Origin of the sequence: Pseudoalteromonas sp. Of11M-6, from assembly GCF_022347905.1 — a bacterium.
GTDB lineage: Bacteria > Pseudomonadota > Gammaproteobacteria > Enterobacterales > Alteromonadaceae > Pseudoalteromonas.
Genome location: NZ_JAKRFW010000006.1, coordinates 1 through 115,343, shown reverse-complemented (window position 1 = coordinate 115,343; position 115,343 = coordinate 1). Strand labels below are relative to the sequence as shown.

Annotated in this window: 86 protein-coding genes (1 of these 86 running past the window's edge); 37 read left to right on the top strand and 49 right to left on the bottom strand. The window is 43.0% G+C overall.

Features of this window, described 5'->3' with window-relative positions; genetic code table 11:
* Positions 1-127, top strand: partial view of a DNA/RNA non-specific endonuclease gene (locus tag MHN32_RS04830; RefSeq protein WP_010607546.1) — the end only. Its footprint begins 641 nt before the window's first position; 127 of the gene's 768 nt are visible here — the last part of the coding sequence; the start codon falls outside the window, past its left edge; its stop codon occupies positions 125-127.
* Between the two features lie 55 nt (positions 128-182).
* Here MHN32_RS04830 and MHN32_RS04825 read toward each other — a convergent pair whose 3' ends face one another.
* On the bottom strand, positions 183-893 hold the full coding sequence (locus MHN32_RS04825; RefSeq protein WP_239421083.1) for a MauE/DoxX family redox-associated membrane protein: 711 nt from the start codon (positions 891-893) through the stop codon (positions 183-185).
* Between the two features lie 358 nt (positions 894-1,251).
* On the opposite strand from MHN32_RS04825, the gene MHN32_RS04820 reads away from it, so the two are divergent.
* Positions 1,252-2,796, top strand: coding sequence for a PAS domain-containing methyl-accepting chemotaxis protein (locus MHN32_RS04820; RefSeq protein ID WP_239421072.1), 1,545 nt, complete (start codon positions 1,252-1,254; stop codon positions 2,794-2,796).
* Positions 2,797-2,926: 130 nt separating this feature from the next.
* On the opposite strand, the gene MHN32_RS04815 is transcribed toward MHN32_RS04820, so the two are convergent.
* Complete coding sequence (locus MHN32_RS04815; protein WP_010607543.1) at positions 2,927-3,319, bottom strand: hypothetical protein; 393 nt, start codon at positions 3,317-3,319, stop codon at positions 2,927-2,929.
* 426 nt (positions 3,320-3,745) lie between these two features.
* Between MHN32_RS04815 and MHN32_RS04810 the strand changes: the two genes are divergently transcribed.
* Both MHN32_RS04810 and MHN32_RS04805 read left to right on the top strand, forming a co-directional pair.
* Positions 3,746-4,153, top strand: coding sequence for a hypothetical protein (locus MHN32_RS04810; protein ID WP_010607541.1), 408 nt, complete (start codon positions 3,746-3,748; stop codon positions 4,151-4,153).
* A gap of 91 nt (positions 4,154-4,244) precedes the next feature.
* On the top strand, positions 4,245-5,162 hold the full coding sequence (locus tag MHN32_RS04805) for a M14 family metallocarboxypeptidase (RefSeq protein WP_174170724.1): 918 nt from the start codon (positions 4,245-4,247) through the stop codon (positions 5,160-5,162).
* A gap of 130 nt (positions 5,163-5,292) precedes the next feature.
* Here the strand turns inward: MHN32_RS04805 and MHN32_RS04800 are convergent, their stop codons facing one another.
* Positions 5,293-5,880 carry a CBS domain-containing protein gene (locus MHN32_RS04800; protein WP_010607539.1) on the bottom strand — a complete coding sequence of 196 codons (588 nt, stop codon included), beginning with the start codon at positions 5,878-5,880 and terminating at the stop codon, positions 5,293-5,295.
* Between the two features lie 591 nt (positions 5,881-6,471).
* Between MHN32_RS04800 and MHN32_RS04795 the strand changes: the two genes are divergently transcribed.
* Positions 6,472-7,428 (top strand): FHA domain-containing protein, encoded by a 957-nt coding sequence (locus tag MHN32_RS04795; protein ID WP_010374789.1) that lies wholly within the window; start codon positions 6,472-6,474, stop codon positions 7,426-7,428.
* A gap of 48 nt (positions 7,429-7,476) precedes the next feature.
* On the opposite strand, the gene MHN32_RS04790 is transcribed toward MHN32_RS04795, so the two are convergent.
* The 8 genes from MHN32_RS04790 to norR all read right to left on the bottom strand — a co-directional run bounded on the left by MHN32_RS04790 (position 7,477) and on the right by norR (position 18,132).
* Positions 7,477-7,989, bottom strand: coding sequence for an Mpo1-like protein (locus MHN32_RS04790; RefSeq protein ID WP_239421071.1), 513 nt, complete (start codon positions 7,987-7,989; stop codon positions 7,477-7,479).
* Between the two features lie 90 nt (positions 7,990-8,079).
* On the bottom strand, positions 8,080-8,448 hold the full coding sequence (locus MHN32_RS04785) for a DUF1294 domain-containing protein (RefSeq protein ID WP_010607536.1): 369 nt from the start codon (positions 8,446-8,448) through the stop codon (positions 8,080-8,082).
* 1 nt (position 8,449) lies between these two features.
* A complete protein-coding gene (locus tag MHN32_RS04780) occupies positions 8,450-10,603 on the bottom strand; it encodes an exonuclease domain-containing protein (RefSeq protein WP_239421070.1) in 2,154 nt (717 codons plus the stop codon).
* Between the two features lie 78 nt (positions 10,604-10,681).
* Entirely contained in the window at positions 10,682-13,993 is a 3,312-nt protein-coding gene (locus tag MHN32_RS04775; protein WP_239421069.1) for a response regulator, read from the bottom strand.
* Positions 13,990-15,219 carry an ABC transporter substrate-binding protein gene (locus MHN32_RS04770; protein ID WP_239421068.1) on the bottom strand — a complete coding sequence of 410 codons (1,230 nt, stop codon included), beginning with the start codon at positions 15,217-15,219 and terminating at the stop codon, positions 13,990-13,992. The genes MHN32_RS04775 and MHN32_RS04770 overlap by 4 nt, the downstream gene beginning before the upstream one ends.
* A 152-nt stretch (positions 15,220-15,371) precedes the next feature.
* Positions 15,372-15,854 (bottom strand): bacterioferritin, encoded by a 483-nt coding sequence (bfr, locus tag MHN32_RS04765; RefSeq protein ID WP_010607532.1) that lies wholly within the window; start codon positions 15,852-15,854, stop codon positions 15,372-15,374.
* 3 nt (positions 15,855-15,857) lie between these two features.
* The gene (bfr, locus tag MHN32_RS04760) at positions 15,858-16,328 is read right to left on the bottom strand and encodes a bacterioferritin (RefSeq protein ID WP_010607531.1); all 471 of its coding nucleotides are present in this window, start codon (positions 16,326-16,328) and stop codon (positions 15,858-15,860) included.
* A gap of 241 nt (positions 16,329-16,569) precedes the next feature.
* A complete protein-coding gene (gene norR, locus MHN32_RS04755; protein WP_343224378.1) occupies positions 16,570-18,132 on the bottom strand; it encodes a nitric oxide reductase transcriptional regulator NorR in 1,563 nt (520 codons plus the stop codon).
* A gap of 161 nt (positions 18,133-18,293) precedes the next feature.
* Here norR and MHN32_RS04750 point away from each other — a divergent pair, with 161 nt between their 5' ends.
* The 5 genes from MHN32_RS04750 (at position 18,294) to MHN32_RS04730 (ending at position 22,241) form a co-directional block, all read left to right on the top strand.
* Positions 18,294-18,518 (top strand): hypothetical protein, encoded by a 225-nt coding sequence (locus MHN32_RS04750; RefSeq protein ID WP_010374807.1) that lies wholly within the window; start codon positions 18,294-18,296, stop codon positions 18,516-18,518.
* The gene (locus MHN32_RS04745) at positions 18,519-19,736 is read left to right on the top strand and encodes an NnrS family protein (protein WP_239421066.1); all 1,218 of its coding nucleotides are present in this window, start codon (positions 18,519-18,521) and stop codon (positions 19,734-19,736) included.
* Between the two features lie 25 nt (positions 19,737-19,761).
* Complete coding sequence (gene hmpA, locus MHN32_RS04740) at positions 19,762-20,931, top strand: NO-inducible flavohemoprotein (RefSeq protein ID WP_239421065.1); 1,170 nt, start codon at positions 19,762-19,764, stop codon at positions 20,929-20,931.
* A gap of 128 nt (positions 20,932-21,059) precedes the next feature.
* Complete coding sequence (locus MHN32_RS04735; protein ID WP_239421064.1) at positions 21,060-21,533, top strand: low molecular weight protein-tyrosine-phosphatase; 474 nt, start codon at positions 21,060-21,062, stop codon at positions 21,531-21,533.
* Positions 21,534-21,596: 63 nt separating this feature from the next.
* Positions 21,597-22,241: a 2OG-Fe(II) oxygenase gene (locus MHN32_RS04730; protein WP_039491627.1), complete on the top strand. Its 645-nt coding sequence runs from the start codon at positions 21,597-21,599 to the stop codon at positions 22,239-22,241.
* 39 nt (positions 22,242-22,280) lie between these two features.
* Here the strand turns inward: MHN32_RS04730 and MHN32_RS04725 are convergent, their stop codons facing one another.
* The 6 genes from MHN32_RS04725 to MHN32_RS04700 all read right to left on the bottom strand — a co-directional run bounded on the left by MHN32_RS04725 (position 22,281) and on the right by MHN32_RS04700 (position 29,557).
* Positions 22,281-23,570, bottom strand: a complete 1,290-nt coding sequence (locus tag MHN32_RS04725; protein ID WP_239421063.1) for an ATP-binding protein — start codon at positions 23,568-23,570, stop codon at positions 22,281-22,283.
* An 8-nt stretch (positions 23,571-23,578) separates the two neighbouring features.
* Complete coding sequence (locus tag MHN32_RS04720) at positions 23,579-24,919, bottom strand: sigma-54 dependent transcriptional regulator (RefSeq protein WP_239421062.1); 1,341 nt, start codon at positions 24,917-24,919, stop codon at positions 23,579-23,581.
* 114 nt (positions 24,920-25,033) lie between these two features.
* Complete coding sequence (locus MHN32_RS04715; RefSeq protein WP_010607523.1) at positions 25,034-26,236, bottom strand: FtsX-like permease family protein; 1,203 nt, start codon at positions 26,234-26,236, stop codon at positions 25,034-25,036.
* Positions 26,237-26,246: 10 nt separating this feature from the next.
* Entirely contained in the window at positions 26,247-27,560 is a 1,314-nt protein-coding gene (locus MHN32_RS04710; protein WP_239421061.1) for an ABC transporter permease, read from the bottom strand.
* Positions 27,561-27,563: 3 nt separating this feature from the next.
* Complete coding sequence (locus tag MHN32_RS04705) at positions 27,564-28,286, bottom strand: ABC transporter ATP-binding protein (RefSeq protein WP_010607521.1); 723 nt, start codon at positions 28,284-28,286, stop codon at positions 27,564-27,566.
* Positions 28,287-28,300: 14 nt separating this feature from the next.
* Positions 28,301-29,557, bottom strand: a complete 1,257-nt coding sequence (locus MHN32_RS04700) for an HlyD family efflux transporter periplasmic adaptor subunit (protein WP_239421060.1) — start codon at positions 29,555-29,557, stop codon at positions 28,301-28,303.
* Between the two features lie 343 nt (positions 29,558-29,900).
* Here MHN32_RS04700 and MHN32_RS04695 point away from each other — a divergent pair, with 343 nt between their 5' ends.
* Positions 29,901-32,765 carry a pitrilysin family protein gene (locus tag MHN32_RS04695; RefSeq protein ID WP_239421059.1) on the top strand — a complete coding sequence of 955 codons (2,865 nt, stop codon included), beginning with the start codon at positions 29,901-29,903 and terminating at the stop codon, positions 32,763-32,765.
* 115 nt (positions 32,766-32,880) lie between these two features.
* On the opposite strand, the gene MHN32_RS04690 is transcribed toward MHN32_RS04695, so the two are convergent.
* The 11 genes from MHN32_RS04690 to MHN32_RS04640 form a co-directional block, all read right to left on the bottom strand.
* The gene (locus tag MHN32_RS04690; RefSeq protein WP_010607518.1) at positions 32,881-34,278 is read right to left on the bottom strand and encodes an ATP-binding protein; all 1,398 of its coding nucleotides are present in this window, start codon (positions 34,276-34,278) and stop codon (positions 32,881-32,883) included.
* A gap of 181 nt (positions 34,279-34,459) precedes the next feature.
* The gene (locus tag MHN32_RS04685; protein ID WP_010607517.1) at positions 34,460-35,038 is read right to left on the bottom strand and encodes a thymidine kinase; all 579 of its coding nucleotides are present in this window, start codon (positions 35,036-35,038) and stop codon (positions 34,460-34,462) included.
* Between the two features lie 56 nt (positions 35,039-35,094).
* A complete protein-coding gene (locus tag MHN32_RS04680; RefSeq protein ID WP_227387831.1) occupies positions 35,095-35,820 on the bottom strand; it encodes a transporter substrate-binding domain-containing protein in 726 nt (241 codons plus the stop codon).
* A gap of 104 nt (positions 35,821-35,924) precedes the next feature.
* Positions 35,925-36,386 carry a methylated-DNA--[protein]-cysteine S-methyltransferase gene (locus MHN32_RS04675; protein ID WP_174170708.1) on the bottom strand — a complete coding sequence of 154 codons (462 nt, stop codon included), beginning with the start codon at positions 36,384-36,386 and terminating at the stop codon, positions 35,925-35,927.
* Positions 36,383-37,741: an AlkA N-terminal domain-containing protein gene (locus tag MHN32_RS04670; RefSeq protein ID WP_239421058.1), complete on the bottom strand. Its 1,359-nt coding sequence runs from the start codon at positions 37,739-37,741 to the stop codon at positions 36,383-36,385. Before MHN32_RS04670 ends, MHN32_RS04675 begins: the two co-directional genes overlap by 4 nt.
* Positions 37,742-37,877: 136 nt before the next feature.
* On the bottom strand, positions 37,878-38,489 hold the full coding sequence (locus MHN32_RS04665) for a superoxide dismutase (RefSeq protein WP_206471110.1): 612 nt from the start codon (positions 38,487-38,489) through the stop codon (positions 37,878-37,880).
* Positions 38,490-38,503: 14 nt separating this feature from the next.
* Complete coding sequence (locus tag MHN32_RS04660; RefSeq protein ID WP_239421057.1) at positions 38,504-39,022, bottom strand: hypothetical protein; 519 nt, start codon at positions 39,020-39,022, stop codon at positions 38,504-38,506.
* Between the two features lie 107 nt (positions 39,023-39,129).
* Positions 39,130-40,014 (bottom strand): cation diffusion facilitator family transporter, encoded by an 885-nt coding sequence (locus MHN32_RS04655; protein WP_010607511.1) that lies wholly within the window; start codon positions 40,012-40,014, stop codon positions 39,130-39,132.
* 57 nt (positions 40,015-40,071) lie between these two features.
* Complete coding sequence (locus MHN32_RS04650; protein WP_239421056.1) at positions 40,072-43,200, bottom strand: CusA/CzcA family heavy metal efflux RND transporter; 3,129 nt, start codon at positions 43,198-43,200, stop codon at positions 40,072-40,074.
* A gap of 13 nt (positions 43,201-43,213) precedes the next feature.
* A complete protein-coding gene (locus MHN32_RS04645) occupies positions 43,214-44,323 on the bottom strand; it encodes an efflux RND transporter periplasmic adaptor subunit (protein ID WP_010607509.1) in 1,110 nt (369 codons plus the stop codon).
* Positions 44,324-44,705: 382 nt separating this feature from the next.
* Positions 44,706-45,032 (bottom strand): DUF2946 family protein, encoded by a 327-nt coding sequence (locus MHN32_RS04640; RefSeq protein ID WP_010607508.1) that lies wholly within the window; start codon positions 45,030-45,032, stop codon positions 44,706-44,708.
* A 272-nt stretch (positions 45,033-45,304) separates the two neighbouring features.
* Here MHN32_RS04640 and bfr (MHN32_RS04635) point away from each other — a divergent pair, with 272 nt between their 5' ends.
* Both bfr (MHN32_RS04635) and bfr (MHN32_RS04630) read left to right on the top strand, forming a co-directional pair.
* Positions 45,305-45,772, top strand: a complete 468-nt coding sequence (bfr, locus tag MHN32_RS04635; protein WP_010607507.1) for a bacterioferritin — start codon at positions 45,305-45,307, stop codon at positions 45,770-45,772.
* A 17-nt stretch (positions 45,773-45,789) separates the two neighbouring features.
* Positions 45,790-46,254, top strand: a complete 465-nt coding sequence (bfr, locus tag MHN32_RS04630; RefSeq protein ID WP_010375235.1) for a bacterioferritin — start codon at positions 45,790-45,792, stop codon at positions 46,252-46,254.
* A 32-nt stretch (positions 46,255-46,286) separates the two neighbouring features.
* Here the strand turns inward: bfr (MHN32_RS04630) and MHN32_RS04625 are convergent, their stop codons facing one another.
* Positions 46,287-46,481, bottom strand: a complete 195-nt coding sequence (locus tag MHN32_RS04625; RefSeq protein ID WP_010607506.1) for a (2Fe-2S)-binding protein — start codon at positions 46,479-46,481, stop codon at positions 46,287-46,289.
* Positions 46,482-46,962: 481 nt separating this feature from the next.
* Here MHN32_RS04625 and MHN32_RS04620 point away from each other — a divergent pair, with 481 nt between their 5' ends.
* Positions 46,963-51,450: an EAL domain-containing protein gene (locus MHN32_RS04620; protein WP_239421055.1), complete on the top strand. Its 4,488-nt coding sequence runs from the start codon at positions 46,963-46,965 to the stop codon at positions 51,448-51,450.
* Between the two features lie 28 nt (positions 51,451-51,478).
* Here the strand turns inward: MHN32_RS04620 and MHN32_RS04615 are convergent, their stop codons facing one another.
* The 3 genes from MHN32_RS04615 to MHN32_RS04605 all read right to left on the bottom strand — a co-directional run bounded on the left by MHN32_RS04615 (position 51,479) and on the right by MHN32_RS04605 (position 56,261).
* Complete coding sequence (locus MHN32_RS04615) at positions 51,479-54,262, bottom strand: ATP-binding protein (RefSeq protein WP_206471116.1); 2,784 nt, start codon at positions 54,260-54,262, stop codon at positions 51,479-51,481.
* Positions 54,263-54,379: 117 nt separating this feature from the next.
* On the bottom strand, positions 54,380-55,270 hold the full coding sequence (locus MHN32_RS04610; RefSeq protein WP_010375246.1) for a cation diffusion facilitator family transporter: 891 nt from the start codon (positions 55,268-55,270) through the stop codon (positions 54,380-54,382).
* Positions 55,271-55,775: 505 nt separating this feature from the next.
* Positions 55,776-56,261: a GAF domain-containing protein gene (locus MHN32_RS04605; RefSeq protein ID WP_239421054.1), complete on the bottom strand. Its 486-nt coding sequence runs from the start codon at positions 56,259-56,261 to the stop codon at positions 55,776-55,778.
* 74 nt (positions 56,262-56,335) lie between these two features.
* Here MHN32_RS04605 and MHN32_RS04600 point away from each other — a divergent pair, with 74 nt between their 5' ends.
* From MHN32_RS04600 to MHN32_RS04585, 4 genes are all read left to right on the top strand, one after another.
* Complete coding sequence (locus MHN32_RS04600) at positions 56,336-61,015, top strand: ATP-binding protein (protein WP_239421053.1); 4,680 nt, start codon at positions 56,336-56,338, stop codon at positions 61,013-61,015.
* A gap of 45 nt (positions 61,016-61,060) precedes the next feature.
* Positions 61,061-62,266, top strand: coding sequence for an EAL domain-containing response regulator (locus MHN32_RS04595; protein ID WP_239421052.1), 1,206 nt, complete (start codon positions 61,061-61,063; stop codon positions 62,264-62,266).
* A gap of 31 nt (positions 62,267-62,297) precedes the next feature.
* Positions 62,298-63,500, top strand: coding sequence for a response regulator (locus MHN32_RS04590; protein ID WP_010607500.1), 1,203 nt, complete (start codon positions 62,298-62,300; stop codon positions 63,498-63,500).
* Between the two features lie 166 nt (positions 63,501-63,666).
* A complete protein-coding gene (locus MHN32_RS04585; protein ID WP_233525275.1) occupies positions 63,667-64,545 on the top strand; it encodes an AraC family transcriptional regulator in 879 nt (292 codons plus the stop codon).
* A gap of 105 nt (positions 64,546-64,650) precedes the next feature.
* Here MHN32_RS04585 and MHN32_RS04580 read toward each other — a convergent pair whose 3' ends face one another.
* Both MHN32_RS04580 and MHN32_RS04575 read right to left on the bottom strand, forming a co-directional pair.
* The gene (locus MHN32_RS04580; RefSeq protein ID WP_010607498.1) at positions 64,651-67,062 is read right to left on the bottom strand and encodes a TonB-dependent receptor; all 2,412 of its coding nucleotides are present in this window, start codon (positions 67,060-67,062) and stop codon (positions 64,651-64,653) included.
* Between the two features lie 267 nt (positions 67,063-67,329).
* Complete coding sequence (locus MHN32_RS04575) at positions 67,330-68,232, bottom strand: sulfite exporter TauE/SafE family protein (protein WP_102058578.1); 903 nt, start codon at positions 68,230-68,232, stop codon at positions 67,330-67,332.
* A gap of 255 nt (positions 68,233-68,487) precedes the next feature.
* Between MHN32_RS04575 and MHN32_RS04570 the strand changes: the two genes are divergently transcribed.
* From MHN32_RS04570 to MHN32_RS04560, 3 genes are all read left to right on the top strand, one after another.
* Positions 68,488-70,755: an aminotransferase class V-fold PLP-dependent enzyme gene (locus MHN32_RS04570; protein ID WP_010607496.1), complete on the top strand. Its 2,268-nt coding sequence runs from the start codon at positions 68,488-68,490 to the stop codon at positions 70,753-70,755.
* 316 nt (positions 70,756-71,071) lie between these two features.
* Complete coding sequence (locus MHN32_RS04565) at positions 71,072-71,230, top strand: DUF2256 domain-containing protein (RefSeq protein WP_102058576.1); 159 nt, start codon at positions 71,072-71,074, stop codon at positions 71,228-71,230.
* A gap of 126 nt (positions 71,231-71,356) precedes the next feature.
* Positions 71,357-73,519: a TonB-dependent siderophore receptor gene (locus MHN32_RS04560; RefSeq protein WP_102058575.1), complete on the top strand. Its 2,163-nt coding sequence runs from the start codon at positions 71,357-71,359 to the stop codon at positions 73,517-73,519.
* Positions 73,520-73,580: 61 nt separating this feature from the next.
* Here the strand turns inward: MHN32_RS04560 and MHN32_RS04555 are convergent, their stop codons facing one another.
* The 6 genes from MHN32_RS04555 to MHN32_RS04530 form a co-directional block, all read right to left on the bottom strand.
* A complete protein-coding gene (locus MHN32_RS04555; protein ID WP_239421051.1) occupies positions 73,581-74,084 on the bottom strand; it encodes a hypothetical protein in 504 nt (167 codons plus the stop codon).
* A gap of 87 nt (positions 74,085-74,171) precedes the next feature.
* Complete coding sequence (gene ltaE / locus MHN32_RS04550; RefSeq protein ID WP_239421050.1) at positions 74,172-75,182, bottom strand: low-specificity L-threonine aldolase; 1,011 nt, start codon at positions 75,180-75,182, stop codon at positions 74,172-74,174.
* A gap of 202 nt (positions 75,183-75,384) precedes the next feature.
* Positions 75,385-77,133, bottom strand: a complete 1,749-nt coding sequence (locus tag MHN32_RS04545) for a hemopexin repeat-containing protein (protein WP_239421049.1) — start codon at positions 77,131-77,133, stop codon at positions 75,385-75,387.
* Positions 77,134-77,401: 268 nt separating this feature from the next.
* Positions 77,402-78,997: a sugar porter family MFS transporter gene (locus tag MHN32_RS04540; RefSeq protein ID WP_239421048.1), complete on the bottom strand. Its 1,596-nt coding sequence runs from the start codon at positions 78,995-78,997 to the stop codon at positions 77,402-77,404.
* A gap of 6 nt (positions 78,998-79,003) precedes the next feature.
* On the bottom strand, positions 79,004-80,011 hold the full coding sequence (locus MHN32_RS04535) for a LacI family DNA-binding transcriptional regulator (protein ID WP_010607488.1): 1,008 nt from the start codon (positions 80,009-80,011) through the stop codon (positions 79,004-79,006).
* A 69-nt stretch (positions 80,012-80,080) separates the two neighbouring features.
* On the bottom strand, positions 80,081-81,424 hold the full coding sequence (locus tag MHN32_RS04530) for a GH1 family beta-glucosidase (protein ID WP_239421047.1): 1,344 nt from the start codon (positions 81,422-81,424) through the stop codon (positions 80,081-80,083).
* A 185-nt stretch (positions 81,425-81,609) separates the two neighbouring features.
* On the opposite strand from MHN32_RS04530, the gene MHN32_RS04525 reads away from it, so the two are divergent.
* The 5 genes from MHN32_RS04525 (at position 81,610) to MHN32_RS04505 (ending at position 87,064) form a co-directional block, all read left to right on the top strand.
* Positions 81,610-82,860 carry a sugar MFS transporter gene (locus MHN32_RS04525; protein WP_239421046.1) on the top strand — a complete coding sequence of 417 codons (1,251 nt, stop codon included), beginning with the start codon at positions 81,610-81,612 and terminating at the stop codon, positions 82,858-82,860.
* Positions 82,861-82,863: 3 nt separating this feature from the next.
* Complete coding sequence (locus MHN32_RS04520) at positions 82,864-85,404, top strand: exo 1,3/1,4-beta-D-glucan glucohydrolase (RefSeq protein WP_239421045.1); 2,541 nt, start codon at positions 82,864-82,866, stop codon at positions 85,402-85,404.
* 249 nt (positions 85,405-85,653) lie between these two features.
* A complete protein-coding gene (locus MHN32_RS04515; RefSeq protein ID WP_239421044.1) occupies positions 85,654-86,058 on the top strand; it encodes a DUF1801 domain-containing protein in 405 nt (134 codons plus the stop codon).
* A 273-nt stretch (positions 86,059-86,331) separates the two neighbouring features.
* A complete protein-coding gene (locus MHN32_RS04510; protein WP_239421043.1) occupies positions 86,332-86,871 on the top strand; it encodes a YqcI/YcgG family protein in 540 nt (179 codons plus the stop codon).
* A gap of 31 nt (positions 86,872-86,902) precedes the next feature.
* Positions 86,903-87,064 (top strand): hypothetical protein, encoded by a 162-nt coding sequence (locus MHN32_RS04505; protein WP_174170688.1) that lies wholly within the window; start codon positions 86,903-86,905, stop codon positions 87,062-87,064.
* 79 nt (positions 87,065-87,143) lie between these two features.
* On the opposite strand, the gene MHN32_RS04500 is transcribed toward MHN32_RS04505, so the two are convergent.
* The 3 genes from MHN32_RS04500 to MHN32_RS04490 form a co-directional block, all read right to left on the bottom strand.
* A complete protein-coding gene (locus MHN32_RS04500; protein ID WP_019647445.1) occupies positions 87,144-87,722 on the bottom strand; it encodes a LysE family translocator in 579 nt (192 codons plus the stop codon).
* A gap of 596 nt (positions 87,723-88,318) precedes the next feature.
* The gene (locus tag MHN32_RS04495; RefSeq protein ID WP_239421042.1) at positions 88,319-91,270 is read right to left on the bottom strand and encodes a TonB-dependent receptor; all 2,952 of its coding nucleotides are present in this window, start codon (positions 91,268-91,270) and stop codon (positions 88,319-88,321) included.
* Positions 91,271-91,340: 70 nt separating this feature from the next.
* Positions 91,341-93,995, bottom strand: coding sequence for a glycoside hydrolase family 16 protein (locus tag MHN32_RS04490; RefSeq protein WP_239421041.1), 2,655 nt, complete (start codon positions 93,993-93,995; stop codon positions 91,341-91,343).
* Between the two features lie 696 nt (positions 93,996-94,691).
* Here MHN32_RS04490 and MHN32_RS04485 point away from each other — a divergent pair.
* The 4 genes from MHN32_RS04485 to MHN32_RS04470 all read left to right on the top strand — a co-directional run bounded on the left by MHN32_RS04485 (position 94,692) and on the right by MHN32_RS04470 (position 97,045).
* A complete protein-coding gene (locus MHN32_RS04485; protein ID WP_239421040.1) occupies positions 94,692-95,165 on the top strand; it encodes a nuclear transport factor 2 family protein in 474 nt (157 codons plus the stop codon).
* A 98-nt stretch (positions 95,166-95,263) separates the two neighbouring features.
* Complete coding sequence (locus MHN32_RS04480) at positions 95,264-96,064, top strand: AraC family transcriptional regulator (protein ID WP_239421039.1); 801 nt, start codon at positions 95,264-95,266, stop codon at positions 96,062-96,064.
* 1 nt (position 96,065) lies between these two features.
* Positions 96,066-96,749 carry an AzlC family ABC transporter permease gene (locus MHN32_RS04475; protein WP_010607477.1) on the top strand — a complete coding sequence of 228 codons (684 nt, stop codon included), beginning with the start codon at positions 96,066-96,068 and terminating at the stop codon, positions 96,747-96,749.
* The gene (locus MHN32_RS04470; RefSeq protein WP_239421038.1) at positions 96,746-97,045 is read left to right on the top strand and encodes an AzlD domain-containing protein; all 300 of its coding nucleotides are present in this window, start codon (positions 96,746-96,748) and stop codon (positions 97,043-97,045) included. The genes MHN32_RS04475 and MHN32_RS04470 overlap by 4 nt, the downstream gene beginning before the upstream one ends.
* Here MHN32_RS04470 and MHN32_RS04465 read toward each other — a convergent pair.
* Complete coding sequence (locus MHN32_RS04465; RefSeq protein WP_239421037.1) at positions 97,019-97,468, bottom strand: DUF4920 domain-containing protein; 450 nt, start codon at positions 97,466-97,468, stop codon at positions 97,019-97,021. The two genes, MHN32_RS04470 and MHN32_RS04465, sit on opposite strands and share 27 nt — an antisense overlap.
* 137 nt (positions 97,469-97,605) lie before the next feature.
* Positions 97,606-98,280, bottom strand: coding sequence for a TorF family putative porin (locus tag MHN32_RS04460; RefSeq protein WP_193522174.1), 675 nt, complete (start codon positions 98,278-98,280; stop codon positions 97,606-97,608).
* A 284-nt stretch (positions 98,281-98,564) separates the two neighbouring features.
* Between MHN32_RS04460 and aroQ the strand changes: the two genes are divergently transcribed.
* The 4 genes from aroQ (at position 98,565) to MHN32_RS04440 (ending at position 102,863) form a co-directional block, all read left to right on the top strand.
* A complete protein-coding gene (gene aroQ, locus MHN32_RS04455; RefSeq protein WP_239421036.1) occupies positions 98,565-99,554 on the top strand; it encodes a gamma subclass chorismate mutase AroQ in 990 nt (329 codons plus the stop codon).
* 521 nt (positions 99,555-100,075) lie between these two features.
* Positions 100,076-100,531, top strand: coding sequence for an azurin (azu, locus tag MHN32_RS04450; protein WP_010607472.1), 456 nt, complete (start codon positions 100,076-100,078; stop codon positions 100,529-100,531).
* Between the two features lie 478 nt (positions 100,532-101,009).
* Positions 101,010-101,264, top strand: coding sequence for a hypothetical protein (locus tag MHN32_RS04445; RefSeq protein ID WP_010607471.1), 255 nt, complete (start codon positions 101,010-101,012; stop codon positions 101,262-101,264).
* A 3-nt stretch (positions 101,265-101,267) separates the two neighbouring features.
* On the top strand, positions 101,268-102,863 hold the full coding sequence (locus MHN32_RS04440) for a PepSY-associated TM helix domain-containing protein (RefSeq protein ID WP_239421035.1): 1,596 nt from the start codon (positions 101,268-101,270) through the stop codon (positions 102,861-102,863).
* Positions 102,864-102,919: 56 nt separating this feature from the next.
* On the opposite strand, the gene MHN32_RS04435 is transcribed toward MHN32_RS04440, so the two are convergent.
* Complete coding sequence (locus tag MHN32_RS04435; RefSeq protein ID WP_239421034.1) at positions 102,920-105,745, bottom strand: TonB-dependent receptor; 2,826 nt, start codon at positions 105,743-105,745, stop codon at positions 102,920-102,922.
* Positions 105,746-106,244: 499 nt separating this feature from the next.
* Here MHN32_RS04435 and katG point away from each other — a divergent pair, with 499 nt between their 5' ends.
* A complete protein-coding gene (katG, locus tag MHN32_RS04430; RefSeq protein WP_211865871.1) occupies positions 106,245-108,431 on the top strand; it encodes a catalase/peroxidase HPI in 2,187 nt (728 codons plus the stop codon).
* A gap of 143 nt (positions 108,432-108,574) precedes the next feature.
* On the opposite strand, the gene MHN32_RS04425 is transcribed toward katG, so the two are convergent.
* Positions 108,575-109,456, bottom strand: coding sequence for a LysR substrate-binding domain-containing protein (locus tag MHN32_RS04425; RefSeq protein ID WP_239421033.1), 882 nt, complete (start codon positions 109,454-109,456; stop codon positions 108,575-108,577).
* A gap of 112 nt (positions 109,457-109,568) precedes the next feature.
* Between MHN32_RS04425 and MHN32_RS04420 the strand changes: the two genes are divergently transcribed.
* Positions 109,569-109,874 carry a hypothetical protein gene (locus MHN32_RS04420; RefSeq protein ID WP_010607466.1) on the top strand — a complete coding sequence of 102 codons (306 nt, stop codon included), beginning with the start codon at positions 109,569-109,571 and terminating at the stop codon, positions 109,872-109,874.
* Positions 109,875-109,942: 68 nt separating this feature from the next.
* Here the strand turns inward: MHN32_RS04420 and lodB are convergent, their stop codons facing one another.
* The gene (gene lodB, locus MHN32_RS04415; RefSeq protein ID WP_239421032.1) at positions 109,943-111,073 is read right to left on the bottom strand and encodes a lysine-epsilon-oxidase maturase LodB; all 1,131 of its coding nucleotides are present in this window, start codon (positions 111,071-111,073) and stop codon (positions 109,943-109,945) included.
* Positions 111,074-111,078: 5 nt separating this feature from the next.
* Positions 111,079-113,163: a CTQ-dependent lysine 6-oxidase LodA gene (gene lodA, locus MHN32_RS04410; protein ID WP_239421031.1), complete on the bottom strand. Its 2,085-nt coding sequence runs from the start codon at positions 113,161-113,163 to the stop codon at positions 111,079-111,081.
* Positions 113,164-113,548: 385 nt separating this feature from the next.
* Here lodA and MHN32_RS04405 point away from each other — a divergent pair, with 385 nt between their 5' ends.
* On the top strand, positions 113,549-115,240 hold the full coding sequence (locus tag MHN32_RS04405; protein ID WP_239421030.1) for a hemolysin D: 1,692 nt from the start codon (positions 113,549-113,551) through the stop codon (positions 115,238-115,240).
* The last annotated feature ends 103 nt before the right edge of the window (positions 115,241-115,343 follow it).

Sequence of the window (115,343 nt, the reverse complement as noted above, 5' to 3'; positions counted from 1 at the left end):
AACAGAAGTAACCATTGACGAAGTAGAACAAAGAGCAGGCCTGAATATCCTACCTAGCCTGCCAAGCTATAAAGCCACCGACATTGAGGGTCGAGTCGGCGGTCTTAGCGCACCACTAGGTTGCTAGTTGTGACGGCTACCAGTTGGTAGCCCTTTAGTGCCTAGCAGGTCTTATTCGAACTTTAGGTTAGCTTAAAATAGCTGAGCAACATAAGCCACCCTGCACCAAACATAACCACATTTTCGGTTAATGATATAAAACCTAAAGGCACATCAGTGTCACCACCAACACATGCACATTTGAGCACTCTTTTATCAATATATACGGCCTTAAACACTGAGATTGCGCCTATAAACCCTATGAATATTGCCACTGGTGCATAATAAATGGCTGGCAAAGTTGTTAGCATGCAAACGCCGGCATATAACTCTAAGTAGGGGTAAGCATACGCGTATTTTAGGTGACGCATCGCTAACAAATCGTAAGTGATAAAGGAGTTCGTAAAGCTATGAACATCGCGTATCTTTTGTACCGCGAGTAACAGCATGGAAAACCCAATAAAGGGCATTACCCATTCCACAAGATTATTGACAGGAAATTGTATCGCGAATGTGACCAGCAGCGCGACTAAAAATATCGAAAGTACTGGCCAGTATACGTTTTTCTTTTCCTTATGTGACGGCTTACCTAGATATCGACGCAGCGCCTCATAGCCACCAATACGTTCATCGTTAATAAATATTTGTGGTGTAGTGTCAACGTTATGAGTGGCTTTAAATTCATCCGTCTGTTCCCTTGACTTGAGCATTCTGTCGTCTACATAAAAACCCTCTCGTGAAAGCAAATCCTTAGCTCTGAGACCAAAAGGGCAAATGTGCGATGAGGTATGCATTCGGTAAAGTGTCGCATTTTTCACTGGTGGCTCCCCCTATTTTATTACAAACATAAGTAGAAATTACCGACCGCGTAAATCAGCTAAGAAAAATCTGCCGACATTAGCGCAATCTCAGCTTAATGATTGTAACTAAAGCGAATTCCATACCACCTTTAATTACACTCAATAACATGAAAGCTGGTTGAATTTATTGATGCATCACAATCAAATTAACCTCGAATGAGGTAACCAAAGATAAACCTGATCTTGGTCAGAAAACACGTTATTAAAGCGCAATTCGGGTAAAAAAACCTTCTGACTATAAAGTCTTAGATTTATATTTCGCCTTGTCTTTAGCTACCGAGATAAAAAACAAATGTCAAAAATAATGGGTAGGGAAATAAAGTTAGGCAAGCACAATGTATTGCTTTCAACAACGGATCTGGACAGTCGAATTACATACGCAAATCAATCTTTTTGTGACATATCAGGCTTTAGCATTGAAGAAATGCTTGGTCAGCCCCACAACTTAGTTCGTAATCAGGATATGCCAAAAGCGGCTTTTAGAAATATGTGGTCTACCATTCAAAATGGCCAATCTTGGATGGGACCTGTTAAAAACTCAACAAAAAATGGGGATTACTATTGGGTAAACGCTTTTGTTACTCCCATTAAAGACGAGCGAGGCAACATAGTTGAATACCAATCTGTAAGAACTTGTCCTTCTCCCGAGGTAATTAAACGCGCAGAAAATGCTTATCGCACTCTTGATAGCCAACAAAAAACGAGTCGCTATGACAGCACTCGCCTCTCATTTATGTTATTGCTTTTCATCGCGATAACTTTGCCTCTAGCATCGCTATTAAACAACCATTGGTTTACGCTGCTACCTTTGACTCTACTATTCATCACAATTGCGTTAACCGCACGTTTTCGCTCTAAATATAAAGCTTTGCTCACACAAGCCAAAACGATTTTTGATAATGATTTAATGTCTGTGATATACGGTCAATCTCGCGATCGGGTTGCTGATATTACACTAGCATTTGAAATGCAGAAGGCAAAAATTTCTGCGGTGGTGGGCAGAGTAAACGACGTGTCCGTTCGAGTAAGTGAAAATGCAAAACTTACTACACAAAGCGGCCAATTTGTTGCTGAACTACTAAAGCAGCAAACAAGCGAGGCAAAAGAAATGGTCGTTTGCATGGACGAATTTTCACAAACGATTGACGAGCTCTCAGAAAACGTAAACCACGCTGCTGATGCGGCTAATAACTCAGAACAACAGGCTGGGCGTGGTAAAGCCGCAGTAAAGGATGTCATCGACTCGATTCACTACCTTGATGAGCATTTAATGGAAGTGAACAATGCCGTGAACCGCTTAGTCTCCGGTAATGATCGAATTCAAAATATCCTTAGTGTTATCAACTCTATTGCCGATCAAACCAACTTGCTTGCGTTAAATGCCGCAATCGAAGCCGCCCGAGCGGGCGAACATGGGCGAGGATTCTCAGTTGTAGCAGATGAAGTTCGCACACTTGCACAACGCACACAAACTTCCACAGAAGAAATCACGCAATTACTTAAAGAGCTAAATGATATTTCCAGCTCCGCTGTTGAGTCAGTGCAAAAAAGTAATAGCTTATCAAATCAAAGTGTTGATCTTGCAAAAAATAACGGTTCAAGCCTTGATACCATTCAAAGCCATGTGATGCATCTAGCCGACTTAAATCGCAGTGTTGCCGCCGCCATTGAACAACAAAGTTGTGTGGTAAAACAGATAAGCATAAACGTTGACAGCGTGACTACGCTCGCAGAGAAAGGCACGGAGCACGGCGAGAAATCTTTTATTTTAAGTCAAGAATTGCTGACTCAAATCGAGCAGCAAACGCGCCTAATACAGCAATTTTCTCAAACATGAGAAATCAAAGTGAAACAGGACTTAATGTATGCGTACATTAAAGCCTAATCAGTAACTACTCTTAAATATCAGTGGACCTAAGCATTTTACTAGACAAATTAGGTCCACTTACTTCGCAAATAAAACAATGTTATAGTTCCGCCTCAAGAATGGCGAGTGCCTCCTTTTCTGCCTGTTTCACATTGCCATCAGCTTCAATAACACGCACGGCTAGATCTTTCGCAAGTTTACGCATCGGTTCATCAATAATGTTATTCATGCGGTGTTGCACATAAGCTTCAATATCATTATTTTTTATCGCAACAACAGACTTTGACAGGCTGTCTTCAATATAATCGTCTAATGCGATTGCAGAGTTCCAATGTAGGCTTTTTGCCCACTTTCGCACAACATGCTTTTCACTTTCGCTGATGACACCGTCAACACCAATAAACAATAGTGCGATATCAATTAGAGCTTCTTTTTGCATCTGATCGACGCAAACACCAGTATCAAAGTGGTTTAATAGCTGTTCAAATTTCATAATTCTTCCTTAACCCTTTTCTGCAAATTAAGATCACAGATATTTCAAGACGGAACAAAAAACGCTAATATTTAAACATATGCTAACTTTTTCCATTTGTCATATTAAAAAAGTGCAAGTTCATTTACACCTCATTCCAAAGCTTGTTAAAGGTCAAAAGGACTATCGAGTCCAACTTATTACATTTTATTTTTCACAATATAAGAAGCATCCAAACTCCTTCAACATTACGGTCTATATCGCTAAAATGGGTTACGTATGCTGGTCACAAGCACCAATACATACGAATAAAGAATCAGCCTCCCCAAAAAGCATCAATCTTAAAGTTTGAATTAGTAAGAAAAGTTCTAGACCTCCACAATTGATTCATTTTGTTGAAATAATTTGCACACTCTCAAAATCAATCAAAGAAAAATAGGAACAACAATGAAAGAGTTAAAATTAGGAATGAACTTATCATTTTTCATTTCCCTTTCTATTATCGCGCTTAGCTTGCTTATCTTAGATACTTTAATAGTATCTGAAAGAATTAGCATGATTTCGTTTGTCCAATTAACGCTATCTGCGGCAATCATGTTTTATATTGCTACAGGGCTATGGGCAATATTCAGTGGTCAAAGCCGAGTAATCATCTGCAATCAAGGTGTGGTTTATCACAGCTTGTTAGGTCAAAAGCACTATATTCCAGCAGAAGAAGTGGAAAAAATTTCCGTAGAAGGATTACTATGGTTTAGTTACACCAAACTTTATCTTACAACCGGAGAACTAAGGATCTGGTCTTTCAAACCCAATCTTGCGCAACAACATAGCCTTAAACTACTCGGGTACATTTAATCCTATCCTTATTCGCGTGTAGTAAGTCTCATAAAGTTGCTTTCAAAACGAGGCATTGAGTAAGATAACCTAAACTTATAACGAGGTTATTATGCAAAGACAATATGCTATAGGTACGCTCGGCGTACCTTGGACTTCCAAAGAAAAAACATTGTGGTTAGAAAACCAATCGATAAAACGCTCATATTCTGAAGAAGTCGTAACTCAAATAGAAGCGCTCAAGCACACTTTTGACGTCACCGAGTATGGTCAGCTTGACTACCCCAACCAAACTTATTCTCTATATGCATTAACAACAAAAAACTGGCAGCAAAACAAACCGACCATACTGGTTACCGGTGGCGTGCATGGCTACGAAACAAGCGGTGTACATGGTGCTCTTGCTTTTGCCAAATCAGAAGCACAACAATATGAACAGGCTTATAATTTCATTATCTTGCCTTGCTTGAGTCCTTGGGGCTATGAAACGATAAACCGCTGGAACCCAGAAGCCATTGACCCTAATCGCTCTTTTTATGCGGATAGTCCAGCGCTTGAGTCTCGATCAGCAATAGACTTTGTCAATAAGAAAGCAGCGGATATTCTGTGTCATGTTGATTTACACGAAACCACAGATTCCGACAACTCAGAATTCCGCCCAGCATTGGCAGCAAGAGATGGTAAAGAGAATCACAATTGGAACATTCCTGACGGTTTCTATTTAGTCGGACATACACAAAAACCGGAAGCTAAATTTCAAAAACGTATTATCGAAGAAGTGGCTGCGGTAACACAGATTGCTGATGCAGATGACCATGGGCAGTTAATCGGTGTTGATTTAGAACAGCACGGTGTGATTAATTATGACGGTACTGCACTAGGTTTATGTATGGGTATGACAAATGCCGCTTTTGTAACAACAACAGAAGTTTACCCTGATGGTCAAAACGCAACACCAGAAAACTGTATCGCGGGTCAAGTGGCAGCAATTAGAGGGGCCATTAAATACCTACAAAACGAAAGCCTATAAGGTTTCAGAAGGTGTGGTTTGTTAAAAACCACACCTAGGAGCTAGGAGAATGAACAGGATCTACCAAGTTGTCATATTGTTAAGCGCTAAACTTTTCCGGTGAAAACAACACGACCTGTTATAATAAAACCTAATTCGCTAAGTCTTCCTTACCGCTAACAACCCCAAAGATTTCTTTGAATGAGGTCGGTTTTTGCAAAATACTCACTGGAATATGCAATGCTCTTGCGATGTCACTAGCTGAGATCATACCTCTGAGCCCTTCCGAACCAACCAATAAAACGTGCTGCAATCCTAAACTTTGTAAGGTTTCAAGCACATCTCCTATTGTACTTTTAGCAACCATTTCATAGGGAACAGCGTAGAGCTCTTCTTTACTCACCATCACATCTTCAACGCACACATCTTCTCTCGACACCTGCTTTCGCTGGGCAACACTTAAGACCTTTCTACCCGTAAGGTCGCGACAGTTTACCACTCCCAAGAAATTATCATCTTCGTCGACAACGAGCTTTGAGCGCACATGGCCATTTTTCATCATGTATAAAGCATGATCAATATCGACGTCTTTTGCTATCACCTGAGGCTGCCTGCGAGTAAAGTCAGTCACCACCTTAATCGCACTACTGTCCATATTTAAAGGTTCTGAATCGAAGTGATCACAAAGCTGAAATACCCCTTCCAACTTAACGGTTTTTAACGCTTTGTATTGGCCCATTTTATACTCCTGCTTCTATAAAGCTCTTCGAAAGTCTGGTTTTTATGTTGCTGTGAACAATCCACAGCTAAAAATAAAAAGAACAACCAGTGCAAAGGCAGTAAGAAATTATTTTAGGTAACTGGAAAAGTAAGAGAGATTACGAAAACTCGAACACATGAGAGCTAACCTCACCCCTCTCTAATTAAAATATGGTTTATTCAGTGAATATATTCAAGTCAATGCAGTCTAAAACTCCTGTAATCTCAGTGTAATGCCGTGTAATAGCTAAATTTAAGCAAACGAATTAGACTGAAGATGTTTGCTAGGATTTATCACCCTAATATCAAACAATTGGTTTAGGCATTGGAATTCCGCGTCAAACTAGAAAAACTGTAATTCCAAATTAGACCAAGCCGGTACGATAAGTACTGGTGAATTCTTCCCTCAACGAGACCCACCTCGTGGGTCTTTATCATTGAGTAGAAGGAAATAAAATTGTATGCTTCACGGCACTTATACATTGATATAGATGAAATTTACGCCTTGCTGAATTGTGATATCTATTTTGTATAAGCATGTAATTTTCATCAAAGTTATACGGAACTAACTATGGCTTATTTAATCGACGAACAGAAACTCGAACGAGTCTATCTTAAAAGCTATCATACGGTAGGCCGCTATAAATATAGTGTAGATACCTTGATAGACAAGCCGGGAGTATCGCGACATCACGCCATTATCGAACTCAATGAAAACAAATGGTTTATCAGAGATGTGAGTACAAACGGCATCTGGATAAACGATAAAAAGCTCGACAAGAACCTGCCGTATCAGCTATTCGAAAATGATAAGATTGATTTTGCAGCACCTGGTCAAAACTCGTTTGTGGCGGCGAACTTGCAAACCGAGTGTCAATATCTAGTTTCTCAGTCAAACAACCAAAAAGTAGTAGAAGTAACGAATCAACTTCTACTTCCTAGTGAAGATGATCCTAAACACATCATTTACTATGATAAATTGCTCAACTATTGGTTTTTAGAAGATCTCAATACCTCAGATCGACAAGCCTTAATAGATGGCAGTATTGTATCGCTGATGAACGACCAATGGATGTTTTTTTCTGCCACGACCATCGCGGTAACTAAACACCTTGAATGCCAAAAAGCTGCCAAGCCAATGGCACTAGAGTTCAATGTAAGTCAAGACGAAGAAGATACTCAACTAACACTAAGTGTTGATGATAAACACCTAGATTTAGGCGTCAGAAGTCATCACTACTTACTGTTGCTGCTTGCCAGAACTCGGATCCAAGATAAAGATGCAGGCCTTGAATCGGATGTTCAAGGTTGGGTTTACCGCGATGACTTAGCAAAAGCACTCGGCGTACAAACAAACCATATGAACATTATGGTTCACCGCGCACGTAAGCAATTTGTCGATTCAGGTGGCGAAGATTACCCTGAAGCGACCTTTTTATTAGAAACTCGCTGTGGTCGAGTAAGATTGAATTGCCAAGATATCACGATAATAAAAGGCTCTAAATTAGAAACTCGCATGACAACTTAAGCGATATTGTTAGTTGGGCAGAAATAGCATTTCGGCCCAACTATTTGCCTATGCTTTATACTCTCCAGCATTATTCACTATTTTGTTTTCGAGCTCTTTACATAGCCCCAATACGAATAAAAGCTCCACAAGTACAAACAGTGGTCCAATTGCTAAACCAATCAAATCATCGACAAACGCAGGCTTTTTTCCCTCAAAATAATGCCCTATAAACTGTAACACCCAACCTACAAAGAAAACACCAGCCCAAAACAATACCGTCATTATTCCTGCATTAACGATGAGCGGATTCAACGTTTGAACAAAGAAATAAAAAGCCAGTATGATGGCGCTCATCATGAGCCCAAAAATGGGGGATAACATCAGGTAATAGCCACATAAAACTACCCCTATCAGCGCGGCAAGGGTGATGGTCACTCCTGATACACTGAATAGCGGGATAAAAGTCATACCCACAACAGCAATGACAATTAACGGGATCCCAAAAAAGTGAGTCAGAATGTTTCTTTTGCTGCGATGATACATGGCATACTGACTTAATAACGTCTCTAGTTTGTTCATTATTGTTCTCTCATTGATACCAATTATCCTACTGATAATTAGTCAATAAAGAAAATTTATCAATAAAAAATTCTATTAGCTTATTAGGGCCTATATAAATAACCAAATAAACAGCATACCGAATACAATAGTCTGCATTATGAGCACCATCAACAACTTAAAATTAAAACTAGGTTTGATGGTTTTATGCCTGAGCATATACATTGCCACTGGTGTGATAATATTGAGCCCAAGTAACCCACACAGTAGTAAATTACGCTCAGGAATGCGTGATTGAGCAAGCGTTGAAGCGCGCTTATCCCACCAAAAAAGTGCAAATATAAATAAATTAATAACCAACAACACCGCTGCAGAAATAACCGCTTGCCAAGGTAGCTTAGATACGCAAAGCGCCCCTAACCACACGCCTGCGCCCCAAAATAGGCCCATCTGCTGATGCATTAAACGAACCGCTGACATGCTACTTTCCCTGTCTTATGGTATTGATTTCAATGAAAATTTCAGCTGTAGCATAAGCATCATCCATCGCCCGGTGATGATTAACCAAAGGTACATTCATCGCTTGGCAAAATGCCCCTAGCGCATATGAGCGCAGGCCCGGCACAAACTTTCGGCCTAACTGCACAGTACATAACTTCGCACGAGTAAACTCTCGGCCGACTCGAGCAAACTCCTGCCGAATAAAGCCATAATCAAAGTTCACATTATGCGCGACAAAAATAGCACCTTGGCTAAACCGCTCAACTTGCTCCAAAATTTCAAAAAAACTTGGAGCATCACTCACCATTGCCTGAGTGATCCCTGTCAGTTCAGTGATTTTTTGTGGGATACGACGCATCGGATTAACAAGTGATTGCCATTTAGCAACGACCTCGCCGTTAACGACTTTTACCATGACTACCTCGGTGATGCGATCAAACTCCTTGTTGCCACCGGTGGTTTCAATATCGACAACGACATAAGGTTGCTCTTTGCAAATATGCCATTCAACGGTTTGCAGTCGCGTGGGAATATTGCATTGCAAGAGTTTAGAAATGTTAACTAGCTGACTTCGGCTAAGACTATCTCCAGGTGCCTTGATTTCTTCAAACCTTAAGCCCGCTTTTTCGTCGACTATCATCAGGTCGGGAAAACCAGATTTCATCAGATGAAAATCACTACACATTAGCCTTAAAACAGATTTGACATCCTCAATTGCCAAGTAAGACAATAATATTTTTATTGAGTCGAGCATCTTATCATGCCAATTAAACAACCGATTAGCTTCTCCGTAATGTTCGCTCATCTGGCGTAGAAGCCAGTTCATCCAAGCAGAAGTATCTGTAAAACTCGCTAAGCGACATTCAATCTCCTCCTCAAATTCGTTGTAAAAGCGATTTTCTTTTAACGCCAGCGGAGTTCTAGAAAACCCATTAGCAACGATACTTTTTGGGTGATAAAAGAGTTCTTGCCAAAAGGTCAATCCAAATAAGGCCAGCCAAATTTCATTTTCAACATGATAGGCCTCGATGCTATGCCGTTTATAATAAGCAATGACGCCAGCTTCTGTTTGTCCCTTAAAAGCCTCATCAATTTGGATCGCTGGTTGACTTTTTCTTAGCATATCCGTAAGTACAGAAGTGCGTTTTTGGTTAAATTTACGCTGATAAAAGTCTTCCGCGAAGATCATCAATGTTTCATCGCTTTCCCCCTGCAAAATGCGCTCTAATTGCTCTCGCACCAGCTCAACTTCACCTTGCTTATAATTATGTCGTATCAACATCTCACAAGCTTGAGGGTGCTCAGTCATACCTAGTAAGGTTTTAAAATGGGAAAATTCAGGACCTAACTTTCTGGCAAGCGTTAACAGGTACTTTGCATGTGCAGCCACTGCATATTGCCCATCAACCTTAGGCAATTGTTGCGCTGCGGCCTGTCTAGCACGCCACACTAATTCATCTTCAGGGGCATTTTTGAGCTCACTGAGTGCATTTGCATAATAAAACGCGCTCACGGCTTCTGCTTTTTGCTCAAAATGTGCATGGTAAGCGGCGTCAGCGCTCCTGGTATTCATTACACCAAGATCTCGCATCGAAAATTGCGCTAAGCTAAAGCCTATCTTGCCAAAGTACAAAAATAGAAAGTAGTCGATATCGGCTTGAAATGAGAGCGTGAGATACTGGGATAGGTATTCTTGTGTATTTAGATATTCAACGCAGACAGATTGATTGATATACGCTACCCAGAGCGATTTTTTTGCCGATTTATTTGGCAGTGTAGTTAAATTCTCTCGCTCGGCAAGTTCAATTAAACATGGTTTAGTTAAGCAATGCAGCAGCGCTTGAAAGTCGTCTTGTTGTGCCTGACGAAGTAATCCCTTTGCTTTTAATGAAAACGCGACTTCACAAATATTATTGATCTCTTCGTAGCGCAGTGAATTGATATCCAGAAAAGGAGTTTTGCGGGAAATAAACCGCACTAACAAACACAATTCATCTTCAGGCAAGCGGTGTAGCTCAGCCAGCAGCTCACGCTGAGCACTACTTAATAGCGGTTGACATACTTTAAGTAAATAATCGCTAAGCTCACTAAAGTGGCTTAAGTAATATTTGGCGGGTAATTCTTTTCTCAACACAAATTCAGACAACTGTTTTTATATACAGTAAAGATTATCATAGATAGAAAATATTGCCAATTTGCTTCAGTTACCCCCTTAAGTCGTTTCTTCTGTATCGCCTGTGGAAGCGTATTCGCTTTTGTATAGCCAATATTGTAGTTTCTCGCTCAATGGCTCTTCCGAAATGGGCTTCGTGAGGTAATCGTTCATGCCTGCATTTAAACACTTCTCTCTATCACCGGACATTGCATTGGCTGTCATGGCTAATATTTTTACTCCCTGATAACTCTCACCTGCGGCTCCGTCTCGGATTAACTCGGTCGTCCGATAGCCATCCATTTCAGGCATCTGACAATCCATTAAGATTAGCTCAAATTGACATTCATCTTGATGTGACTTGAGCAGTTCAATGGCAAGCAGTCCGTTTTCGGCAACTTCAATATGGGTTATCCCCAATTTTTTGAGCATACTTAATGCGACAACTTGGTTCACCTTGTTATCCTCAACCAGTAGAATACGACAAGGTTTTGGCCACGTAAATTCGGTTTCGTTCACCTTTCTTACCAGTTTCAGATAGTGACTCGTAACCAGTGGTTTCGCATTCGCCAGCGCCTTGCCATCTTCAGCTAAAATGGTTAACGCATCAAAAAGGTCTTTAGTTGTCACGGGCTTTGGAAAATAGCCTGAATAGCCACGCTCCGCGTAAAACTGGCCATCCCCCTTAGTACCCATTTGCGTCATCATGATAAGTTTTATCGCTTTGAATCGCTTATCATTTTTTAGTGCAGCGCCGAGCTGCTCACCCGACATGCCTCTAAGCGTCATATCCAGTAAGGCGATATCAAACACATTTTTATCACGTTGGTATTCAGCTTCACACAGCGAGAGTGCTTGTATTCCAGAGCTGGCTTTATACACATCCGCCCCCCAGTGCCTCAATTGAGATTCCAAACTCGTCAAGGCTGAGAGGTTATCGTCAACTAGGAGTATTTTTATCCCTTGTAAATCAATTTTTGCAGCTTCGAATTGAGTATTATCGCCATGGATCAAAGTCACGAAAAATTCAAATTGGCTACCATGTCCAAACCGACTACTAACGGCGATATCGCCATCCATTAATTCACAGAGTTGTCTGACAATGGCAAGCCCCAGTCCAGTCCCTCCATACTTTCTAGTCGTAGAGGCATCAACTTGAGAGAATTTAGCAAAAAGCCTATCCGCTTTGTCCTCTGGTATCCCTATGCCGGTATCTTCAACTGAGCAATGAAATCTCAGTTTATTATCCACTTCACTAAACCAAGCTCGGATGATGATCTCGCCTTGCTCGGTAAACTTGATTGCATTACTAATTAGGTTGGTGATTATTTGTCGAATGCGGCTCGGGTCCCCCTGCACCAATGGCTTTTCAAGTTGGGTTACATCTAGAATAAGTTCAAGTCCCTTTTTCTGTGCTTGCAACGCAACGGATTCAATCAATTCGCCAAGTAATGCCCTAACATCGAAATCTAGTGACTCAAGTTCAAGCTTACCCGCCTCAATTTTAGAAAAATCTAAAATATCGTTGATGAGATTTAATAACGACTTGGCGCTGCCCATTGCTAGACTCACTTTATGTAATTGAGTTTGAGTAAGGTGCTCATCTTCTAGCAGACTTAACATGCCTATTACACCATTCATTGGCGTGCGGATCTCATGGCTCATTGACGCTAAAAACTCGCTTTTAGCTTGCGCGCCCTGCTCCGCAGCTTGCTTCGCTTGTTCTAGCTCTTTTTTCGCCTCAACAGCAGCGGTAATATCCTGTTGGATACCGACGAATGCTGTTAATTGATTTTGTTCGTTGAACACCGGAGAGATCTGTAAACTATTCCAAAATGCCTTTCCAGATTTGGTGTAATTGATCAATTCAACTTTGACGAATTCGTGAGCTAATATTGCTTCCCTGATTTCCTCTAACGCTTGCTGCTGGGTATGTTCACCTTGCAAAAAGCGACAATTTTTACCCAGTACTTCATCACCATATTCGGTGATTTGTTGAAATGTTTTATTCGCAAATACGATTGGCAATTCAGGCTTAGTCGCGTCAACAATCGTTATGCCGACATTTGCGCACTCTATTGCTTGAGCGAGTAAATCATTTTGTTCCTTGGCCTTTTTCAGCGCTTCTTGATGAAGCTTTTGATCGGTAATATCCGAAAGTGAGCCAACTATCCGCTTCGCTTGTCCATCTTTAAGTGCCGCAGCACCTTTTAGCCAAAAATAGCGATAGCTGTTTTGCCTCGTTTTTATTCTACACTCGACACCAAAAGGCTCTTCTTCCGTCATATGAAACTTAATTGAGTTTTCTAAATTGGGGAGATCTGCAGGGTGGACTCGGTCAAATAAACTAGAAATATGCGCAGAGAATAAAGCTTGTGTCTCTTGCGAAAAGCCTAGTAAAGATTTAAATCTATCTGAATAAAACACCACATTCCGCTCAAGATCCCAGTCCCAAAGGCCATCATCGCTACCAAATATTGCAAGTTTAAATCGCTCTTCACTGCGTTTGAGTGTTGTCCTCGATTCTTCTAGTTTTTTGAATGGATTTAACAGAAGTTGCTTACCAAACAAATAGAGCAAGCCAAATGATAGGAATAGCCCAAAAGCAATGGCACCAATAAGATCCCACACAAACATTTTCACTTCGTCAGTGACCTGACTCTTATCTACACGATAATCTAAAACTAAATCGGTGGAGCCAACATCGAGGCTGCTTACACTAAAGTAAGTTTCAACTTTTCGGACGTTAGAAAAATTAATCCACCTGCCTTTTAAACCAATGCTATGAAAAGATGTGGACGATGAGGAGCTCAGCAAACTCTCTAAGCTCGTCGAAAACTCGCCAATAAGTGCTCCCTCAGCAAAGCCGTTATAATAAATCGGTACTGCTATTGTGAAATAGTGCAGGTTGCCAACCTGAGTGAGATCTATCGCACTGACCAACTCTGCATTGATCACTTTATCGAGCCACTTTGGTTTTTGGTCTAACACTTCATGAGAATCAAAGTTTGCATAAACAACATCGCCCAATACATTGATCACCATTAACTTTTCTTCTCTACCTATAATTTGAAAACTGCGCATAAAGTCTCGTAACTTAGCAGCGGAGAGCCCTGTACCCATCGCACCATTTACGATAATAGGATGTAGAGAAAGATCAGAGAGGATCTGCTTACGGCTCTCAAGATACTGAGTTAAGTTGTTAACTGCGAGTTGAGCTTGGGTTTCATTCGTTTCTCTCACTAAGTCTTCGACAATGACATTTGATCTCAGCCCAACAAAAAGTGCACTGAGCAGAAGTGAAACAATAGCCGTTAACCCTAAAAAGGTGTAAAAAGCGCGATTACTCGTTAAGGTGAATTTAGTTTTCAATGCGACCCCGGGTAACTATAAACTAGTTTAATACTGCCATTAGACTGGTATTGCCCCATACACAAGTCTTGCACGGTTAGCGCTTCATGGGCTGAATCATTTTTATCACTCCAGACACTAAAAGGCCGTTGATACGTTTTTATGAGGCCGCTGATCGGCGATTGCAAATCCTCAAATGCGCTTTTTAATAAGACTCTGTTGGTCGCGACTGAATCTGTCAGTTTTATCTGCTCCGCTGCTGCAATAAGAAGCTTGGCAATGTCATAGCCATGGATAAATCCGGGAGCTGCTTGAACAAATCCATGCTTGGCAAACTCGGTCGGGAAAAGCTGTTTTGCACGATTAAATACCCGTGCCGAAAACGCACTTAATGGTTTATTCTCAAAAGAAAAACAGCTTTGTAGGACCGCCAATGAGACATCTGCAGATAGCTTATCCCCAACCACTTTAAAAAAGTTACCCGCAGTTATCCCCCAATGACTAACAATGGGCAGGCGCTGCGCCTCGTCAATACTTGCCATGGCTTTTACAAACTCTGCGCCCTCAATCGCATTACCAACAAAAATGATACATTGCGGCTCACTTTCAATAATATTATGGACCATGATCCGTGCTTCATTCTCTTGTGTTGCCCAGTTAAACCAAGATACAGGCAGCGCGTTGTTAGGCTTGGCCGTTTTATATTCCTCTAGCAATGTGTCGTAATTAGAGCGCCCCCATGCGGTATCCTCAAGGAGTAAATGAGGTGCAACACAACCTTGTTGCTTTGCATAATTGATGAGTACTTTACCCGCTTTGGTGTCATCCACAGAAAGCCTAAAAATCCAATTATCCTTACTCGGGTATCTTGTAATTGGCCCACCAGCGGCCCAAGGAACCAACAGCAGCGCTTCCCCCTCATTGATGAATTTACGAAATTTAATATAAGGAGGAGAATGAACACCACCAAGCACGAGTAAGGCATTCGGGTCTTTTAAAAATTGCTTAAAGTGAAGCAAGCTACGATTACTATTACCACGATGGTCTTTGGCCACCAATTCAATCTTATAACCTTGGATTTGATTATCTACTTCATCGAATGCGGTTAAAAAGCCCATTTTTATCGCTTCGGCTGACTCATTTAAATTAGAATAATCAGCGTCATGATAAATACGAAACACTTGCTTGGAGTTTGCGGCGAGACAAACTGAGCTCAGGAGGCAGAAAAACAGTAATAATATTCTCATCGTATTACTAATCACCCAACACATAACTAAACTTTAGTTCAAATCATTGTGATTGCTTAATTTTATAGCGAATACCTTGCTCGTTATAAATCACCAAGACAATGCATGGCAGACAAAGAAACCGCACCCAAAGGTAGGTGCGGTGGTTGGGATCATTCAGGGCTATTAGCAAGTTGGCTCTGAATGTAGTTTGGTAAACCAATTAGTTTGATTAAATTGATATGCTGTTCAAGCCAATAAATGTGATCCATTTCGGTGTCATCTAACAGGGTTTCGAGCATTTCACGGGTAACATAATCTTGCGCTTGCTCACACACTGCTATCACCTTTTTCAAGTGATCTTTTACCAGAATTTCCGCAGCCAAATCATTTTCTAGCATTTCTTTCACGTCAGTACCGACGTGGATCGGCGCACGAGAAGCGGTATCTGGCGTACCTTCCAAAAACAAAATGCGCTCCGTGATCCGCTTAGCGTGATCGAGCTCTTCTTCATACTCGTGAGATAACTTGTTGTGTAGCTTCTCCAGTCCCCAGTCTTCATACATTTTGGCATGCGCCAAATATTGATCCATGGAAGAAAGCTCAAGCGTAAGTTGTTTGTTGAGTAAGTCGATAACGGTAGAATTGCCTTGCATAACTTACCCCTCAATCTGCGATTGCAGATAGTTTTCAATGCCGGTATTTTTGATTAAGAAGTGCTGCGTTTCGAGCCAATCCACATAGTCCTCTTCATATTCAAGAATGTCTTCAAGTAGCTCTCGACTAACATAATCCTGTTCATGTTCACACAGCGCAATTGCATCGCGCAATGTCGGAAGCTGATCGAGTTGAAACGCTAAGTCGCACGCCATCATTTCTTCGGTGTGCTCACCTATTCGTAGCTTTTCTAAATGCTGGAGGTTTGGTAACCCTTCAAGGAATAATATGCGCTCGATAAGATCATCAGCTTGCTTCATATCCTTGATAGATTTTTTATACGCTTTCTCGTTTAGCTCTTCCAGACCCCAATTTTTGAACATTCTTGCGTGTAGAAAGAACTGGTTTATTGATGTTAACTCTAGCGTAAGCACTTGATTTAGCGCTGTTATGACTTGCTTATTACCCTGCATAGGGCCCCCTAATAATGTCGAGTGACGCCCTATAACCCTAGTTCAATATTTATTCTTCGCAAGATTAAATAAAAATAACAGTTTTCTTAATATACCCTTTTAAAATAAACAACTTATAAGAGTATTAATAACAATTTTCATTACATTTAGGGTTTCATTTTTTGAACGGCTTGTATTTAATCAGAACTCAGAATAAAAAACTTGCTAAGTTATTGAGATTTATAAAAGCAGCTCCGGCTGCTTAACTCATCTGCTTTTTAACATCTAACCCTAAACGCTTTGCTAGTCGAACCAAATTTGCTCTATCCATTTCCAGCTCTCTCGCAGCTGCCGACCAATTAAACCCATGACGTTCCATCGCGTTAACGATCATGTCTTTTTGTAGTAGCTCGACGGCGAATTTCATGGCGACAGGAGGTGTTTTCTCTTGCGTGGTAATGCACTCAGCCTGCTGAATTTGTTGATTGTGTTTTGGCGCGATGTCTATGTCATGGATCTCAATGATATTAGCCTGCCACTGTTGATGCTTAGCTTTTAACGCTGCACGACTGACACAATGTTCAAGCTCTCTGACATTACCCGGCCAGTCGTAATGCATTAATCGGCTGAGTGCTTGCCTATCCATCACCACTTGTTTTGCGTTGAGCGTGCCTCTTAGCTGCTCTAAAAAGAACCCAACCAGCAGCGGGATGTCATCTAGCCTTTCGAGCAGTGGAGGAACAAATAAAGGATACACACTCAAGCGATGATAAAGATCAGCCCTAAATTTTCCGCGCCTCACCTCTTCTTTTAAATCACGATTAGTGGCAGCAACCACTCTAACATCGACAATATGAATGCGGTCAGCACCTACTGCTTGCACCTCACCGCTTTGCAGCACACGTAATAGTTTGCTCTGTAAAGTCAAACTCAGTTCGCCAACTTCATCCAAAAACAGCGTGCCGCCGTCCGCGGCTGCAAACTTGCCTAACCGGTCTTTATCGGCCCCAGTAAACGCCCCTTTTTTGTGACCAAAGAGTTCACTTTCTGCTATCGAGTCAGGAAGCGCCGCACAGTTAATTTGTATAAACGGTTTGTCATTTCGTTGGGAATTAAAATGTACGTGTTTTGCTACCAACTCTTTACCCGTTCCCGTATCACCTTGAATAAGCACATTAAATTCAGAACCAGCAACCAGTTCAATTTCTGATTTAAGCGAGTGCATCACCGCACTCTCTCCTACTAAAATTTGCTTTTTAACGGACTTTTGAGATTGGGTAAGTGTAGATGCACGTGCTTGCTCATAGAGGCGCTCAGCCTCGAACATACGTAATGCACTACTTGAGACAATTGCTTGTAGGGTTTTCATATAAACCTCAGACAAGTGCTCAAAGCTATCCGGTTTAAGACAATCAAACGTCACCAATAAGATGCTACTTTGCAGCGCGACCTTAAATCCCATGCAGGCATGCACTGGTAAGCGACTTTCTTCGGCGAGCAACAGACCATCGTAAGGGTCAGGTAAGTCGCTATTGGCAGGAAAATTAACTAGTTCGTCAGACTCGAAAATGGACATCAATCTAGGTTGCTCTGTAAGCAAAAATTGCCGCCCAACAGCGTCCGCACTCAACCCATTGCAAGCTAGGATAGTTAATGCATGCTGATCGCCATAAAGAATGGCGATGGCATCAGCGGTAACAGATTGACTCAATGCTGAAAGCAAGGACTTAGCGTATTGCTTAACCTCGCGACCCTCTTGCGCTAATGAAAGTCGTGATAACGACATACTAAGCTCAAGCAATTTGGAGAGCGCTAACGAATTCATGTCAAAAAGACTCAATTTATTCAAATAAACACTAATTAAGATAGGTCAATTTGACTCAAACATCAATAATAGAATACTAATACAATGATTTATATAGCATTTTAAAGTTGGCGTGACACCTGCAATGTTCAGTCTATATATCAACATTCGCAGAGTTAACGATGAGCCGTGCATACCAACTTTTAAGATATAGCAACATCGCCATTTTCACTTCACTCGCAGCGTTTATGCTGTCACTGCAAGTGAGTTTTTTTAGCGTTGAAAGCTTCAGCCTCTTCTCACAAATTGCAGCACATATTAGTACTATCGTATTGGCCGCCTTGATTAAGCTTGCCTACGTCATCCGCCTTGTCTGTCTATACCACCTAGGTTTGGAGGTTAAGTAAATGAGCTTAATCCAGCTAGAAGAGCCCAGTCCAAAAGCAGTGTGTTGGTATTTACCATCTACTTGGCCCGTGTTGATGCTCGGCTTTAGAGCGCTATTTTTACTCGCGGGGTTATTCGCTGTCGTGAGCATTTCTGTATGGGCTTTATTGCTCAATGGTAATGTTGTTTGGCGTAATGATTACCCAGCGACCTATTGGCACGCCCACGAGATGCTGTTTGGCTTTGGCGGTGCTGTCGTCGCCGGATTTTTGCTAACCGCTGCAAAAAATTGGACACAAAGACAGACATTACATGGTGGCGCACTGCTATCACTCTGTATTATTTGGTGTGCCGCTAGGCTGAGCTTTTTTGTGGCAAATTCATCAATCATCATCACCTTGCTACTACAACTGAGTTTTTGGCTCATTGTACTAATCAATTTAACGACCGTAATTGTTGATGCAAAATCCAGAAACAATCGTGTTTTTATTTTTGCTGTAAGTATGTTGTGTGGCTGCAACATCGTATTTTTGATTTTACTTCACAACCAACACTTCTTATTGCTAAGCGTTACAAGCCAAGCAACGCTAATTGCTTACATGTTATTGATTGGTGTAGTGGGTGGCCGCGTTATTCCGTTTTTTATTGCCCGAGGATTGCAGCAAGCACAAAAGCCACATACTCCAAGGTTAGACAGGGCGATCTTTTACCTCGCCATCATCTGCGTTTTCACCTATATCCTGCAGTTTACGATGCAAAATACTCACTATTTAAGTGCTGCACTTCTGCTCCTTGGGCTACTGCATTCGATAAGAGCAATTTATTGGTTTAACGGTAAATTATTTAACGTACCACTGCTTTGGTCACTGTACCTGTCATATTGTGCAATCGCAGTGGGTTTAATACTTAGCGCATACAACAACACCTTTGCACCAGAGCATTTGCGCAGCCATCTTCACTTAGTGGCAATTAATGGCATGGGATTAATGATCTTAGCCATGATGACTCGCGTTACCTTGGGCCACACAGGCCGGCTATTACAGGTAGACACGACAACTACACTGGCATTTATCTGTATCGCGGTATCAGGTCTTATCCGCGCATTCCTTATTCATTTTATAAACCCGCACAATGCATGGCTGTTAAGTGCCGTGGCTTGGGTTTTTGGTTTTATGCTTTTTTCCATTACCTTCGCGCCCATGCTGATACAAAAACGCGTCGATGGGCGAATAGGTTAACTCTACTCTCAAACAGGAGATATTAATGCTTACCCAAAATACGATTGAGTTGGTAAAACAAAGTGCACCGCTATTGGCTCAGGTCGGTCCCGAGATCACCGCCAAGTTTTATCATAGCATGTTCAATCAACACCCAGAGTTAAAAGGGGTATTCAACCAATCCCATCAGGCTTCGGGAAAACAGCCGTTGGCACTATTTGCAGCATTAGCGGCCTATGCCAATTACATTGATCAACCAGAAGTGCTCAGTGACGCCATTTTACGTATCAACCATAAGCACGTTAGCCTTGGGATTTTACCTGAGCAATACGCTATTGTTGGCCGGCATTTAATTGCAACGCTCAAAGCCGAGTTCAGCGATCAATTCACAGATGAAATAGAACAAGCTTGGCTTAATGCCTACCAGTTTTTAGCCGATTTATTTATCACCGCAGAGCATGGCCTGTACCAAACCGCGCTTGAGCAGCAAGGTGGGTGGCAAGGAACGCGTGAATTTACAATTGAAAAGGTAATAAGCAATACTGAAAATATTAAAAGCTTTTATCTCAAGCCTGTCGACGGTAAAGCCTTGCCTCATTACCAAGCTGGACAATTTGTTTCTGTCTTTGTACCAAAAGAAGTGGTAGGGTTTCAGCAGATCCGCCAATACTCTTTGTCTGCTGCGCCCAATGGTTCGTACCTTAGGATCTCTACTAAACACGACGGTGCCGTATCGCAATATCTTCATACACTTAAGGCGGGCGACACCCTCAAGCTCACTCCACCAGCTGGAGACTTTGTCAGACAACACACAGCCAGTCCAAAGGTATACATTAGCGCTGGGGTTGGAATAACCCCTATGCTTTGCATGCTTGGTGTTCATAGCCAACATTCACCTGAAGTCGAAGCACACTTTTTACACGCGAATAAAACTCACAGTGACTTAGGTTTCAACCAAGAAATCAATGAGCTTGGTAGCAATATCCGAAATTTTAATGTGGTTACTTGGTTGGAGTCAGAAGCCGACGATACGCATTCCGGACTGATGGATATCAACGCAATCAAAGATACTTTGCCGCTAACAGACGGAGAGTTCTACCTATGCGGCCCGGTTGCCTTTATGCGCTTTATCAAAACCCAACTGATGAATGCCGGTGTACAAACCGAGCAAATATTCTATGAGGTATTTGGTCCTCACGAAAACCTTCCAAACTAACGAGTTAAATTTGGCGTCCTAATAAAGTTGGTATTAGCTGACGCCTTATATTTTGCTCTGAATTAAAAAATCGGTAGACTTGGAGAATAAATACTATTGGTATAAAAGCGTACTTGAAGGACAACAATATGAGCGCAATTTCTAGTATCTTAGTCGTCTGCATGGGTAATATCTGCCGCTCTCCAACTATGGAGGCGGTATTAAAGCACAAACTCGCAGCAACAGAGTTAACAACCCGTATCGATTCCGCTGGCACCATTGGCTATCATCAAGGTAACCCTCCAGATCCACGCAGTGTCACGGCAGGCAGCGCAAGAGGGTATGACTTTTCAGGCATATCAGCGCAGCAAGTAAAACCCAGCGATTTTGAAGATTACGACTTAGTTTTGTGTGCAGACAACGCTAATTACCGCGATCTACTCTCCATTTGTCCTAACGACTTAGCGCATAAAGTTCAGCTGTTTTTAGCGTTTGGTGACATGACTGAGCATGAAGTGCCTGATCCTTATTATGGTGGTGAACGTGGCTTTGAACATGTGCTTGATTTAATCGAAGCCGCCAGTGAAAACATCATTAACAAAATTCGCTTATCGACAAGGTAAAATTAACTCGCTGGATCGATACCAAACAAAGCGGTAAAAAGACCTTTTTCAGAGGCGCCGCTATTGTTAGATTTAGACTTAGAATTTCCGTTCGAGAAATTAGCTCAGGACTTACAAACCACAGGCATTAGTATTTTGCCAAATTTCGTCAGTCCCGACATTTTATCCAAGTTAGAATTGAGAATAGCAGAGCTCAGCAGTGACGACTTTAAGCAAGCTGGAATTGGTCGTTTAGCCTCTCACGAGCAAAATAAGAAAATTCGCAGAGATAAAATTCACTGGTTAGACACCAGCAATGAGTTGGAATCTGTTTGGCTCAACTACATGGGCGAGCTAAAGGCCTATTTAAACAGACGGCTGTTTATGGGACTCTTTAGTTATGAAAGCCACTTTGCCATTTATCCTCCTGGGGCGTTTTACAAAAAGCATATGGACGCCTTTAAGGGAAAGACCAACCGAATTTTGACCACGGTATTGTACTTAAATCAGTCTTGGGCGTCAGACAATGGCGGCGAACTAGTCGTTTACAATCCCGATAATCACGACGAGATACTCACAACGGTACTGCCAAGTTACGGCACGCTAGTTACCTTCTTAAGTGATGAATTTCCTCATGAAGTACTGGTTGCCAACGAAAAGCGCTATTCAATTGCAGGGTGGTTTAGGGTTAACGCCAGCATTAACCATTCGATTGATCCACCAAAATAATTGATGAGCTCAGTCTTAAGTTTATTATCCTGAGTAAATTCAGGATAATTTGTTCGGTAACCGAATTTCGACGCACAAACCTTTACCTTCGCGATTATAGAGGCTGATCTTACCGTTGTGTGCTTCCACAATTTCTCTGCACAGCGCTAAACCAAGCCCTGTTCCTGACGCTTTGGTAGAGTAAAATGGAATTAAGGCATTCGCCATCACGGTGTCACTCATGCCTTCGCCTCTATCGAGCACCCAAATATAAGCTTCGTCGCTGCGCTGCTCTGATTGAACACAGATTTCCTCTATCTCTGAGCCAGACTCAGTCGCATTCTTTATCAAATTAATAAGTAACTGTTCTAACTGTGTCGTGTCCGCCTGTAATTGCGTTTGATTAAGCTGATATTGGAATGACCAATGGCTTTGCAGCCGCTCACACAAAACCTGCAAATCCACAGTTCCAATGTTTGGCAGAGGAAGTTTGGCGAACTTACCATAGCCCTGAACAAACTCGCTGAGGTGCACAATGCGCTCTTCTATCGTCGCAAAGACTCGACTTAACCTAGGTTCATCCACGCGTTCAGCCAAGATCTGTCCGCTGTGCAGCATAGATGAAATAGGCCCTAATGAGTTGTTTAACTCATGGCTAATGATGCGGATCACTTTCTTCCAAACTTGCACTTCTTGGCGGCTCAACTCTCGAGTGAATTGCTTAAAAATATATAATTTGTGAAAGTGGTTGTTGAGTAATAACTCACCGTTGGCGAGATGCCACATTTGCGACTCACCACTGCTGTTTTGTATTGAGAACAAGCCATCAAGTTGGTTATTTGCAGCTTGATGAAGTTCATCGGGAACTCCGGATAACAATTTACTAAAACGCTCACCCTCAAGGCGGTGCTCACAGTTAAAAAACGTTTTTGCACTATTGTTAGCAAATACCACCACATCCTGTGAGTCGACAAGGACAAGTACCTGAGGTGACGACTCAAGCACTTTATCTAGCATCAGCTCACGCTGATAAATCCATTGTTTTTCATCTCTTAACTGTTTTGCCGTTTCATTGAATAATTGACACAACGTACCGAGCTCATTGTTAGCGTTATAGGTGATTGACGTAGAAAATTCGCCATCCTTAAAGTTCATCAAGCCGACTTCTAACGCCTCCCACCCCGCTTTGTTTTCACGCATTAATAGTCTATGTAGCACTAGTGCTACACTGACGGAGCCCAGTACTATTACAATGAAACCGATGTGGTCATCGAGAAAGAACCAAAAAGGAATCAGGCCAATAATAATACTGATGGCAATGATCAATGCATGTTGCTGCGAGGTCGTCATTATTGTCCTTAATATTCAATGCCAAACTTTTGCAAGCGACGATAAAGCGCTTGTCTACTCATGTTAAAATGTCGCGCCACTTTCGCAATCACACCAAGATGAGTCTTGAGCGCCTGCTCTAATTCTTCTTTACTGGGTTCTCGTATGGTATGCGAGGCGCTAACTTGTGCTGTATTTGCCTGCACGTCAAGACCAAAATCCTTGGCACTGAGCTCGCCATCTGGATTCAATACTGCCGCCCGTTTACAGGCATTTTCAAGCTCCCGTACGTTACCAGGCCAAGGGTGTTCACATAATGCTTGCTGGGCATCCGAAGTAAGCCCTCTTGCGGGTAAAAAATGCGCGACCAAAGGTAAAACATCATCCACTCGCTGTGACAACGCGGGTAGGTTTAGCTCGATGACATTTAAGCGATAATATAGATCCTCACGGAATTTCCCCCCTCGAATATCCGCTAGCAGATCTGCGTTCGTTGCTGAGATGACACGGACCGATACTTTTTTTGTCTCGACTGAACCCAGCCTCTCAAACTCGCCACTTTGCAAAACACGTAGCAATTTTGTTTGCCCTGGAAGAGGTAAATTACCAATCTCATCCAAAAATAACGTGCCTTTATCAGCAGCTTCAAAGCGACCAATACGCTGCTTATTCGCACCGGTATAAGCACCGCTCTCAGCACCAAAAAGCTCAGCTTCGATTAAGTCACTTGGGAGCGCGCCTGCATTCACTTTGACAAACGGTTGGTTTTTTAGTGGTGAGTTCGCTTGAATAATTTCCGCGATTTTTTCTTTACCGCGACCATTTGGACCGGTTATTAACACTGACACATCAGATTTGGCGACTTGCAGCGCCATATCTATGACTCGCTGCATGGCCACCGATTTATACACAAACCCGCATAAATCCGCGCCTTGATTAAACTGTTGGCGTTCTTGTTCAGCCCGTTCAAAGTTTGCAACTTGCTTATGTGCCTCACCAAGCGCGACGAGATTTGCAATTGTGGTGAGTAACTTTTGGTCGTCCCACGGCTTGGCTAGATAGTCTGCAGCTCCAGCTTTTACCAACTCAACCGCCATGGTGAGCTCAGTCCAAGCCGTTAATAAGATAATAGGGAGTTTTGCATTTAGTGCTTTCAATTGGTGAAAAAGCGCAGCCCCCTCCTCTCCTGAAGTGGTGTCTGCACTAAAGTTCATATCTTGGATAACTAGTGCAATTTGCTGAAACGATACCACTTTAATTGCTTCTAACGGTGAGCACGCGGTAACTACTTGATAATCATGCAGCTCTAGTAACAATGACAGTGCATCAAGCACCGCAGGGTTATCATCCACAATTAAGATTTTATCCATATGATTTTATTCTTGTTATTACATATTGCCACTTACCTATACTAGCACAACTAATACAAGGCAAGTTAAAGTAATACCAACTAGGTTGCTCACACAACCTAGTTGGTATAAGGGTTATACACTTCTTGTTGCGATACTCGGTGAAATGTTCGCCGCCTTTTTAGCAGGAAAAATAACTGACGCGATACAGAGCACGATAAGCCCAAGCGCCGTTATCAAAATATAGCTTACTTCTAGCGGTGGCACTGAATACAAAGACATTAGCTTTTGTCCTAGGAAAACCGTAGCCACTGTGCCAAGTACTAAGCCAATTGCACAAACAATGAGGTTTTCTACCACAAAGTAACGAACAATTGCAGACTTACGCGCCCCCAAAGCTCTGCGAGTACCAATCTGTTTAGTACGTTTACTGATATTAAACTGAGTAAGACCAAATATTCCCAGCGCCGTCACGACGACTAATGCTGTGATTAGCACTAGCAACATTCTTAGCATCAATATGTCTTTAGAGTTGTACCTTTCCTTTACTTCATCAAGTCCTTTCATATTGGTGATCACTCTATTTGGATTTTCTTGAAGCAGCACCGACTCTATTTTTTTCATTACTTCGCCACGCAAACTCGGATCTGTGCGAACTAAGAAATCTTGAAATCCATTCGCATTGACCATGGGAAAAATAATTAAGCGATCAGCATTTCTAAAACGCGGCCAAGCATTAGTCATACGCTCAACAATCCCCACGACTTTTAACGGGCCGCCACCATAATAAATCGTTTCGCCCAATCCTTTACCCTCACCAAATATCTCGTCCGTAAACGCCTTACTGGCAATAACAACATCTGGTTGCTTAGCGTATTCACTTGAGATCAGGACATCACCAGATGTGAAATCACGGCCTTCTATCAATTTTACGCCCAAGGTACGGATCACTTGTTCATTGGCGTATAAATGCCCCGAGTTTGTATGTTTACCATCGTCTTCTGAGGTTAAGCTGAATCCCGAATTGCTACCTCCTCCTGAAAGCGGAACCGAACTCACTCCCACAGCTTCTATAACACCTGGGATACTTTTTAGTATTCTCTCATCAATGATAAGCTGTTGGTTTGCATCTACCTTGTCGTCAAACGACATGACACTGAAGGTGATTATCGACTCTTCTGGGTAGCCAGTTGGCTTGTTGAGATAGCTGACGCGCTCACTAATAATGGACAGCGAATTGCTGACAATTGCCAACGTCAAGGCAAGTTGTAGGATAGCAAGTACGGCACCAACTTTAGAGCGCAATAACGCATTGATAATTGGTTTTAATTCCAACATGGGACTCTCCTTATTGCACTTTTAGATAAGTAGCAGGTGATGTTTTACACACTATCCAAGCTGGGTAAAGCCCTGCAAGAATACAAGTCACAATAGCGATGCTCGGCGCTGCTAACAGCATAGAGACATCCATCGTTGCAAGACTTTCGTATACATGGCTAGTTCTGCGGATCCCCCATAAGCCAAGCTGAGCAAAAACTATCCCTATCACTCCCCCCATAAAACCAAGCAACGCCACTTCGACCAAGTGTTGGTAAAACACTTGCGTTTTACTCGCACCAAGCGCTCTTCTTACGCCAACATCAGGGGCACGTTTAAGAAATTTCGCTAGTAACAATCCGAGAATATTGGCTAAGCAAACGGCAAGGAACATAAAACTTAAACCAATCATGACCTTGTTATCTTCACTAACCACATTATTGTACTCAAGCCATTCAGTAACATTTCGAAGTGAAAACTCTCGTGTTTTACGGTTAAATCTTCCCAAATCTTGTTGGGTTTGGATGTAATTATCCAGTTGTGTTGCTAACGCTTGTTGTTCTTTTTCGTTCTCTAATTCAACCCAAAACTGAGTCCAAAGCATTTCTGAATTCATTTTGTCCGTGAAGTTGTTAATCTCTTCCCTCTTCCAGCCATTCGTATTACCCCAAGTGTCAATCTCATAAGCTGCAGCATGACTGAAGGGAATGAAGATACGCTCGGCATCAGCAAACGCGCCATTGTTTAAGTCATACATTTTGACGTTTGGCTGCCATTCCTTAGTTACCCCTACTACTTGATATCTTCGCTGCGCCAAATAAATACTTTCTCCAACCACATCACTGCGGCCAAATAACTTTTGTGCGATAGTTTCGTCAATTACAACCACTGGTGCAGCATTGTCGGCTTGGCTTTGGCTCCACACTCCACCATACAAAAAACTCAACTCAAACATAGCAAAAAACTCTCGGGTGATTAGCCGTGTCGTTTGCAGCATGGGCCTCACTTCGGGGTTGCTTACATGAACAGCAAAACCGGATTTAAACATCGCGACTTTTTTGTCGATGTTTAGCGTTTGATACAGGTTTTTCGCATCTAAAAATGTCAACTGAAAGGGAATATCATCAGCTGAATGATAGGTTTGCCCCTCATCCATCACTTGTAGCTGTACAGCATAGAGTTTGCCACTTTTGCTTGGAATTGGATCGGCGGACATCATGTGATACACGGATAAACTCACCATAGTGACGCCAATACCAATGGCGATAGCCAGCGTCATTAGACTAGTCGCAAGCGGCGTGGCTTTTAGGCTACGCCAAGCTAAATCAAGGTAATGCGCAAACATAACTTAAGCTCCCACCTGAGATTTCAACGCTTGTGAAGCCGCACCTTTACCTTGATACAAAGTAAAATCCGCAACCTGTCCATCTACAATTTGGATATTTCTTGGTGTACGCCTTGCGAGCTCCGGATCGTGGGTAACCATTACTATCGTTGCGCCGTCACGGTTAATTTGTTCTAGTAACTCCATCACCTGACGCGCCATTAAACTATCTAAATTCCCTGTTGGTTCATCGGCGAGTAAAAAGCGTGGCTCACCAGCAAGCGCTCTTGCAATCGCCACACGCTGCTGCTGTCCACCGGACAACTGTTGTGGCAAATGTTTTGCACGGCCAGCAAGGCCAACTTGCTCTAGACAGTTTTCAATTCTGCGCTTGCGCTCAGCCGCCTTGATACCACGATAACGTAGTGGCACTTCAACATTTTCGTACAAGTTTAAATCTGGGATAAGGTTAAAACCTTGAAAAATAAAGCCGATTTTTTGGTTTCGCAGATCAGCTCTTTGGTTGTCATTAAGCTTACCAACATCAATTCCATCTAGCATATATTGACCACTAGAGTACCCTTCTAGCATCCCAGCAATATTTAAGAAGGTTGTTTTACCTGAGCCTGAAGGGCCCGTTACCGCGATAAACTCTCCTTCATTTACTTGCAGGTTAAAATCTCTGAGTGCGTGTGTTTGCACCATATCAGTTTGGTATACTTTGCCGATATTATTCATAATTAACATTATTATTTTCCTTCTTATCTTAATAAGATGCTGGGCGCACGTTCGAATGCGTCGTAACTACTGATGATGATTTGATCGCCTTGCTTTAAGCCATTAAGCACTTCAACTTCACTGATGCTTGAGGTACCGGTGGTGATCTCAATTCGCTCAGCGATATCACCACTTAGTTTGTAAGCGATGTGCCCACCTTCACTCATAAAAGCGCCACGTTTGACCATTAAGGTATTTTCTTTGTGCTCTAGTAAAATCCGAGCAGACAAACGTTGGTTTTGTCTAATGCCATCAATGTTTTCGTCCGAAAAGCGTACTCGAGTGGTGACTTCACGGTTATTTACTTCTGGAGAAATCGCAGATAACACGCCAGAAATATTTTGGTTGCCAATCCTGAGCTCAACGGCCATCCCGAGCCCAAGCTCTGCCGCATAACTTTCAGGTACTTGAAGCTCGGCTTCATAAGCACTTAAGTCAACGAGTTTCATCAACCCCTGATTGGCATTAACCAGCGCATTTTGATCGACTAATAAATTACCGACTATGCCTGAAACCGGCGCAATCACATCTAAGCTTGCAACTTGACGTTTTAATTCTTCAACAATTAAACGTTGCCGCTCAAGCTGATTCTCAACAGATTTAAGTTCAAAGGCCAAGGTATCTTTGCCTAGCGCAACTTCTTGCTCTGCATGATTGAAGTTTAATTTTGCCCGCGCTAGGTCGTCTTGCGCTTCTTCTAAATCAATTTGGCTGATGAGGTTCTTTTGGATAGACAACTGAGCACGTCGGTCTTCTCTATCTGCCGCTAATAGTTCGACGCGAGCGAGATCTAAGGAGCGATTTAACGCCAAGTTTTGACGTCTAACATCTAACTTTTTCCCTTCAAGCTCACCACTCAGTCTTTGCAGCTCCGCTTCTTCTTGTTGGAGCTGGTTGGTTAAAGTTGGACTTTTAACCGTGGCTAGTACTTCACCTTGAGTCACGCTATCACCCGCTTTGACCTGTAAAGAGACATAACCCTGCTCCGGACTATAAATTTGTGGTGCATTTGCAGCAACGACAAAACCTGTGGCGGCAATATCGCGGGTAAACTCACCGAAAGTCACGGCTGCAATTTGCACTCTATCTTTGGCCACGGAGCTACTAGCATTTGGCCCACCAAACACGACCTGTGCGGTAAGTGCTGCAATAATTACAACACCCGCTATTACAAGACCAAGCTTCTTTTTGGATTTACCAGTTTGGAGCACTTCATCTTGTCCGCTTGTGTCTTTAATCATAATGATTCTCCTCGAATTAACGAGTCAAATACCGCCACGACCGTTGCTACAGCCAACATCATCAAGGGTGAAATTAAAAAAGCAGTACTTAACCACATAACGTATCTTCTTTATTAGTTTGTATGCAGTAAAAGAGGCTAACTTTGTGCCAAAACTTAAGCTGTTGATTATATTTATTTATTTCATTTTAGAAGAGGATGAAATGTGTCCGCGGACGGAAAAAGTGTCCGCAGCGGACACAATAAGAAATCTGAAACCGTTACGAGGGAATATTCCCTTATTTATGGACAATAGTTTCGCAACTGTTTAAATTAACAGGAAATTATAATTATAAGGTAAGTTAATGAACGTTAAGCCACTTGCTCTTGCTATCACGGCAAGTTTGTTCACTCTTTCAGGATGTTCTACTTCTAATCTCCAAAAACAAGATATTACAGTTCAGCCAGCAACCGATGTCCCTGATCATGCCAACTCGTCTTTTCACGTGGATTTTGAGAAGTTCACTTTAGATAACGGCTTAGATGTTGTTTTTCATATTGATAAATCCGATCCCGTCGTTGCCGTCACCCTTGCTGCACATGTTGGCTCTGCACGTGAAAAGGTAGGCAAAACTGGATTTGCTCACTTATTCGAGCATTTATTATTTTTAGAGTCTGAAAATTTAGGTAAAGGTGGGCTAGACAAGCTAAGTGCTCGAGTGGGAGGCTCTGGTGCAAACGGCTCAACTAACCGAGATATCACGAATTACATGCAAACGGTACCCAATGATGCACTGGAAAAGATGATTTGGGCTGAGGCCGATAAACTGGGCTATTTCATCAACACCGTAACAATCCCCGTTCTTCAACAAGAAAAAGAAGTAGTAAAGAACGAAAAGCGTCAGCGCGTCACTAACCAACCTTACGGTCATGTATTTGATGTAGTTACAAAAAATTTGTATCCAGTCGATCACCCATACAACTGGCTGCCATTAGGCTCCCTTGAAGACCTAGCTAGCGCTACGGTCGAAGACGTCAAAGACTTCTATAAACGGTGGTATGGACCGAATAATGTTACGTTAGTTATTTCTGGAGACTTTAATAGTAACCAGGCAAAAGCTTGGGTCGAGAAATATTTTAACGATATTCCAAGAGGACCGGAAGTTTCACCCCAACCGAAGCAACCCATCGTGTTGACGAGCAGCAAAAAACGCTATCATGAAGATAGTTTTGCGCAAGTTCCTCAGTTAACACAAGCTTGGCCTTCTATGCCGCGTTTTCATCGAGATAGCTATGCGATGGATGTGCTAATTAAGCTATTAACTGATGGCAACCAAGCACCTGTAACCAATGAGCTCGTTGAGAAGCAGAAATTAAGCTCTGGTTTAATGCTACTTGATATCCGCTCTGAATTAGCTGGCGAGTTGATCATGATGATTACCGCTTACGACGGTGTCGATTTAGATCAAGTTGAGCAAGCGATTGAAATTGGGCTAAAGCGCTTCGAAACAGAAGCATTTTCACAAGACGATCTTCATCGTGTAAAAGTGGGTATAGAAACTGAGTATTATCGGAATCTATCAAGTGTTGTAAATAAAGGCGTCGCGCTTGCCGATTACAATTTGCTGCTAAATGATCCTGGATACATTAATAAAGAAATTGACTTGATGCGTGCAGTCAGCGCAGACGATATCTGGCGTGTTTATAACACATACCTAAAGAATAAGCCTTTTGTTTCAACTAGTTTTGTACCTAAAGGTAGTAAAAAACTCGCTGTTGACACCGCCCAAAAGGCAGTGATTAAAGAAGAGCAGATCAACCTTGAAGACATCAGCGAACTCGATACAGCCAAGCCACTCCAGATTAGCAAAACACCATCTAGCTTTGATCGTTCCATTGAACCCGAGTTTGGAAAAACTCCGGTAATACCAACGCCAGATGTAAAAACAGCTCAGTTAAAAAATGGACTAGAGGTTTTTTCGTTATACAGTGACGAAGTGCCATTGGTTGAAATAAAACTTACTATTGATGGTGCATTGTTACTCGAGTCGCCAGATAAAAATGGTACCGCTAACCTAGTTGCAAATATGCTGACCCGGGGGACAGCGACAAAATCAGCTGAAGAGTTAAACAATGAGATTAGACAGCTAGGCTCAACTATCACAGTAACAGCAGAGCGCGAGCAAATAGTGCTAAAAGCAAGTACTCTGGCACGTAATTATGAAGCCACAATGGCATTAATTGGTGAAATACTGACTCAACCGAGGTGGGATTTAACTGAATTTGAACTTGCTAAACAAACGGTTACCGGACAACTACAACAATCATCAGCAGATCCCGAAGCCATCGCCCAAAAAGAGCTATACAAGCTTACATATCCAAGACATCACCCGTTGGCAAATAATACACTGGGCACAGAAGAAAGTATCTCGAAGATAACAATTGATGACCTAAAAACCTACCATCAAAAAAATATAGCCCCACAATTGGCAAAATTATATGTAGCCGGCGCTGTCAAACATGCAGATATTCAAAAGTCTCTTGAGCAGCTAATTGACCACTGGCCCGCATCAAAAGCAACACTTCCTCTTTTACCTGAGCCAAATGCACTTAATTCTGCAGCAATATATTTTTATGATATTCCGCAGGCAAAGCAATCGACACTACTAATTGCTCATCCGTCACTTAAAGCAAATCACACTGACTACTTTAACGCAACAGCGATGAATTACATCCTTGGCGGTGGTGGGTTTTCTTCTCGCCTTGTTCAGGATCTAAGAGCAGACAAAGGTTATACCTATCATATACGCTCAAAATTTGACGCTACACCAGTCTCTTCAATGTTTGAAATAAAATCTAACGTCCGAAGCAATGTCACTTTGGAGTCTCTGGAGTTAGTAAAACAAATCGTCGAAGAGTACGGGAACACGTATACTTTAGCCGATTTAACAACGACAAAAAATTACTATTTAAAAAGTAATGCCAGACGCTTTGAAACCTTAACAGCAAAAGTTAAAGTACTTGAGCAAATTGGGTCTCTGAATTTGGCAAACAACTTTATGCAGCAGCGCAACGAACAAATCGAAAGCCTGGGAGTTGATGACATGAAGGGACTTGCCAAGCAGTATATTCATCCGAATAAACTAATATATATCGTGGTTGGAGATGCAAAAACGCAAGCTAATCGCCTAACAGCGCTAGGACTTGGCGAAGTGATAAGACTCAATTAACTTTGGTAAAATAACAAAGTAATAAAGCATGATAAGTGTGAGCGCAGAGGAAGCGCTGATAGCACTTATCATGCTAACTTTAGCATCGAAGGTAAAGTAGAGAGTACACTAGCAATCAGATTAAGGGTAAAGTGATGGCTGCTTTGGTACCTTTACCAATCACTGACGTTAAAGATAGTTCACCACCGTGAGATTTAATGATATTAGATGCAATCGTTAACCCAAGTCCTACGTGTTTTTCTGAGGCTTTAGTGGTATAAAACGGATCAAATACTTTATGTACCAGCTTATCCGCAATACCTTCACCACAATCGAAGATATCGATAGAGAGCGTTTTACTCTCAACTTTCGTGGTGATTTTAATGGCCTTGCGCATTCTACCGGTACTTTCTAAGGCGTTCTTTATGAGGCAATAAATACCGTGTTCTAGAAGTGCAGGGGCACAGTGCAATTCAAACCGTTCTCCTTTTTCAAATTCAATCAGGCTCAAGTTTGTACCATCCAACTCCAAATTAATCATCACAGAGTCCATAATTTGAGAATAGAATTCTACTTGCTGAAACTGGGTTTGATTGCTTTCAAAAAACACACTCAGCTCTTTAACAATCAATTGAATTCTGTCGAGTCCCGAGTGCATTTCTGCCATCACATCATCACTTTCACTCAAGGCCCAGTTTAGTTGATACTCTTTTTCCAATTCACTCAGCGATTTTGCACATTCAGGAGAGAGTTGCGAATTATTTGCCAAAAATTGCCAAGCTCGATACAACTTAACCAACGAACTTTGTACAAACTCTAAGTTACTTTTTAAGTACGCAAGCGGATTATTAATTTCATGGGCGACACCTGCAGCAAACTGCCCTACCGATGCGAGCTTTTCTGATTGGATCAAGGCTTGCTGCTGCTCAGCAATACGGTTATATGCCTCTCTTAAGGCATCATTTGACGATTCAAGTTCATGAGTGCGCTGCTTGACCTTTTCTTCCAATCCTTCGTTAAGTTTGGTTAGTTCATCGGTCAACAACTCAAGTCGATTTAAATCTCGGTAAGAGCGTAGCGAGCTGGTTAACATAGTGAAAAGACGAGATTTTGTGAGGTCAGTTTTATTTTTATAGTCATTAATATCATAGCGTAGCATGACTTCATGTTCCGGCACACTGCCGGGCTGGCCAGTGCGCAGTACTATTCTTACGTTATGATAGCCAAGTTCTTCACGTATGTATTGCGCACATTCTAAGCCCGCTTCTTCACTTTCCATGATGACGTCGAGTAAAATTAATGCAACGTCATCTCGATTGCTTAAGATATCAATCGCTTCTTTTTTGCTATAGGCATGAAGCAACTCGAGTGGTTTTAATTCAAACCGATAAGCCGTTAACACAAGTTTAGTCACATCGTGAACTTCAGGTTCATCATCGACAATCAACACCACCCAAGGAGATGCAGACTCGTCTAGGTTTTGTTCATCAGGCTCTGAAACGTTTAAGAATGATAATGGCTGCTGCTGACTCATTAAAATGACACCCTTACTCCTATTTCTTAAGGATGGTACAAATCCACAGGTTTACCAAATTATTCGAACCAGAAAATAGTATAAATTTAGCGTTATGGTAGGAAAAAATACTGAGTGACGATAGAACGGGATCTGTACTGTTAAGAAGCCACTCTTCGCAGTACATCAGGTTTAAATATACTTATGCGTTTAGCGCATCCTTATAGTGTTTTCTACAAAGAGAAACATATCTATCGTTACCACCAATCACAACTTGATCGCCATCCGCAATGGCCTTGCCATGCTCATCGGTGCGAAGCACTCGGTTTGCTTTACGACCACAGTGACAGATGGTTTTTAGCTCAATCAATTTATCTGCCCACGCCAGTAAATATTGTGAGCCCTCAAACAGCTCACCACGAAAGTCAGTTCTCAGACCATAGCATAATACCGGGATCCGCAACTCATCGACGATATCCGTCAGCTCTGCGACTTGAGCTTTTGTTAGAAACTGGCACTCATCTACCAATACGCAGTCAATTTTACTCTCGGTGTGGGCAGACATCAGCAGTGCTTTCACATCTGTTTGGCTTTCAAAAACTTGCGCCTCAGCTTCTAAGCCGATACGCGACGCTACTTTGCCCACACCAGCACGGTTATCAATTGCAGCAGTGATAATAAACGGGCGCATGCCTCGCTCTCGGTAGTTAAATGCCGACTGCAATAAAGTTGTAGATTTACCGGCATTCATTGCCGAATAGTAAAAATAAAGCTGGGCCATAATAGATATTTCGAAATAAAAATTCGCGCTAGTTTACTGGCTAACGATTAAAAGATCTATTGCTTATCCATTTGGCTGGGTTGTGAACGCAAATACTCACTATATAAGGTGTCGAGGTTAATAAGCTGACTTGCACGCCACACTTTCCAGCTTAATTCAGGGTGCTGCTGATAAAACTGCTCAGAAAATGCCATAAAACCAAACGACGTTTCTATCGGTGGAAAAACCGCTTCCAAGTGGTTAAAGGGAGGCGATAATGTGATTGGCATATTACCGATTTGGCAAAGGCCAATGGTCGCATCTAGTAATTCATTTTCAACCAGTGCAATAGCATGCTCCAACGAGTCGGTTTCGAATATGGAAAAATGCTTGGGCATACTTTCTCGAATAGCATACCCACGAGGTACTGCGAGTTCTATTTCTTTGCTCAGATTTAATGTTGCTTTGTTAGTTTTGCTTTTGAGTAAACAAGTGCTGATCCGATTAATTGCATATTGCTGTGCAATAGTGCCATCGGGATTCTTTGGATACGCCATTTGCTCTTCTCTGGATGCTCGGTGACTTGCCACCACAGCATCAACTTTGCCATTTTCCAGCTCATGCAAGCAACGGCTCCATGGCTTTCGAGTGTAAGTGAAGTTCACCTCTTTTACGTGCTCGTCAAGCTGTTGCACTATCTGGATCGTGACGCCTGGATTTGCCGATGGCACAGTTTGCCCTGCACCATGGATAAAGGGTGGAGCATGTTTATCTTCATAACAAAAGCGAACCTCTGTTGCCATACAGGTCCACGAAGTAAAAACGCAAAAAGCAATAAATAGCAGTCTCAACATTCACTCCAAACATGTAGTAAATCGAAATAACAACGATTAACCACTAGTATACTCTATTTTTTAAAGCTTACTCCCTCGTGTTGCAACAACCACTCTTTCGCTTCAAGTCCACCAGCATATCCTGTTAGTTTGCCATTTGCACCAATAATGCGATGACAAGGCACTATGATACTAATTGGATTTTTGCCGTTGGCAGCGCCAACAGCACGGACGGCATTTTTGTTCCCTAAGCGCTCCGCTATCCAACCATAGCTATGCGTTTCACCAAATGGTACTTGTGCCAACACCTGCCAGACTTGCTTTTGAAAGTGCGTACCATCCACATCAAGTACCACATCAAAGCGTTGGCGTTTGCCAGCAAAGTATTCTGTTAACTGTTTTTTTGCCATTTCTGTATGCCGATTTTCCCCTTGCTCATAACGCGTCTTTGGAAAAAAACCAACATATCGTAAACCATTATTGGATGCTTGTATTATCCACTCTCCAGTGGGCGAGGCTAATGTAGTTTCAATCATAATTGTTGCCATAGTTGAAAAGTTAAATAAGAACGAAAAGGAGCACACTTTTCGATATCTATTGTTTTTAAGGATTTTTCCATTGCCTTTTTGACACCCAAATCACCACCCAAGTAAATGTCTGGGTGACTCAATCCGCGCATTTTTGCATAGTCGACAGTCCAAGGGCCTATCCCTTTAATATTTAACCAGTCATCAAGTTCAACATGTTCCGAACCAACATATTGCTCAGCGAAAGCTTTAATAGCCGCTTTTCTCCGCTCAGGCATTTTGAAAAAGACGAGATCACTATCAAATACGGCCTTAGGCTTAGGGAAGTAACGCATGCCATCTTCAGCTACCTCACCAAGTGTTTCAACCAATAAAGCAAGTAAGTTTCTCGCCGCTTGAACACTGATTTGTTGACCTAAAATAGCTCTCATTCCCGCTTCAAACTCACTCCAGATCCCAGGTAATCTGAGTCCCTCTTGTAGCGGCAAATCAGGTGCGGCTTCATGAAGGTGAGACTCAATAAAACAGGTATCCGCATCCAAATCTAACACACGCCTGATCTGCGCAATCATCGGAACTAACAAGGATAAATCACAGAGCGCGATAACCACTTTAAAGCGATGTTTTTCAGGCTCGATAGTCGCGGTGAAGCGCCCTGTTTCCCCTTCTATCATCACGGTTCGCCCATAACCGTTTTCTGTTAACCACTCGATACCTGGCACAATTCTCATTGCTAAAAACTGCTGCATTTTATCCCAGTTGTACGGTGGTCGATAAGACAAGTAAATCGCAATGGCTGAGCCACTACCTGCGTCTCTTCTGAGTTGACTTGGTGATAACTGATACAGTTTCTGGAATGCATCATTAAAGCGTCGCAATGAATTAAACCCGGCGGCAAACGCGACTTGCGTGACAGGAAGGTCACTTTGCTGTAATAGCTGCTTAGCTAAGTCACATTGCTTATAAAGTGCATATTGTTTGGGGCTGGTGCCAAAATATTGATTGAATACTTTATTTAAATAACGGACCGAAATGCCTAACCTATCGGCTAAGTCTTCTGTCGAATGACGTATCAAGGCCCCCTCGTCGATTAACTTTTTGGCTCTGACTGCGGTTGTTTCCGTGCCAAGCCATGCATAACTACCCGGTGCGCTGTCAGGGCGGCAGCGAATACAAGGTCTAAAGCCAGCTTGCGCTGCATTGTGGGCAAATTGAAAATACTCAACATTTTTTTCTTTTGCAGCAGGTGCTGGACATATTGGCCGACAATAAATGCCGGTGCTCTTGACCGCAACAAAAAACAACCCATCAAATCTAGCATCGCGACTATTTCTAGCTTGAGAACAAACTTCTGGTGTATACATGACTTTCGCTCGTACTTCGTTTTCACTCAGTCTAATAGCTATCACTATAGCAAACTAGCCATTTTTGGTACTCAACCATATTTGGAGTATTCATGAAAAAAGCCCGCTAGGGGCTTAAATAACTGAGGAAAAAGTACTAACCTATTGCTTGATTATATCTGCGCTCGACTTCAGACCAATTAATGACGTTGTAAAAAGCGGCGATGTATTCTGGTCGACGATTCTGATATTTGAGGTAATAAGCATGTTCCCACACATCTAAACCCAATATTGGGGTGTGCTGCTCCATGTAGGGACTATCTTGGTTAAGACTACTCGTCACCGCTAACTTGCCATTTTCATCTACAACTAACCATGCCCAGCCACTGCCAAATCGGCTGACAGCAGCGTTTGTAAATTCAGTTTTAAAGCTATCAAAACCGCCGAATTCACTTTCTATCGCTTGTTTTAACGGCCCATCACACAAAGGCGCATAATTCGGAGTCATAATTTGCCAGAACAAACTATGGTTATTGTGCCCGCCGACATGTTCTTGCACTGCTTTTTGTAAGGTTTCAGGTAACGTTTTAATGTTTCTCAGCAACGTTTCGGTGTCTTTACCCGCGAACTCCGTCCCCTCTAATGCTGCGTTTGCTTTATTTATATATGTCTGATGATGCAAAGTATGATGGATCTCCATCGTTTTCGCGTCGATATGTGGTTCCAGTGCATCATATGCGTACGGTAATTCAGGTAAGGTATAAGCCATTCGACCTCCAAATGTTAATGTAAAACGCGAGAATGCAGGTGTGTTACCAGCATCGCTTCGTTAATTTGATGAATAAGCTCAGGTAAATGAGGATAGCGTGTTGCAAAATGGATCAACTCTTGTCGAGTTTTATGCAAATGATGTAAGACGATAGGCGCAAGTTCGTTGTTATATTCGAGGTAGGTTGCATGTATCTTCAGATGGATTGAGATAAGTTGCTGGCACGCTCTATTTGGTTGGTCAAGCGCAATAAAGGTATCAGCTAGATTATGCGCGGATACCACGACGGCTGGTAAACTGTGCTCTATGGCACTCATCACAACGCTGTCTTTTTGGCATAATAAAAACTCATCTAAAATACCTGTCGCGAGTGTCAATGCAACCTGATATTCATCACGGGCGCGCAGAAATATTTGCGCTTGATATGCTTGATTACCTGAGAGTATTTTAGCTTGCCAAGGTGACAACACTGAAGATAACGCGCAAACTCCACTTGCTAAGTGGTTTGCACTAAGGTCCATGCGATTTTTCATATTTTACCCTTATACCGAACTAGCTTGCTTGTGCAAGCAAACCAGTATGAGCTATTGGAGCACTATACGATCACAAAAACATTAATGCAAACTATTTTCATTTGTATTTATTTAATTTCTACACACTGATGTGTTACCAAAGAGTCCTCGGTTAATTCAAGTGTGGTATGCGACAATCCAAACCGCGACTGTAAACTCTCTTTTAACCGCGCTAGCGTGCTTTGGTCGCTCAAGGACGTAATGACAACTTGCGCCTCTAAAATATATTCATGCTCATTGAGCTGCCAAACATGAATATGGCTTACTGTCTTAACATTCTCTTGAGTCTCAAGGTATTCCTTAACCTCTTGAATATTCACATTATCTGGCGTCGCCTGCATGAGAATTCTAATACTACTTTTACTCAATTCAACACCATGGTAAATCACGTACGCGGAGATCAATACAGTGGCGATAAGATCCACCACATACCATTGATATAAGATGATTAATGTTCCAGCCACGATCACTGCAACGGAAGCCGCAGCATCAGAAACATTGTGAATAAATGCCGCACGAATATTTAGGCTGGTCTTTGCACCTGCAGAATAAGTAATAAGTGCTGTGATAACATCGATAACTAACGCCAAGGCCGCGAGCCACACCACTATCCAGCCATCAATTGGCTCTGGATTTAAAAATCGAGAAATCGCCTCGAATAACAGATAAACCCCAACAACAATGAGTGTCGCGCTATTAATTAACGCCCCAATTATTTCAGCACGTTGATAGCCATAAGTGAGTTCAAGTGAGGCCGGCTTTCTAGCAACTTTTTGCGCGACTAACGCGATAATAAGCGCACCGGCGTCACTTAAATTATGTAGCGCATCAGCAACCAAAGAGAGACTGCCAGAAAGAATGCCACCAACGACCTGCGCGACACTCAGTAGAATATTAACAAATACGGCCCAACCGAGCTTATTTCCATGATGGTGATGATGTGCGTGAGACATACTAAATCCTATTTATTGATCCGAAGAAGGGGCCACTTTCAATGGCCCCCACGGGCATTACGAATTTTTAATTTGCTTTGAGAATAGTGGATAAAGTGCTGGCAATACAAACAACGTCAGCAAGGTTGACGTTAATAATCCACCAACAATTACACTGGCAAGCGGCCTTTGAATTTCAGCGCCCACTCCTGTCGATAGCAGCATGGGAATAAGTCCCAGCGCTGAGGTTATCGCAGTCATAAGCACGGGTCTAAGCCTTGAAATTGCTCCCTCAAAGACACCCGAATGAAGCGATTCTCCCGCAGCCAATCGCTGGTTTATGCTCTCAACCATGACCACACCATTGAGTACCGCGACACCGAATAAGGTGATAAACCCAACCGAGCTTGGGACCGAGAGATATTGTCCTGAGATATATAAAGAAAATACCCCACCAATGACCGCAAGCGGCACATTCACTAAAATAAGCGCAGCCTGAGCCATTGAACCAAATGCAAAGTAAAGCAAGAGTGCTATTAGCGCCAAAGATAACGGCACCACGATTGCCAAGCGTTTTTGTGCTCGTTGCTGGTTTTCAAATTGACCACCGATTTCAACACCATAACCTGTTGGTAAGTCAACTTTACTATCAATAGCCGCGCGAATATCACTTACTACACTGCCCATATCACGACCTTGCACATTAGCTTGGATCACCACTCGACGTTGAACGTCATCTCGTCTTACTTGCGGAGGACCAGATTGATATTCAACATTCGCAACATCAGCCAACCGGATCCACGCCCCTGAACTTGATTGTAAACGTATTTCTTCAATAGTCTGTTTGCTTTGACGGTACTTGGGTGCCAAGCGGACATAAATATCATAGCGCTCATTACCGTTGATGACCTGCCCCGCTTTACTGCCGCCAATGCCATCTTGCACTAATGCCATAACGTCCCCGACAGCTAAACCGTAGCGCGATAACGCTTGACGTTTTGGGGTGATGATCAGCTGTGACTCGCCAGCTATTTGCTCAATTTGTACGCCCTCGGTCCCCTCAACTTGCGCCACGGCAGCCTCAATTTCCTTGCCTTTTTTTGCAAGCACAGCTAAGTCTGGGCCAAATAGCTTAATTGCCAACTGCGCTTTAACACCTGAGAGTAATTCATCGACACGCGTCGCAATAGGCTGTGAAAAATTAAACAGTAAGCCGGGGTAAGCCGATAGCTTTTGTTCCATCAAAGCTTGTAATTCGTAGCGATTATTTGCGCTTTGCCACTGTGCTACTGGCGCAAGGCCAATATAGATTTCAATGTTATTTACCGGTTCAGGATCGCCACCTATCTCCGCTCGACCAATTCTGCTTAGCGCGTAGTTTACTTCAGGAAAAGTGAGCAGCATTTTTTCCAGCTCAGGCGCAACATTAAGCGCGGTTTCAAGACTAGCGGAAGGTGCCAGCGTTACCCTTAGGTTGATGGTGCCTTCTTCAAGCTCTGGGACAAACTCGGTACCAATTTTAGTGAACGTAAAACCGGCCGCCGCCATCAATAATATGACGATTGCCATCAACAACTTTTGCCTATGCAACACTCGATTTAACGTCCAGCGGTAGCCTTTTTCTAGCGCGACGAGAATTATACTCTCTCGCGCTTTAACGCCATGTTTAAATAAGTAGGTCGCAAGCGCTGGGACAATGATAAGGGCAACAAATATCGCCGCAACAACAGCCAAAATAATACTGATTGCCATGGGTTGAAATAACTTAGCTTCAACCCCTTCAAAACTAAATAACGGGGTGAACACTACTAAGATTATACTGGCAGCAAAAAAGATTGGCCTTGCCACTTCCTTTCCTGCGAGCTCAACAATGAGTCCTACAGAGAAGTCATCACTTTCCTTTTGCCTTGTTAGGTGTTTAAAGATGTTTTCTACCATCACCACTGAGCCGTCAACTAACATCCCTATCGCGACTGCGATACCACCTAGCGACATTAAGTTGGCCGATACGCCAAGCCACGCCATAACCACAAGTGCAATGGCAATTGAAATAGGAATTGAAATGAGCACCAGGAAAGTCGCTCTCAGATTCATTAAAAACAGCGCGAGCACCACAACGATAAAAATAAATGCCAGTGCCAAGGCTTCAACGACAGTTTGTACTGCTTTGCTGATTAAATCAGACTGATCGTAAAACGGCTCAAACCTTACCCCTTCGGGTAGTGCTTTATTAATAAGTTCCACGCGGTTGTTAATGCTATCAATGGTTGCTTTGGTGTTTGCTCCCATTCGCTTTAGCACTATGCCTGTTACGACTTCACCGAGCTGTTCCACTCCACCAGAGGCGCTTTTTCTAGACATCGTGACAGCGCCTTGACGGATTTCTCCACCAATCGATACAGTAGCAACCTGAGCCACAGTCACGACCGTGCCATCAATGGTTTTGACGGGCACGTTGGCAATCTCCTGGATCCCCTTCTCCCCACTTTGAAACCAGCCAGTTCCGCGGATCACCAATTGCTCTTGACCGCGCTCTAAATACCAGCCGCCAACATTTTGGTTATTACGCTCGATGGCACTCACCACATCTTGCTGAGTGAGTGCATAAGCCAATAGCTTATTTGGGTCGATATTGACTTGATATTGACGCACATCGCCGCCAAAAGCCAATACATCAGTTACCCCGTCAATGGGCATAATTAACAGCTTAACCACCCAGTCATTGAGACTACGTAAGGCCATTGCATCATATTCAGAGTTCGGCTCGCTCATCAGCATATATTGAAATACTTGACCAAGCCCTGAGGTATTTGGCCCCATTTCCGGCGTACCCACACCACTTGGGATCAACTCCTTTGCAGCTTGGAGGCGCTCAAATACCAACTGTCTGGCAAAATAGATATCGGTGCCTTCCTTAAATACCACCGTAACGCCAGATAGACCTGTTTTAGAAATTGAACGCACTTGCTGCACATCAGGCAAGGCATACATCACAGCCTCAATTGGATAAGTGATTAACTGCTCAACCTCTTCCGCTGCCAGTCCCGGCGCTTCAGTATTCACCGCAACCTGCACATTCGTTACATCGGGAAACGCATCTAAGTTGAGTTTTGGAATAGTCACGCTAGCAGTTGCCGTGATAACGAGTAAAAAAAGAATAATTAGAAGCCGATTGTTTACAGACCAATCGATAATTCGATTAAACATGATGAGGCTCCCCTTAATGGTTATGCGGATCGAAGCCTGATTTGGCTTGCTCTGACGCAATAAAGAACGCCCCGGTTACGGCCACGCGCTCACCCACAGCCAAACCGATAACTTCAACCTGAGCGCCAAAATCTTCACCTAAAGTCACTTCTTTGGGATGGAACTCGCCGGGCGCTTCTTCGATGTACACCACCCAATCACCGTCAGGACCACGACTTAACGCGTCTGCAGGTAACGCAATGGTTGGCTCTTTTGACGGTATGATAAAGTTGACGTTTACAAACATCCCTGCGTGCAGCTTGTCGTCACTATTTTCAACCAATAGGCGGATCTGTCTGGTTCGAGTAATGGGGTCGATTGTATGCGCTTCTTGGATAACTCGAGCCGCATATTGCTGATCTTCTATGCCAATCAATGCTTTAGAGTTAACCGCTAACGAAAGTTGAGAGTTCGGTTGTAAACGGGCTTCCACCCATAGCTCGCTTTCATCAGTGATTGCCATTAAAGTTGTGCCAGAAGCAACATGCTGGCCCTGAGTAAAGGCATCTTGAGTCACCACTCCCTCGCGCTCAGCAACGAGCGTATATTGGCCAAGTTCACTAGCGGGCTTAGTGGCTATTTCTTTAATCTCCTTTTCTGTTACTCCAAGTGCCAACAACTTTGAATAAGCCGAACTAAAATCGGCACTTGCTTGAACGCGTTCACGCTCACTGATGGTTTCTTTACTTAAGCGTTTAACTCTATCCCACTCTGTTGAAGCGACCAAATACTGCGCTTGGGCCTGCGCCATTGCCTCCGAGAATAAGGTGATAAGTGGGTCGTTAACATTAACCATAGAACCAAGCGTAGTGTGTCGCTTTAACACGATTGAATCGGCTCTTGGCGATACTAAATAGCTGGTATAACCATTGGCTTTTACTTCTCCAGGTGCAAAATAAAAGCGCTCATGGCTTTCCAACTTGACTTCTTTGGTCTGAATTCCGGCAAAACGCATTTGTTGCTGCGTTAGTACGATGGCATTTTCTTCCTCTTCATGTTCTTCATGACCATCGCCAGCATATGCTAGCGAGCTAAAAAGCGCGTTCACCGCGAAATAGATGGAGAAAATTTTAAAGTTTGTCATTCGATACTCTTTTACTCAAGAACGTAAGTTGACGTTCAAAACCGTTAGCTTGTTTAACGAATTGCACCAAGCATTGCTGTTACAGTGCCAATTTGCGAACAAGAATGCACTTCTCAAGCAGACGTGATTTACCTGTAATCACGTCATCAGCTAAGAAGGAGTAATACCAACCGGTGTTAAAGTAGCTCATTTACTTAATACAATTGGTATAAACGGAGTGGGCAGTATCACTGAAAGCAAAACTCATAAGCATAGAAAACACGCTTAGTTGTTTACTCACAAACACGAATTTTCGCTAAGTTGGGTTTATCAATTTACTCATTAACCTAGATTCAGGTTAGTTAAGTTAAATTGAGGTAGTACCTTCAATGATAACCGCGACTTAAGCGATCGGTGGACGATGTGCTTGCTCTACAAAAGCACGCACTTTGGTATCTGATTGAGGATAAATTTCGCTATTTGGTCGCATTTCAAAGGGGATAAAAGATTTTAAAATCACTAAATTCAAATGCGTCCCACTGCAATGGCCACAGTGGTGGCAGTCTTTTGTATGATGGTCGCTGGGGTCTGCTTGCACATCTTCAGCATGATCGTGAGTATGTTGGAGGTGAGACACTTCGATTTGATGGAAGCTAGATTCAGACGCGAATACACTCACAGATTGCACCGCAAGTAGAAGCATCACAAAAATCAAAACTAGCTTATTCAAATCTACATTTCTCTTTAAAACAAAAGATCGTTGTCAATTTACCACCTGCACTTGTTCTGTCAATAGTAGCGCTAAGCTTTAAGTCTTATTTTTTGCTGTCATTACTGATCCTACTCAAAATGAAATAACAATAATTTGCATTGTTAGGCCAAAACATCAACTTAAATGCGAATTATAATCAATATATAACACCATGTTTTATAAAGATTTTTCATTGACACATCACATAAATCCGTTAGACTAGCCGCATATTCACAGTTTGAGGTAACAGCATGCAAGGTAAACAAAAAGTCATCGACGCATTCAATAAGCTATTAGCCAATGAGCTTGCAGCTATCGATCAATATTTCATCCATTCACGTATGTACGAAGATTGGGGGTTGAGCAAACTATACCAACGCCTTGAGCACGAACGTGAAGAAGAAACCACGCATGCAGATTGGTTGATCAAACGCATTCTTTTCTTGGAAGGGGTACCTAACATGACAAAACGTCGTGATCTACTCATCGGCCAAGATGTTAAGTCCATGATGGAAAACGACCTAAAACTAGAGCTTGAAGTTGTCGAATGCGTTAAAGAAGCAATCAAAATCTGTGAAGAAGAGCAAGATTACCAATCTCGAGAAACGCTTGAAAAGCTGTTGTTTGATACAGAAGAAGATCATGTTTACTGGCTAGAGCAGCAAATTCGCCTGATTGATCTTATCGGTGCTCCGAATTATATCCAATCTCAGCTTTAATATTAAGGACTCGACAAATGAAAGGTGATAGAGAAGTAATCGTAGCGCTTAATAAAGTTTTGGCCAATGAGTTGGTAGGTATCAACCAATACTTTTTGCACGCACGTATGTTTAAAGACTTCGGTTTTAGCCAGTTAGACAAAGCGGATTATAAAGTCTCAATACAAAAAATGAAAAACGCTGACCGCCTTATCGAGCGAATTTTGTTCTTGGAAGGCCTTCCTAACTTACAAGATTTAGGTCGTTTAAAAATTGGTGAAAACAGCGCTGAGATGATTGATTGCAATATGGCATTTGAGCAAGCGTCTTTGGTCGACCTCCAAGCAGCAATTAAATTGTGTGAAGAAAAGCAAGATTACATCAGCCGTGAAGCGTTAGATAAAATCCAAAACGAGCAAGAAGAGCAAATTGACTGGCTTGAAACTCAGCAACATCTAATTAAGGTGATGGGAATAGAAAACTACTTACAGTCTCAACTATAAGTATTTAATTGAGGTTGCGTGATAATGTACTGTTACGCAACCTGATCAGTGACATCAACAATCGCAATCAGCTTTTCATTTAGAATTTTCTTCGCACAGTTACAGCACTTTCCACACTGCTTACCAACAGATAATGTCTGGCTAAGATCACGCATTGAACGAGCACCATCGTCTATCGTCTCTGCAATCTTTTTATCTGTAACACCATGGCAAATGCACACATACATAAATGAAAACCAATCTCAAACTCATTAACTGAAAACAAGTCTAATCTAAACGATAACAATTATCAACACATACCTTAGCTATAAATGCGAATTATTTTTCTTTGTAAGCTGCAGCAAAGACTTCGTTATTCACACTTCGTAAAACGTCGTACTCAAGCCGACGTTTATTTCTATAAAATTAAGAAAAATCCAGTAAAACTGCTACGCTTAACTTAACCAGATGAGTTTCACTTTAAACATGAGAGTTTGGGTGCACTTTCACCCAAGAAGATTGTTTTGTTTGCTACAAATGACAAACCTTAAACATGTATAAATTGTTAAATATATTGCATAAAAACCAAGGTTTAAGTTGATTTCAATCTAGCATTTCCGCTAGACTTCGCGTCACCGCTAACAGTTTTATTAGCGCGGATCAGCTTAGTTTGATTTGGTAACATGTTGTTAAAGGACTAAATGAGATTGGATAGAGAAAGGTCTTTTAATGAAGCAAGCGCTATTGTGTTTTTTTATATTATTATCTTTGTGTTGCATAGTCGCGCCTAGCCACGCCCATAACTTCGGTCAATATACTTCTCGTTTCTCTGTTGAGGAGGGGTTAAGTCAATCAGCAATCACCGCCATCACACAAGATAAACATGGCTTTATTTGGATCGGTACTCTTCAAGGCTTAAACCGCTATGACGGCAATCAAATCGTTAGTATTGCAGCCTCTCAGGGTCTTGATGAGCAAGAAATAGTTGGGTTATTCAATATCTCGAATGACGAGTTACTGATCTCTACTGGTATCAGCGGTGCGTTTTTATTGAATGTTGATGACTACACAGTTCAACAAATCTACGACGGTAAACGTCAAGACAACAACGCAGCTCCAAAACCCATCGCTACAGCCATTGCTCATCGAGAAAATATCATCTTCTCCATTGAAAGTGACCTCTACACATTAGATCGCGATACGTTAAAGTCAGAATTACTCACTCACTTCGCACCAAGTAGCTACATTCGCGCCATAAACGTTATCGGTAATTTTGTGATTATTGGTACAACGGAAGGTCTATTCACCTATTCTCTTGCGACCGGCAATGTAGAGCAAATAAATTACACAGATTCAAAGTCAGAACTCAGTCATGATGTTAAATTACTCAAACGCGACCCATCGTTGGGGTTACTCGTTGGTACTGTAGAAGGCTTATTTGTAATTCCAGTCAGTAATCAAACACTTGTTGCTTCAAAAAGCTATGAGCTTGTTCCTGAGAAAAATATTTGGGGACATCAAATCACTCCCTATGGCGAGTTTATTGCTACCGAACATGGATTGTTGCTTATTGATAGAAGAAAAAAAACCAGTTCAAAGGTGCTTTCCTTAACCGAGGGGCAATATCGTCTCACCAACCCCAGTATCACTAACCTTTACGCAGATAGAAACAATAACCTATGGATGGGCACGTATAATGATGGTGCATATTTATGGCCTTCAAGCTCGCTGCGCTTTACAACATTTATAAACACCCAAGACAGGTTTGCCAATAACAATATCTGGTCGATTCACCCTACCAACAATAACACGGTACTCCTCGGTACGGATAACGGCATTAATGAGTTTGATTTGAGCACCCAGCAATTGAAATCCAGTTACCTGCAAAATAGAGACCCAAAAGCGCTGTACGGAGCAGATGCTGTATTCTCTATTTTTAATTCTTCATATTTCGACAAAAATACATTTCTTATACAAACAACTCAAGAGACCGCACTATTTAACACCGACACCAAACAGCTAAACCCAATTACGCTTGAAAATGGTGACAAACTTGAACCATATAGCTGGGGTATCGCTAAGTACTCAGAAAGTAAGTTTCCATTTATCAATAGCAACGGGTTTTATGAATATGATGCTGCCACTAGTACAGTGCGGGCATTAGAAGGACTGTCAAAGCAGCTGGCAGCGGCACAGAGCTTTTTGATCCTACCGCCTTTGGATACGACTAACGATGAATATTGGATAAGTACGGACATCAGTTTGGTCAAATATAATGAGTCAACAGATACCCTAACAACAATTTACAACAAATCGGATAAGCACTTGGTCTCCGCCGTTAATAGTTGGGTAGTAGATAGAGCTGGAACACTATGGTTGGCGACCTCAACCGAAGGTCTAGTCGGGATCAATAAAGATACTTACGCCGAAGAATACAAGCTAACGACTGAACAAGGTTTGATGAGTAATGCTATCTACAATCTCCAGTTAGATAGAGATGGAATGATTTGGGCCAGTAGTCAACGCGGCATGTTTAAATTTGATCCAATAAATAAAGTATTGGAAACCTTTGGAACGAATCAAGGCCTGCCGACGCTTGAGTTTAACGGAGGGGCAGCAGCAGCACTTGAATCTGGCAAGCTGATGTTCGGTACAGTCAACGGCTCTATCACTTTCGATCCGGAACAGTTTTCAGATGGCGCGGTTAAGCGCCGCCCACTACTGGTCACTCAAATGGATATTTTAAGCAGGGATCAAACCTACTTAGCACCTGATGCAATATTGCAAGCATTTGATTTTAAGTTTGATGACATGGGCATTGAGCTACTGTTTTCTGATTTTGACTTCAATGCCAATCATCATATTCAATACCAAGCTTCTTTGCATGGTCCAAGTGCACTTACGTTTTCAAGCTTAAAACGAAACAAAGTATTTCTAAATCAATTACTCCCTGGTGATTATCAGTTAATCGTTGCACCGCATTCGCTTGACGGTGATGACCTGAGCAATGCACTCAACTTGCGCTTTCATGTTGCTCACTCTCCATGGCGCTCGCCTGTTGCATTAATCTTATACAGTCTAAGTGCATTCGCGCTAATATCGCTCGTCGTTATTAAGCACAAACAGAAACAACGTCAGCTTGAAACTGCACTTAAAGCCGTTACGCATGCAGGAAGGCAAACGAAGCTGGCGTTGAAATCAACCAAAAGCGGCGTTTGGTCAGCAGATGTCGTTGCACGCCAAATCACACAGCAGCGCGCCGAAGCGCTTGGCTTTGAGAGTGATACTATGACGTTGCAAGAACACTATAACGCCATTCATCCGGATGATAGAGAAGTTGTCGAGCGTGCTTGGAAGAAATTTATTTCTAACCCGACCAAAGAGCAGCTTTCTCTATCTTATCGACTGCGCTGCACTGACAATAATTGGCACTGGTTTCACGACTTTGGCCAAGTCGCAGAGTTTGACGCACAAGGCAAAGCCACTGAACTACACGGTATTTATACCAATGTAACCACGCAAAAAGCGAACCAGATGCGCGCAAATATGCTGGGTGAGGCCTTCAGCCAAGTGAACGATTGGATTGTGATCTTAGACCCTAACTTACAGCCCATTTCGGTCAATAGTAGCTTCTGTAGAGCATTTCAACTGCAGGAAAACGAAGCGTTAAACGACTTAACGACTGAGCGTTTTGTTAATGCCATCGGGCAAAAGAAGTTCCACGGTTTAATTGCAAATTTAAAATCTCTTGGACCAAATCAATATCTAAGACAGGAAGTTCAAGTTACAGACGGCTGGGATAAAGTGCATCCAGTTCAACTAAGCATTAGCGCGGTTTCCAAGGACAATGTGAATCTCCAATACTTCGTGGTCGTTGTTACCGATTTGACTGAGCAGAAAAAAGCCGAGAATGAACTTAGATATCTCGCCAATTTCGACGCTTTGACGGAGCTGCCGAATCGCAGCTTAATGCTACAGCACATTGAATTTGCGCTGTTTAACGCAAACAACACACAGCAAAGCTGTGCCCTACTCTTTATTGACTTAGATAAATTTAAACCAATTAATGATGCCTATGGACATCATATTGGCGATAAACTACTGGTCGCGATAACTAAGCGGATCAAAGAGCAAATTAACAATAATTGTATCTTAGCAAGGCAGAGTGGCGATGAGTTTCTTGTGCTAATTAAGTCCTTCCCTAGCATCGAATATGTGAGCGAGGTAGTCTCCCGCTTAGTGAAGCACATACCCGAACGTATCGAAATTGATGGGATCACCATGAGTGTATCTGCCAGTATTGGCGTTGCAGTTTACCCGTTTGATGCACCGGACTCAGAATCCTTAATCCGTAACGCGGATATCGCCATGATCCATGCAAAGCAATCGGGAAGAAATGCATTCAAGTTCTTTACTGAGACAATGAATGAAGAGATCAGTAAAAAGCTTCGGTTAGAAACCGCAATGAAAACGGCAGTTAAAGACGGTGAGTTTTTCAATCACTATCAGCCTATCATCAATACCACAACGGGTCAGCTTGCAGGCGTTGAGTTACTCATGCGTTGGCGCAATAATGACATGCTAATTCCTCCATGCGATTTTATTCCAATCGCTGAAGAAAGCGGCTTGATCGAAACCTTGACTGAGCAAGCGCTTATCAGAGCCTTAATAGAATTGCGTCCATTGTTTACACAAGAACCAGACTTTTATTTATCTCTTAATTTAAGCGCGGTACATATTTTACGCTCAGATATCGCACACCAGTTCACTGAGATTTTAAAAGCGCATGGTCTTACTAATCGTTGCTTAAGACTTGAAATCACCGAGTCAATTTTTATGTCTGATATGGTTAAGGCACGAGCAACTATCAACGAAATGAAGCGGGCTGATTTTATATTGCTACTCGACGACTTCGGCACTGGCTTTTCTTCACTCACGTATCTGAATGAGTTCCCTCTTGATATTATAAAGATTGACCAAGGGTTTGTACGCAATATGAGCGCAAAACCCGCGAATAAATCTATCATTAGAACCATTTATTTATTGGCGCAAAGCTTAAACATGAAGTGTATTGCAGAAGGTGTCGAGACAGAATCTCAGCTTAATTATCTAAGAGACGTAGGCTGTGAATATATGCAAGGCTACCACTTCGCAAAGCCTATGGCGATTGACGATTTGCTCGCATTTTACGAACAGCATGAACGCTCACGAGCTTGATCGCGGGTTGAGTGGGCTAGCCTAAGCGTTAGCCCTTATCTTGCGTTTCACTATCAGGCAGTTCTGAGCGCTGCCATTCACTAAGCTTTTGATAAAGTTCGTTAATATCAATGGGTTTAGCAATAAAATCATCCATGCCTGCCTGGATACATTTTTGTTTATCTTCTTCGTAGGCGTTCGCTGTTATCGCAATAATATGTGGATTGCCGTATATATTTGGCTCGTTTCTGATTGCTTTGGTACAAGCAAAGCCGTCCATATTCGGCATTTGGCAATCCATTAAAACTAAGGCATAGTTTTTCGCCTTCATTGCAACTAAAGCTTCGACTCCGTCGTCCACTTTATCTAACAAGCAGTGCGTTTTCTCTAGCAACTTACCAACAACCACTTGGTTAATTTTATTGTCTTCTACCAATAGAACATCGAGGCCATTAAAATCAGGAGCCCCTACTTCTTGTTGCTCTCTCTTAACCCCCTGCCCTTTTGAAGCTGGAATATCTACATAGAATTTACTACCGAGCCCAAGTTCACTGTGAATGCTTATCTCGCCATGCATCGCTTCGACTAGTTTTTTAGAAATAGCTAAGCCAAGTCCGGTACCACCAAACTTTCTTGTGGTTGAAAGGTCTGCCTGAGTAAACTCATGGAACAACGTTTCCTGTTGCGCTTTTGAAATGCCAATTCCAGTGTCAGCAACAGTAAACTTTAACATCCCACTCTCATAATGGACGGAAAGTGTTATGTGGCCTTTGTTGGTAAACTTTCCAGCATTGCTGAGTAAATTATTTACCACTTGTGACACGCGTAGTTCATCTAACTCAAGGTACGTAGGGAGTTCAGCCCCCTTCTCGTACTTAAACTCAACACCATATCTGACGTTAGAAATTTTGAAAATGCTGACCAGACTGTCGAGCATTTCTTGTAAATTCACTGCCCGGCGTTCTATTTTCAAAGCCCCCGCCTCAATTTTAGAATAATCCAAAATATCATTGAGGATAAGCATCAGGTTCTTTGCCGACTGCCGTATAATTGTTATTTGGTCTGCCATCTCATTGCTAAGACTTTGCTCTCTGATCAAGCTATCCGACATACCGATAATTCCATTTAACGGCGTTCTAATTTCATGACTCATATTGGCGAGGAACCGACTCTTGGAATGATTAGCAGCGTTAGCGGCTTCTACGGCTTTGGTTAGCTCTTCCGTTTTCTCAGCAACTTGTTGCTCTAACTCACGATTGAAGTCGGTAAGCTTACGGTTAAGTCTTTCGTTTTCTAGGCTGGCTTGGTTTTGTTTTGTAAAACTCAGTGTTAGCTTAAAAGCCAGCTGATTGAACTGCTGCTGCAACTCAATTATTTCTAAAAAGCTGCTATCTGCATTCGCCGAATTTTCGATTAAAGTTGAAGGTTCGTAAGCACGAATATCATGACTGAGCGCCACAATTGGACGCACCAACAATCGAGTGAGCTGACGGACAAAAATAGAACTCAATACAATAATCGCAAGCGCAAGTCCCAATGCATCTGACCAAGCTTCTGCAGCAACTAGGTTAAGATATTTACGATCGAGCATAGTGATAACTGACCATTCATATTGCTTAGATACCGCAGTTTGTTTAAATAAAATCTGCTCAGTCGAGTCTTCAAAAGTTGAGGATTCCTTATCAAATAGGGCTTGCAACACCACATCACTTGGCATATCTAGGGTTTTAAATTCGGTCTTTAACGAGCTATAGACAACCCTTTTATGTTTATCCAACACAATCAAATTGGCATCTTCAGCAAGAATTTTTGGAATAAAGCGTTCAAATGAACCAAATATTAAAGACCCTTCCACAATCCCCCTAAACTCTTCAGCGATAAAGATTGGTGCTGAAATTGCGACAATAGGCGCTTCATCAAAACCACGTCCTTGAAATATGCCTGAAACAAATCCTTCTGGGTATTCGGGAGCTTTAATAAAGTAGTCTCTATCTGACACATTGGCGTTTGTTCCCTTCATCGTCTCAGCAAAATGCTGCGGATAAAGGTGAGTAACATTAGCATCTTTGTCCGCAACAATCGCGGTTCTAAAATTAGCATGAGTTTTTAGCAACCGCTCAATAACATAATCAGCATCAATCCCTAAGGATACATCCGTTGCGGATATCACCATCGCGCGACGGTATGCATCAAGGTAGTCATCAATTTGAGCGACTATAGAACCGGATGCTTCTTCAAGCTGTGTTTTTATCTCTGCTTCAATTCTTTTATAGTAATTGTTTGTCAGCACGACGGTTGTCATTAATACAACTAAAACGATAACAAGGTTGACGGTAGAATTCAGAATTTGATTGAGCGGCATCCCTTGCCACTTGCTGCGAGTAAAGAAAAAGCTCAGCAAGTCAACCACAGCGAGGCAAATACCAGCGTTGATTAGGTACTTAGCCAGTGCAGTGAATATAACGAGTAACGGCAGTTCGAGGGCAAAATAGCCAAAAATAAATAATGCAGGTAACCCCAACAAAATCCAATAAACGATACCCCGAACAAAAAATGGCTTGGCGAAACGGACGCAGACAAAGTGAAGCCACAACACTTCGAAGAAAAAAACCACAGAAGGCCAAGCATGCTCCCATCGATACCAAATAAAACCGGCACCTATAATCACAGCGATGATGGCATAGCGCCATCCGCATAGCAGCAGGATAAATAATACAAACAGCTGGCCAAAAAGGAATTCAGAACTATCCAAAAACCAAATTGGCAACAGATTGGCCAGCCCGCCAAGTACACCTAAGACTAAAGTTATGATGAGCGCTTGCTTTTGATTCAAATGTTACACCACCGGTTTTTGATACTGCCTATGTATAACAATAAAAAATATTTTAAAACCTGCCAAGGTAGTGCAACAAATAACTAAAAAATATATCACACATTGGGTTTATTTTCCCTAATGATGAGGGCAGTCATGGCTCTCTATTTGTAGCACACTACTCAGCACATTAAAGGACTTTTTCAACGCTTCTTCCACTTCCACGCGACACGCTGAATCATGAGATTCGATAGTACAGTGATGCTTTAATACCACATGTGCACCAACGACAACCGCCCCATCAATTTTGCTAACCGTAATATTATGGGCGCTTTCAACATGCTCCGTAGACACAATCGTTCTCTCAACTTCTTGAACCGTAGGTAAAACTTCTGGGGGTGTAGCAAGTCCTTTAAGACAAGCAATTATCACCTTAATTCCTGTGAACAATACAAAGACAGAAATCAGCATGCTCGAGAGAATATCAACCACCTCCCAGCCTGTGAGGTGTATAATCACACCTGCGATAAATGTCGATATGGTGGACAGTAAATCAAAAAATGAGTGCAAGAAAACAGCATAGACGTTAATACTGTCTTTACGGCCTTTGTACAGCACCCAAGCGGACGCCCCATGAAACAAAAACCCAATTGCAGCAATCATAGACATTAAATAGCTATTCACCTCTAGGTCATGACCGCCCGCATGATGAGACAATCGCTCACTCCCTTCGAGCAAGATAATTACCGCAATTGAAAGGTAGAGAATGCCATTGATAAGTCCACCGGTATATTCAGCACGCTTGTAACCATCGTTATATGTTTTAGCAAGATAAACTGCCACACTTGACGCTATCAACGCGATAAATAAAGAACTATTGTGCACAAACAAGTGTCCAGCATCAGCTAACACAGCGAGAGAATTAGCGTAATAAGCACCAATAACTTGAATGATCATAAAAGAGCAAGTGATTGCAAGCGCAATCAATAATCTTCGGCGAGAAGCTTGATGCGTAGTGATATCTGTCATGAAATGAGTCGTGTACCTAATTTAATATAAGATGCTACGTACAACCACAGCATAAGATGGAGCCATTTGACTAAATGCACCTCACCCTATCTTTTATACCGTGTAGGAAAAAGCCGTGATTCAAAAATACAGAAATAAATTTAGAAATATACGTAGTTAACCTGAGCTTAGGATAATTAATGCCTTTCTAGCAGCCAATTTTAGCGCTAACTACGTTGAATTCACTTCCAATAGCCAGCTATTGGTGCGCAAATTCGCCTAGTTATCATCAAAACTCTCTGGCTAGATAAGGTAGTAATTTAATGTTACTTTAGAAACAATGAGTTACCTCATTCCTCATCTAAACCTCAGGTTAGTTATCGTTTAAACATTGCCCTAAATGGCAATGATATACAGTCTCAATTGTAACGTTTCCACGAGCTAAATGCACTAACATTTGCGGCTGTAACGGCCGACTTTATAGAAAATTTTGACACCCATCGCTTTTACTTGCGGTAAAGTACAATTAGATTTTTTCTAACTGAGTTACAACGTCGGTTGCGATTTGCTTTAATATTTCACAATCAGCTTCACTCAACTCTCGGGGTTCTATATCGATAACACATACGGTCCCAACGCGAAAACCGCTGGACAATATGATAGGAGCACCAGCATAAAATCGAATATGAGGGGCATTTAACACCAAAGGGTTATCCATAAAGCGAGGATCTTCGAGCGTATCATGAACCACAAATACCGTGTCTTCTAATATTGCATGACCACAAAATGAAACATCGCGAGACGTTTGCTCAGCATCCAATCCAAAGCGAGATTTAAACCATTGCCTGTTCTTGTCAACAAGACTCACCAATGCAATTGGAGCATCAAAAACATGGGCAGTAAATTGAGTAATTCGGTCCAATTCAAGTGTTGGTTTTGTATCGAGTATCGCAAGCTCCCTAAGCGCATGTAACCTAGCTGGTTCGTTTTTAGGTACCTCAGGGGTTTTCATAATCTACTTACTTAATTAGACAGTGTTTATATTTCTACTATAGTTTGTTTTGTGAGATAACGCAGGTGGCAAATGTGAGCAAGTATTTTAAAATAATCTCCCTAACCCTTTTTTCCCTAGCCTGCTTAAGTGGTTTTTACCTCGAAATTAACGAGTTTAATAAAAATCGTGTGGTTCACCAGAGTCTGACTTTATACTACAACAACCTTTCCGCCCTAGATAAAGCGATTGCAGTGATCTTTAGTCTGCAACGTGAACGCGGCATGTCCACGGGGTTTAAGTCCGAAGAAGAACACGACGCGCGACTACTTGCATATTATCAGGAAACGGACGAAAAAATAATAAGACTCACTGCTGAAAAACTCACGAGCATTAATAACTTCGATCAGTTTCAATTGACCATAAAAGACGATATACAAACACTGAGAAAGCTCAATAGACAGGCAAATATCAACCACGAGCAACTATTTCTTCGCTACACAATTTTGATTAATCACTTAATCGATACAGTCCGAACCATACAAACTGAGCAGTCCTTCATCCATAATCTTGGTAGCAATGAGGATAAAACACAGTACCAGAATATTCACACACTTATCAGAGCAATTGAGTTAGGGGGCAGACTCAGAGCTAAGATCAGCCGATACTTAACGGCAGATGAAGAGGCCACTAGATTAAGTGCAATGAGAAGCGCGCTACAATACTACGCCACTCATGTCACACTGATGGACAGCCTCAAAGATAATCAAAATACCGTACAGCTATACAATGCCGCTACGGCGTCTAGAGAGTATGACTATGTCACCTCAGCCCTAAACCGCTTTAGCCGTGGAGCTGAAATCAACTTACCACACTATGTGTGGTGGGATAACAGTACTGCCTATTTGAACTTGCTCGCTAGTGGCAGCCTGAATTTACTTGAATATATGAAGGACTCTGCTGCCGCATCTATGCAAAACTCACAAGAGCGAGCTCAAACCTCACTCATTATCTCTTTGATCATTGCGCTGCTTTATATCATTTTAATTTGCCTATTGATTAGAGCGTTTACCGAATTAAAAATATATAAAACGGCTCCACTTAGAACACAAACCGCACAGCTCATTGTAATATTTTCGTCAGTACTTGCCGTGCTATTTGTGGAACATTTTGCAAGCCAAAAGCAGCTATTGTACCTCTCTGAAGTGCAAACTCTTAGGCAGCTGAACAACCACTCATTGGAGCGTATCAACCTCCTTAAAACGCTATGGTATAAGCCACATATAGAAAACCTTAGATATGCCAGTATTAGCACCAATGCCAATCTCACTAAACCGTCTCAGTTGCAAACGCTAGTCGTTAATAATCTTAATAACACTCAGTATGTAGACAAAACCCAGGTCGCGTCGTTTTATTCTCAATATCAAGAAAGTTTGCACCGTGGAGGGATAGTTACACAAATTATAAAGGGTAATGATGGTCACCGCATATTGATTATGACGGGTCTTGGGCTATCCGATAAGGGGCTGACGGACACACTGTATTGGTACGAAGTTCAGCTGGATGTCTTACTTAACAGCTTAGAACTCAGCCTTGATACTCGCCTAGAAAACGCATCGGGTTACTACACTAAGCAGGAAGTCGAGGCGATTAAAATTAGCGGCACACATACTCCACTAAGCCAATTACTGTTTACTAATAATATTGACCAAACCGACTTTCTAAGTGCAAAAATCTGGGATCAGGAACTTCAAGTGGGTACCTATGCCTATTCACGTGAAGCGTTTAATCAAGATCTCTTCTACACCATAGAAATTAAGTTTATCTGGCAGGTGTTGTCATTAGTTGCATTTTGCTTATTTGGTCTAGCAATTAGCTATCGCGCCCAACAAAAAGCAAAATTAGACAAGCAAGCTGCAAAAGACGCGATTCAAAAGCATCAAACTTTATTGAATTCATCTGAAAAGCTTGCCGCTATCGGTAGTTTTGAAATATCGGCTGGCCAATTTTATGGTCATACCTCCGAAGGGTTTAGAACTTTATTTAACTTAGCACCTGAGCTTGAGCACCACAACTTAAAGCTAATCATCAAATCGCTCGATGCAGATAACAGACAAACCTTGTATTCAAACCTTCGGGCATTAAACCTCGCACAATCTCAAGAATTTCAGCTGACGATTGAAGAAAATAGCAGTCACCGTTATTTTAGCGTCATATTAAACTTAAAATATAATTCTAGTGAGAACACACAATTTATTGTCGGTGTCGTAAAAGATATAACCACTCAAGTCAGTGAGTCCAATCGTCAACAACGAATGCAAGAAGAGCTTATTGCTACAAGAAAGAAAGCACTAGAGAAAATTCATGAAGTAGAAGTTGAAAGACTCTCTGCTCAACACTTACTTAGAGTTCAGCTCTCCATCGATAAGCTGCTTCAGGAAGCTATTGACTCCTTACCCGCTTTTATTTTGCTACTTGATGAAAACCAACACATAGCCATGCTGAATCAGTTTAACCCTTATATAAGTGTGCAGGCTGAAAACAAGAATAAGTTTATGGGTGTATTTTTCAATATAGGTTCAGCCATCGAAAAGTGTGTTATGCAACTTCCGATGGTGGACAACAGCGAATTACTGTCCATGTTAGAAGAGGCAAAAGACAAAGAACAATATCAAGCACTAACGACGTGCCAGTATGTCAGTGAAGATATCCAGCACTGGTTCAACGTGTTAGTGAAAAACATCACCACAGATTCTGGGAAATACACCCTCATCTATCAGAATGATATTACTAAAAGCATCAACTTTTCTGCAGAGCTTGAGCAAGCTCGCATAAAAGCAGAGCAAGCAAGTGAAGCAAAGTCTCGTTTCCTAGCAACAATGAGCCACGAGATAAGAACGCCGATGAATGGCGTGGTAGGCATGCTAGACATTCTCGCACTATCTAACCTAGATCACGAACAGCGCCATCTCATTATGGTAGCAAAAAATTCAGCCCAACTAATGCTCAGAATTATTAATGATATATTGGACTTATCAAAAATTGAAGCTGGGAAAATGCAGCTTGAATCGATAACATTTAGCTGGCAAGAAATTATTAAAGAACTCGCGGAGCTCCTCGCATATCAAGCGGACTCTAAAAAGCTCAAGCTTGCTTTTTATCTCTCATCACAGTTACCAAACTGGCAATTAGGAGATCCGATTAGGCTACAACAAATTTTATTAAACCTAATCGGTAACGCGTTAAAATTCACCAAAACTACCGCCACTGCCTCCGGCTTTGTAGAAGTGACTATTGGGCGCTCTCCCGATAATGGTTATATGGAAATTAGCGTAAAGGATAATGGTAAAGGCATGTCCGAAGAACAAGTAGAAAACCTTTTTAAGCCATTTGTTCAAGCAGATAGCAGTATTCAACGCCAATATGGCGGTACCGGGCTGGGCCTTTCCATTACCCACAAACTTGTTGCCATGATGGAGGGGGAAATTGACTGTAGAAGCCTAGAGGGTTTTGGCAGCAACTTTATTGTCACTCTGCCATACTGTGAAGCACCAAAACAAACCAGCGCTATTAGCTTAACTTTAGACAGACTAAAAATTGCCGTAGTGGGCGACGGGGACGAGTTTGAAAAAGACATGCAAAATCAACTTCGCATCTATGAAGCCCAATGTGAAATATTCCCTCGAGAGCTGTTTAACTCGCAACTAATTGATAGTCAACAATTTGATTATCTCGTTATCACTGCTGAAGCCTTCCAACAACTCACGACAGAAGGAAAAGAAGTGTTCAACGCAAAAAGCGAGTGCAAGTATATTTTGCTAGACAATAATCAGGATAAGCTTCCCCATGCAAATAATATCAACGTCTCAAACCTCGCGCTATATCCTTATTACGCTTATAAAGTTGTTTCACACATCGCCACCTTAGAAGGGCTAATTGATAGTGAATCAACAAATGACGACAGCAAGACTAAATCCAAGTCACTACCCACAATAAATGAAGCCCAATCACTAAACAAGCTTATCTTAGTCGTCGAGGACAATGTTTATAATCAGGATTTATTCAAAAGACAGCTGGCACTGCTTGGCTATCAATGCATTATTGCCGACAATGGTAAAGTTGCCTTGCAGCTACTCGAACAGTATCACTTTTCGCTTATTATTTCAGACTGCCATATGCCTGTGATGGATGGCTATGAATTCGCAAAACAACGTCGCGAGCATGAACGTGAACGCAATCTAGAGCACATTCCTATCATTGCTGCAACGGCTAATGCGTTAGACGGTGAGAAAGATATTTGCTTTAACGCCGGGATGGACGATTACGTTGCAAAGCCCATTGTCTTGCAGAAATTAAACAAAAAGCTAAAAAAATGGTTTTCGAGCAACATTCCAACAAACAGCCAAGAAGCGGAGAATGCTCCCTCACTGATTGAAAAGCTAGAAGCACCAACTAAACATTTCGACCTATTAGTCCTTAGTGAGTATGTAGGCTCAGATAAAGAGTTACAGAGTATTTTCTTAAGAAGCTTTGTTGACGATACAAAAAAACTGTTACAAGGGGTAGACCTAAAAAATCCCGAAAGTGTCAAGAATAGTGCACATCAAGGGAAAACCTCGGCAAAAGCAGTCGGTGCAACACAACTTTCTGAAAAAATGGCAGAACTTGAGCATGCAGCCAGGGAAGGTAAGCAGATAAAAATTGAAAATTTATTGAATCAATGTTTAATACTTTTTAATAATGCAGAAGCTGAAATCAATTCTATACTTAGATAGAGGGTTCGTTGTAGCCATTAGTCCACTTAACATTGAGTCTTTAAGATGAATGAAAAGCACCTCATTGTCGCTATCGACGATAGCAAAATTACTCTTACTCAACTTGAAATGCTTATTTCTAACCAACGAAAAGTTCGTTTTAAGGGGTTTATTGATGGTCAGCAAGCATTACTTAGCCAAGAGCTTAAAAATGCAGCGATAATTTTACTAGATATTAATATGCCCAATATTGATGGCGTCGAGATGCTAAGAAAGTTTGCTGAATTAAAAGTACAAGCTCCAATAGCCTTACTAAGCGGTGAAAGCAACCTCTTAGTTAGAAACACCGCCACACTTGCACAACTTCATGGCTTATCAATAATTTCATGCCTTGATAAACCCTTATCAGCCTCTAAGCTTAATGAACTACTGCGAATGCTTGACTCTGGGCTTAAACCCGAAGAAAAGCCGATGCTTTGCAAGCGATATGGTTCAGATGAAATTCATGATGCCCTCATACGACAAGAGTTTTCGGCTTTTTTTCAACCCAAAGTAGCTAGTGCTTCAGGTAAGGTCATCGGTGCAGAGGTATTGGCTAGATGGAACCATGGCGATGATGGACTTGTGCTCCCTTCTCAATTTATTAATATAATGGAGGACAATGGAATCATTCACCTTTTGTCGACTAGCTTGTTGAAACAAACGCTTTCGCTTTATGCCTCAAACCGAGCAATTCTGAGTGAACTCAAGTTCAGCATAAACCTGAGCGTGATAGAGCTGAGTGATATAAAGTTACCTGAAAAATTAAGTGCAATCTGTGAAGACCTTTGTACCCCAACTTCAAACATTATAATTGAAATAACAGAAAGCCTCCTTTTGAAAAATATTAAACAAGCTCTAGATATATTACTTCGATTAAAATTAAAAGGTTTTAATCTTTCAATTGATGACTTTGGAACTGGTTACTCTTCAATAAAACAACTAAACGATTTGCCATTCGATGAATTAAAAATAGATAGATGCTTTGTTAATGGCTGCGCCCAATGGGAAAATAAACGAATCATCATAAATAATACGTGTGAAATGGCGCACCAACTTGGACTTGAGGTTGTCGCTGAAGGAGTAGAAACAATTGAGGATTTACTGGTAGTTCAGAGCTATGGAGTGGAGTGTGTACAGGGGTATTATTTTTACCCACCTTGTTCTCCTTTTGACTTTTTGCAAATTATTAAGACCTCAAATACACAAGTATTAAGCTCCAGCGGGAGCTGAAAGGTTAATTGACTCTCGGGGATAGGAATCTATGCATAAAAAAGACGTTGAACACGCACAACGACATCCAAAGGTGATTATTATTTGCGACGATCCAGCTGAAATGACTGGCGTTGTTGATATTGTTGCTTCTCAAGTCAATGAATACCGTACTCTCACTAGTCATAAAGAAGTAGCTGAAGTGCTAACTGAGTCTCCACCAGATGTCATTGTTATTGCTCGAAAGACAGTCGCAAAAAGCGTCGAAATCTATAGTTTGCTCGCCAAGCATGGCTTACTTAACTATGCTCATGAAAATATTTTACTGTGTGAAAACAAAGAGTCAGGCGTGGCCTTTCGATGTTGTATGAAAGGTATTTTTACCGATTATTTTGTCTACAAACCGATGTATGAGAACTACCGATTTCGTATGATCTTACATAATGCTTTGGTTCGTACGGAAGGCACGTCTGAGGTTGCTAAAATCAGAGAGGAGCATTTTGGTCGCATAGATGACAAGCTAAAGCAATTGATTGATGATGCAGCTTTGTATCATCAAAAAGCGGATGAAACGCTACAAACGGTAAGACGTAATCTCGACAATGAAAAAGGGATTAATAAAGTTCAAGATGACTTGCTAAATGAATTAAAACAAAAACACTTATCGCCACTGCTGGATGAACTAGAACACCAATTGGCAGATAGCGTTCATGAATTAACAAAAAGATTGAAAGATAAACAATTCTCTATCGCTGAGCTTACAGCATTGCTGAGCGAAAAAGACAACTCTAAGTGCGCGCAATTAGCGCAAAATGTATTGCCAGTAGGTGATACCGGTGAGGTTGATGTTAGCGAACCAAAAGCGCTTGAAACCAAGCAAGAAGAAGTAAAAATAATGGTAGTGGAAGACAACGAAATTTATCGTGAGATGATAGCCAAGATCCTACGTGATGAGGGGTATAAAGTAGACTGTGAAACCAGCGGGTTAGGTGCTATAAAAACATTGAGAAAACATAAATTCACCATGGTATTTATGGACTTATTTATGCCAGAGCTTGATGGCTACAATACAACCAAAAATATTCGCAATATTCCACATTGTAAAAAACTTCCTATCATTGCGCTAACCAGCAATAAAAACAAAGATATAATCAGAAAGTGGGCGTCTTTGGGGCTCACTGGGTACATCACCAAACCGTCTACCAAATCATCTATTTTAAAAGCTGTGGAAAAAGCACTTACGGAAAACCAATAAGTTGCGTAAAGTACAAATCAGCAAACATTATCAAATCGAGTTCTGCCATGATAAGCCATATCAACTCTGACGTAAGTTTCGGAGTTGTAATACCAATTCGCCTAATTAAGTGATCTATTTTGAGGTGAATTGGTAAAAGTGGCCGCATAAACCAACAATGAAGTGAATGATGACTAGAAAAGCAACAACCCTGAGCCAATACACTACTCGCTTAAATATTGTTATTGATTACATCTATAACAATATTAATCGCGAACTTGATGTGATCACGCTTGCTGATCAATGCCATATGTCGACTTATCACTTTCACCGTGTTTATCGCTCAATCGCTGGGGAAACCATCAATGCAACCGTAAGAAGAATGCGACTACATGTTGCTGCAGGTATGTTAATTCGCACCCAAGACTCCATTGCAAAGGTGGCTGAGCAGACCGGTTATGCAAGTATTGAAGCGTTTAGCCGAGCATTTTCTCAACGATATAAGCAACCACCTAGCCTATTTCGCCAACATGAACAGGCCAAGGCAAAAGGCTGTGCGGCCGAGTTTTATATCATTAAGGTAGAAGAGGATTCGAATATGTTTAATGTAGAAATAGGCAGTAATGAGCAAATGACGTTAATCGGACTTGAGCACCATGGCGATTACATGCAAATCGGTCAAGCATTTGAAAAATTAAACGTACTGGCGCAGCAACAAGGCTTATTAGGTGCGGATACGCGTTTCTTTGGTGTATATTTTGACGACCCAAAAACCGTCGAGGAAAGCAAACTAAAATCAATGGCAACAATTTTAGTGCCAAAGACAACCGCATCTCTCCCAGAGGGGCTTTGTGAATTCGCCATTCCATCGGGCAAAACAGCTAGCCTACTTTACCAAGGTGACTATGCTTCTCTTGAAACGCCTTACGAGTACCTGTTTGGACAATGGTTACCTAACAGTGAGTTCGAACCTGCCGATGTGCCTGTTATCGAAGAATACTTAAATGATGTTAGAGATACACCACCACACGAGCTTCTCACTCGTATCACTTGTTACATTAAATAACTGATTTTTATCCTGTTCAGGGGTTAACTAATCTAAACGCGACTAAGCATCGACTGCTTAGAAATAATAAGGAGGGACTTCCCTCCTTATTTATTTGCGAACCAATTAGAACCTATAGTTAAAGCTCAATTTAGCATTTCGCTCGTTGCCAGGCGTGCCACCTAAGAACAATGCTTTACTGTAATAACGCTCGTCAGTTAGGTTTTCAAGGTTTAGCTGAATATCGAACTGCTCAGCATCGAACTTAATTGCAGCATCCCAGCGAGTATAACCATCAATAGTTGCCGTAGGCAGGCCGAAAGAAACAGAATTAATTGTTCGTTCACTCTCATAGTTAATTCCAAGACTGTACTCTAGAGTCCCTCCAAACCAATTAGCTGGCTGGGTATACTTCACCCACGTGCTGGCAAACTTTTTCGGTACCCCTTTCATTTGACCTGAGCGTTCATTCGAACGGATCTCAACAGCATCTTGATAAGTCGCGTTCATATTCACACTGATTTGGTCGTTCAATGCTAAATTTAAGTCAAGCTCTACACCTTTTGACTCATCTTCATCATCGAAGAAATAGCGTGGAACGCTGACATTGTAGTCGTCACCTGGCTGCTCGTTATACTCAGGATTGTTATACATTAGGTTTGTGCGTTTAGTTTCGAACCACACTAATGAGCCCAATAAATCTTCATCAAAGGCAGTAAAACGCACACCAATATCTAACGTTTCAGATTCAGAGTCAGGTCTGTTTTTACGATTTGCATCAGCTTCATTTTCTAGACTACCCAGTACACTGTATGCAGTACGACCTTTTGCCATATTTACAAAAGCAGAAAGCTGAGAGGTCACTTGATAATTCAAGCCAATATTATACGTCATACCTGCATCATCCGTGTCCAGCTCTTCACTCTCTTCTGGTGAACGATCAGTACCTAAATGCTGATATTTTTGTTCAACGCTAGTATATGCAAGACCAGCACGAGCAGTTAGTGCATCAGTGATATACACCACTTCTTGTGCACTAATGCCATACGCCGTAAGCGTTTTATCGTAGTTACTACGTAGCGATGGGTCATAATCCTCGAATTCGCCTGTTGGCCAGTTTGGACTGCGAATGTCTAAGATATATGGAATTGAACCTTTACCATCGGCATCATATGCAGACCAACTTTTTAAGCGCATATCACGATTTTCATAGTTAACACTGACTAAATGCTCACCGCTCAAAGAAGCCATATCCCAAGTTAACTGTAAATCAGCAAAGTACTGCCAAGTTTTTTCGCTGGCAACTTGACGGCGATACTCTTGACGGCGAGCCGCATAAGGATATAGCACATCATCAATCACAAGCGGAGCTCTTGGGTTTGCATTGATCACACCATTGCGCTCCCAATAAACATAATTGTAAGCACCTGTTTGGCGAACAAAATCAGAATCATAGCTACGCCATAATACCTGCTGGGTTAGCTTCGAGTTGCGATTTAAGTACCAATCGTGACGAAGCTTTATCCGTAACTCTTCACCTTCATTAGGACGAGATAAAGGAGAAATCAGATTCCCATCGCCAAGATTAAAAGGCTTTAGGCCATCGCCAATACGAATTGACTCAGCAAGTTGCGCGCGCTGTTCATCATTCAGCTGTACACCTAACCACTTACCTTTCTCAGCATCATATTGTGGGTCATTTGGCAAGCGATCAGCTGTAACCAGTCCTGGTTGCCCAGTAATGCTATCCCAGTTAATAATCCGTACCGGATCGCCAATTGAATCTACTTGTTGCGAATCATCAATATAGGCCGCTGAAAGTAAAAATGAGTGCTCGCTGCTTGGGTCGAAACGTAAGCTTGCATAGATTTCGTCTCTATTAGATTCTAGATCTCGATAGCCGTCGCTACGCTCATGGTTTGCAACAACACGGTAGGCAAGCTTGTCAGTAATTGCATCTGTAAAATCAACGCCCAAACCATAAGTATTCCATGCGCCCACTTTACCGTTAATTGAGAGCGCTTGTTCAAACTGTGGCTTTTTCTCAACTAAGTTAACTACACCACCTGCAGCACCAATACCATAAAGGCCTGTAGCAGGACCTTTTAACACTTCAATACTTTCGATATTGGTTAAGGAGCGTGTTGGGTTAAAGCTGTTCCCTAAGTCCGCACCACCATACATACCATCGTAGGTATAGTTTACGCCTAGGCCACGAACCATTAGTGAATCACCAATGCCGTAGTTATTACCGGCCTGAGACAAACCACTTACGTTGCGTAGTGCTTCTTGTAAAGTCGCTGCGCTTTGCGAATCTAATAGCTCTTTGTCAACAACAACAACCGCGGCGGGGGTCTGCATAAGATCCATATTGGACTTAGTTGCAGTTCCAGATTGCAAAATAATTTTATTATGTTTGCCATAAACACTGATTTTTTCTATGTCTTCAGAAGCAAAAGCCGTTGTGCTTGCACCTAGTAAAGCCAACTTAACCGCAACGCATGAGGCGGAAAGAACAGAAGAGCGAGAGTATTGCATTTTTAACTCCAAACTACGCAATTGGATAGTGGTGAAATAAGCCAAATACCTATTTCAGAAAATAATTTATCAGAGAGGGGGCAAAGTTTAGCAAAACAATGGTAATGATAACAACTATCATTTACATTTTAAAAATGTAATGTTTTTTGCAATACACGAAAAGATGATAATAAAGTGTAACAGATGGATATTTTTATTTAGCGAGCGTAATCTAACTTCGTTATTTGCTCGCTTCGCGGCTTACCCAATTTTGTAAACCGCGTTAGATTAAAACAATCCTAGCAGCGTCGGATATAACTCATAACAGGTAAAGCTCACTTCAAGCCCAATCAAGACTAAAAGAAAACTGACCAGATGCCCCACTTTTACTTTTGAACAAACATAAGCGCCTAATGGAGCACCAACGACCACAATCGGTATTGCCGCTAGCAAATAGCCATTTATTTCACTGCTGATCGTATTGAGGTGCCACGCATTAATGCTACTTCCAATCAATGAGGTAAACGTCATCACCACGACGGAGGTTGCAGTCGCCTTTTTCACATCTGCATTATAAGCAATCACCAACAAGGCAAAGAGTGCAATATCTGCACCCGACCCTACTAATCCACTCGCTATACCTCCGATTAACGCTACGGCCATAAAGCGTAGCATTTTAGGTTGGATAAACTCACTGCTAGGTTGATGATGTGCCTTACGCCACCATCTCAAAATCAGTGTTAGTGCAAAGCAGAGCAACAAAAAACTAAAAATAGACTTAACGAGGAGCCTTGGTGCCAGAGGCGCGATATACAATAGGCTGAGCGTTACACCAAGCGCAGCCATTGGCAACGCCATTAAAATAACGTTTTTATATACCGGAATACGGCGACAGAAAATAGTAATGGTCGCCGCTGTCATACCAAAACTTTGTATCGCGAGAGAAAATACCTTGGCCGTAGCGGGATCTATGTCTAATAATTTAGTCATCACAGGAAAGGCGACGGCGCCACCGCCTAATGCCGTTCCACCTGCCACAAACGATCCCAACGCCATGGTCAGCGCAATATGGGATTCACTGATAATTTGACCAAGTGCTTGATAAAAGCCTTGTACCCAGATCAACGTAGCGTACACACCCAGTGTAAAAAATAAGGGCCACATCGTCGGTTTTGTTATTCGTTGCAACATTATTCATCCATTACTCAAAGAGCCTTTCCTTATTAATACCCGTTACCATACTCATCTAGTATATGAGCGAACGCAATTAAACATGATGAATACACTTTTTTCAAATTAAATTTACATTAAAAGTGAATACACCTGAATGCAATAAACACATCCTCAATAGTTGAAACGCACGCCTATCTCCCTTATTATAACTATAAATAATTACTTATTACTTTTTGTTATATCGGTAATTTGCTTATACCTAAAGGCACAATCATGACAGTAGAATCGGTGTTACCTCAAATATATCTAGATGCTAATGCAACAACCCCTGTATTAGAGCAAGCAGCAGACGCAGCATTGGTTACCATGAAAACCATGTTTGGTAACCCGAGCAGCAGCCACATTACAGGCCTACAGGCTAAGCAACTGATGGAACAAACTCGTCAAAAAGCACGTGCGGTGCTGGGTTCTGGTCATGGTCGAGTGATTTTCACCAGTGGCGCAACAGAGGGCATCCAAACCGGCATACTATCAGCCCTTTGTGAAGCAAAAAAGAAGATACAGCCAAACAAAAAATATACACTACTTTACGGGGCAACTGAACACAAAGCAGTACCAGAGTCACTTAAACATTGGAATCAAATTTTAGAAATTAATGCCGATGTCAAAGCCATTCCGGTTGATGGTGCAGGTAATCTGGATTTAGCGTTTATCGCAAATGAAGTACCTAATGCGCTAATGATTTGCACTATGGCTGTCAATAATGAAACCGGTGTATATCAAGACCTGAACCAATTAGAAAACGTAATAAGAAAGCATAATTCAAATATTTTTTGGATGGTTGACTGTGTTCAGGCACTGGGTAAACGCAATTTAAACCTAGCGAGAACAACTATTGACTACGCACCTTTTAGCGGTCATAAGCTCTATGCACCAAAAGGCATCGGTTTTGTTTATATTCGAGAAACCGCGCCGTTTACGCCATTTATTGCTGGCGGTGGTCAAGAGAGCGGTTTACGCTCAGGGACAGAAAACTTACCTGGCCTTGCCGCGCTGAATGTGATTTTTGATGAACTGCTAAAAGAAAATGACAGCCAATTTGCAAGCGTAGATAAACTACACGATTTTCGAAATCAACTAGCACAAACGCTCAAAGATGCGTTCCCGACTATTGTATTTAATAATCACTTCAGTAATAGCGTTCCGACTACACTAAACTTTGCAATTCCGGGATTTAGCTCAAAAGAAATCATGGATTTGTTTGACGCAGCAAACATCCGTGTCAGCTCGGGCTCAGCGTGCAGTTCAAAGGTAACGCGCAGTTTTGTGCTAGATGCCATGGGACTCCCTGCATGGCAAAGCGAATCGGCTATTCGACTGTCTTTTGGTCCTGCCACAACCCAAACTGAAATAGACGCGGCGTGTGAGCGCATTCTCCATTGTGCTCAGGCACTCGGTCACAGTTGTCTCATGCAAGCGGCGAATGGCGTTAACAATAAAGAAGCGCTTGACGGCCTAGTACAATTTAAAGTGGGTGGTGCATGCTGTTGGTTGTTTGCTGATAAGCAGTCAAAAACGGCGATTATTATCGATCCACTTCCTGAGCTGGTAGAACGTCTTAATACGATATTGGAATGCCAGCAGCTAACACTGCTCGCTGCGCTTGATACACATGGGCACGCCGATCACGAATCGAGTCGAACCACACTGAATTTACCAAAACAAACATGCGACCATTTAGGCTGGCCAACTCAAACTACACAAATTGACTATAAAGGCCAGTCACTTGAAGCGCTAGCTATTGGTCATTTCCGTCTTGCAAAACTAACCACCCCAGGACATACGGAAGATAGCGTCACCTTTATGCTATTGGAGCAACAACAAGATAAGTACGCCATCAGATACGTTTTTTGTGGTGACCTAATCCTGATGGGGGCATTAGGTAGAACCAACTTCTCCACCAGCTCACCAAAAGCGATGCTGAATAGCATTCAGTTACTTGCTCAGCTCATCGACACAGATACCTTGTTATGCCCAAGTCACGACTACAACAATGAGTTTGCAACCACCCTAGCGGCAGAGTGTAGTCGTAATTTACTATTAAATAGTGTGCTTCAACATGACATTGCGGTTGATGTATTTGTTGAGAAAAAGGCGCAAATAGACAAAAACATTGTTGATGAGGCTGGCAGTGAGATCATGTGTGGCGCAACGGTTTGCAATAAAAACCAATTTGAATTGCACGAGTACAACACAACAGAGCTCAATGCTCACATCGCTAACAACGAAGGTGTGCTGTTAATTGATATACGTGAACCGCATGAATATGCTCTAAATCACAACAGAGCGTTTGATCAAAATGTGCCACTAACCCGCCTTACTGACTTTATTTGCAAACAAAGCCAAGACAAGACGAAAGAGTTGGTGTTGGTGTGTCGCAGCGGCAGTAGATCACAAGTTGCAGCACAGGCGCTAGCACGACTCGGCTTTAATAATATCGGACATTTAAAAGGAGGGTATGCACTCATCCCATCAGCATAACCTTCACTGTTTCCTTTCTAAAGCCCCTACAGCGCTCGCTATGGGGCTTTTTTGATCTCACTTTTCATCACTACCGTATGAATACTAAAAATGACTAATACCAATTGGCTTAATTAAGTGATCTATTTTGAGGCGAGAAAACCTTGTCGATAACCCCGCTACCGCGTCCTGCTCTCGCCAAGGTACCTACATCCGTGTAGGCAAGACGAAAATTTTGCTATTCAGTTGTTCTAAATGAGAAATTTTTAACGCAGCTAGCGTCAGATTGGCTCCTTCAAATTGAGCAAATATTAAGACTAATTGGTATAAACCCTAAATGGCTCATAAGAAAGTAAACCTACCTTATAAAGTATGTCCTATTTGCAAACGCCCATTTTATTGGCGGAAAAAATGGCAAAGAGATTGGGAAAACGTTAAATACTGCTCAAAGCGCTGTGCTGCTGAGCGCCGCTTAAGTATAGGGCACAACAATTAACAAAACGTGGCGAATGTTGTAACTAGAATAATGCTTTGTAATATTTGCAAATTACAGAACAATAATATTGATAATCACTCTCATCTACAATATCATTTGCGCAAACTTAGATCATAGGGATTAATCATGCGCTCATTTAAATACAAATATCCAAGCCTTATTGCCAGTGTTGCATTGGCGTTGTCTTGCTCGGCAATTGCACAAGAGCAAACAAAACAAGATAAAGACGACATTGAAATTATCGAAGTTAGCCCAAGAGGACTAATTTCATACGTTAGCGCTACTGCATCAAAAACAGCAGTTCCAATCGTCAAAACACCTGTTTCGGTTTCTGTATTAACAGCACAACGTATTTCTGATTTAGGCGCAGAAACGCTGCAAGATGCGATTGGGTATGTTGCAGGTGTTTATAATGGGCCATATGGTGTTGATACTCGAGGCGACTGGTCTAAAATCCGTGGTGTCGACCCCTTACTCTATGTTGACGGCCTACAAAAGCTGTTTGGCAATTACAACAATACCCGTACTAACCCTTATGCACTTGAAAGCGTAGAGATCTTAAAAGGTCCTTCATCCGTGCTTTATGGACAGGGGTCTACAGGTGGTATCGTCAACGCAGTATCAAAATTACCAAAAGCAGACACTGAAGGTGAGATCTGGGCACAAGTGGGCAACTACGACCGTAAGCAACTAGCACTTGATTACAACACCACATTTGGTGAGCAGCAAGAGTATCAAGCACGTGCTGTTGCCATGTATCGAGACAGCGGCACACAGACCGATTATGTTGATGACAACACCCTGATGCTTGCACCAAGCTTTAGCTGGCTTGCTTCAGATGAAACTAAAATTACCTTGCTTGCCAACCTTCAGAGAAATGAATCAGGCTCTTCAACGCAATTCTTCCCGCATGAAGGCACTATTCTACCTGCAAAATATGGCCAAATTCCCAGTGAGCGTTTCGTCAGCGAGCCTGGCTGGGATAAATACGATACTGAGCAACAAGCGATCACCGCTATTGTTGAGCACAGCTTTGATTTAGACACACATGTTAAGTTTTCTGGTCGCTACAGCGATAGTTCATCCGAGTACCGTACCATTTATTCTTGGCCACCAAAATTTGAAGCAGACAAACGCACTGTTAAGCGTATTGCCAGCCTCACCGATTCAAGTGCACGTAGTGTGACGATGGATCTTCAATTCCATAAATATTTGGAACTGGATGCGGTTAAACTCACTATGGTATCGGGTGTTGATTACCAAAATGCGGATACAGATTCTGATCGCGGCCGTGGCGTTGCAGCTCCACTCGACTTGTATAACCCAGTGTATGGACAAAGTACAGCGTTACCAACAGCAGTTGTCGATAACCCTGAAAACACGTTAAACAATAAACAGCTTGGTGCTTATGCTCAAGTTACTGCTGAAGTGAATAGCTGGGTACTCAATGCGGCACTTCGCTATGATGATGTTTCAAATCAGGTGCAAACGGCAGGTGCAATCAAAAATAGTCAGAATGCCACAACAGGTCGGATCGGTTTGCTTTACCAATTTGAGAATGGCATAGCGCCCTATGCTAGCTATTCAGAATCTTTTAAGGCTGTATTTGGACAAAAACCACAAGGTGGCGCATATAAACCGCTAGAGGGTGAACAAATTGAACTCGGCTTAAAATATCAACCAACGGGTACCGAACACCTTATCACTGCATCTATATTTGAAATTAAAGACAAAAATCAAATACGGAAAGTTTCCCCCGAATTTGAAGTACAAGACGGTGAAATCGCGGTCAAAGGGTTAGAGCTTGAGGCCCAACTTGAGTGGCAGCACCTTGATATCTATGCAGCATATTCTTATTTAGATACGGAACAAGACGTTTCTCCGCTGTCACCTACAGAGCTCTATGTAGCACAAGATTTGGTTACGCTCATCACAGATGATACTCAGCTCTCAGCAACACCTAAGCACTTAGCTTCAATTTGGGCGACGTACCGCGCAGATGAATGGCTTCCAGGGCTAAAATTTGGAGCGGGTATTCGACATGTAGGAAAAACCTATGATGGCAGTCGCACAGTTGAATTAAACGGCCAAACACTACATCAGCAATTAGTGACTAATAACTTTAACCTTATTGATATGATGATTGGCTATGACATTGAACAATATCAATTCAGTTTACAAGTCGATAATGTCACCGATAAAACGGTTATTACCAGCTGTTTGTTCCGTGGCGATTGTTTCTATGGACAACGTAGAACTATCAGCGCTAACGTGAAATACAAGTTTTAACGGCTAAATTATAAGAACTAAATCGCCCTAGAACCGAGACCAATGTTCATAGGGCGATGACTTAAAACTGATAGCTAACAATAAAACTACCATCAGCACGCTTTTTATGAGACTCGCCGCTTTCGCCATAACCAGCCACCAGCTTCACACTCCATCCAGACTGATTTATACCCGAGAAGTGATAGCTATAACTTAAACCTGCGCCATTGGTGGTTTCATCATCAAGTAAATCGATAATTGGCTCAAAAATACCACATGTAATATCATCATCTTCACATGCAGGGCCAGCATCTCGTGCCCCCAAAGCCCCTAACACCACGCCTATTGCATGTTTGTTATTATCAGACACCGCTTTCTCATAGCCTATAGAAAATCCATCATCTAAACCGATAAGGTAATTTCCGTACCACCGACTATTACTATCGGCTTGTGGAAGAGAAAGTTCGATTTGACCAAAAAATGGATAGCCAGTACCAACAGAAAAATCGACCGAATTGGCAATGCTTGCGGTGCTGATTAGCAAAGCAGAAATACCAAACGTAGCCTTTATCAACGAAGAGAGCATTGAATTTTCCTTATATAACTTTCGCACAAAACTAGCAGTAAAAGTTCCCAAATAGAATACGTTAAATGTAACGAAATATAATACCTATCACATCAACAAATAGGTGAGTTCTGTTATTAGCTCATCCACATCGGCGCGGCTCACTCCCATATGCGTCACAAATCGCATGCCTTGATATCCTGGAGTGATATTGATGCTCTTTGCCTTTAACTGCTTTGCTATAGTAAAAAGATCAATGCCAACTTCCACTTCGGCGAAGATAATATTCGTCTGTACTAAGTGCTTGCATGGCTTAAACCCAGGCAGTTGCTCAAGTTTATCAGCTAAATATTGCGCGTTTTGATGATCTTCCTCGAGACGCTCTACATTATGTTGCAAAGCATAAAGACCAGCCGCCGCGAGCATGCCCGCCTGACGCATACCACCTCCAAGCATTTTTCTAAGCCTTCTCGCCTTTTCTATCAATGCTTTATCACCAAGCAATAAAGAGCCAATCGGCGCGCCAAGTCCTTTAGATAAGCAAATAGTAAATGAATCAAAATGCTTTACAATTTCTGTGATATCAACCTTTAACGCGACTGCAGCGTTATAGACTCTTGCACCGTCAAGGTGGAGCTTTAAGCCATGTTCGTCACACAGCGCTCTGGCTTGTGCGATATATTCTAGACTTAAAACCTTGCCACCAATGGTGTTTTCTAAACTAAGCAGCTTCGTTTTCGCAAAATGAAAATCATCAGGTTTAATCGCTTGCGTAATTCTTTCTAAGCAAATACTGCCATCGGCCTCGTTTTCCAATGGTTGCGGCTGAATAGAGCCAAGCACAGCCGCTCCACCCGCCTCAAATTTATAATTATGCGCCTGTTGGCCACAAAGATATTCATCCCCTCTTTCACAATGGCTCATCAGGGCAAGCAGGTTTGCTTGCGTGCCTGAGCTGGTAAACAGTGCAGCTTCAAAACCATGACGCTCAGCCGCAAACTGTTCAAGTGCATTCACTGTCGGATCATCACCATAAACATCGTCACCAAGCGGCGCGTCAAACATGCTTTGTTTCATGGCGGGGGTCGGTTGCGTAACCGTATCAGATCTAAAATCCATCAATCTTATCCTTGTCAAAAGAGGAGCACACAGCATAATACCAATTGAATTAATTCTCTAATCAATTTGAAGGGTGAAATAGCTTCAAGATAGATCATTTACTTAATACAACTGGTATAACTGAAAAACGCGGATTGAAGTAAAAAACAAGATGAAAAAGGGAGTTGTTCACTCCCTTCAAGATCCGTTACTTTTGCAGTGTTTACTGCAACCCGGGCCAAGTACCATTATCAATGGCTTTAGGATAACCCGCATCGACTTTGTCAAAAGTAATGCTATATCTTAGATAGCGACCGTCAGCTAAGAAGAAATAAGCACGCGTGTCGTTCCACTTTAATGCTGCACTTATCTTTGTCGCATAGGCACCAAGTCCCGGCCAAGTATTATCGTTGACAGCTTTGGGATACCCACTGTCCACTCGGTCATCTCCCAAGTCATAGCGTAAGTATTGACCATCATCTAGGAAGAAATACACCTTATCGGACGTCCAACGAAGGGTTGCGGTTATTTTATTTGCGTAGGCAGCAAGCCCCGGCCAAGTATAGTTATCAATTGTTTTAGGGTAACCTGCTCGTACCTTATCGTTCTGTACGTCATAGCTTAGGTATTGACCATCCGATAGGAAGTAGTACACCGTACCACTGTCTTTATAAAAACTTGCACGAATTTGTTCTGCATAATCGCCAAGTCCCGGCCAGTTGCCATTAGTCACCGATACCGGATAGCCATCATCCGTTTTATCTAACACAGTATCGTAACGCCAGTAGCGTGCATCTTCAGAGAAAAAGTAGCTTTTAGTATTGTGCCACTGATGCGCCGCACTGAGTTTCAGCTCGGTAACTCGATAACCAACATGCACACCCTGTTGCTCAAAGCTATAGTTATTGATGCCAGATACGGGCTGCGGGTCTTGCCACTGGGCAACACCCGCAGGCAAAGTTTCAATCAGTTGATCATTTCGATAAACACGCGTTTGTACATTCGCACCATTTAGCCACGTAAATAGTTTATTGCCATAATTGAGTTTACGAATTCCTAAGTCACCATACATTGGCGTGCTTTCAAAACCCGCTTGCACATTTGTTTCAATGCCCATGTAAGATAAAATGGTCGGTACAATCGCTGTTTGTGCCGGATAGCCATATAAACCAGAGAAATCGGTATTAGCAGGATTAACATCTTTTGAGCTAAATTCTTTATTCAACACTTTGTTAGTGGCGATAAAGATGGTTTTTTCCGGCTCGGTTTGCTCACCATGATGACAGCCAACAACCGGTGTACGGCCATGATCAGTGGTGACCATCACCAACCAGTTCTCACCGCTTTGCTCTCTTGCTTCAACCGCGTCGAGCAGTTTACCCAGTCGCTTGTCTGCATCTTCTACCGATTTATTGTAGGCAGAACCAAAGCATAAGCTGTGGCCCACAGCGTCCGGTTCATCTAAATGTAAAAAGACAAAATCTGGTGAGCCGCTGTTTAAGGTAGCCAGCGCTTTATTTAAATTATCGTCGTCGCTGCCTCCCTCCGATCTCCTGTCCATCAAGGCAACATCGTCACTGAAGAATTGTGTATGAATAGGTCCCCAAGTACTAAAACTTGAGATATCGGCGTTAGCATCATGTTCTGCGATGTAACGATAAAGACTGGGATAGGCTTTGTTTGCTAGGCCTGAGTCGTTGCTCGGCACTTGATGCTTATTCACCCAAACCCCAGTTAAAATTGTCGCCCAACCTGGGCCACTTTTGGTTTTTTGCTGTGTTTGTGTTTTTGCGATCCCGCCAGTGTAAGCTTGATTTAGATATAGGCGATCAAAGTTCGGTGTATTATTGGCACCAATTTTTTCGTATTGCAGGCCATCGATACCAATAAGCAATACTTTGTTTTCAAATGCATCTGCACTTGCGGTAAATGAAAGTGCAAGTAATGCACTGCTAAGCACGGGTAATTTCATTATCTTTCCTTTAAATGTGAATTTCTGGACTAGTCCAAGAAAGATAATAAATCCCAAACATGAAAAATCGTTTACAAAAAAATTACATGAAAAAATATTTTATCGCAGGTTTTGCTAATACCAATTTACTTAATTAAGTGATCTATTTTGAGGCGAAAAAATCTTGTCGATAACAAGGCGAAAATTTTGCTATTTAGTTGTTCTAAATGAGAGATTTTTAACACAGTTAGCGTCAGATTTACTCCTTCAAATTGAGCAAGTATTAAGACTAATTGGTATAGTCAGGTTTCGCTTCCAAACTTTCGCTTAGCTGCTCCAAGCTCTTACCTTTGGTTTCTTCCACAAACAAAAATACCAGCGCAAACGAAAGCAATGAAAACAGGCTGTACAATAAAAAGGTGGTGCTTGCCCCTAAATACTCAAGCTCCCACGGAAACACTAGTTGTACAGTAAAACTGGCGGCATTATTAATCACACCGACAACGGAAATCGCAACGGCTCGAATTGCATTTGGAAATATCTCCGAAAACATTACCCACATGACTGGCCCCAGCGACATCGCGAACGACGCGACAAAAAGGGAAATCCCAAGCAGAACCAGTTTTGCTGGCATATTAATACTGTGTGCGAAAATCACTGACTTGTATTGCCGGTACTCATCTGCAGTTAAACGCTGTTTTATCGCGTCATTAAATGCAACGTCGGAGGTGAAAGTCTGGCCTAATATTGGTGCTAATGCATGCACAGGAAAATCGGCAACTTCTGTCTTAATTTCAGCAATATGTGCTGTATTTAGCTGATAAGTTGCTTGTTTAAAGCCCCAGCTACACAGCGCCATACTAAAGCAAATGCCCGTTAACCCGATGAGTAACAATGGCCGCCGTCCGAGTTTATCTATGGTCAATAGCGCAACGATGGTAAAAACCACATTGATCAGACCAATCCAAATCGCTTGCATAAATGCAGCATCAGTACCAATACCGCTTTGCTCAAAAATGGTCGGGGCATAAAAAAACACCACATTAATCCCGGTGACTTGCTGCGCGATGGCAAGCACAACCCCTACCATCAAAGGGACACGAAGTCGCTTACTAAACAAACTGCCCATTTTGCGCGCAAGCGACAAACTACTCAGTTGCAGTTTAGGTAACGCCGCTTGAATAGCATCAAGTTGCTGTTGTGCATTGTTGCTACCAAATAATCGCGTTAATGTGCGTTTAGCCTCTAGCTGCTGATCTTTCATCAATAACCACCGAGGGCTTCGTGGCAATAACAGTAACAACAAAATCCACGCCAGTGCTGGCAGCGCCTCAACACCAAGCATCCAACGCCATGTTTGAGTATCTATTTGCCAACCAGACACCCACATTGCTTCGCTATGACTGAGCTGAAGTAAGAAATAGTTAGTGAAATAGGAGATAAATAGGCCAACGACTATATTGAGCTGATTAACCGATACTAAACGCCCGCGCTGATCCGCTAAGCTGATCTCAGCAATATACATGGGCGCCACCATCAAAGAACAAAATGCCATTCCACCAATGAAACGCGCAATCACCAATGCTTCAAACGAAGTTGCGAAAGCCGAGCCAATCGCAGAGACAAAATACAAACACGCAGTCATCAGCAATGTTTGCTTACGGCCAATAGCGTCTGCCACCGGTCCTGCAATAAGTGTTGCGACCAACCCTCCTAAGGTAGGTGCACTCACGACTATCCCTTGCTGCCATGGGGTGAGCTTAAAGGCCTCACTGATAAAGCCAATTGCACCCGAAATCACCGACGCATCAAAGCCAAAAATAAACCCGCCTAACGATACAATTAAGGTGTACTTTAATGCATTGGATATCGACAGGCTGGTCATCGCTTATTACTCTGCTTTTACGGCGATAGAATCGCGCAAGATTAAGGTTGGTGGGTAGAGATTTTCTACATCGGGTTGGTGCTTCTCTTTATACACATACTTAAGTACCCAACGCGCGGCCGCATTGCCCATTTTACGAATAGGGTTATCTATGGTGGTGAGTTTTGGATAAAGATATTTGGTAAATAACACATCGTCAAAGCCTACAACGGAAAGCGCTGATGGGACATCAAGTCCAGCTTCTCTGGCCGCAGTCATCGCACCTGATGCCATCTCATCGTTTGCGCAAACCAAGGCACTAAAGCGCTGCCCTGTTTGCATTAAGTGATTAAATCCCGCGATGCCATCGGTTTCATGATAACCGCCTTCAAATGAGAGCTTAGGATCAAATGACACATTGTATTCAGCTAAGGCTTTTTGATGACCAGCCAAACGCGCTTTGGCGTCAAGCTTAAATAACGGTCCACTGATATACGCGATATCTCGATGTCCGCGCTGCAATAGCGCCTCAGTCGCTAAGTATCCACCCAGTTCGTTATCAGTATAAAAGCAGCGCTCTGCCAACTCTGGAATGTGGCGGTTCACTAGCACCAGTTCTACATCTCGTCCCGCAAGCTCAATGAGATATTCATCACTGACTGCTTCTGCATGCACAATTAAGGCATCGCAGCGCCTATCCAATAAAAACTCGATGGCTTGTTGCTCTTTTTCTTCATCACTGTGGCCCGCAGCAATAATGGCATGTTTACCCGCCGTTCTCAGTGTACTCTCTATGGTGCTCATCATGTCACCAAAGAAAGAACCGTGTAGCTCAGATACCATAAGCCCCACACTGTTACTGCGGTTAGAAGCCAAAGATTGCGCGATGGCGTTAGGTTTATAACCTAACTCTGACATTGCCGCGAGCACCTTCTCTTTGGTTTTGTCACTCACCTTTGCATTGCCATTCATCACCCGTGACACCGTGGCTAATGATACCCCTGCAGCTTTTGAGACTTCGTAAATCGTTGCCATATCTATTACTTTTATTCCATCAGTTGTATCTGCGCACTATACCAATTTTGGCTAAAAATGCGCATAGTTTTAGACACTTGATTTACGCTCAAACAGCATCGTTTGGTAGGCTTTTGCACTCGCCTTTAAGGTTCTTTGCTGAGTATGATAATCAACGTGCACAATACCAAAGCGTTGCGTATACCCCTCTGCCCATTCGAAATTATCCATTAAACTCCATGCAAAGTAGCCACGAATATCAACGCCCTGCTCCATTGCTTGATTAACCGCGAGCAGGTGAGATTGGAAGTAAGCCAGCCTTTGCACGTCTAATACTTCGCCATTTTCCATTTTGTCGTCAAAGGCAGCACCATTTTCTGTGATATAAAGTGGTGGCAACTGGTACTCAGCATGTAACTCCCGAAGCAATGCACAAAATGAGTCTGGCACGACTTCCCAGCCCATTGTAGTGAGCGTTTTGGCACTAGGCTCAACTTGTTCATACCATCCATTACCATCAGATTGATAAATATTTCGGGTGTAATAGTTCACGCCAAGATAATCAATGGGGGCAGCAATAATCTCTAAATCTCCAGCTAGAATATCTGGTTGTACGTCTTTGGGGAGCTGGGCAAGTAAATCTGGGTACTGCCCTTCAAGAATTGGCTTGATATACCAGTGATTACAGTAATCATCCGCGATTTTTGCCGCTTCCACGTCACAATGCGCTGTAGACACAGGATCCGCATTGGCAAAATTCAACACGACTCCATGGAGGCTATTTGGGCAATGCGCTCTTAACACTTGCATCGCTAAACCATGGGCAAGAAGCAGGTGATGAGCTGCTTGTCGTCCCGCCGCTTGGGAGCGCAAGCCCGGTGCATGAATACCTAATTCATACCCCAAATGTGCACTACAAAATGGTTCATTTAACGTGGTGTACGCATACACTTTATCGCCAAGCGCTTTACATACCACCTCGGTATACCGTGCAAACGCCACAGCCGTTTCTCGATTCAGCCACCCGCCCTTATCCTCAAGCGCTTGTGGTAAGTCCCAGTGATATAGCGTGACAAACACTTTTAAGCCTTTAGCAACCAACGCATCGACCAATTGTTGGTAAAATGAAAGTCCTGCATCGTTAACCGTGCCATCATCATTCATTACTCTTGGCCAAGAAATAGAAAGGCGATAGGCGTCAACCCCCAAACTGGTTATGAGTTCAACATCTTGCTGCCACCTAGATATATGCTCACAGGCAATATCACCGTTACTACTATCCTTTATCGCGCCATCATGTTCACAAAACCTATCCCAAATTGACTCACAACGCCCACGCCGCTCACCTTCGATTTGAAATGACGAAGTCGCAACGCCGAAAATATAGTCTGCCTTCAACATGGCCGAGTGTGTTGGCAGGATAATTTTATTCATGGTTAATCGTTCCAAGTTATGTGTTCACGCCAAGGTACGAGCGTGTTGTGTTAGTCACAGTGCAAGGCAAAAACATTTTTTATTTGAATTCGTGTTCGCTTTCTGCAATCATCATTAAAAATGTAAGCGCTTTCATTTTTATAAATGTAAGCGCTTTACCAAAAAAAATCAACTAGGAGTTTGTCGTGAGCGTACCGTCTCAACCACAGGTTTCAGCAGCAATCGCCACGGGCCATACTGGTCAGTACCGATTTGCTTTGGGGGCCCTCACCTCACTATTTTTTATGTGGGGTTTCATTACTTGCTTGAATGATATTTTAATTCCGTACCTCAAAGGCGCGTTTGAGCTTAATTACACTCAAGCGATGCTGATCCAATTTTGCTTTTTTAGCGCCTATTTTGTTGTTTCGGTGCCAGCTGGCAAATTGGTTGGAAAAATCGGCTATCAAAAAGGCATTGTAACTGGATTACTTACCGCAGGCGTTGGTTGTGTGCTTTTTTACCCAGCGGCTGAAAGTGGTATCTACAGCGTGTTTTTATTCGCGCTATTTGTACTAGCGGCAGGGATCACAGTGCTACAAGTTGCTGCTAACCCGTTTGTTAGTGTACTTGGCTCTCCCGAAACTGCCCCTGCACGACTCACCATGACCCAAGCCTTTAACTCTCTCGGTACAACTGTCGCCCCATTTTTTGGCGCCATGCTCATCTTCAGTGAGGGAAGCACAGTTGAGGTGGGCAATGCCAGCGCAACCCAATTGCCTTACTTGATGTTGGCAGCCATGCTAGCGTCATTGGCTTTGATCTTTGCCTTTATCAAACTTCCCCAGCTAAGTAGTACTACTGAGGAAGTCACCACAGGTGAAATCAAGGCATGGCAGCATAAACATTTGGTGCTTGGTGCAATCGGTATTTTCGTTTATGTTGGAGCTGAAGTGGCAATTGGCTCAACGCTCGTTAGCTTCTTACATCAACCGGACATTGGCAACATCACCGAAGCCCAAGCTGCAAAGCTCATCGCATATTATTGGGGTGGAGCCATGATCGGACGCTTTATTGGCGCGTTAGTCATGCAGAAAATATCGGGTCGAACCGTGCTTGCCTTTAATGCAGCCTGTGCATTTGCATTAGTGCTTATCGCAGTATTTAGCAGCGGTCAGCTCGCCCTTTGGAGCATTTTGGCGGTCGGGCTTTGTAACTCCGTGATGTTTCCGACTATCTTTAGCTTATCGTTGAATGGGCTTGGAAAACAAACGGCACAAGGCTCTGGTATTCTCTGTCTTGCTATTGTCGGCGGTGCAGTTATCCCGCTATTTCAAGGGATGCTAGCAGACGGAATCAATCTGCAGCTATCATTCTTACTGCCTGCTTTATGCTATATCTACATCGCCTACTTTGGATTAAAAGGCGCAACTCCTCAGCGTTTCAAGAGTAATTAAGACATGAAAACCAAAATAACCATGCTAAGTCTTGCAATGGCTATCGCAACCTTAACAGGATGTAGCGAAAGTCCAAATAAAACCAGTGTTGATGCAGCTCGCCAAGTAGAAAACTGGCCAGCGCTGACGCCTGCTATCCAAACCGATGACAATCTAGAAGAAAGAGTTCGGTCGATACTCGCTAAGATGACCCTGAAGCAAAAAATTGCGCAAATGATCCAGCCTGAGATTCGAAATATTACCGTCGCAGAAATGCGAGAATACGGATTCGGCTCATATCTCAATGGTGGTGGCGCATTTCCTTACAACAACAAACATGCAACGCCTGCTGATTGGGTCAAACTTGCCGAAGCGCTTTACCAAGCATCGATTGACGATAGCCTAGATGGCAGCACTATTCCTACCATGTGGGGAACGGATGCGGTTCATGGCCACAATAACGTCATTGGCGCTACGCTATTTCCACATAACATTGGCCTTGGCGCGGCAAATAACCCAGATCTCATCGAGAAAATCGCCCACATTACCGCAAAAGAAGTGTTAGCCACCGGGATTGATTGGATCTTTGCCCCGACGGTCGCGGTGGTACGTGATGATCGCTGGGGACGCACCTATGAAGGATACTCGGAGCATCCCGACATCGTAAAAGCGTATTCCAGCGCTATTGTTAAAGGCTTACAGGGCGATCCTAAGGCGGACTTTCTTGGTAAGAACCGCGTGATCAGCACGGTAAAGCATTTTGTCGGCGATGGTGGCACAGTTGATGGTGACGACCAAGGCGACAACATCGCCTCTGAAAAAGCATTAATTGCACTTCACGCTCAAGGCTACGTAGGCGGACTTGAAGCCGGAGCACAATCGGTGATGGCATCGTTTAACAGTTGGCATGGCGAAAAAGTGCATGGCAGTCATTATTTGCTTACCCAAGTGCTCAAAGAGCGAATGAATTTTGATGGTTTTGTGGTGAGCGATTGGAATGGTCACGGCCAAATAAAAGGCTGTACGAACGACAGCTGTGCTGAGGCCATTAATGCCGGCATTGATATTGTCATGGCCCCGAACGACTGGAAAGCCTTGTACAACAATACGCTAGCGCAAGCAAAAAGCGGCGCTATCGCGCAGTCTCGCATTGATGATGCAGTAAGTCGTATTTTAAGAGTTAAACTCCGTGCGGGACTTTTTGAAAAACCAAGTCCTGCAAATCGTCCATTGGCTGGCAACTCAGAAATCATTGGCGCAGAGTCGCACCGTAAAGTCGCGCGCCAAGCCGTACGTGAGTCACTGGTTTTACTCAAAAACAAAGATCAACTATTACCACTTAAACCGAACCAACATATCTTGTTGGCAGGCGATGGTGCCGACAATATCGGCAAACAATCGGGCGGATGGAGCATTACCTGGCAAGGTACCAACAACACCAATGCCGACTTCCCGGGCGCTACTTCTATTTATGATGGTATAAAGCAGCAAGCAGAAGCGGCTGGTGGCACCGTCACATTAAGTACTCGCGGTGATTTTGAAGATAAGCCTGACGTTGCCATTGTGGTCTTTGGCGAAGATCCCTATGCAGAAGGCCACGGTGATAGAACAACGCTTGAATACAAGCCGTCTGATAAATCTGATCTCGCATTACTCAAACGCTTTAAACAAGCTGGAATTCCTACAGTGGCGGTGTTTATCAGTGGTCGCCCAATGTGGGTAAATCCTGAACTCAACGCATCCGATGCATTTGTGGCAGCATGGTTACCGGGGTCTGAAGGAATTGGTATCAGTGACGTATTACTGGCCGACAAAAACGGCCAAGTTCAGTATGATTTTACTGGCAAGCTTAGTTATTCTTGGCCAAAAACGCCGACACAAATCGTAAATTACCAAGATAAAAATTATGACCCGCTTTTACCTTATGGTTTTGGCTTACGTTATTCAGACCAAAATGTATTAGCAGATAATTTACCAGAGCAAATACAAACTCAGGCAAATCTCGCCAGCGGTGTAGACTTGCTGGTAAGATCAATCAATAAACCTTGGCAAGGCCATCTATATAGCAGTGCCGAAAATCAAGTGATAAATGCCAACACCCATAAGCTTGGTGGTATTAGCTACCGCACAACGGACAGAGAAGTACAAGAAGATGCCATTCAGCTACTTTTTGACGGTAGTCGACGCAGCGGCTTTAGGCTCGCCAGTGAAAGCTACTTTAGGGAAGACATAAGCCCAAGTGTTCCAACTGACAGCGCCCTTACTTTTAAAGTACAAGTTGATGCTGCGCCAGATAAACCGGTTTGGGTAGCGATGAGCTGTGAAGGCGAAGCGGACGCAAACGGCTCATGCACCGCAAAAGTCGATATTGCTAAGCAACTTCAAGCTATGCCTTTAGCCAAATGGCAATCACTAAGCATTGACCTCAATTGCTTTACAGCCCAAGGGATGGACTTCACTAAAACCGTTGTCCCTTTCGAGCTTTCAACCGCTGGAATACTAGAGGTAACGCTGTCTGAGATACAGATCTCTTCAGAAGCATCACCGACACTAAGCTGCAATTAGTCCCCTTAACACGATGTGGGCACGAGGCTGTGTTCACATCGTTTTTTAGTGTCTAATGAAGCAACTTTAATTTGAACTAGAATTTAAGAGATCTAAGGTAAGCCAATTGTCTGATGCGCTCGTTTATTCTTTTTACAGGGCACAAACAAGCGATTTAAAAAGTCACACCAAGAGCACACTTGCCCTCACCTGCTCAATTTAATACTCTACTTTATGAGCTAAATGAGCTAACACCAAGGAAGAGCCAGAGTGTCAAACATAGCCGAACAAGTGATTAGTACCTATCCACCTGCTGCACAAGCAAAAATCAGGGCACTGCGTAGCCTCGTTATGCAGGTTGCCAGTGAGCAAAACTTTGGCGCAGTGATTGAGGCAATAAAGTGGGGAGAGTTAAGCTTTAATGTTAAATCGGGTAGTCCTTTCCGTATGGCTTGGAAAGCCAAAACGCCTACTAACTATCACCTTTATTTTCACTGTCAAACGAAGCTAGTTGATACATTTAGAGTACTATTTTCCGACGAGTTACAGTTTGAAGGAAACAGAGCGATAGTCCTTAAACTGGAAGAAGACATGCCAGCCGCGCTACTCTACCGCTGTATCGCCATTGCAATGGACTATAAAAACCTCAAAAGCTTACCTTTACTCGGACAATAACAACCAATCTGGGTAAACCTTGCCCGGAGCGAAAAACCCACCGTTACCAATTTTTACAACCGTGTACTTCTTACCTGAATAAAACGTGAAAAATTTACCCCATTAAAACACGAAGATTGAAAACCAATTAAATTCAATAACTTAAATATTTAAATTTGTGGTTCGAGCCTTGCTTACATAGTGATAGATAAACAATGTAGATGCATTTCGCCATTCAGCATTGGAAACCACCAAAACCAACTAGCGCAAATAACAACATTAGGAGCATAAAACATGACACCACAACCCGAGCTGCAAGATAGTTTTATTGATTTCGTGAACAAGCAGCAATTTCCATGCATTTGTGGTGGTAATAGAGCCGAATTAGCGTTTAACCATGTTGAGGTTTTTGGTTTTGGCGATCTCACCTCAAGACACAACAACTTTAGTTTGATAACGAGCCTCTATTCTTTTGTCGAAAAGGTAGATTTTGACAGCATGAAAAGTGCCGCGTTTGTGGCGGTTTTTGAGCAGAGCCAACACTTAGATGACAGCGACTTTAATAAGTCTGTTTGGCGTAAACTGCAGGAATTGCAAAACCTAGTTTCGCAGAGCACTCCGAGAGGGCCGCATTCTCAATCGTCAGATTGCAGCAATAATTTTCATTTTAATTTGGATGGCGAGCCGCTTTATATCACTTGTTTAAGCCCTACAAGCGCATCGAGAAACAGAAAGTTTAAGTACCCAGCGATTGTTTTTAACTTAATGCCTCAGTTTGAGGTCCCACAGAGTTTCCGTGTCGTCGAATCACACGTAGAAACCCACAGAATTTAATGCACATTGTACCAACGGAGAGGAACTAGATATGAGCAACATCATGGTAATCGATTTTATTATTTACGTCGTCATTGGCATATTAACAACTTTGGGTTGTTTTGGCTTAATGAGTGCTTCAAGCGCTTATTCAAATCTAAGTAGCCCAACCAGTCGCACTAAGGCGAGTAAGTCTGCTGCAGTGCGGAGCTAAGCGATGCCGAATTCAAGCTTTGCTCCCTTTAACTACTCACGGTAAAAGGGAGTATGCTTACATTTTTAAGCCACTCAAACTACTTACCGGCGGCAACTAAACCGGCGCCAAACCCAAAAAACACGCCACCGCTCACTTTGTTCATCATCGTCATACTCTTCGGTGACGACAATTTAGTCTTAGCAAGGCCAGAAAACACCGCATAAGAAATATGTACCATAAACACCAGCAGGCTAAAGGTAAAAACCAGCAACATAAATTGCGGCATAAAGGCATTTTCCACATTGATAAATTGCGGAAAGATAGACATAAAGAAAATAACAGCCTTAGGATTGGTGATCGAAACAAAAAAGCCTTCTAAAAAGCACTTTTTCATCGTACTTGCAGCAATAGACTTGCCTATTTTACTTTCACCTTTAGTTCGCCACATTTTGTAGCCTAAATAGAAAAGATATGCAGCGCCAATAAATTTAACGACCGTAAATGCCAACACCGAATTGGCTAAAATCACACCTAAACTTGACGCCGATACCGCGGCGACAATCAAAATCCCGAGCGCGACACCACAAATACCAGCTAAAGACTTGGCAAAGCCTCTTTGAATTGAGTTATTGATAGTCAGCATCACCGCAGGCCCTGGTAATAAAATTGTCGCCAAAGCGACACCTACAAACAGCAAATAATTGTCCAAAACATCAACCCCGCAAACATGTCCGATTCACACTCACTGCATCATCACACTAAATCATGAATTTACAAAGTAATATGCGATAGGTTGGAGCTACGTACTGAGTTTATCAATGATATTCATCTTCGAACTCAGCCTTATCATTTCCCTATGCAATATGCGCTTGAATGAGCGCGACATAAAGTCGCACCTACTGAAGTAAGTAGTTTAGAGCCAAAAAATGCAGACTCATCGGTCTGCATTTTTATGCCAATTTGCTTAATTAAGTGAAATTGGTATTAGGGCCTGTTGATCTTTCAAGTTTGCTTTTGCAGCAGTTTGATTGGTATTTATACAAGGCAGAGCCTGCGTAGCATAGTTATTCTATGTAAGTTAGGCGATAACACAGTAGAAATGCCAATCAAGCGCTGCCCTTTGGGTTCCCCTGAGTGCGCTTTGTTCATTGTTGCTCAACTTTTGCTTAGATTACTAGGCGGCAAGTCGAGCGTCGCGCTCAAAACACACTCAGGAGAACAAAAATCAAACAGCAAAGGTCAACAGGCCCTAGTGAACTGATGCGAAAAAGATCACTCAAAAGTATACCTCACACCAACCGAGTATCTCGGACCGTATTGACGAGCAAATAAGAATTGCTCTTCATAACGACCATATCCTTGCTCGGTTTCATTGTTTAAGTTTATACCTTCAAAGAACACCGTAAACTGCTCATCAATATCGTAATTCACACTAACGTCCCATTGACCGTAAGACTTGGCATATTGCGGTGGTGCATCTGCCGAGCCTTGCGCTTGACCTACCCCGATAAGATAAGCGTCACGCCATGCGTAGGTTAACTTCACCGATAACCCGTCTTTTTCGTAAAATGCTTGGAAGTTAGCCGAGTCACTCAACCCCGTCAGCGGTGCTTGCTGCACTAGGCTTTCACTATCAAACTCAACATCGCCATCAACAAAAGTTGCGTTTACACCAAGGCCAAAACCCGTTTCACCAAATAAGTGCTGTACCGCCACTTCAAAACCATCAACCGATTTACTATCGGTATTTTGTGGCTGGCTAATGTTCCATACCATCAATGGATCGTCACTGCTTGGTTCAATTTTACCATCGGCATTACCGTGACCATTGGCGAGCATTTGCGCAAAAATGGCATCACTGGTTGCCTGCTCTCCACGGGCTTCAATGTCTGCAATCGCTTGTTTATACCTTGGACCATTGTAAATATCGTAAAGACCTTCAATGGTGGTTTGCGTGATTGTGGTTTGAATAAAGTTATCGACCTCTTTTTTGAAGTAGCCAAGTGACGCGTAACTTCCTTCGTTGTAATAATATTCAAGTGAAAAATCTAGGTTGGTCGACTCAAACGGTAATAGATTTGTATTGCCTCGAGAACCAGTTCTTGCTCCCGGTTTTGGGCTGCCTGACAAACTTCTGCCACCAGCGAGATTACTAAGTGGCGCACGCGACATTGTTTTGCCCCAAGACGCTCGTGCAATTAAATCTTCGGTGAGATCAAAACGCACATCGATCATCGGCAATAGAATGTCGTAATCCCCTTCCTGCGTTAAGAAGTTGTCATCACCGCCCGCAGCGTATTGCATAATCCATTCAGATGGACTGTCCCAATTCACTTGCGTTTCCACACGCTGACGCACCACACTTGTCACATCCGTTTGTTCATAACGAAGGCCTGCATTGATTTGCATAAAGTAGTCAGAAAATTCAAACTCCCATTTGGATTGCAAGTAGATGCTGTCAGTGGTTTCATCAACTCGACTTTGGCTATCTATGCCATCAAAATAGGCATCCGCCGAGTAGTAGTCAGCACCGATCACATCTTCTGTAAGATACGCAAGCTGCCTTGCAATAGCTTCATCAAAGTCATAGGTATAGTAATACCCCGGCTGTAGGTCACTGCCACCACCAGCGAATTGATCTAGCAAATCGCCAGTTTCATGGCGCGTAAACATGCTATCTGGAAAAATTTCTTTAAACGAAGGGTTAAAACCTGGTCCTCCTCGCAAACCACTCCACGCTTCGTATCCCCCAGTTGACTGTTCAGTGCGAGCTGCACCAAACTGCACACTCACTAGGCCAATATCAAAACTGTCGTTAAACCAAGTGGCATCAAGTTGTAACTGCTCGACTGTCGCCTCTCCGGGAGAATGGATAAATTGGCTAAAGTTAGAATCAATTTCACTTGCCATGAGTTCATTCGTGCCATTTTTCCAAAGCACATTTGCATGCGGCACTTCGCCCTGCCGATAGTCATAAATCTTAGTGAGCAACTGATCTGAGCCTAAGATGATTTGACCATCACTACCCAAGCCTTTATCTGCGCCATTATCGGTTTCGTTTTTCGAGTCGTGATAATCAAGCTCTACATGCCAATTATCGTTAATTTGCCAGTCCAGATTTAAGCCAAGTGAACGCGCCTCGACTTCCGTCGTATTCCTATTAGCAGTAAACGACGCATCATTACCACCAATATCGGCATAAACCGCGGTGCCATTTGCATCTAACTCATAGGCGTTAATGTTACCGCCAAACTCATTCCAAATACCCCACCCCACCGTATTAGAGCCAGTTACGGCAAGGCTTGCCGTATAATCTAAGGTGGCAACAAAACCGTTAGTTGGTGCATATTGAAAGGTAACTTGACCGTTCGTTCTTTCTCGCTCTAGATCTTCGATGCCGTAGTTCATGTCTTTTGGAAAAAAGTAATTTCCGACTTTGTTACCCTCGGCATCTTCAGCACGGCCATCAATGATTTTAGATGGGTCTAAATCAGGTAGATCAACATTGGCCTGCCAGCCTTGAATATTGGCTTGCTGCTTTTGAAAATCACGTTGCTGATGGGAGAAGGAAAATCCAAAACCAAAGGTTTCATCGGCAAAGGTATTACTATAAACCGCGGAAACCTCAGGTGTAACATCATCTCCCGCTTCGTTAGAGGTATCAACAATCGCCTTTGCTGTTGCGCTAAAGTGTTGCCCTGGGCGTTGTAGTGGCTTACCCGTGACAATGTTGACCAAAGCCCCTAAACCGCCACTTGGTACATCAGCACGTCCGGTTTTATATACCTCAAGCGCACTCACGCCTTCTGCGGCTAGGTTTTCCAAGTTATACGAACGAGTATTACCTGTGCCCGGCATTTGACGACCATTTAATGTCACCAAGTTAAAATCAGGCCCAAAACCACGTACGGTAATTTGGCTGCCTTCACCGTTGGCGCGGCTGACCGAAACACCGGTGATCCGCTGTAAAGACTCGGCTAAGTTGGTATCTGGAAATTTCCCCATTTCCTCTGCCGAAATGGCATCCATAACCCCCGATGCGGAGCGCTTTAAATCCATTGAACGGATCAAACTTCCGCGGATCCCTTTCACTTCGATCACTTCGACTTTTTCGGCTGTTTGTTGCTCTTCTGCTTGAGCTATGCTGACCATACCCGCATTCATCGCTATTGCTAGCGACAACTGAACGGCAAGCTTACTTTTATTGAATTGTTTGTTATTCATGACTGCCCTGCGATTCTATTCTTGCTGCTGGATCACCGAGTTCAAAGCACTATTGGCGATCCACACTGGCTTATTGACTGATGATTTCAACATTGTCTATGCGGTAAACGGCGCCTTCGCCCATTCCCCAGCTGGGGAATACCATCAAGACATCAATGGCACTAATATCGAGTCCTGCATCGTACAAAGCTTGAAGTGGAAACGTATACGTTTGCCATTTGCCAACTTCTGGAGTTTGACCTTCAGCGCTTTGGTTTAGAGCAAGCTCTACCGCCGCACTAGCATCATTTGACTCAATTTTAAACAGCCATTGAGCGTCGATATTTGCAGGTGCTGAAGTCAACTTCATATCAAACTTAACTACGCCAGTTTCTAGTAAATGAGAAGCATCATAATAGACATCGTCATCCGCTAAAAACCCCATCACGGTTGGGGTTGCACCAATAACAAATTGCGCAACTTGACCATGGGCTGCATCTTCGTCGACTTCGATTGTGGGTGTAGAGCCGCCACAGCAATCCCAAATTGACCACTGCTCAGCAGCTTGATCTTTGAATAAGCTTAGACCGCCACTCGCCTTGTCACCGTCAGGATGAAAGATTTTTGCGTTATCAACACGATAAACCGCACCGCTACCTGAGCCCCAAGCTGGGAAAATCATCACCACATCAATTGCACTTGGATCAAGACCAGCCTGAGCCAAAGCTTCAATTGAGAAAGTATAGGTTTGCCATTCACCGGCCTGTGGCGCTGCCCCCTCTTGTGATTCAGATAGTGGTAGCTCAACCGCACTCGCGGCGTTATCAGACTCAATTTTAAGTAGCCAAGGGGCATCAGGCGTTGACGGTAAGCTCATGACTTTCATCTCAAACTGTACTACGCCACCTGCTAAAATTGCAGTTGCATCGAACGGTTTTCCAGCTCCGCCCACTTCTGTTCGAGACGAGAACCCCATTACCGTTGGTGTGTCACCAATCGTAAATTCAGCAACAATACCATGCGTCGCATCGTCAGAGACTTCAGCCGGTGCCGAGCCACCACAACAATCCCAAAGCGGCCACTCAGCGTTAATGGCATTTTCAAATAAGGTCAACGAAGGTAAGTTTGTATCCTGTGCAATCTCAACCTTATCAACACGATAGATAGCACCATTTCCGGCACCCCATGCTGGGAAGATCATCACTACATCAATGGCTGATACATCAAGTCCTGCATCAGCCAACTGCTGTAGTGGGAAGGTATAAGTTTGCCACGAGCCTGCGACTGGTGATTGTCCTTCAACGCTTGCAAAAAGATCGAGTTCAGCAGCGCTAGAAGCACCTTGGCTTTCAACTTTAAATTTCCATGCAGCGCTTGGGTCTGAAGGCATTTGCGTCACTTGCATATCGAACCGAATATAGCCCGCTTCTAGCATACTCGTTGCATCAAATGGCGAGGCTTTACCGCTTGGATCTGTGATAAATTCGGCACGGCTGGTAAAGCCATTTACGGTTGGCGTCTCACCGACCACAAACTCAACAACATTGCCACGGCTTTCGTCTGCAACCAATGCAGGCGTAGAGCCACCACAACAATCCCAAGCTGGCCAGTTAACATTAAAATTATCATCAAAGATGGTTAGGTTTTTAGCGGTACCCGAAGAAGGTGGCGACGGAATAGGTGCTTCGCCTTCGACTAACGCATCCTCAAGGTCGTCGTAGCCTGGACGCACCGTTTCACATCCTTTGCCCGTTTCAGGGTTAGAGCCGCATTCATACACTCTGACATAGTCAACCACAAACGATTGTCCGTTCACAAAGGCGTCCGAGTCGATACCTTTATTATTAACGTTTTCAGGCCAATCACCGCCAACGGCAAGGTTTAAGATAAGGTGAAACTGTTGATCAAAAGGCGCACTATCCCAATGAGTAACCAGCTCGCCTGAGCCTTGCTCGTAGTATTCAGCAAACCATCCACGGTGTTTTAAACCAACCGCTTCTTGCTTTGAGTTGTAACGAACCTCCGATTGACGTTGCGTGGCATAGAGATAACCATCAACGTACCAACGGATCTCACCCTCTTGCCACTCCACAGCATAGGTATGGAAGTCATCGGCTGGATTTACACCATCAGGTATGGCGTATGCTTTACCGGTGTGAACATTATTAGGCCAATCACGGCCGTAATGAAGCGTGCCATGCACGTTAGATTCAACCGAGCCGTCTTCACTAGCGACCTTGAGGTTTACCGCTTCCATAATGTCTATTTCACCAGACTTGGGCCAGCCACCGTAAACCTCATCCGTAGGCAACATCCAAAACGCGGGCCAACTGCCTTGCCCGCTTGGTAGCTTGGCCCGCATTTCGAATCTGCCATACTTAAAGTCAGCTTTATATTTGGTGTTCAATCTTGCCGAGGTATACGGCAGTTGTGCGCCTGCTTGCGCAGGGGTAGCGACAATATTCAGCATGCCATCGGCAATAAACGCGTTCTGTTCACTGTCGGTGTAACACTGTTTTTCATTGTTGCCACCGCCGTCGCAATTTACCTCGTGCGTCCACTTAGATGTGTCTATCGCATCGCTATCAAATTCATCGCTCCACACTAGCGTCCAGTCTGAAACCGGCGCTGTGGTATCAACGGATTTATAATTAGTTTCTGTCTCGGCGCTTCCGCCACATCCCGCTATGATAGCCACAGAGATTGCGGTACATAGCCTTGTTAATTTTCTTGCTGCAATTTTCATCAGTTACCCCGATGCAAAACGTCGTTGTCAAATGGTTGAATGCTAAGAACTTTATTATTTAACCTGAGGCTTAGATAAGCCGTCGATTAACTCATCGTTTCTCAGAGCAGATTATTTAGCTATACGCTGGAAGACTACTCAGCGCGTTCCTAGCAACAAATGTAAGCGCTTACAAATGAAGTTAAAAAAACAAACGCAAAATGTAAGCGCTTTCACAAAAGTAAACTAAGTTAATTTATTCGTCAATATTAAATTGTCATAAGGTGAAAATCTGCATGATATAAATACACACTTAACAGATCAGTAGCATCTAATAAAACCATAGCAGAAAAAGCCGTAAAGGGGCTTTACATGTTTACGCAATCGTTACGTCAAGATAAATCATACGCTTTAGCTTGGTTGACAATACGGTTAAATTCACTGAGATTATCGAACCTGAGCTTCGGATAATTAATGCCTTTCTAGCAGCCAGTTTTAGCGCTAACTACGTTGAATTCACTTCCAATCGCCAGCTATTGGTGCGTAAATTCGTCTTGCCTACAGGATGTAGGTACCTTAGCGAGAGCAGGACGCGGAAGCGGTGTTATCCCCAAAACTCTCTGGCTAGACACGGGAATAATTTTACGTGAGTTAAAAACAATGAATCAGCTCATTCCTTATCCAAACCTCAGGTTGAGAAAAAATTAGGGTTACGTTATGAAATCATATTTCCTTTTAGTTGCAGCGGCAGGTGTTATGAGTGGTTGCATGACCATCAAGCCAAGCAGTAACCAGCGCCTCTGTGAAACGACACTGCACAATTACATAAAATATCGAGGTTCGGGTTCAGCACAAGCATACCAAAGTGTTTTTACACAGGATGCAACATTTAGTATCCCAGCACTCAGTATCAATATTACTGGTGCTGAAGAAATAACAATAAGGCAGCAACAAGCCATAAAAACAACAAAAAGTATGCACATGATAACCAGTGCCGATATTCAACCTATCGAGGCAAATAAGTTTAGTGCTAAAAGCTACTTTGTTCTTTATCAGCAGCCAAAATCTCAATCAGATACCCCAATCACCGTATTTAACGGTGTGTATGAAGACGAGCTTAAAGTAATCGATGGCCAATGCTTAATCAATCACCGCCTTGTTAACGTGCTTAAAAAAGAAACTTGGCATTAGGCGTTGTTAACCCGGTTATTGTTTGTGGCATTGTGCAATTTTGTACAAGACTTTTTGAGTGAAGACAGATACGCTTTTCATCAATGGGGGAGAGAATTATGCAACACTCAAAGTTTAGTTTTCATCGTGAACTCGGTGGCCTAGAAGTACTACACAACATTGATAAGCAGGAAGACTTTGGTAGACATAGCCACAGCGGCTATACGCTTGCCTTAGTGGATAGTGGTGCACAGCGATTCTACCGCAGTGGCGGTGAACACTTAGCTAGTCAGCATAGTGTCATTTTGATTAATGCAGAGCAGGTGCACGATTGCAGAAAGGCGTCAAAAGATAAGTCTTCGTACCGTTCACTCTACCCAACGCCTGAACTATTTAATCAGTTTCTTGGTGATGGCAAGGCAATAGCTCCTTTTTTCCATGATGCAGTGGTACACGACCGAGCGCTTGCGGCACTCATGGACACCACTTTTAACGTCTTAGAATGTGATACCAGCGTGCTTGAAAAGCAGTCTCAGCTTATTGCTCTGCTATCTTATTTAAGCAATAAGCAAGGCAAAGTCACATTCGATACCAAAATCCCTTCGGTGAAGCAACGAATTACCACTGCACGCCATTTTCTTTTGGATAATTTATTTGAAGATGTATCACTCGACTCCTTAGCGAGCCTTGTCGGCATGAGTCCCTTTTACTTTATTCGTGTGTTTAAGGCCCACACCGGCCTCACTCCCCATGCCTTTCAAATACAACACCGGCTTAATCATGCCAAGGCATTACTGCGCAGTGGCAAAAGTGTTTCCCATGCAGCATTAAGCGTAGGCTTTTATGACCAAAGCCATTTCAACCGTCATTTTAAAAAGAATATGGGGATCACTCCCAGTCAATATAGCAAGGCTTGTTAATATGAAAGTCGCAGTATGCAAAGGCTTTTGGGATATGTTGCCATTAAATCTCGCCGTGCTTCCTTGGGGAATATTGTGTGGCTCCCTTGCCGTGCAAAATGGCTTTACGCCGCTCGAAGCACAGTTAATGTCGTTATTAGTTTTTGCAGGCTCGGCGCAGTTAGTGGCAATAGAGCTTATTGCCAAAGACACCGCGCTTATCACCTTGCTTGCGACTACCTTTATTATTAGCGCGAGACATTTACTCTATGGCCTTGCGATCCGCAATAAAATGATAGATAAACCCCTTAAATGGCGTGGTCCCATTGCGTTTTTTCTCACTGACGAATTATTTGCGTTTTCCCATCACCACCGTGCGTATCAAGGCAAACTTCGGCTCGTGTATGCGCTCATCGCTGGTGGTAGCTTTTATGTTGCATGGAATCTGTGGACGCTCATTGGTATTGTCGCAGGTCAGTTTTTACCTGACTTGACCAACCTTGGCTTAGACTTCGCGATTGCGGCAATATTTATTGCTTTAGTGGTCCCGAGTATTAACGCATTACCCGTGTTATGCGCCTGTTTAACGTCGGCCGTAACTATCTTAGTGTTCAAACTGATCCATTTTGAATTTGGTTTAATCGCCTCAGCACTGCTCGGAATGTCGGTAGGATATGTGCTACAAAGTAAAAAGGAGCGTGTATGATCACCACTATTTTAGCCATGGCTTGTGTCACGTTTGCAACTCGGTATTTATTTTTGGCAAAACAACTGCCTTTTACTATCGGCCCTAAACTACAACGCTTTTTAAGTTTTAGCGCCCCTTGCGTACTGACTGCCATTTGGGTACCCATTGTATTCATTCAGAACAAGCAACTTGCCATCACGCCAAGCAACCCCTATTTGGTCGCCGCAACGGTTGCGATAATACTGGCGTTTCGCTTTAAAAACCTCTATATCACCACGTTTGGGAGCCTAGCTGTGTTTTACTTGCTGTACTAAATGCGAAATGGTTACGGCCGTTGGATTAAATCCCAAACGCATAAGTGCAGCTTCATCGTCCGCTTTACTCATGCAAGCCAAAGCGCGCTGGTTTAGCGCTTCGAAGCGCCCCGTCACATGGGCTTCACGGCCAATCGCAGCAAGTGGAAATACCATATCGCCTTGCTCAACTTCGATATTTACGTCTAGGCCATTTGCTACTCGCAGCGTCATCCAGCAACCTAACTTTCTGCAAACATGAGTGACCACTCCTTTTACGGTCACAAGGTTTGTTGTGTAGTCATTGAGATTTGGCAATATGTGCTCTGCCTCGACTAACTTAGACATGTCTGCGCCACCGGCAAATTCTAGCGGGCTTGAAAAGCTAAACCGAGAAAATACCGCCAAAGAGAGTGCTGTTAGTTTTATCGTATCCTTCATCATTGCGACTCCATAGCTTTTATCACTATTTACCTCATCAATTGCTTACTCCTATAAAAAGTTATGGAGCATCAATCATATAGCTATATAAAAGTACAATTCGCAACTAAAATCAACACAAAAGTTAATAAAAGGTAAATTTAGAAGTTAAATGTTTTTGAGATTGACGCCACAAATGTAGAATCTGCATAAGAATCAATGTCATTGCTTTCATAACCCAATGAAAAAGACCAAGTACTAATCGAGTAAGTTCCAGTTAGATGCCAGTGGGTATAGTCATCATCACCCGACTCCCATTCGTATTTATCACTATCAAAGCTCATTGAATGATCAACCCCGAGCGTCAGTAACCACCGATCTGTAATTGGGATACTATGCGTGAGCATCACTATCCCGTGAGCAGCCCCTGTTCCAAAGTAATCCCATGCATACCAAAAGTCTAAATTTGTCTGGCCATAATTAAACTTTGCAAAGGCTTCTGCATAGTTGTAATCAGAACTCACATCATCACCATGATAGGTATATTGCGAGAGGCCAACATCAAGCTTTAATTTTTCAGTTAGCGTAAATTTGTAGCCACCATACAGATCTCCTTCTAAATCCGTACCATCACCAAAATCTACTTGAGACACCCAGCCTCCAGCATACCAACCACTTTTTCCAAACCAATCGAGACTAACTTGAAGCGCTTCGTCTTCCTTAGTTTGACTCACGCCGTTAAATAAATAATCGGAAGCCAATGTTACGGTAGAAGATGTCGCCGCATTGACAAATAGTGGAGTAAACAACAATGGCAGCAGCCAGTATTTTTTCATCTTTGAAATCACCCTTTAATTGCAGTCATTTCAAGCATAGACCGCCGTTTCCACCCTGTCACTGATACAGTTTTATACGCTTGTTAACGTGCTTGGCATGATTATTTTCCGTTTTATAAGCGTTTGGCTGGCGGTAATAAAAAAGTACTCATTGATGCTAAAAGTCGAGTAAGCAGGTACATAAAGTGCGCTGTGAGTTATCAATAAATCACTCCGCTTGCAGGACAGCACCTAATGGTTCTGTTAGGATCCGTTTTTTGCCTGTAAAACCTTTGGAAAAGTCCTTGAAATTGTCATCTATGTTTCGCTTACTGGCGTTACCCACACTGCTATTTACACTGACAACCCATGCCGCATCTGTCTATGTACAAGCTGGGCCGGGGAGTTTTAATCATGCCGCACTTGACCTACTCGCCAACCGCCAGTCGCAGGAGTATGAGCGTTTTTACTCGGGCACCCCGGAGCATACTTATGCCAATGCCGCGCAAGCGCAGAGCTGGGCTTTCAGCGCGCTGGCCAACTCCACTATTGAAGGACAACTGGTCCCAGCCATTGTCAATGCGATGCGTAACTACAAGGTAACGGAGCTGAGTGCCGCTGTGCATATGCCCATCGAAATGTGTGTTTTTGGATTGAACAAGACAGCTAAAATTACGCATGCAGCATCCCACCCGGCAGCCCTGAACCAAATTGGTCATTGGCTCAATGCTCATCAGGTACAAACCAAGCCCGTACCCAAAGGCACCAACGAAGCGGCTCGCTTACTTGCAAATGGACAATTTGACCAAAACACCGTTGCCGTAGGTAGCTGCGCACTTAAAGTGGTTTACCCAGAGCTGACACTGCGCGAAGTAAGCGTTCAGGATAACGCGGATAACCGTACGCTGTTTGGTCTGATGAAAATGGAAAAACGATCTCAGCCGATAAGCGAAGATGAAGCTCGCACCGCGCTGGCGCAGGTCGTTGAAAAGGCAAATACATTGGTCAAAACGCGAACAGACTCTGCTGAGGAGTTATTCTCACATATCAACCAACGCCTTGCTCAGATGCAGCCTGTAGCACTGTTTAAAGCACAACAACACAGGCCAATTGAAGACTTATCCCGTGAGGCCACTGTGCTCTCAAAAGCGCTAGAGCAAGCCCGCCAGCAATGTCTGGATAGTGCAAGCGTTGAGGCGTTTTTCCAAGCACAAATGGATGCTGCAAAGGCTATTCAATACAGATACCGGGCACAATGGCTAGCTGAAGGCGTACCAAACGAAGACGCCAATTAGGATCGGCTAAGAAGCACATTAAATCAGCTTGGTGCAGCCATTCTTGAAACACTGACCCAGCATCTTGCCAAGCATGGTAACCTCACGGATGAACAGGCAGGCTTGTTTAACCAAATAATAAACACCGAACAGCTCTTTGCAAACGACAAAGCTAGACTCTTTTCGGCACTGCAAAAGGTACGCAGGGTGGATAACTGCACTATCACTGCGTCATAAACAAATTAGCGACTTGTTGCGATAGCAACAAGTCGAATTAGCTGATGTCTTGCCTGATTAGGACTACACCAACGACATCAGCCATAAGGCAATGGTTTTAAAAGAACTACCCTCTTGTTCTAGCAGCTTGACGGCTTTCCATTGCATTGATGGCCTGAACATCTGGGCCTGTTAAACTTTCATTTTGCTTTTCACTCTTTAATTTCAGTCACTTCACGCAAAGAACCGTTTTATTGATCTGCATCCATTTACATTCATCCCGGCAAAGATAATAATGAGAATGATTTTTAATTAAGGAGTTAAATATGAAAACCTCTCTTTCCATCACTTTGCTTAGCCTAGGTGTCTTTCTGTTTTCTCATACTGCATCGGCAAACGAATGTGAACTCAGCATCGAAGCCAACGACATGATGCAGTTTTCTAAAAAATCACTCAGTGCGCCATCTAGCTGTAAAGAAATTTCAGTCACGTTAAAGCATACGGGCAAACTGCCAGCCACCACCATGGGCCACAACTGGGTGTTGAGCAAAGCAGCAGATGTTCAAGCCGTTGCAACCGATGGTATGTCGGCAGGTGCAAATAATAGCTATGTAAAGCCAAACGACAGTCGCGTTTTAGCCGTATCAAAGGTGATTGGCGGTGGCGAGCAAACCACAGTGACCTTCTCTACTGAGCAGTTAAAGCAAGGTGACAGCTACAAGTTCTTCTGTTCTTTCCCGGGCCATTTCGCCATTATGCAAGGCACTTTTACACTTAGCTAAAAGTGCTACAGAGCAGGGATCAAACCGTGACTTCCTGAAGCCTCACAGCGCAGCCCTGCTTTTGCCATATCATTAATTTATCTAATTTGTGACAATTATTACTCAAGCCTTGAAGAACATACCTATAATCATTACAATCAATTGCAAACAATAATGATTATCACCATCATGAGCTTTTTCTCAATTATACCGTTTTGGTTTGCCGCAGTGTTACTCTACTTGGCAAGCCCTAAACAACGATTTTTGGCTTCATCTATTAGTAGACTCGCAGCATATCCTTTAGCCACTCTACTAATTTTGTCCGGACTTGGTATTTTAACTGTGCAATATCCAGTTATCTCTGCGATGTTAGCAGCACTTGTTATCTTGATGTTTAGTTTAGTTTCAGTAACTTTGTTAAGTGGGTATTCAATAAGACGTTTCTATCTCAGTTCAGCATTAGTCTTCTTGTTATCTCTATTTGTAGGGGGAATAAGTTATGTGGCCTAAAACCTTACTTGGATTTTCATTGGGATTATTACTGTCTATTTCTTTGGTGCTAAACCTCAACTTGTTACTACCATTTTCTGAATCGGCAAAACTCATGCTGGGTCTGATCTTAGCATTTCCTATCTGGGCGGGTTTTATCGTATGGAGCTACGCATTTCCAAGTGCAAAAGCAGCCTGCAAGCCGTTATTTGCTATTTTTATCCCTTCGCTGCTACTAAATACAGCATTATTGTTAATGAGATAAACAATGAAAAACCAAACACTAAAATCATTAACCGAAGCGCACGCCTGGATTGGACTCATTATTTCAACGGTATTATTCATCGTTTTTATCACAGGCTCACTTAGCCTATTTAGAGATAATATTCGGGGTTGGGAGCGTGCACCTCTGGCTGTACAATCAAACGAGTCAATAACCACAATTTCTTATGACAACGCCATAAACTCTATTCAAGAACAATACGATGTTGATACCGATCATGGCTTTTTTATGCGAGAGCCTACGCCGCATAATCCGTTTATTGAAGTATATTTTGCAACCCATTTAGATCAGCCCCACCCGATCACGGGGGAGGATCATCAGGATCAACACCTATTGATATCACCGCAATCTGGTGAGGTACTTGCTGACGCCGATAAGTTTGAGTTTTCTACGTTGCTTTTTGAACTCCATTTCGATTTGGGGTTAGGTAGGCCTGGACTCTATTTTGTTGGAGTGATTACGTTATTTTTCTTCGTTGCTATACTAAGTGGCGTTGTGATCCATTGGCGTAAAATTGCTAAAAACTTCTTTCAATATCGCGCCGAAGGTAAAAAAGACAAATGGCTGGATGCTCATAACCTGATTGGCACGATGGGCCTACCTTTTCACATTATGTACGCCTTCACAGGGCTTGTTTTCAACCTCGTGATTATCTACCAGATTTCATACGCCGTGCTGCTCTATGGTGGCAACCAAACTGCATTACTGCAAGCAGCTGGATTTAACGAGCCAAAAATTGAGGCCATAAACCAAATACAACCCATGCAAGGCATCGATCAACTAAGAGCTCAAGCACAGGCTAAGCTTGGGGATGTTACCTTTACTATGGTTGAAATTAGCCACTTTGGTGACAAGAATGCGGTGGTGGGCTTTACAGCAAAAAGCAATGATGCTTTCTCTAATATTAAAGAAATTCAGTATAAGCTCAGTGACAATTCGCAAGTTTACCTCACAGAAAACAACTATGATAATGCGGTACGAGCGGGACTCTCTACCATTGCAAGCCTCCACTTTGGTGATTTTGCTGGATATGGCATGCGACTGGCGTTTTTATGCCTTGGTCTTGCAACCGCCTACTTAATTGTTACTGGCAATTTGATGTGGATTGACAAACGAGCAAAGCAGAAAAAGCAAAGTCCTAAAAGCCTAATGTTTGTCAAAAGACTGACCAGCGGCAGTTTTATTGGGGTGATTTTAGCGGTTGCTGTTGGCTTTACATTAACCACTTTACTTCCTGCGACGCATGCCGACAAATTAGAAACCGTCAAGTCCTCTATGTTTATAGCCTTTTTCTTCGCCCTGATAAGTAGCCAATTTGCCAAAGATGTTTTGTCCTTTAGCAAGGTGTTATTAGGACTAAGTGGGATTTGCTATTGCTTAAGTTTAGTGATGAATTTGGCCTACTTCGGTAACCAATACAACTTGTTACCGCTACAAACTAAAGTAGACTTCGCGATTGTGATTGGACTAATAGCACTAATGGCCTTGATCTGTTGGAAGGCAGTGTCACGGATCAACGCCGCAGCGCAAACCACAAGCGCAACTTCGTCTGAACAAACTTCGCACCAAACTGCGAACTAAAAAAGCGGGCTTACATAGCCCGCTTTGTCTTACTCTCACAGGGAAACAATGTGAAGTTAAAACTCTGTCTTAAATCTTAGGTAGTACTCACGACCCAAATATAAAGACGAATGAATGGGATCTGCGTTATTTCCATTGCCGGTCGCGAAAGGCGGCGCTTCATCCAGTAGATTGTTAACGCCCAGCGTAATTTGAGTATCAACAGAGTCTAAATGGTAGGTTACTTGAGCATTATGTGTCAGCGTGCTATCAACGGTATTGGTAAAGTTAACGATTTGGTCGCCTTGTTTAACCGATACTTCTTCTAACATTGAATCGATATAGTAACTTTGCCAACTTGCGCTAAAGTCGTCATGCTGCCAATTAAGTGCAAAGTTAACTCTGTGCTCAGGCACCGCCATCTGGCCATTAACGCGCTGTCCGGCTCTGTCTTTGGTTACAAGGCCTGGTTCAATGACTTCATGTTTACTCACAAATGACCAGTTTAGTGCGGTACTCAAATCACCAAATGAAAACTGCCCGATGTCAAAACGAACTTCCGCGTCCACCCCTTGACGGTTTAACGCATTGAGGTTTTCATTAAACACATCAACACCGGTGATCACCCCCTGAAACTCACCAGATTGAACACGATGTACAGAGTCGCAGTACAAACCATTATTCATACATTCACTCAATTTAGTCACCGCGCTAATGTTACCAATGGCATCTTTTAATTGGATGTCATAAAAATCTAAGGTGATTGAACCGTTAGTAAGCCAGCTCGGCTGATAAATCACCCCAAGTGTTTTGCTCGTCGCGGTTTCTGGTTCAAGTTCGGTGTTACCGCCAGTATTAGTTCTGATCTGTCCGATCGTTTCTCGGTAACTGCCATCAGCGGGAACGCCTGTGCTGACACAGTTTTGGTTTGGATTTGCTACGGCACAAGGATCGTCGCCATTTTCAAAACCAGGTAACCTTCCTTTATAAAGTTCCACCACATTAGGCGCTCTAAATGCTTGTGACCAAGTCCCTCTAAAACTCAACTGCTCATTCAACGCCCAAAATACGCCCACTTTTGAATTGGTGGTCGAACCAAACGTATCAAAGTCTGAATATCGAGTCGCGAGATTTAACTCTAGGCTCTGCGCCCAATCGTGGTCTGATAGTAGTGGTACGACAGCTTCTAGGTAGGCTTCATTGAGCGAATACTCGCCGCCAGTTGGTCTACCTAATCCATCCGTGACTAAAATATTAATAGAAACGGCATCTGTTTGATTACGCGCCTCAACTTTTTGATTTTCGATACCAAAAGACACACCTAGGTCGCCCGCAGGCAAACTCGCCACTACGCCACTTAGGTTCGCGCTGGCGATTTTAATCTGGTTATGACCTTGTTGGATCCCCGGCCAATCACCAGAGAGATAATTTAGCATGTCCTCGGAAATTTCGGAGTCGGTACCGGGTTGGCCAAAGATATTAAGCGGCACACAACCTGCAATTAGCGCATCCGGTGTAGCACCACAGCGCAGTACGCCTTGATCATCAAAGTGGGTAGGACCAACCGCATTTTTAGCCGCTGGCCAATTGAATATGCCGGTTTTTAGTCGTTTGTTTGAGTTGCGACCAAAATTGTAGGCCAACTCCCAGCTCCAATCTGCATTAAAATCACCAGAGAGCGCCATCACAATACGGTACTGGCTGTTTTCTACGTGGTTCATGCGGCCATTGGTTTCTACCATTCTGCGACGCCAGTCATTGATGGCATAAGGATTACCATCTTTGTCTTTCGGACCAAATTGTTGGTTGTAATAGTTATCAGGAGAGTAAGTGAAATCTAAATACCCACCCCAAACTGGAACTAGTGGCTGAGGCGCACCATTGGTAGTGGATTTTCGATGTGAATAAAGCGCCTCGAAATTGAATACCACGTCATCCGAAAACTTCAAATTGCCAAGATCATACTCGCCAAACGCACTCATGCTATAGCGTTCAAAAGGCGTTTGTAGCAAGCTAGGCTCTTGGTAGTTGTATAAATCATTTTGTGCAAGTGATGCATCGGAGATAGTTTCACGCCACTCGCCATATTCTGGGCCTCGGGTAACAAATATTTCCTTACCGTTTTCATCCGTGACTTTTAGGTTACTCCATGGCATTGCGGAACTACCGCCTTGGCCGTAACTGCCATCGGGATTAAGTGTTAAATCATAGCGGCTAAAGTCTCTGTCGCCAGCATACACTTCTTGTTTTTCATCGTAGCTGGCACTCACCATAAAACGCCCTTTATCGCCAACAATCCCTGTTACAAGTTCCAAAGAAGTCGTATCAGCATCGCCTTCAGCGGATTGGCCAATTGAGCCACTGACCTCAAAAATATCGCCCGTTTGGCGAGTAATAATGTTTACGACACCAGACACCGCATCAGAGCCGTAAATAGAAGAGGCACCGTCCAATAGAATTTCAACACGTTCAATAATCGCTGTAGGTATAGCACTTAGGTCAACCGCAGCATCCGCGCCATTTCCCCCGTTTGGTAAGCGGCGGCCATTTAGCAAGACCAACGTGCGCTGTGCACCTAGACCGCGTAAGTCGAAGTTTGTCACGCCCGACGTATTTTCATTTTGAGAAGCATTAGGAGCACTGGCGGAAACCGTTAGATTTTGCAGCATATCACCAATATTTTTAAACCCGGTTTGCTCAATATCCGATCTAGATATTGTGGTTACCGCGCCGGGTTTACTTAGGTTTGCCCGCGCGATACGCGACCCCGTTACCATAATCTTTTCAACGGGTTCCGACGCTGCTTCCTCGGCAAACACAGGGGCCGTCCACACCATAGCGCCCGAACCACACAAGCTGGCGATTGCCAACGCCAAAGTCGTTTTTTGTTTTGTTATTGTCATAACGGTTTCCTTTGTAACGTTCCAAATTATAGTTAGACGCTGACGATAGAAAGTTTCTTATTATCACTATAGAAAATGAAATAGGTTATTTATTGCGCCTTTTTATACTGATAACACAATTAAATCGTTCCAACAAACAATTCTAGACGATTTGCGCAATATTTATTTACTTTTATCGAATATTCAAGCGTCTAATTAAAAATCATGTAATCAGTCAGATTTGGCGTGTTCACTACCCAGAGAGTCACAAATGTCGCCACTCTCTTGGTATTCAATATTGGCTTTTAAGGCCACCTAAATCTGGTAAAAAGCACTTATCGGGACTACCTTTATCTAGGGCCTGTTGACCTTTGCGATTTGATTTTTGTTCCTCTGAGCGTATTTTGCTCGCGGCGTACAACTTGCCCTATGTATACATCAATCAAACTGCTGCAGAAACAAACTTGAAAGATAAACAGGCCCTAGCAATCTTCCGTCATCGAACAAACAAGGATCTCCCATGGATAAGAAGCAAAACACACCATCGATTTGTCCTTTTGCACATGGTGCAAATACGTCGTCAGAGCATAGCGAGCACCAGTGGTGGCCAAATAGCCTGAACTTAGACATATTGCATCAGCACGATACGAAAACCGATCCGATGGATGCCGATTTTGATTACAAAAGCGCATTTAACAGCCTCGATTACCCCGCCCTGAAGAAAGATCTCGAGCAACTTATGACAGACTCGCAGCCATGGTGGCCCGCAGATTGGGGACACTATGGAGGATTAATGATCAGAATGGCATGGCACGCTGCGGGCAGTTATCGTGTTGCGGATGGTCGCGGTGGTGCAAACACGGGTAATCAGCGCTTTGCTCCGCTAAACAGCTGGCCGGACAACGGAAACTTAGATAAAGCCCGGCGTTTACTTTGGCCGATTAAAAGAAAGTATGGCAATCGTATTTCTTGGGCCGATTTAATCGTGCTGGCGGGCAACGTTGCTTATGAGTCGATGGGATTCAAAACCTTTGGTTTTGCCGGTGGCCGAGAAGATATCTGGCATCCAGAAAAAGACACCTACTGGGGCAGCGAAAAAGAGTGGCTGGCTCCCTCCAATAATTCAAACAGCCGCTATAGCGGTGAACGCGATTTAGAAAACCCGCTTGCCGCTGTGATGATGGGTCTTATCTACGTTAATCCTGAGGGCGTAGATGGTAATCCCGATCCGTTAAAAACAGCTGAAGATATGCGTGTTACCTTCGCTCGAATGGCAATGAACGATGAAGAAACCGTTGCCCTAACCGCTGGCGGACACACTGTGGGAAAAGCGCACGGAAATGGCAATGCCGATGAATTAGGCCCGGCACCAGAAGGCGCGGACTTGCATGAACAAGGTTTTGGTTGGATGAATCATAGCTCGCGTGGCATTGGCTCTGATGCAGTAACCAGTGGTATTGAAGGCGCTTGGACGACGAACCCAACTCAATGGGACAATGGCTACTTCTACTTGCTGTTCACGTACGAGTGGGAGCAGACCAAAAGCCCTGCGGGTGCATGGCAATGGCAGCCTATTAATATAAAAGAAGAAGATAAGCCGGTTGATGCTGAAGACGCATCCAAACGCTGCATGCCGATGATGACAGATGCCGATATGGCGCTGAAAATGGACCCTGCTTATCGTAAAATTTCAGAGAAGTTTTATGCCGATCCCGACTATTTTAACGATGTTTTTGCAAGAGCGTGGTTTAAGCTTACGCATCGCGACCTTGGCCCAAAAAGCCGTTATCTAGGCCCTGAAGTCCCTAACGAAGATTTACTTTGGCAAGACCCCGTCCCCAGCGTTAACTACACCCTAAACGACAGTGAAATTAGCGCACTCAAGCAACAAATTCTAGCAACCAATGTGACGCTTTCAGAATTAGTAGCCACCGCGTGGGATAGTGCTAGAACGTTTAGATATTCCGATTTTAGAGGGGGTGCAAATGGTGCGAGGATCCGCCTAGCCCCGCAAAAAGATTGGCTTGGAAATGAGCCGGAGCGTCTAGCGAAAGTACTTGCGGCATTAGAAACCGTGCAAAGTAATTTTACGCCTACCGTAAGCATGGCCGATCTAATCGTATTGGGTGGCTGCGCTGCCGTTGAACAAGCGGCTAAAAATGCCGGTGTATCAATCCAAGTGCCTTTTGCCGCTGGGCGAGGCGATGCCACAGACGAGCAAACCGACATTGAGTCATTTGATGTATTAGAGCCTGTACATGACGGTTTTCGCAATTGGCAAAAACAGCACTACAGCGTTAAACCAGAAGAAATGCTACTTGATAAAGCTCAGCTGTTGGGCCTCACAGCCAAGGAAATGACCGTACTGATCGGCGGAATGCGCGTGCTAGGCACCAATCACGGGCAAACATCGCATGGCGTATTTACCGATAACGTTGGCACTTTGAGTAATGACTTTTTCGTCAACTTGACCGATATGGCATATCGCTGGGAGCCAAGTGGAGAGAACCTATATGAGATAAAAACACGTGATACGGACACGGTAAAATGGACCGCGACTCGCGTTGATCTCGTCTTTGGTTCTAATTCTATTTTGCGCGCTTACGCTGAAGTGTACGCACAAGATGATAGCAAAGAGAAGTTTGTCCGTGACTTTGTTGAGGTATGGACCAAAGTAATGAATGCAGACCGCTTTGACCTAAAATAGCTGCTTATAACTCAGCCTAGCCACTGGTGCGTATATAACAGTGGCTTGGCCTGTTTATCCTATCCGCCTTATTTTTTGCAGTACTCAACTCGCCGCCTTATGGGCCAAGCTAAAGTTAACCAAGAACATATAAAATCGCTATTTCAACATGCGCTAAGCTCAGCCACAATCCAATCTCGAAACGCCTTTAATTTAGGCCACTCAAAATGGCGCTCTGGTGCGACCAAGTAATACCGATATTCACATAACCATGCAAAGTCGGGATAGATTTCTAATTGGCCTAGCTCTAAAGATTGATTCACTAAACGTCGACGTAACAAAGAAAACCCCTGCCCTGCCACCGTTGCTTGCTGTACCAACGCCGCATTATCAATTTTGAGATTACTGAATGTATGACCACTCAAATCCAGTTGTTTGTTTAGTTCAAGCCACGCATGCTCATTATCCCGGCCTTCATCATAGATAAAATTGAGTTTAGATAGCTGTTCTCGCAACGGTTTATTTGGGTCAATTAATCCAGGACGGTAGGCAAGGACTAACTCATCCTCCGCGATGAGCTCGCTTTTCAGTCCCGGATAGTTACCAAATCCAAAGCGGATCCCAATATCAATATCGTCGTGGTTAAAATCGGCGAGTTGCTCAGTTGGATCAATACGTAGCTGGTAGTCTGGTAATGCTTTGTTGAAGCTCGCCAACCTTGGCAACAGCCAACAAGTAGCAAATGAAGGCAAAACCGACAGGTGAATGGTGTTTGGGTTAGGATCTGATTTTAACGTCGACAAGCCCATTTCCATTTGCCCAAAGGCCTTGTGTAAGTAAGGCAACAAGTCTTGTCCTTGCTGAGTTAGCAATACCTTTCTTGTTTGTCGTTCAAATAACATACAACCAAGCTGTTGCTCAAGGGTTCTTATCTGTTGACTCACAGCGGCTTGAGTCACAAATAAGGCTTCCGCCGCCTGCTTAAAACTGCCTAATTCCGCCGCCGTTTTAAAATACCAAAGTCCTTTGAGTGGAGGTGATTTCATTCGCCATCTTACTTAATTAAAACTTAACTATAGGTCAGAATTTCTAGTTTGTCAGTTTTATGAATGCACACAATACTTAGCAGTGAAATCAGAGACGGAAGGAGTCTTTATCATGAAATACGCAATTATTCTTGCATTTCCTCTAGCAGCACTCGCATCAACATCCGAGCAGGTACAAACTGAAAAAGTATTTACTGATGCGGGATACCCCTACAAAAACTTAATCATGAAGGCCGAAAAAGTGGAGCTTGTTTATTCAGAAGAGCAAAACAAAACGACCTGTCGAGTTAAGGTCTATAGCGGTGATGTACTTCATGAAGGGAAGCCTATGGAGATATCGGCTAAAACGTTTTCAACCGATCCCGTCAAGGGCTGTCTTGCCCGACAAAACGCCAAACACATTTTAAGCTTGCTTTAATATGAGCTAACCCGAAATCAGAATAACAACTTATGCGCAAGCAGTTGTTATTCTTCGGTTAGTTTCAGTTAAGCAACCTGATTGATAAGTTGCTGCCGCTTGAACCAAAAAGGCGCATCACACCAACGTTTTTCCTTATTATAAAACTGCTGCTTTAGCGCTAAGTACTGATCAAACTGACGCGCTAAGTCTTGTTGATACATCTTGCTACTGTGCATAAACGCTTGAGATGTTTTGGTATTGCCGATAATGGCTGCCGCTTGGCATCCCGATGTCATGGCAAACCCTAATCCCATAGAGGAAATAGGGTCAAACGCACAAGCCGCATCCCCCACTGGTAGATAATTTTTGAGATGAGCAAAACTGCTAAAATGACTCCCGGCAGGTCGGATCCATAGGTTTTCATCGACCATCTTTGCATCCTCTACCCGCCGTGACATATATTTACTACTACCTAAGTGCGCTTGCCACTGCGTCAGACGATTTAAGCGCTGCTTTGAGAGCAATTCAAAATCACTAAAATACGTTACAACTAACATATCGTTAGAAAGCGCCGCACTGTACCACCAGCCACATTCATCACTTTCAATTAGTTGAAGTTGCTCAAGCGCCCCCCGCTTTACTTTAAAGAAGGCACCAACCCCAGTAAGTCTGTCATATTGCTGAACAGCCGCTCCTAGAGATTTGCCAATAGACGAATTACGCCCTGACGCATCAACTAGATACTTGCAAACAATGGTGAACTGACCATAGTCAGGATGACTCACCACCACTGAGTAACGACCGTCTTGTAACTGAGTAATTGCTTTGCTTTTAGTGCGCGGGAACACCGTTCCACCGCGCTGGATTGTGCTTTCGAGCAAGGTTAGATCAAATATCTCGCGATTAATTTGATAGGTTGCTCTGTCTGGTGCAAAAATCGCGTGACGATTAGCAGATTTCTCACTTCCCCAAAATGCACTATTACCTTGAGTTGGAGTAAAACAGTGCGGACCGAAATCCGCTCTATCTATCTGCAAATAGTCCAATACCGAAAACACACTTGCAGATACACTTTCGCCAATTCTTAATTTTTGTAAATCAGACTGCTCGATTAAAATGACTGATAGGTCTGTGTGATTGAGCAAGTTTAATGCGGTGCTAGCCCCAGCAGGGCCAGCACCAATTACTAGCACATCACATTCGTGAGTACCATTCATATCCATTACCGTCTTGTTCGAGTACCGCTGCGAGGCACTTTTTTCGCAGCTCGTTTTTGCGTAATTGGCTTAGCCATTTTTTCTTCAAGTCCTTTTAATATTGCTTTGGCCTTAGAGCACCCGCACGACAGGTGATCTTTAAGGTCATCAGGAATATAAAACACCGGAATATCGGTTCCGTCGTCTTGGCAATTCCCAGTAATATCAGAGACAGGCACATCCTTATACGCAAACAGTTGGTGATTACGTTCGATTTCCGTAAAGTAGGGGAAATTCGGTTCATCACTATTTTGATTGCGGATAAAACCAAGTGCCGACCAATGCTCAACCATTTGCACAAAACTATTGATACCACGTGCATAGTTGACTTGCTGGCCTGCAGGCAGATGGGTAAGTGATTGATCATCAAATTGATTCGTCAATACATCCCAAGGGCTTTGTGGTGGCCACCAGTAACTATAGTAAGTTGGGGCAGCTGGCACCATTTGCGGATCGTCTTCCGTGCCAACGTTCACTTTATTCACCGTTGGCTCGGTAAAGTTCACATTTTGAATAGTACAGTTGAAAAAGTCTGCTTGCCACGGGCATGCCATGCGCTTGGTTAAATCTCCAGGCTGACATCCACCGCCTTCGCACTCATCACGCTCAGCATCCAAGCCGCTCGGAAAGCCATTACCCATGCTTTGATCTTTAATGATATAAGGCGCCGCGTACACTGCTGGATTTTGTAAACTCCACGTTACCTCAATCCCTGGACACATAGGTAAGCCAACGCAATTACCCACGCTACCTTGATCCGCATAAAATACGCCAAACTCATCGACTGCGCTCTGTGGCGCTGAAGGTTTAGCACTTGAAAAGTTACCAGCAGCCCACTGACTCAGTAAGAAATATTGAGTCTGCGTTAACGTCAGAAACTTATCGACAATATTGTCTTCAGCGTTGCTCACCGAGTTACTACCAGAGTTCATTGGCATCAGTGGTAAATTACCCTCAATACCATACTCGAAGAGTTGCTGATTGGTTTGCTCGTTTGGCGGAGTTTGCTGCACTATGGCTGGGTCAACTGGCTGCCTAAAGTACTTAAAGTAAGCCTGACGATTGGCTTTGTTATCTTCAGAATTGTCTTTAAAATCAAAAATATTGGAAACAAATGCCGACATAGATTGGACATTTGATACCCACTGATAACGGCTAATACGCTGGATAATCGGCTCAATATCTTGGTAATAATTTGCCTGATAAGAAGACTGATACTCACCATCGCTGTATAGCTCAGGACATAAGTTTTGTTCGCGCACCGCAACGTCAAACATAGTATCACTGAGATTGGAGATATTAACGATTTCCGGTGCAAAATCCGGAGAGCCAACAATTACCCAAGCAGAGAGTTGCAAGGTTTTACCATCGTCAAACGTAACCGTGCAATACACAGTTCCATCCGCAATATCATCATGCCATGTGTCCGCACCACCGTAAGATTCAAGAGGCTGGTTACCACCCGCACTCCCTTTACCGCCAAGTACCACTAAGCGGCCTTCGTTATCGGTTAAAATGTCTCCGAGAGACTTTATTTCAGTGCCTTGGCACGGTTTGGGAGGGAAACTAACCGGATATCCTGCAGGCGCACTGGAGGCGTCAAATTCAGCCTTTGCATTTGCGCCAGATATCGTTCTTGGACCTGGGTCAATAATTAAGCTTCGGCGATCCGTTGCATCCGCATTACGCCACGGCGTGTTGCGATTGCTATAACTATTATCTTGACCATAGAGTAAGTTGCCTTGTAACTCATTAAACTCATACCATGCCGCCTTTTTATTAGCGACGTGTACAGTCCAACTAATGGATTTAACGTTATCGCTCGATAACGTAAGCTCATTGTTATTTTCGTCAATGATTTTAAAGGGTTGGCCCTGTCTGCGGATCCGGCCTTCTGCATCTTTAAACTGACTGACAGGGCTGTCTATCTTATTGCCCCATTCATCGGATTCAAACGGTAAACCACCTATTTTGTCTGGTGCTAAATAAAACTGACCATCGCTATTACCGAGTCTTGCGACACCGACAGAGGGGTGAAGTGAATAGTTCATATTTATATCCTTTAGATATAGTAACCACGGCACAAAACAACACACTTGTTAACAAAAGATACTCAAGTGTGCGCTAACTTTCGCTTAAATTGATTCCCAGCTAAGTAGAGTAACTGTAGCACCAGCAAGAAAATGTGCATATTTCACGTCATTACAGAACATAAGACACGAACAAAATAAACTGTAACAACCTGATATTAAATAAAAATTACTTTTATCTTTTTTAAGCCATGTAAGAGGCAAACACTCACCAAACAAATCAGGTGATAAAAAACCTATTAGTTACAAACAAAAATCAATTGAAACATTTATTTCACAAACTATAATCTTTGCCCCTGCATTGAGTAAAAACTCTATTTTTGCTTTTAGTTTTCAAGGAGTAGATATGAAAATAAAGCCTCTTACAATTTCACTAGGACTTGCATTAAGCAGCACAGTTCAAGCATTCACCCAATTTGGTGGACAAGGGATCATGCCCATGGGACATGAATGGTTAACCCGCACCGCAGCACTAGAGGTGCTGGATGCCGAACATATTATCGAACCAGATCCCAACGACCCCAGACACGCTTGGCGCTATGGTCTGGCAAAAAACATCGCGCTACATACCGCACAAGATGAAATTACTCGACTTCAGTCCCAGTTAAACAATAACCCACTCTATGAACCAAGATACGACAGTGTGAACTCAGCTATCGTCGGTGAGCGTTGGGTTGATATTGCTGGATTTAACGTCACCAACGCCAGTACCGATCCTACCGGCCCAAACTGTTTTAGCGCAGTCTCGCAAGAACCGGCTGACATTCAGCTAGATCACTTTATGCGCCGCTATGATGATATTGCAGGCCAAGGTGGTGTAGATGCAGCTTATCGCGCGCAAAAACGTTTTGTTCAACATTTTATTGATGCAGCCATGGCTGAGGAGAAGCGCCTCAAAGTGTGGGATGGTGGTGGTCACGCAGCCCTCGCGGAAGTAGATCATAATTACTTTTTGTTTGGCCGTGCCGTTCACCTATTTCAAGACTCATTTAGTCCAGAACACACGGTAAGGCTCCCACAAGATAACTACGAAAAGGTTTGGCAAGTAAAAGCTTACCTTTGCTCTGAAGGTGCCGAGCAGCATTCGCACGATACCAAAGATGTGCTCAACTTCGCCAGTGGCGATGTAATTTGGCGAGCGAATACACGCTTAGAATCTGGTTGGCAGTCTTATCGTATTAGTAGCATGAAACCGGTCGCGATTGTCGCGCTGGAGGCCAGTAAAGATCTCTGGGCTGCGTTTATTCGCACAATGGCAACACCAAAAGCACAAAGACGTAGCGTAGCCGAGCAAGAAGCACAGCGACTAGTACAAAACTGGTTGTCGTTTGACGAGGCCGCAATGCTGGCTTGGTATGAGGACGAAAGTAAACGTGACCATACTTATGTACTGGCCCCTAATGAGTCAGGAAAAGGGAAGTCACTTGAAGCCTGTATGACGGAGCTAAATGTAGGCACAACTAGCCAAACAGAGCGTGTTGCACAGCTAGATGCAGAGCGAAACCAATGTCTTTTTAATATCGAAGCCGAACCTGGTTTTGAAGATCTTAACGACCCACACTTAGATATTCCCTACAACTGGCGCTGGAAATCTCTAACCTGGCAAACGCCACCAAGCGGCTGGACATATCCGCAGTTAAGTGCAGACACGGGCACACAAATCACGATAAAGTCGCCCGTAAATAATCAGTATTTAGCAGCACAAACCCTGAACAATGACACCCGAATTACCTTGAGTCCAACTGAGCCTCTCGATTTAATTCAGGTAACCAATGCACAGGGTCAGCACTATTTTAGAGCCACTCAGGCCCCTTCACTGTTTTTAAGTTACAGCAGCAAAAGCGCCGGCTATCTCAAACTCGTAGACTCTCCTAAGCAAGCACTCTACGCATTGATTTATCAAGGTGGTGTTTGGAATATCAAAAATCAATTTTGGCAGCAATATATTTGGTTTAACCAAGCGCAAAACCAACCTGAGTTAAATCGCCATGGCGAACCGGACCAGTTATCCGCAAAGTGGATGATTGAACCGTTTTAAAACGATTTATACCAGTTGTATTAAGTAAATGATCTATCTTGAAGCGGGGAAATAGCTTTAGTAGCAAGGCAAAAATTTTGCTATTTAGTTGTTCTAAATGAGA

What these genes read in the sequence shown, in the direction of transcription:
- MHN32_RS04825 (WP_239421083.1), bottom strand. Translation starts at nt 893, where the DNA reads ATGCATACCTCATCGCACATTTGCCCTTTTGGTCTCAGAGCTAAGGAT.
- MHN32_RS04820 (WP_239421072.1), top strand. Translation starts at nt 1,252, where the DNA reads ATGTCAAAAATAATGGGTAGGGAAATAAAGTTAGGCAAGCACAATGTA.
- MHN32_RS04815 (WP_010607543.1), bottom strand. Translation starts at nt 3,319, where the DNA reads ATGAAATTTGAACAGCTATTAAACCACTTTGATACTGGTGTTTGCGTC.
- MHN32_RS04810 (WP_010607541.1), top strand. Translation starts at nt 3,746, where the DNA reads ATGAAAGAGTTAAAATTAGGAATGAACTTATCATTTTTCATTTCCCTT.
- MHN32_RS04805 (WP_174170724.1), top strand. Translation starts at nt 4,245, where the DNA reads ATGCAAAGACAATATGCTATAGGTACGCTCGGCGTACCTTGGACTTCC.
- MHN32_RS04800 (WP_010607539.1), bottom strand. Translation starts at nt 5,880, where the DNA reads ATGGGCCAATACAAAGCGTTAAAAACCGTTAAGTTGGAAGGGGTATTT.
- MHN32_RS04795 (WP_010374789.1), top strand. Translation starts at nt 6,472, where the DNA reads ATGGCTTATTTAATCGACGAACAGAAACTCGAACGAGTCTATCTTAAA.
- MHN32_RS04790 (WP_239421071.1), bottom strand. Translation starts at nt 7,989, where the DNA reads ATGAACAAACTAGAGACGTTATTAAGTCAGTATGCCATGTATCATCGC.
- MHN32_RS04785 (WP_010607536.1), bottom strand. Translation starts at nt 8,448, where the DNA reads ATGTCAGCGGTTCGTTTAATGCATCAGCAGATGGGCCTATTTTGGGGC.
- MHN32_RS04770 (WP_239421068.1), bottom strand. Translation starts at nt 15,219, where the DNA reads ATGAGAATATTATTACTGTTTTTCTGCCTCCTGAGCTCAGTTTGTCTC.
- bfr (WP_010607532.1), bottom strand. Translation starts at nt 15,854, where the DNA reads ATGCAAGGCAATTCTACCGTTATCGACTTACTCAACAAACAACTTACG.
- bfr (WP_010607531.1), bottom strand. Translation starts at nt 16,328, where the DNA reads ATGCAGGGTAATAAGCAAGTCATAACAGCGCTAAATCAAGTGCTTACG.
- norR (WP_343224378.1), bottom strand. Translation starts at nt 18,132, where the DNA reads ATGAATTCGTTAGCGCTCTCCAAATTGCTTGAGCTTAGTATGTCGTTA.
- MHN32_RS04750 (WP_010374807.1), top strand. Translation starts at nt 18,294, where the DNA reads ATGAGCCGTGCATACCAACTTTTAAGATATAGCAACATCGCCATTTTC.
- MHN32_RS04745 (WP_239421066.1), top strand. Translation starts at nt 18,519, where the DNA reads ATGAGCTTAATCCAGCTAGAAGAGCCCAGTCCAAAAGCAGTGTGTTGG.
- hmpA (WP_239421065.1), top strand. Translation starts at nt 19,762, where the DNA reads ATGCTTACCCAAAATACGATTGAGTTGGTAAAACAAAGTGCACCGCTA.
- MHN32_RS04735 (WP_239421064.1), top strand. Translation starts at nt 21,060, where the DNA reads ATGAGCGCAATTTCTAGTATCTTAGTCGTCTGCATGGGTAATATCTGC.
- MHN32_RS04725 (WP_239421063.1), bottom strand. Translation starts at nt 23,570, where the DNA reads ATGACGACCTCGCAGCAACATGCATTGATCATTGCCATCAGTATTATT.
- MHN32_RS04720 (WP_239421062.1), bottom strand. Translation starts at nt 24,919, where the DNA reads ATGGATAAAATCTTAATTGTGGATGATAACCCTGCGGTGCTTGATGCA.
- MHN32_RS04715 (WP_010607523.1), bottom strand. Translation starts at nt 26,236, where the DNA reads ATGTTGGAATTAAAACCAATTATCAATGCGTTATTGCGCTCTAAAGTT.
- MHN32_RS04710 (WP_239421061.1), bottom strand. Translation starts at nt 27,560, where the DNA reads ATGTTTGCGCATTACCTTGATTTAGCTTGGCGTAGCCTAAAAGCCACG.
- MHN32_RS04705 (WP_010607521.1), bottom strand. Translation starts at nt 28,286, where the DNA reads ATGTTAATTATGAATAATATCGGCAAAGTATACCAAACTGATATGGTG.
- MHN32_RS04700 (WP_239421060.1), bottom strand. Translation starts at nt 29,557, where the DNA reads ATGATTAAAGACACAAGCGGACAAGATGAAGTGCTCCAAACTGGTAAA.
- MHN32_RS04695 (WP_239421059.1), top strand. Translation starts at nt 29,901, where the DNA reads ATGAACGTTAAGCCACTTGCTCTTGCTATCACGGCAAGTTTGTTCACT.
- MHN32_RS04690 (WP_010607518.1), bottom strand. Translation starts at nt 34,278, where the DNA reads ATGAGTCAGCAGCAGCCATTATCATTCTTAAACGTTTCAGAGCCTGAT.
- MHN32_RS04685 (WP_010607517.1), bottom strand. Translation starts at nt 35,038, where the DNA reads ATGGCCCAGCTTTATTTTTACTATTCGGCAATGAATGCCGGTAAATCT.
- MHN32_RS04680 (WP_227387831.1), bottom strand. Translation starts at nt 35,820, where the DNA reads ATGGCAACAGAGGTTCGCTTTTGTTATGAAGATAAACATGCTCCACCC.
- MHN32_RS04675 (WP_174170708.1), bottom strand. Translation starts at nt 36,386, where the DNA reads ATGATTGAAACTACATTAGCCTCGCCCACTGGAGAGTGGATAATACAA.
- MHN32_RS04670 (WP_239421058.1), bottom strand. Translation starts at nt 37,741, where the DNA reads ATGTATACACCAGAAGTTTGTTCTCAAGCTAGAAATAGTCGCGATGCT.
- MHN32_RS04665 (WP_206471110.1), bottom strand. Translation starts at nt 38,489, where the DNA reads ATGGCTTATACCTTACCTGAATTACCGTACGCATATGATGCACTGGAA.
- MHN32_RS04660 (WP_239421057.1), bottom strand. Translation starts at nt 39,022, where the DNA reads ATGAAAAATCGCATGGACCTTAGTGCAAACCACTTAGCAAGTGGAGTT.
- MHN32_RS04655 (WP_010607511.1), bottom strand. Translation starts at nt 40,014, where the DNA reads ATGTCTCACGCACATCATCACCATCATGGAAATAAGCTCGGTTGGGCC.
- MHN32_RS04650 (WP_239421056.1), bottom strand. Translation starts at nt 43,200, where the DNA reads ATGTTTAATCGAATTATCGATTGGTCTGTAAACAATCGGCTTCTAATT.
- MHN32_RS04645 (WP_010607509.1), bottom strand. Translation starts at nt 44,323, where the DNA reads ATGACAAACTTTAAAATTTTCTCCATCTATTTCGCGGTGAACGCGCTT.
- bfr (WP_010607507.1), top strand. Translation starts at nt 45,305, where the DNA reads ATGCAAGGTAAACAAAAAGTCATCGACGCATTCAATAAGCTATTAGCC.
- bfr (WP_010375235.1), top strand. Translation starts at nt 45,790, where the DNA reads ATGAAAGGTGATAGAGAAGTAATCGTAGCGCTTAATAAAGTTTTGGCC.
- MHN32_RS04625 (WP_010607506.1), bottom strand. Translation starts at nt 46,481, where the DNA reads ATGTATGTGTGCATTTGCCATGGTGTTACAGATAAAAAGATTGCAGAG.
- MHN32_RS04620 (WP_239421055.1), top strand. Translation starts at nt 46,963, where the DNA reads ATGAAGCAAGCGCTATTGTGTTTTTTTATATTATTATCTTTGTGTTGC.
- MHN32_RS04610 (WP_010375246.1), bottom strand. Translation starts at nt 55,270, where the DNA reads ATGACAGATATCACTACGCATCAAGCTTCTCGCCGAAGATTATTGATT.
- MHN32_RS04605 (WP_239421054.1), bottom strand. Translation starts at nt 56,261, where the DNA reads ATGAAAACCCCTGAGGTACCTAAAAACGAACCAGCTAGGTTACATGCG.
- MHN32_RS04595 (WP_239421052.1), top strand. Translation starts at nt 61,061, where the DNA reads ATGAATGAAAAGCACCTCATTGTCGCTATCGACGATAGCAAAATTACT.
- MHN32_RS04590 (WP_010607500.1), top strand. Translation starts at nt 62,298, where the DNA reads ATGCATAAAAAAGACGTTGAACACGCACAACGACATCCAAAGGTGATT.
- MHN32_RS04585 (WP_233525275.1), top strand. Translation starts at nt 63,667, where the DNA reads ATGATGACTAGAAAAGCAACAACCCTGAGCCAATACACTACTCGCTTA.
- MHN32_RS04580 (WP_010607498.1), bottom strand. Translation starts at nt 67,062, where the DNA reads ATGCAATACTCTCGCTCTTCTGTTCTTTCCGCCTCATGCGTTGCGGTT.
- MHN32_RS04575 (WP_102058578.1), bottom strand. Translation starts at nt 68,232, where the DNA reads ATGTTGCAACGAATAACAAAACCGACGATGTGGCCCTTATTTTTTACA.
- MHN32_RS04570 (WP_010607496.1), top strand. Translation starts at nt 68,488, where the DNA reads ATGACAGTAGAATCGGTGTTACCTCAAATATATCTAGATGCTAATGCA.
- MHN32_RS04565 (WP_102058576.1), top strand. Translation starts at nt 71,072, where the DNA reads ATGGCTCATAAGAAAGTAAACCTACCTTATAAAGTATGTCCTATTTGC.
- MHN32_RS04560 (WP_102058575.1), top strand. Translation starts at nt 71,357, where the DNA reads ATGCGCTCATTTAAATACAAATATCCAAGCCTTATTGCCAGTGTTGCA.
- MHN32_RS04555 (WP_239421051.1), bottom strand. Translation starts at nt 74,084, where the DNA reads ATGCTCTCTTCGTTGATAAAGGCTACGTTTGGTATTTCTGCTTTGCTA.
- ltaE (WP_239421050.1), bottom strand. Translation starts at nt 75,182, where the DNA reads ATGGATTTTAGATCTGATACGGTTACGCAACCGACCCCCGCCATGAAA.
- MHN32_RS04545 (WP_239421049.1), bottom strand. Translation starts at nt 77,133, where the DNA reads ATGAAATTACCCGTGCTTAGCAGTGCATTACTTGCACTTTCATTTACC.
- MHN32_RS04540 (WP_239421048.1), bottom strand. Translation starts at nt 78,997, where the DNA reads ATGACCAGCCTGTCGATATCCAATGCATTAAAGTACACCTTAATTGTA.
- MHN32_RS04535 (WP_010607488.1), bottom strand. Translation starts at nt 80,011, where the DNA reads ATGGCAACGATTTACGAAGTCTCAAAAGCTGCAGGGGTATCATTAGCC.
- MHN32_RS04530 (WP_239421047.1), bottom strand. Translation starts at nt 81,424, where the DNA reads ATGAATAAAATTATCCTGCCAACACACTCGGCCATGTTGAAGGCAGAC.
- MHN32_RS04520 (WP_239421045.1), top strand. Translation starts at nt 82,864, where the DNA reads ATGAAAACCAAAATAACCATGCTAAGTCTTGCAATGGCTATCGCAACC.
- MHN32_RS04510 (WP_239421043.1), top strand. Translation starts at nt 86,332, where the DNA reads ATGACACCACAACCCGAGCTGCAAGATAGTTTTATTGATTTCGTGAAC.
- MHN32_RS04505 (WP_174170688.1), top strand. Translation starts at nt 86,903, where the DNA reads ATGAGCAACATCATGGTAATCGATTTTATTATTTACGTCGTCATTGGC.
- MHN32_RS04495 (WP_239421042.1), bottom strand. Translation starts at nt 91,270, where the DNA reads ATGAATAACAAACAATTCAATAAAAGTAAGCTTGCCGTTCAGTTGTCG.
- MHN32_RS04490 (WP_239421041.1), bottom strand. Translation starts at nt 93,995, where the DNA reads ATGAAAATTGCAGCAAGAAAATTAACAAGGCTATGTACCGCAATCTCT.
- MHN32_RS04485 (WP_239421040.1), top strand. Translation starts at nt 94,692, where the DNA reads ATGAAATCATATTTCCTTTTAGTTGCAGCGGCAGGTGTTATGAGTGGT.
- MHN32_RS04480 (WP_239421039.1), top strand. Translation starts at nt 95,264, where the DNA reads ATGCAACACTCAAAGTTTAGTTTTCATCGTGAACTCGGTGGCCTAGAA.
- MHN32_RS04475 (WP_010607477.1), top strand. Translation starts at nt 96,066, where the DNA reads ATGAAAGTCGCAGTATGCAAAGGCTTTTGGGATATGTTGCCATTAAAT.
- MHN32_RS04470 (WP_239421038.1), top strand. Translation starts at nt 96,746, where the DNA reads ATGATCACCACTATTTTAGCCATGGCTTGTGTCACGTTTGCAACTCGG.
- MHN32_RS04465 (WP_239421037.1), bottom strand. Translation starts at nt 97,468, where the DNA reads ATGATGAAGGATACGATAAAACTAACAGCACTCTCTTTGGCGGTATTT.
- MHN32_RS04460 (WP_193522174.1), bottom strand. Translation starts at nt 98,280, where the DNA reads ATGAAAAAATACTGGCTGCTGCCATTGTTGTTTACTCCACTATTTGTC.
- azu (WP_010607472.1), top strand. Translation starts at nt 100,076, where the DNA reads ATGAAAACCTCTCTTTCCATCACTTTGCTTAGCCTAGGTGTCTTTCTG.
- MHN32_RS04445 (WP_010607471.1), top strand. Translation starts at nt 101,010, where the DNA reads ATGTGGCCTAAAACCTTACTTGGATTTTCATTGGGATTATTACTGTCT.
- MHN32_RS04440 (WP_239421035.1), top strand. Translation starts at nt 101,268, where the DNA reads ATGAAAAACCAAACACTAAAATCATTAACCGAAGCGCACGCCTGGATT.
- MHN32_RS04435 (WP_239421034.1), bottom strand. Translation starts at nt 105,745, where the DNA reads ATGACAATAACAAAACAAAAAACGACTTTGGCGTTGGCAATCGCCAGC.
- katG (WP_211865871.1), top strand. Translation starts at nt 106,245, where the DNA reads ATGGATAAGAAGCAAAACACACCATCGATTTGTCCTTTTGCACATGGT.
- MHN32_RS04425 (WP_239421033.1), bottom strand. Translation starts at nt 109,456, where the DNA reads ATGAAATCACCTCCACTCAAAGGACTTTGGTATTTTAAAACGGCGGCG.
- MHN32_RS04420 (WP_010607466.1), top strand. Translation starts at nt 109,569, where the DNA reads ATGAAATACGCAATTATTCTTGCATTTCCTCTAGCAGCACTCGCATCA.
- lodB (WP_239421032.1), bottom strand. Translation starts at nt 111,073, where the DNA reads ATGAATGGTACTCACGAATGTGATGTGCTAGTAATTGGTGCTGGCCCT.
- lodA (WP_239421031.1), bottom strand. Translation starts at nt 113,163, where the DNA reads ATGAACTATTCACTTCACCCCTCTGTCGGTGTCGCAAGACTCGGTAAT.
- MHN32_RS04405 (WP_239421030.1), top strand. Translation starts at nt 113,549, where the DNA reads ATGAAAATAAAGCCTCTTACAATTTCACTAGGACTTGCATTAAGCAGC.